The 112652-nt window shown below is 38.0% G+C and carries 136 protein-coding genes, 1 pseudogene and 2 riboswitches (2 of these 139 only partly in view); of the genes and pseudogenes, 31 read left to right on the forward strand and 106 right to left on the reverse strand.

All coding sequences use genetic code 11. The features are described 5' to 3' along the window. On the forward strand, window positions 1–925 hold the 3' portion of the coding sequence (locus BN988_RS07280) for a glucose-6-phosphate isomerase (protein ID WP_036574647.1). Its footprint begins 425 nt before the window's first position; 925 of the gene's 1350 nt are visible here — the last part of the coding sequence; its start codon lies beyond the left edge, outside the window; its stop codon occupies window positions 923–925. 44 nt (window positions 926–969) lie between these two features. Here BN988_RS07280 and BN988_RS07285 read toward each other — a convergent pair whose 3' ends face one another. Continuing rightward, the gene (locus tag BN988_RS07285) at window positions 970–2331 is read right to left on the reverse strand and encodes a hypothetical protein (protein WP_147629690.1); all 1362 of its coding nucleotides are present in this window, start codon (window positions 2329–2331) and stop codon (window positions 970–972) included. A gap of 371 nt (window positions 2332–2702) precedes the next feature. Between BN988_RS07285 and BN988_RS07290 the strand changes: the two genes are divergently transcribed. Then, entirely contained in the window at window positions 2703–3875 is a 1173-nt protein-coding gene (locus tag BN988_RS07290; RefSeq protein WP_036574651.1) for a MalY/PatB family protein, read from the forward strand. Between the two features lie 86 nt (window positions 3876–3961). On the opposite strand, the gene BN988_RS07295 is transcribed toward BN988_RS07290, so the two are convergent. Together BN988_RS07295 and BN988_RS07300 are read right to left on the reverse strand one after the other, a co-directional pair. Further along, the gene (locus BN988_RS07295) at window positions 3962–4540 is read right to left on the reverse strand and encodes a superoxide dismutase family protein (protein ID WP_036574653.1); all 579 of its coding nucleotides are present in this window, start codon (window positions 4538–4540) and stop codon (window positions 3962–3964) included. 78 nt (window positions 4541–4618) lie between these two features. Beyond that, complete coding sequence (locus BN988_RS07300) at window positions 4619–4810, reverse strand: hypothetical protein (RefSeq protein ID WP_036574655.1); 192 nt, start codon at window positions 4808–4810, stop codon at window positions 4619–4621. Window positions 4811–4929: 119 nt separating this feature from the next. Here BN988_RS07300 and BN988_RS07305 point away from each other — a divergent pair, with 119 nt between their 5' ends. Beyond that, on the forward strand, window positions 4930–5307 hold the full coding sequence (locus BN988_RS07305; protein WP_036574657.1) for a kinase-associated lipoprotein B: 378 nt from the start codon (window positions 4930–4932) through the stop codon (window positions 5305–5307). 92 nt (window positions 5308–5399) lie between these two features. Here the strand turns inward: BN988_RS07305 and BN988_RS07310 are convergent, their stop codons facing one another. Continuing rightward, a complete protein-coding gene (locus BN988_RS07310; RefSeq protein ID WP_036574659.1) occupies window positions 5400–5663 on the reverse strand; it encodes a phosphocarrier protein HPr in 264 nt (87 codons plus the stop codon). A gap of 214 nt (window positions 5664–5877) precedes the next feature. On the opposite strand from BN988_RS07310, the gene deoD reads away from it, so the two are divergent. From deoD to BN988_RS07325, 3 genes are all read left to right on the forward strand, one after another. Next, on the forward strand, window positions 5878–6585 hold the full coding sequence (deoD, locus tag BN988_RS07315; protein ID WP_036574661.1) for a purine-nucleoside phosphorylase: 708 nt from the start codon (window positions 5878–5880) through the stop codon (window positions 6583–6585). Window positions 6586–6771: 186 nt separating this feature from the next. After that, complete coding sequence (locus BN988_RS07320) at window positions 6772–7365, forward strand: biotin transporter BioY (RefSeq protein ID WP_036574664.1); 594 nt, start codon at window positions 6772–6774, stop codon at window positions 7363–7365. A 121-nt stretch (window positions 7366–7486) separates the two neighbouring features. Continuing rightward, the gene (locus BN988_RS07325; RefSeq protein ID WP_036574666.1) at window positions 7487–7960 is read left to right on the forward strand and encodes a divergent PAP2 family protein; all 474 of its coding nucleotides are present in this window, start codon (window positions 7487–7489) and stop codon (window positions 7958–7960) included. A 98-nt stretch (window positions 7961–8058) separates the two neighbouring features. Here the strand turns inward: BN988_RS07325 and BN988_RS07330 are convergent, their stop codons facing one another. The 3 genes from BN988_RS07330 to BN988_RS07340 form a co-directional block, all read right to left on the reverse strand. Beyond that, on the reverse strand, window positions 8059–8757 hold the full coding sequence (locus tag BN988_RS07330) for a 3D domain-containing protein (protein ID WP_036574668.1): 699 nt from the start codon (window positions 8755–8757) through the stop codon (window positions 8059–8061). A gap of 107 nt (window positions 8758–8864) precedes the next feature. Next, window positions 8865–9176 carry a YuiB family protein gene (locus tag BN988_RS07335; RefSeq protein ID WP_081779418.1) on the reverse strand — a complete coding sequence of 104 codons (312 nt, stop codon included), beginning with the start codon at window positions 9174–9176 and terminating at the stop codon, window positions 8865–8867. Between the two features lie 209 nt (window positions 9177–9385). Continuing rightward, window positions 9386–10603 carry an NAD(P)/FAD-dependent oxidoreductase gene (locus tag BN988_RS07340; protein ID WP_036574670.1) on the reverse strand — a complete coding sequence of 406 codons (1218 nt, stop codon included), beginning with the start codon at window positions 10601–10603 and terminating at the stop codon, window positions 9386–9388. Between the two features lie 636 nt (window positions 10604–11239). Here BN988_RS07340 and BN988_RS07345 point away from each other — a divergent pair. Then, window positions 11240–12226, forward strand: a complete 987-nt coding sequence (locus tag BN988_RS07345; RefSeq protein WP_036574672.1) for an NAD(P)/FAD-dependent oxidoreductase — start codon at window positions 11240–11242, stop codon at window positions 12224–12226. A 60-nt stretch (window positions 12227–12286) separates the two neighbouring features. Here BN988_RS07345 and BN988_RS07350 read toward each other — a convergent pair whose 3' ends face one another. The 3 genes from BN988_RS07350 to BN988_RS07360 all read right to left on the reverse strand — a co-directional run bounded on the left by BN988_RS07350 (window position 12287) and on the right by BN988_RS07360 (window position 13921). Continuing rightward, on the reverse strand, window positions 12287–12643 hold the full coding sequence (locus tag BN988_RS07350) for a HesB/IscA family protein (protein WP_036574675.1): 357 nt from the start codon (window positions 12641–12643) through the stop codon (window positions 12287–12289). An 81-nt stretch (window positions 12644–12724) separates the two neighbouring features. Further along, window positions 12725–13555 (reverse strand): diaminopimelate epimerase, encoded by an 831-nt coding sequence (dapF, locus tag BN988_RS07355; protein WP_036576486.1) that lies wholly within the window; start codon window positions 13553–13555, stop codon window positions 12725–12727. Window positions 13556–13591: 36 nt separating this feature from the next. Then, entirely contained in the window at window positions 13592–13921 is a 330-nt protein-coding gene (locus BN988_RS07360; protein WP_036574677.1) for a YuzD family protein, read from the reverse strand. A 149-nt stretch (window positions 13922–14070) separates the two neighbouring features. Between BN988_RS07360 and BN988_RS07365 the strand changes: the two genes are divergently transcribed. After that, window positions 14071–14295 (forward strand): NifU family protein, encoded by a 225-nt coding sequence (locus tag BN988_RS07365; protein WP_036574679.1) that lies wholly within the window; start codon window positions 14071–14073, stop codon window positions 14293–14295. A gap of 338 nt (window positions 14296–14633) precedes the next feature. Here BN988_RS07365 and BN988_RS07370 read toward each other — a convergent pair whose 3' ends face one another. Next, entirely contained in the window at window positions 14634–15599 is a 966-nt protein-coding gene (locus BN988_RS07370; protein ID WP_036576487.1) for a 2-hydroxyacid dehydrogenase, read from the reverse strand. A gap of 27 nt (window positions 15600–15626) precedes the next feature. Next, on the reverse strand, window positions 15627–16595 hold the full coding sequence (locus BN988_RS07375; protein ID WP_051557863.1) for a protein kinase family protein: 969 nt from the start codon (window positions 16593–16595) through the stop codon (window positions 15627–15629). Window positions 16596–16744: 149 nt separating this feature from the next. On the opposite strand from BN988_RS07375, the gene BN988_RS07380 reads away from it, so the two are divergent. Continuing rightward, a complete protein-coding gene (locus BN988_RS07380) occupies window positions 16745–17254 on the forward strand; it encodes a phosphatidylglycerophosphatase A family protein (RefSeq protein ID WP_036574682.1) in 510 nt (169 codons plus the stop codon). Between the two features lie 61 nt (window positions 17255–17315). On the opposite strand, the gene BN988_RS07385 is transcribed toward BN988_RS07380, so the two are convergent. Continuing rightward, window positions 17316–18089, reverse strand: coding sequence for a TIGR01457 family HAD-type hydrolase (locus BN988_RS07385; protein ID WP_036574684.1), 774 nt, complete (start codon window positions 18087–18089; stop codon window positions 17316–17318). 44 nt (window positions 18090–18133) lie between these two features. Next, complete coding sequence (locus BN988_RS07390) at window positions 18134–18574, reverse strand: DUF86 domain-containing protein (RefSeq protein WP_036574687.1); 441 nt, start codon at window positions 18572–18574, stop codon at window positions 18134–18136. A 140-nt stretch (window positions 18575–18714) separates the two neighbouring features. On the opposite strand from BN988_RS07390, the gene BN988_RS07395 reads away from it, so the two are divergent. The 3 genes from BN988_RS07395 to BN988_RS07405 all read left to right on the forward strand — a co-directional run bounded on the left by BN988_RS07395 (window position 18715) and on the right by BN988_RS07405 (window position 20788). After that, complete coding sequence (locus BN988_RS07395; RefSeq protein ID WP_036576490.1) at window positions 18715–18984, forward strand: SAV0927 family protein; 270 nt, start codon at window positions 18715–18717, stop codon at window positions 18982–18984. 36 nt (window positions 18985–19020) lie between these two features. Then, the gene (locus BN988_RS07400; RefSeq protein ID WP_036574689.1) at window positions 19021–20466 is read left to right on the forward strand and encodes an amidase; all 1446 of its coding nucleotides are present in this window, start codon (window positions 19021–19023) and stop codon (window positions 20464–20466) included. Between the two features lie 67 nt (window positions 20467–20533). After that, window positions 20534–20788 (forward strand): hypothetical protein, encoded by a 255-nt coding sequence (locus BN988_RS07405; protein ID WP_036574692.1) that lies wholly within the window; start codon window positions 20534–20536, stop codon window positions 20786–20788. 114 nt (window positions 20789–20902) lie between these two features. Here BN988_RS07405 and BN988_RS07410 read toward each other — a convergent pair whose 3' ends face one another. Continuing rightward, window positions 20903–21202: a YutD family protein gene (locus tag BN988_RS07410; RefSeq protein ID WP_036574694.1), complete on the reverse strand. Its 300-nt coding sequence runs from the start codon at window positions 21200–21202 to the stop codon at window positions 20903–20905. Between the two features lie 129 nt (window positions 21203–21331). Here BN988_RS07410 and BN988_RS07415 point away from each other — a divergent pair, with 129 nt between their 5' ends. Then, window positions 21332–21919 carry a YhcN/YlaJ family sporulation lipoprotein gene (locus BN988_RS07415; RefSeq protein ID WP_036574697.1) on the forward strand — a complete coding sequence of 196 codons (588 nt, stop codon included), beginning with the start codon at window positions 21332–21334 and terminating at the stop codon, window positions 21917–21919. Between the two features lie 263 nt (window positions 21920–22182). Then, entirely contained in the window at window positions 22183–23142 is a 960-nt protein-coding gene (locus tag BN988_RS07420) for a M23 family metallopeptidase (RefSeq protein ID WP_036574699.1), read from the forward strand. Between the two features lie 343 nt (window positions 23143–23485). Here BN988_RS07420 and BN988_RS18830 read toward each other — a convergent pair whose 3' ends face one another. The 8 genes from BN988_RS18830 to BN988_RS07455 form a co-directional block, all read right to left on the reverse strand. Then, the gene (locus tag BN988_RS18830) at window positions 23486–23584 is read right to left on the reverse strand and encodes a methionine/alanine import family NSS transporter small subunit (protein ID WP_119575406.1); all 99 of its coding nucleotides are present in this window, start codon (window positions 23582–23584) and stop codon (window positions 23486–23488) included. A 1-nt stretch (window position 23585) separates the two neighbouring features. Next, on the reverse strand, window positions 23586–25118 hold the full coding sequence (locus BN988_RS07425) for a sodium-dependent transporter (RefSeq protein ID WP_036574702.1): 1533 nt from the start codon (window positions 25116–25118) through the stop codon (window positions 23586–23588). Between the two features lie 299 nt (window positions 25119–25417). After that, on the reverse strand, window positions 25418–26977 hold the full coding sequence (locus tag BN988_RS07430; protein ID WP_036574704.1) for a Na+/H+ antiporter NhaC family protein: 1560 nt from the start codon (window positions 26975–26977) through the stop codon (window positions 25418–25420). Window positions 26978–27140: 163 nt separating this feature from the next. Then, window positions 27141–27315, reverse strand: a riboswitch (Lysine riboswitch). A 51-nt stretch (window positions 27316–27366) separates the two neighbouring features. Beyond that, on the reverse strand, window positions 27367–28158 hold the full coding sequence (gene yunB / locus BN988_RS07435) for a sporulation protein YunB (protein WP_036574707.1): 792 nt from the start codon (window positions 28156–28158) through the stop codon (window positions 27367–27369). A 58-nt stretch (window positions 28159–28216) separates the two neighbouring features. Then, window positions 28217–29302, reverse strand: coding sequence for an HD-GYP domain-containing protein (locus BN988_RS07440; protein WP_036574709.1), 1086 nt, complete (start codon window positions 29300–29302; stop codon window positions 28217–28219). A 197-nt stretch (window positions 29303–29499) separates the two neighbouring features. After that, window positions 29500–29802 carry a YunC family protein gene (locus BN988_RS07445; RefSeq protein WP_036574712.1) on the reverse strand — a complete coding sequence of 101 codons (303 nt, stop codon included), beginning with the start codon at window positions 29800–29802 and terminating at the stop codon, window positions 29500–29502. Between the two features lie 209 nt (window positions 29803–30011). Next, on the reverse strand, window positions 30012–31415 hold the full coding sequence (locus BN988_RS07450; protein ID WP_036574713.1) for a bifunctional metallophosphatase/5'-nucleotidase: 1404 nt from the start codon (window positions 31413–31415) through the stop codon (window positions 30012–30014). A 12-nt stretch (window positions 31416–31427) separates the two neighbouring features. Beyond that, window positions 31428–32243, reverse strand: a complete 816-nt coding sequence (locus BN988_RS07455; protein ID WP_036574715.1) for a sulfite exporter TauE/SafE family protein — start codon at window positions 32241–32243, stop codon at window positions 31428–31430. A gap of 414 nt (window positions 32244–32657) precedes the next feature. Between BN988_RS07455 and BN988_RS07460 the strand changes: the two are divergent. Further along, window positions 32658–33975 (forward strand): annotated as a pseudogene (locus BN988_RS07460) (TrkH family potassium uptake protein). 228 nt (window positions 33976–34203) lie between these two features. On the opposite strand, the gene BN988_RS07465 reads toward BN988_RS07460, so the two are convergent. The 4 genes from BN988_RS07465 to BN988_RS07480 form a co-directional block, all read right to left on the reverse strand. Further along, complete coding sequence (locus tag BN988_RS07465; RefSeq protein WP_036574718.1) at window positions 34204–35217, reverse strand: Gfo/Idh/MocA family protein; 1014 nt, start codon at window positions 35215–35217, stop codon at window positions 34204–34206. 407 nt (window positions 35218–35624) lie between these two features. Then, window positions 35625–36005, reverse strand: a complete 381-nt coding sequence (locus BN988_RS07470; RefSeq protein ID WP_036574721.1) for a hypothetical protein — start codon at window positions 36003–36005, stop codon at window positions 35625–35627. 21 nt (window positions 36006–36026) lie between these two features. Then, on the reverse strand, window positions 36027–36629 hold the full coding sequence (locus BN988_RS07475) for a replication-relaxation family protein (RefSeq protein ID WP_036574724.1): 603 nt from the start codon (window positions 36627–36629) through the stop codon (window positions 36027–36029). Beyond that, window positions 36568–37701: an FtsK/SpoIIIE domain-containing protein gene (locus BN988_RS07480; protein ID WP_051557735.1), complete on the reverse strand. Its 1134-nt coding sequence runs from the start codon at window positions 37699–37701 to the stop codon at window positions 36568–36570. The genes BN988_RS07475 and BN988_RS07480 overlap by 62 nt, the downstream gene beginning before the upstream one ends. A gap of 336 nt (window positions 37702–38037) precedes the next feature. Here BN988_RS07480 and BN988_RS07485 point away from each other — a divergent pair, with 336 nt between their 5' ends. From BN988_RS07485 to BN988_RS07490, 3 genes are read left to right on the forward strand one after another with little or no spacing between them, the layout of a single operon-like run. Continuing rightward, entirely contained in the window at window positions 38038–38244 is a 207-nt protein-coding gene (locus BN988_RS07485) for a hypothetical protein (protein ID WP_036574726.1), read from the forward strand. 2 nt (window positions 38245–38246) lie between these two features. Further along, window positions 38247–38381 (forward strand): hypothetical protein, encoded by a 135-nt coding sequence (locus BN988_RS19280; protein WP_261796565.1) that lies wholly within the window; start codon window positions 38247–38249, stop codon window positions 38379–38381. A 60-nt stretch (window positions 38382–38441) separates the two neighbouring features. Further along, the gene (locus tag BN988_RS07490) at window positions 38442–38651 is read left to right on the forward strand and encodes a hypothetical protein (protein WP_036574728.1); all 210 of its coding nucleotides are present in this window, start codon (window positions 38442–38444) and stop codon (window positions 38649–38651) included. Window positions 38652–38670: 19 nt separating this feature from the next. Here the strand turns inward: BN988_RS07490 and BN988_RS18835 are convergent, their stop codons facing one another. Further along, complete coding sequence (locus BN988_RS18835) at window positions 38671–38844, reverse strand: hypothetical protein (RefSeq protein WP_155988272.1); 174 nt, start codon at window positions 38842–38844, stop codon at window positions 38671–38673. Window positions 38845–38862: 18 nt separating this feature from the next. After that, on the reverse strand, window positions 38863–40011 hold the full coding sequence (locus BN988_RS07495; RefSeq protein WP_231495202.1) for an SDH family Clp fold serine proteinase: 1149 nt from the start codon (window positions 40009–40011) through the stop codon (window positions 38863–38865). A gap of 129 nt (window positions 40012–40140) precedes the next feature. Here BN988_RS07495 and BN988_RS07500 point away from each other — a divergent pair, with 129 nt between their 5' ends. Further along, window positions 40141–40545: a hypothetical protein gene (locus tag BN988_RS07500; protein WP_036574731.1), complete on the forward strand. Its 405-nt coding sequence runs from the start codon at window positions 40141–40143 to the stop codon at window positions 40543–40545. Between the two features lie 410 nt (window positions 40546–40955). Further along, entirely contained in the window at window positions 40956–41156 is a 201-nt protein-coding gene (locus BN988_RS07505) for a helix-turn-helix domain-containing protein (RefSeq protein WP_036574733.1), read from the forward strand. 159 nt (window positions 41157–41315) lie between these two features. Here BN988_RS07505 and BN988_RS07510 read toward each other — a convergent pair whose 3' ends face one another. The 24 genes from BN988_RS07510 to BN988_RS07635 form a co-directional block, all read right to left on the reverse strand. Beyond that, window positions 41316–41888 (reverse strand): DUF2599 domain-containing protein, encoded by a 573-nt coding sequence (locus BN988_RS07510; RefSeq protein WP_036574736.1) that lies wholly within the window; start codon window positions 41886–41888, stop codon window positions 41316–41318. Window positions 41889–42377: 489 nt separating this feature from the next. Continuing rightward, on the reverse strand, window positions 42378–43307 hold the full coding sequence (locus tag BN988_RS18315; protein ID WP_051557737.1) for a peptidoglycan recognition protein family protein: 930 nt from the start codon (window positions 43305–43307) through the stop codon (window positions 42378–42380). Between the two features lies 1 nt (window position 43308). Further along, the gene (locus BN988_RS07525; RefSeq protein WP_036574739.1) at window positions 43309–43743 is read right to left on the reverse strand and encodes a phage holin family protein; all 435 of its coding nucleotides are present in this window, start codon (window positions 43741–43743) and stop codon (window positions 43309–43311) included. Between the two features lie 126 nt (window positions 43744–43869). Beyond that, on the reverse strand, window positions 43870–44463 hold the full coding sequence (locus BN988_RS07530) for a hypothetical protein (RefSeq protein ID WP_036574740.1): 594 nt from the start codon (window positions 44461–44463) through the stop codon (window positions 43870–43872). Between the two features lie 74 nt (window positions 44464–44537). Beyond that, the gene (locus BN988_RS07535) at window positions 44538–48092 is read right to left on the reverse strand and encodes a phage tail spike protein (protein ID WP_036574742.1); all 3555 of its coding nucleotides are present in this window, start codon (window positions 48090–48092) and stop codon (window positions 44538–44540) included. A 12-nt stretch (window positions 48093–48104) separates the two neighbouring features. Next, window positions 48105–49544, reverse strand: a complete 1440-nt coding sequence (locus BN988_RS07540; RefSeq protein WP_036574743.1) for a distal tail protein Dit — start codon at window positions 49542–49544, stop codon at window positions 48105–48107. Next, complete coding sequence (locus BN988_RS18320) at window positions 49537–52872, reverse strand: phage tail tape measure protein (protein ID WP_051557739.1); 3336 nt, start codon at window positions 52870–52872, stop codon at window positions 49537–49539. Before BN988_RS18320 ends, BN988_RS07540 begins: the two co-directional genes overlap by 8 nt. Before the next feature lie 224 nt (window positions 52873–53096). After that, complete coding sequence (gene gpG, locus BN988_RS07555) at window positions 53097–53438, reverse strand: phage tail assembly chaperone G (protein ID WP_036574746.1); 342 nt, start codon at window positions 53436–53438, stop codon at window positions 53097–53099. Between the two features lie 11 nt (window positions 53439–53449). After that, window positions 53450–54028, reverse strand: a complete 579-nt coding sequence (locus BN988_RS07560) for a major tail protein (RefSeq protein WP_036574747.1) — start codon at window positions 54026–54028, stop codon at window positions 53450–53452. Next, window positions 54029–54379: a hypothetical protein gene (locus BN988_RS07565; RefSeq protein WP_036574748.1), complete on the reverse strand. Its 351-nt coding sequence runs from the start codon at window positions 54377–54379 to the stop codon at window positions 54029–54031. Further along, window positions 54376–54777 (reverse strand): HK97-gp10 family putative phage morphogenesis protein, encoded by a 402-nt coding sequence (locus BN988_RS07570; RefSeq protein WP_036574750.1) that lies wholly within the window; start codon window positions 54775–54777, stop codon window positions 54376–54378. The genes BN988_RS07565 and BN988_RS07570 overlap by 4 nt, the downstream gene beginning before the upstream one ends. Further along, the gene (locus tag BN988_RS07575) at window positions 54777–55109 is read right to left on the reverse strand and encodes a phage head closure protein (RefSeq protein WP_036574751.1); all 333 of its coding nucleotides are present in this window, start codon (window positions 55107–55109) and stop codon (window positions 54777–54779) included. Before BN988_RS07575 ends, BN988_RS07570 begins: the two co-directional genes overlap by 1 nt. Next, a complete protein-coding gene (locus BN988_RS07580; RefSeq protein ID WP_036574753.1) occupies window positions 55106–55393 on the reverse strand; it encodes a head-tail connector protein in 288 nt (95 codons plus the stop codon). The genes BN988_RS07575 and BN988_RS07580 overlap by 4 nt, the downstream gene beginning before the upstream one ends. Window positions 55394–55426: 33 nt before the next feature. Then, window positions 55427–55759: a hypothetical protein gene (locus tag BN988_RS07585; RefSeq protein WP_036574756.1), complete on the reverse strand. Its 333-nt coding sequence runs from the start codon at window positions 55757–55759 to the stop codon at window positions 55427–55429. Window positions 55760–55791: 32 nt separating this feature from the next. Beyond that, window positions 55792–57069, reverse strand: a complete 1278-nt coding sequence (locus BN988_RS07590) for a phage major capsid protein (protein ID WP_231495203.1) — start codon at window positions 57067–57069, stop codon at window positions 55792–55794. A 39-nt stretch (window positions 57070–57108) separates the two neighbouring features. Next, a complete protein-coding gene (locus tag BN988_RS07595) occupies window positions 57109–57870 on the reverse strand; it encodes a head maturation protease, ClpP-related (protein ID WP_081779421.1) in 762 nt (253 codons plus the stop codon). A 13-nt stretch (window positions 57871–57883) separates the two neighbouring features. Beyond that, window positions 57884–59143 (reverse strand): phage portal protein, encoded by a 1260-nt coding sequence (locus BN988_RS07600; RefSeq protein ID WP_036574759.1) that lies wholly within the window; start codon window positions 59141–59143, stop codon window positions 57884–57886. A 234-nt stretch (window positions 59144–59377) separates the two neighbouring features. Continuing rightward, window positions 59378–61087 carry a terminase large subunit gene (locus BN988_RS07605; RefSeq protein WP_036574762.1) on the reverse strand — a complete coding sequence of 570 codons (1710 nt, stop codon included), beginning with the start codon at window positions 61085–61087 and terminating at the stop codon, window positions 59378–59380. Beyond that, window positions 61088–61603, reverse strand: coding sequence for a phage terminase small subunit P27 family (locus BN988_RS07610; RefSeq protein WP_036574764.1), 516 nt, complete (start codon window positions 61601–61603; stop codon window positions 61088–61090). Window positions 61604–61693: 90 nt separating this feature from the next. Further along, window positions 61694–62062 carry an HNH endonuclease gene (locus BN988_RS07615; protein WP_036574766.1) on the reverse strand — a complete coding sequence of 123 codons (369 nt, stop codon included), beginning with the start codon at window positions 62060–62062 and terminating at the stop codon, window positions 61694–61696. After that, a complete protein-coding gene (locus BN988_RS07620) occupies window positions 62062–62352 on the reverse strand; it encodes a hypothetical protein (RefSeq protein ID WP_036574769.1) in 291 nt (96 codons plus the stop codon). Before BN988_RS07620 ends, BN988_RS07615 begins: the two co-directional genes overlap by 1 nt. 111 nt (window positions 62353–62463) lie before the next feature. Continuing rightward, complete coding sequence (locus tag BN988_RS07625) at window positions 62464–63036, reverse strand: hypothetical protein (RefSeq protein WP_147629691.1); 573 nt, start codon at window positions 63034–63036, stop codon at window positions 62464–62466. Between the two features lie 2 nt (window positions 63037–63038). Further along, the gene (locus tag BN988_RS07630) at window positions 63039–63572 is read right to left on the reverse strand and encodes a hypothetical protein (protein ID WP_036574773.1); all 534 of its coding nucleotides are present in this window, start codon (window positions 63570–63572) and stop codon (window positions 63039–63041) included. Further along, entirely contained in the window at window positions 63535–64725 is a 1191-nt protein-coding gene (locus BN988_RS07635) for a hypothetical protein (protein ID WP_036574775.1), read from the reverse strand. Before BN988_RS07635 ends, BN988_RS07630 begins: the two co-directional genes overlap by 38 nt. A 137-nt stretch (window positions 64726–64862) precedes the next feature. On the opposite strand from BN988_RS07635, the gene BN988_RS19285 reads away from it, so the two are divergent. Next, the gene (locus BN988_RS19285) at window positions 64863–64991 is read left to right on the forward strand and encodes a hypothetical protein (protein WP_261796566.1); all 129 of its coding nucleotides are present in this window, start codon (window positions 64863–64865) and stop codon (window positions 64989–64991) included. A gap of 188 nt (window positions 64992–65179) precedes the next feature. On the opposite strand, the gene BN988_RS07640 is transcribed toward BN988_RS19285, so the two are convergent. The 22 genes from BN988_RS07640 to BN988_RS07745 form a co-directional block, all read right to left on the reverse strand. Next, the gene (locus BN988_RS07640; RefSeq protein WP_036574777.1) at window positions 65180–65671 is read right to left on the reverse strand and encodes a hypothetical protein; all 492 of its coding nucleotides are present in this window, start codon (window positions 65669–65671) and stop codon (window positions 65180–65182) included. A gap of 14 nt (window positions 65672–65685) precedes the next feature. Continuing rightward, a complete protein-coding gene (locus tag BN988_RS07645; RefSeq protein WP_036574780.1) occupies window positions 65686–66186 on the reverse strand; it encodes a hypothetical protein in 501 nt (166 codons plus the stop codon). 173 nt (window positions 66187–66359) lie between these two features. Further along, the gene (locus BN988_RS07650; protein ID WP_036574783.1) at window positions 66360–66902 is read right to left on the reverse strand and encodes a site-specific integrase; all 543 of its coding nucleotides are present in this window, start codon (window positions 66900–66902) and stop codon (window positions 66360–66362) included. Further along, window positions 66899–67348: an ArpU family phage packaging/lysis transcriptional regulator gene (locus BN988_RS07655; protein WP_036574785.1), complete on the reverse strand. Its 450-nt coding sequence runs from the start codon at window positions 67346–67348 to the stop codon at window positions 66899–66901. The genes BN988_RS07650 and BN988_RS07655 overlap by 4 nt, the downstream gene beginning before the upstream one ends. A gap of 89 nt (window positions 67349–67437) precedes the next feature. Next, window positions 67438–67620 (reverse strand): hypothetical protein, encoded by a 183-nt coding sequence (locus tag BN988_RS07660; RefSeq protein WP_036574788.1) that lies wholly within the window; start codon window positions 67618–67620, stop codon window positions 67438–67440. 109 nt (window positions 67621–67729) lie between these two features. Next, entirely contained in the window at window positions 67730–67942 is a 213-nt protein-coding gene (locus BN988_RS07665) for a hypothetical protein (RefSeq protein ID WP_036574791.1), read from the reverse strand. 11 nt (window positions 67943–67953) lie between these two features. Further along, window positions 67954–68256, reverse strand: a complete 303-nt coding sequence (locus BN988_RS07670; RefSeq protein ID WP_036574793.1) for a hypothetical protein — start codon at window positions 68254–68256, stop codon at window positions 67954–67956. After that, complete coding sequence (locus BN988_RS07675; RefSeq protein WP_036574795.1) at window positions 68253–68573, reverse strand: MazG-like family protein; 321 nt, start codon at window positions 68571–68573, stop codon at window positions 68253–68255. The genes BN988_RS07670 and BN988_RS07675 overlap by 4 nt, the downstream gene beginning before the upstream one ends. 26 nt (window positions 68574–68599) lie before the next feature. Further along, a complete protein-coding gene (locus BN988_RS07680; RefSeq protein WP_036574797.1) occupies window positions 68600–68827 on the reverse strand; it encodes a hypothetical protein in 228 nt (75 codons plus the stop codon). Then, window positions 68824–69105: a hypothetical protein gene (locus BN988_RS07685; RefSeq protein WP_036574799.1), complete on the reverse strand. Its 282-nt coding sequence runs from the start codon at window positions 69103–69105 to the stop codon at window positions 68824–68826. Before BN988_RS07685 ends, BN988_RS07680 begins: the two co-directional genes overlap by 4 nt. Continuing rightward, a complete protein-coding gene (locus tag BN988_RS07690) occupies window positions 69102–69281 on the reverse strand; it encodes a hypothetical protein (RefSeq protein WP_036574801.1) in 180 nt (59 codons plus the stop codon). Before BN988_RS07690 ends, BN988_RS07685 begins: the two co-directional genes overlap by 4 nt. Next, entirely contained in the window at window positions 69274–69654 is a 381-nt protein-coding gene (locus BN988_RS18325) for a hypothetical protein (RefSeq protein ID WP_051557740.1), read from the reverse strand. Before BN988_RS18325 ends, BN988_RS07690 begins: the two co-directional genes overlap by 8 nt. A 50-nt stretch (window positions 69655–69704) precedes the next feature. Next, the gene (locus tag BN988_RS07700; protein WP_036574803.1) at window positions 69705–70571 is read right to left on the reverse strand and encodes an AAA family ATPase; all 867 of its coding nucleotides are present in this window, start codon (window positions 70569–70571) and stop codon (window positions 69705–69707) included. 5 nt (window positions 70572–70576) lie between these two features. Beyond that, entirely contained in the window at window positions 70577–71065 is a 489-nt protein-coding gene (locus BN988_RS07705; protein ID WP_036574807.1) for a hypothetical protein, read from the reverse strand. Window positions 71066–71078: 13 nt separating this feature from the next. Then, window positions 71079–71807, reverse strand: coding sequence for a conserved phage C-terminal domain-containing protein (locus tag BN988_RS07710; RefSeq protein ID WP_036574810.1), 729 nt, complete (start codon window positions 71805–71807; stop codon window positions 71079–71081). Between the two features lie 100 nt (window positions 71808–71907). Further along, on the reverse strand, window positions 71908–72567 hold the full coding sequence (locus tag BN988_RS07715) for a Rha family transcriptional regulator (RefSeq protein ID WP_036574811.1): 660 nt from the start codon (window positions 72565–72567) through the stop codon (window positions 71908–71910). Window positions 72568–72923: 356 nt separating this feature from the next. Next, a complete protein-coding gene (locus tag BN988_RS07720) occupies window positions 72924–73118 on the reverse strand; it encodes a hypothetical protein (RefSeq protein ID WP_036574814.1) in 195 nt (64 codons plus the stop codon). A gap of 4 nt (window positions 73119–73122) precedes the next feature. Continuing rightward, window positions 73123–73353 carry a hypothetical protein gene (locus BN988_RS07725; RefSeq protein WP_036574817.1) on the reverse strand — a complete coding sequence of 77 codons (231 nt, stop codon included), beginning with the start codon at window positions 73351–73353 and terminating at the stop codon, window positions 73123–73125. A gap of 136 nt (window positions 73354–73489) precedes the next feature. Next, complete coding sequence (locus BN988_RS07730; RefSeq protein ID WP_036574819.1) at window positions 73490–73756, reverse strand: hypothetical protein; 267 nt, start codon at window positions 73754–73756, stop codon at window positions 73490–73492. Next, window positions 73756–73977 (reverse strand): hypothetical protein, encoded by a 222-nt coding sequence (locus tag BN988_RS07735; protein ID WP_036574822.1) that lies wholly within the window; start codon window positions 73975–73977, stop codon window positions 73756–73758. The genes BN988_RS07730 and BN988_RS07735 overlap by 1 nt, the downstream gene beginning before the upstream one ends. Next, complete coding sequence (locus BN988_RS07740; protein WP_036574826.1) at window positions 73974–74180, reverse strand: hypothetical protein; 207 nt, start codon at window positions 74178–74180, stop codon at window positions 73974–73976. The genes BN988_RS07735 and BN988_RS07740 overlap by 4 nt, the downstream gene beginning before the upstream one ends. A gap of 20 nt (window positions 74181–74200) precedes the next feature. Continuing rightward, complete coding sequence (locus tag BN988_RS07745) at window positions 74201–74425, reverse strand: DUF739 family protein (protein ID WP_036574828.1); 225 nt, start codon at window positions 74423–74425, stop codon at window positions 74201–74203. Between the two features lie 193 nt (window positions 74426–74618). Between BN988_RS07745 and BN988_RS07750 the strand changes: the two genes are divergently transcribed. Genes BN988_RS07750 through BN988_RS07760 form a run of 3 tightly spaced genes read left to right on the forward strand, consistent with a single transcriptional unit; the run spans window position 74619 to window position 76582 of the window. Further along, on the forward strand, window positions 74619–75002 hold the full coding sequence (locus tag BN988_RS07750; protein WP_036574831.1) for a helix-turn-helix domain-containing protein: 384 nt from the start codon (window positions 74619–74621) through the stop codon (window positions 75000–75002). A gap of 20 nt (window positions 75003–75022) precedes the next feature. After that, window positions 75023–75496 carry an ImmA/IrrE family metallo-endopeptidase gene (locus BN988_RS07755; protein ID WP_036574834.1) on the forward strand — a complete coding sequence of 158 codons (474 nt, stop codon included), beginning with the start codon at window positions 75023–75025 and terminating at the stop codon, window positions 75494–75496. 39 nt (window positions 75497–75535) lie between these two features. Further along, window positions 75536–76582, forward strand: coding sequence for a site-specific integrase (locus BN988_RS07760; protein WP_036574836.1), 1047 nt, complete (start codon window positions 75536–75538; stop codon window positions 76580–76582). Window positions 76583–76648: 66 nt separating this feature from the next. On the opposite strand, the gene sufB is transcribed toward BN988_RS07760, so the two are convergent. The 18 genes from sufB to BN988_RS07850 form a co-directional block, all read right to left on the reverse strand. Beyond that, the gene (gene sufB / locus BN988_RS07765) at window positions 76649–78046 is read right to left on the reverse strand and encodes a Fe-S cluster assembly protein SufB (RefSeq protein WP_036574839.1); all 1398 of its coding nucleotides are present in this window, start codon (window positions 78044–78046) and stop codon (window positions 76649–76651) included. A gap of 46 nt (window positions 78047–78092) precedes the next feature. Further along, window positions 78093–78527, reverse strand: a complete 435-nt coding sequence (gene sufU, locus BN988_RS07770; RefSeq protein WP_036574842.1) for a Fe-S cluster assembly sulfur transfer protein SufU — start codon at window positions 78525–78527, stop codon at window positions 78093–78095. Further along, a complete protein-coding gene (locus BN988_RS07775; protein ID WP_036574845.1) occupies window positions 78517–79737 on the reverse strand; it encodes a cysteine desulfurase in 1221 nt (406 codons plus the stop codon). Before BN988_RS07775 ends, sufU begins: the two co-directional genes overlap by 11 nt. Further along, window positions 79737–81044, reverse strand: coding sequence for a Fe-S cluster assembly protein SufD (gene sufD / locus BN988_RS07780; RefSeq protein WP_036574847.1), 1308 nt, complete (start codon window positions 81042–81044; stop codon window positions 79737–79739). Before sufD ends, BN988_RS07775 begins: the two co-directional genes overlap by 1 nt. 17 nt (window positions 81045–81061) lie before the next feature. After that, entirely contained in the window at window positions 81062–81847 is a 786-nt protein-coding gene (gene sufC / locus BN988_RS07785; RefSeq protein WP_036574850.1) for a Fe-S cluster assembly ATPase SufC, read from the reverse strand. Window positions 81848–82102: 255 nt separating this feature from the next. Continuing rightward, on the reverse strand, window positions 82103–82264 hold the full coding sequence (locus BN988_RS19075) for a hypothetical protein (RefSeq protein ID WP_182858757.1): 162 nt from the start codon (window positions 82262–82264) through the stop codon (window positions 82103–82105). A 209-nt stretch (window positions 82265–82473) separates the two neighbouring features. Further along, window positions 82474–83304 carry a MetQ/NlpA family ABC transporter substrate-binding protein gene (locus tag BN988_RS07795; RefSeq protein ID WP_036574856.1) on the reverse strand — a complete coding sequence of 277 codons (831 nt, stop codon included), beginning with the start codon at window positions 83302–83304 and terminating at the stop codon, window positions 82474–82476. A gap of 24 nt (window positions 83305–83328) precedes the next feature. Further along, entirely contained in the window at window positions 83329–83997 is a 669-nt protein-coding gene (locus tag BN988_RS07800; RefSeq protein WP_036574859.1) for a methionine ABC transporter permease, read from the reverse strand. Further along, a complete protein-coding gene (locus BN988_RS07805; protein ID WP_036574860.1) occupies window positions 83987–85012 on the reverse strand; it encodes a methionine ABC transporter ATP-binding protein in 1026 nt (341 codons plus the stop codon). The genes BN988_RS07800 and BN988_RS07805 overlap by 11 nt, the downstream gene beginning before the upstream one ends. A 99-nt stretch (window positions 85013–85111) precedes the next feature. Further along, window positions 85112–85224, reverse strand: a riboswitch (SAM riboswitch). Window positions 85225–85302: 78 nt separating this feature from the next. Next, window positions 85303–85617 carry a thioredoxin family protein gene (locus BN988_RS07810; RefSeq protein WP_036574863.1) on the reverse strand — a complete coding sequence of 105 codons (315 nt, stop codon included), beginning with the start codon at window positions 85615–85617 and terminating at the stop codon, window positions 85303–85305. Window positions 85618–85639: 22 nt separating this feature from the next. Further along, complete coding sequence (locus BN988_RS07815) at window positions 85640–85993, reverse strand: toprim domain-containing protein (protein ID WP_036574866.1); 354 nt, start codon at window positions 85991–85993, stop codon at window positions 85640–85642. Window positions 85994–86126: 133 nt separating this feature from the next. Next, a complete protein-coding gene (gene gcvH / locus BN988_RS07820; RefSeq protein ID WP_036574868.1) occupies window positions 86127–86513 on the reverse strand; it encodes a glycine cleavage system protein GcvH in 387 nt (128 codons plus the stop codon). A 69-nt stretch (window positions 86514–86582) separates the two neighbouring features. After that, window positions 86583–86945: an arsenate reductase family protein gene (locus BN988_RS07825; protein WP_036574871.1), complete on the reverse strand. Its 363-nt coding sequence runs from the start codon at window positions 86943–86945 to the stop codon at window positions 86583–86585. 187 nt (window positions 86946–87132) lie between these two features. After that, window positions 87133–88917 (reverse strand): acyl-CoA dehydrogenase family protein, encoded by a 1785-nt coding sequence (locus tag BN988_RS07830; protein WP_036574874.1) that lies wholly within the window; start codon window positions 88915–88917, stop codon window positions 87133–87135. A 42-nt stretch (window positions 88918–88959) separates the two neighbouring features. Beyond that, a complete protein-coding gene (locus tag BN988_RS07835) occupies window positions 88960–90135 on the reverse strand; it encodes an acetyl-CoA C-acetyltransferase (RefSeq protein ID WP_036574876.1) in 1176 nt (391 codons plus the stop codon). A gap of 19 nt (window positions 90136–90154) precedes the next feature. Further along, complete coding sequence (locus BN988_RS07840) at window positions 90155–92554, reverse strand: 3-hydroxyacyl-CoA dehydrogenase/enoyl-CoA hydratase family protein (RefSeq protein ID WP_036574878.1); 2400 nt, start codon at window positions 92552–92554, stop codon at window positions 90155–90157. Between the two features lie 412 nt (window positions 92555–92966). Then, window positions 92967–93884: a proline dehydrogenase family protein gene (locus BN988_RS07845; protein ID WP_036574881.1), complete on the reverse strand. Its 918-nt coding sequence runs from the start codon at window positions 93882–93884 to the stop codon at window positions 92967–92969. A gap of 183 nt (window positions 93885–94067) precedes the next feature. Further along, window positions 94068–94274: a heavy-metal-associated domain-containing protein gene (locus BN988_RS07850; protein ID WP_036574884.1), complete on the reverse strand. Its 207-nt coding sequence runs from the start codon at window positions 94272–94274 to the stop codon at window positions 94068–94070. A 264-nt stretch (window positions 94275–94538) separates the two neighbouring features. On the opposite strand from BN988_RS07850, the gene BN988_RS07855 reads away from it, so the two are divergent. From BN988_RS07855 to BN988_RS07875, 5 genes are read left to right on the forward strand one after another with little or no spacing between them, the layout of a single operon-like run. Beyond that, window positions 94539–95294 carry a metal ABC transporter ATP-binding protein gene (locus tag BN988_RS07855; protein WP_036574887.1) on the forward strand — a complete coding sequence of 252 codons (756 nt, stop codon included), beginning with the start codon at window positions 94539–94541 and terminating at the stop codon, window positions 95292–95294. A 13-nt stretch (window positions 95295–95307) separates the two neighbouring features. Continuing rightward, complete coding sequence (locus tag BN988_RS07860) at window positions 95308–96156, forward strand: metal ABC transporter permease (protein ID WP_036574890.1); 849 nt, start codon at window positions 95308–95310, stop codon at window positions 96154–96156. Beyond that, on the forward strand, window positions 96156–96569 hold the full coding sequence (locus BN988_RS07865; protein WP_036574892.1) for a Fur family transcriptional regulator: 414 nt from the start codon (window positions 96156–96158) through the stop codon (window positions 96567–96569). Before BN988_RS07860 ends, BN988_RS07865 begins: the two co-directional genes overlap by 1 nt. Further along, window positions 96566–96961 carry a fluoride efflux transporter FluC gene (locus BN988_RS07870; protein ID WP_051557742.1) on the forward strand — a complete coding sequence of 132 codons (396 nt, stop codon included), beginning with the start codon at window positions 96566–96568 and terminating at the stop codon, window positions 96959–96961. The genes BN988_RS07865 and BN988_RS07870 overlap by 4 nt, the downstream gene beginning before the upstream one ends. Then, the gene (locus BN988_RS07875; protein ID WP_036574897.1) at window positions 96958–97311 is read left to right on the forward strand and encodes a fluoride efflux transporter FluC; all 354 of its coding nucleotides are present in this window, start codon (window positions 96958–96960) and stop codon (window positions 97309–97311) included. The genes BN988_RS07870 and BN988_RS07875 overlap by 4 nt, the downstream gene beginning before the upstream one ends. Before the next feature lie 319 nt (window positions 97312–97630). Here the strand turns inward: BN988_RS07875 and BN988_RS07880 are convergent, their stop codons facing one another. The 7 genes from BN988_RS07880 to BN988_RS07910 all read right to left on the reverse strand — a co-directional run bounded on the left by BN988_RS07880 (window position 97631) and on the right by BN988_RS07910 (window position 106280). Next, a complete protein-coding gene (locus BN988_RS07880) occupies window positions 97631–98422 on the reverse strand; it encodes a VLRF1 family aeRF1-type release factor (RefSeq protein WP_036574900.1) in 792 nt (263 codons plus the stop codon). 177 nt (window positions 98423–98599) lie between these two features. Beyond that, entirely contained in the window at window positions 98600–99790 is a 1191-nt protein-coding gene (locus tag BN988_RS07885; protein ID WP_036574902.1) for a hypothetical protein, read from the reverse strand. Then, window positions 99780–100997: a DUF58 domain-containing protein gene (locus BN988_RS07890; RefSeq protein ID WP_036574905.1), complete on the reverse strand. Its 1218-nt coding sequence runs from the start codon at window positions 100995–100997 to the stop codon at window positions 99780–99782. The genes BN988_RS07885 and BN988_RS07890 overlap by 11 nt, the downstream gene beginning before the upstream one ends. Further along, window positions 100994–101938: an AAA family ATPase gene (locus BN988_RS07895; RefSeq protein ID WP_036574908.1), complete on the reverse strand. Its 945-nt coding sequence runs from the start codon at window positions 101936–101938 to the stop codon at window positions 100994–100996. The genes BN988_RS07890 and BN988_RS07895 overlap by 4 nt, the downstream gene beginning before the upstream one ends. Before the next feature lie 560 nt (window positions 101939–102498). Beyond that, complete coding sequence (locus BN988_RS07900; protein WP_036574910.1) at window positions 102499–104016, reverse strand: BCCT family transporter; 1518 nt, start codon at window positions 104014–104016, stop codon at window positions 102499–102501. A 167-nt stretch (window positions 104017–104183) separates the two neighbouring features. Next, window positions 104184–104774 carry a nitroreductase family protein gene (locus tag BN988_RS07905; RefSeq protein WP_036574913.1) on the reverse strand — a complete coding sequence of 197 codons (591 nt, stop codon included), beginning with the start codon at window positions 104772–104774 and terminating at the stop codon, window positions 104184–104186. Between the two features lie 240 nt (window positions 104775–105014). Beyond that, window positions 105015–106280, reverse strand: coding sequence for a C40 family peptidase (locus BN988_RS07910; protein WP_036574915.1), 1266 nt, complete (start codon window positions 106278–106280; stop codon window positions 105015–105017). Between the two features lie 425 nt (window positions 106281–106705). Here BN988_RS07910 and BN988_RS07915 point away from each other — a divergent pair, with 425 nt between their 5' ends. Further along, window positions 106706–107719, forward strand: coding sequence for an aromatic acid exporter family protein (locus BN988_RS07915; protein ID WP_036574918.1), 1014 nt, complete (start codon window positions 106706–106708; stop codon window positions 107717–107719). A 60-nt stretch (window positions 107720–107779) separates the two neighbouring features. On the opposite strand, the gene BN988_RS07920 is transcribed toward BN988_RS07915, so the two are convergent. The 5 genes from BN988_RS07920 to BN988_RS07940 form a co-directional block, all read right to left on the reverse strand. Next, on the reverse strand, window positions 107780–108412 hold the full coding sequence (locus BN988_RS07920; RefSeq protein WP_036574920.1) for a response regulator: 633 nt from the start codon (window positions 108410–108412) through the stop codon (window positions 107780–107782). Continuing rightward, entirely contained in the window at window positions 108405–109439 is a 1035-nt protein-coding gene (locus BN988_RS07925) for a sensor histidine kinase (protein ID WP_036574922.1), read from the reverse strand. Before BN988_RS07925 ends, BN988_RS07920 begins: the two co-directional genes overlap by 8 nt. After that, entirely contained in the window at window positions 109436–110167 is a 732-nt protein-coding gene (gene liaF, locus BN988_RS07930; protein WP_036574925.1) for a cell wall-active antibiotics response protein LiaF, read from the reverse strand. The genes BN988_RS07925 and liaF overlap by 4 nt, the downstream gene beginning before the upstream one ends. A gap of 80 nt (window positions 110168–110247) precedes the next feature. Further along, window positions 110248–110886, reverse strand: a complete 639-nt coding sequence (locus BN988_RS07935) for a PspA/IM30 family protein (RefSeq protein WP_036574927.1) — start codon at window positions 110884–110886, stop codon at window positions 110248–110250. 17 nt (window positions 110887–110903) lie between these two features. After that, a complete protein-coding gene (locus BN988_RS07940; protein WP_036574930.1) occupies window positions 110904–111257 on the reverse strand; it encodes a lmo0954 family membrane protein in 354 nt (117 codons plus the stop codon). Between the two features lie 321 nt (window positions 111258–111578). Here BN988_RS07940 and BN988_RS07945 point away from each other — a divergent pair, with 321 nt between their 5' ends. Further along, a complete protein-coding gene (locus BN988_RS07945; RefSeq protein ID WP_036574932.1) occupies window positions 111579–112100 on the forward strand; it encodes a cysteine hydrolase family protein in 522 nt (173 codons plus the stop codon). A gap of 164 nt (window positions 112101–112264) precedes the next feature. Here BN988_RS07945 and BN988_RS07950 read toward each other — a convergent pair whose 3' ends face one another. Beyond that, window positions 112265–112652, reverse strand: partial view of a DedA family protein gene (locus BN988_RS07950; protein ID WP_036574935.1) — the 3' portion only. 224 nt of this gene lie beyond the right edge of the window; 388 of the gene's 612 nt are visible here — the last part of the coding sequence; the start codon falls outside the window, past its right edge; its stop codon occupies window positions 112265–112267.

Below are 112652 nucleotides of genomic sequence, written 5' to 3' on the forward strand. Positions count from 1 at the left end.
CTCTAAAAGTGGTACAACGACAGAGCCGGCAATTGCCTTCCGTATTTTCAAAAAGTTCCTTGAAGAAAAATATGGTGTCGAGGAAGCTACAAAACGCATCTATGCAACAACAGACCGCGAAAAAGGGGCACTAAAAACATCTGCTGATGAAGCAGGCTACGAAACTTTCGTGATACCTGATGATGTAGGTGGACGCTATTCTGTTCTTACAGCTGTAGGACTATTGCCAATTGCAGTCAGTGGCGTTTCCATTGATAGCATGATGGAAGGTGCACAAGCTGCAGAGAAAGATCTATCCACTTCTTCTCTCGAGGAGAACCCTGCATATCAATATGCTGTTGTTCGAAATGTCCTATACAATAAAGGCAAAACCATTGAAATGTTAATTAATTATGAGCCACAGCTACAATACTTTGCAGAATGGTGGAAGCAATTATTTGGTGAAAGCGAAGGGAAGGACCAAAAAGGAATTTACCCTTCTTCTGCTAACTTCTCTACAGATCTTCACTCTCTTGGACAGTACGTACAAGATGGAAGAAGAGATTTATTTGAAACAGTTCTACATGTCAATAAATCGAAAAAGGAAGTCATTGTGGAAGAGGAATCCAATGATTCAGATGGCCTGAATTACCTAGCTGGTAAATCACTTCACGAAATCAATGATAAGGCATTCCAAGGAACTCTTCTTGCCCATACAGATGGCGATGTTCCAAACTTAATCGTAGAAGTTCCAGAGCTGGATGCATATACATTTGGCTACCTTGTGTATTTCTTTGAAAAAGCATGTGCCTTGAGTGGCTACTTACTTGGTGTGAATCCTTTTGATCAGCCAGGAGTAGAAGCATACAAGAAAAATATGTTCGCCCTACTTGGTAAGCCAGGTTTTGAAAAAGAAAAAGCAGAGCTTGAAAACCGATTAAAGTAAATTCTTATATAGAATAGCAAAATAAAAACCCCAGCTTGGGGTTTTTATTTTGCCTTTATATCTAGTAGTTTCCATCCTTCATTTGTTTTTCGCAATATAAACTGCATCGCTATCTCATTCGGCGTTTCCACATCATTCTTTAGGAAGAAGACAGTTGCTTCTTTTTTATTCTTCTTTTCTACCACATATTCTGTTTCATAAGCCAAATCCATCCAGAAATGAGCTGCAGATTGACGTAGCATCTCCTGCCTTAAACTAGCCGTTCCATCCTCTATAATAGAAGCATCAAATAGTGTCATTGTATCGTCTATTTGTCCCTCCTCTATGCTATACATGTAAAGAGAAACAACTTGTTTTGGAGATAAATCATTTAGAAAATCGTCGACCTTTTTTTCCGTAAGTGAACCAAAGTGATCCACTGTTTGTTTATCAAATGGCCAACGGTTTGCATTTGTAATATCATCTTCCCGAACGCCTGAAAACGTGTCATCAAACATAATGATTAGTTTATTCGAAAAGCTGTAATCAGTATGTTGCCAATCATTTGATCTGTAATCTTGTACTGCTTTGTCAATGATACTCCAATAGATGGAATCTTGATGGTTTGCTAAAAAACCCTCCAACTCAGACTTTCTTTCCTCCAAGTCAGTATTGCTTCTGATATACAGCCCAAGAAGTTCGGTGGCATGCCAACTTAATCTCAACGTCGCCCATGATGAGAGATCATCATCTTTATATGTATTATAAATCTCTTCAAGCTTTAATAATGTTACGGAGATTTCCTCCATGGATAACAACGTCATTTCTTCATATGCTGCTCCGGTAGCCGTTTCTTTATCTGTTAAGAATTGAAGGTAGGCCTTATCCCCTTGGATGCCCTCCCAATTTTCAATATGTTCAAATAGCCATTGTGGATCTTGATCGACACCGTAGTCCCCCATTCTATAGCCATGTGTTTCAAGGGCCTTCATCAAATTATCTAAAGCTTCATCACCTGTCGTTTCCCCTTTCTGCATTTGTTCGAATGTTTTTTCAGATTGTTGAGTAAAATCTTCTTGTAACGCATTTTCTATTGCTTCAAGTAGGTACATATTAAAAGACTGTAGAAAGTCGGTTCTATCCGCTTGCAAATCCTCGTATGCTTGCAAGTCAAACTTTTCGTTTTTATTAAATGTTTCGACTAACATGGCGGGCGTCAATAATAGTTGCTCTATTTCTTTTTTGGTGTTTTTCAATTCATCTGCGTTGACATTCTTCTCAGTGGATTCTACAATGCTTTGCGCTTCTTGTACTTGTGGGAAAGCATTCGTATTTTCTACCCCTAATGATTCACGGAAAGCTAATTTCTCCTGTGAAAAGAATTCCTCAACAGAAAGCTCTTTTTCTACAGTCTTTTTATGATTCATTACACCAACTATAGTGGCTACAGTAGCAATAACTATAAAAACTATTAGAAACCATAAAATATAGCGGGGTTTTTTCAATCTTTTCTGTTTACTAAAACTGTTTTCATGCTTTTCTTCTCACCAGTTACCAGCCATTTCCATACCCCTTTCAAGAAAAACGTAAAATAATATTAAAAACTAAATACATGTTTTAAACTTTAAAATGCTGGGTAATACTATCAATGTAAGACTTTCTCGTATTCCCCCTGTAAGCAAGGCGTTCTGAACGCTTTGCTTTTTTTTGTTCTATTTTTTAAAACAGCGATCATGCAGTTCTGTTATCAAGTTTGCTATACTTAGTATAATTGAATTTTGTAAGGAGGAGAACAACATTGGGAAAATTTGATATATTGCATGATAGAAAAAATACAAGATCAGTAAAATGGGATATGCTACAACCCGTATTTCAGACAGAAGACGTCCTGCCAATGTGGGTTGCTGATATGGATTTTATGGCACCTGAAGAGGTCAATCAAGCTATTATTGATCGGGCAAAGCATGGAATATACGGCTACACAATCGTAGATCAAGCTGTAAAAGGGTCAATTGAGTCATGGTTAAAAGAACGCCACGATTGGCAAATTGATCAAGGATGGCTATCTTTCAGTCCAGGTGTAGTGACCAGTTTACATATGGCCATTCAAGCCTTCACAGCAGTTGGTGATAAAGTATTAATTCAAACACCTGTCTACACCCCGTTTTATAAGGTAGTAGAAAGCCATGATAGACAAGTAGTGAAAAACCCGCTTCTTTACAAAGAAAATACGTATCAAATTGACTTTGTTGATTTCGAGAAAAAATTACAAGACGGCGTAAAGGCATTTATTCTTTGTTCCCCACATAACCCAGTTGGGCGCGTATGGTCAAAAGAGGAGCTAACAAAGATGGCGGAACTATGTGTAAAACACGATGTTCTCATAATATCGGATGAGATACATGGTGATCTAGTTTTTCCTGGGAACAAACATATCCCTATTGCCTCATTATCAGAGGAAATTGCGCATCAAACCATCACATGTATGGCTCCATCTAAAACCTTTAATCTCGCTGGGTTGCAGGCATCCTATGTCGTGACACCAGATAAGCAAAAGCGAAAAACGCTTGAAGAGCATTTTAACAAGCAAGGTGCCCATATGTTAAATATAATGGGAAATACCGCCTTAGAAGCGGCCTATTTGCACGGTGGTCCATGGCTTGATGAACTTTTACAGGTCCTTTATGACAACAAAACTTATGTAAAGGAAATGTTTGCAGCACATGCAAGCGACCTGGAAGTAATTGATTCCCAAGGAACGTATCTACTATGGATTGATTGTACGAAACTAGGTATGGATGAGAAAGAATTGAAAAAGTTTATGATTGAAAAAGCTAAGGTAGGACTGAACACCGGAATCGAGTATGGTGAGGAAGGAAAACACTTTATGCGGATGAATATTGGCTGTCCTAAAGCAACCGTTGAAGAGGGTGTACAACGGATTATTAAGGCTATCCAAGCCATTAAATAGTTACAATTAAAAAGGCCGAGCGAATTCTTATTCTACGTAGAATGTTGAATTCGCTCAGCCTTTTATCTTCCTTTTTAAGCTTGTTACTACTCTTCTTGGTCTTCATTAAACTCAGTAGGATCTGTTGGTGACTCCTCATTCTTTCCTTCTTCAGGATTCGTTTTTAATTCACCACAAACAATTCTCGGTCCACCGCCGCCCCCGGGCTGTGTTAGTCCGTCATCTGGACCTTCCTGTATAATAAAGGATGTGCCGTCTTCTTTTAATAAAGAATTTTTCCCCTCCATTAAGGTTGCTCCAGCCAGCATTAATTCAGCATCTACCAGTCCACCGGCATCAGCCTCAAGATTTGGTAAATCTCCAAGATGTGGACCCTCGGGGTGCATTAACCCATGCTCTTTTCCTTCAGGATTATAGTGGTTCCCAGCAGTTGTAAAATCAGGAGCTTCACATATTGGATATTCATGTACGTGAAAGCCATGGAAGCCGGGTTCCAGTCCCTCTAGCTTTACTTTTACTTGAATACCATCAGCTTGCTCACTTAAAGCAACTGTTCCTATCATATCACCAGACACATTATACATATCAACAGTTTTCATTTTTTCAGCAGCATTGGATTGGCAAGCAGTAAGGAAAAGTAAAACAATAAAAAAAACGAAGCGCATACGAAATACTCCTTTATGGTCATTTTAACTTAGTATTCGCCACTTCGTTTATTTTAATGAATTGGACACAGGAAATGTTTAATTTTCCTTATTGCCCTGTTGCTCGGTTAAAGTCTCTTTGTAGCTTTCATTAAATGCCTTTTCCTCTTTCTTTGACCGTTTATACAAGAGGTACATCACAACAGATGCAGCGATCATAAAGATGATAAGTGTGATGACGGCAGGTATATATTCTGTTTTATCTTCTGGAAAATATAAAAATGGCATCATTTTGCTTCACGCCTTTCTGAGTATCATTATAGCAAATAAAATAAGATAACCAAATGGCAAACAATAATGTTCGCTAAACTGTGATATTTTTGGCAAAATAATAGCAGGAGGTAATATATATGACGGATAAACAAATTGGTGACAAGGTAAAGGCACATTATAAATCAGGTACCTACTTGGGAAAGATAGTAGAAGATCGTGGGGATAAGTATCTTGTAGAAGTACTAGCGGTGGTGAAACACCCTTTACAAGGGGATTTGCATAACCCTAATCAAACAGAAGGGGTTTTTTTCCATGAGCGAAAAGCACTTGCCTTTCATGAGAAAATGAATGTAAAAAAACCTGCAGTACATGCTTTTGAAAGTGATATACCGGAATACAAGATTTCCTTACAAGAAGCAGTTCACAAATATAAGGAAAAACTGTTACAAGAGGACACAGCATATAACCGTGAAGCTCTTTTAGCAATAGAACGTCTTGAAAAGGAATATGCTTAGGCAGAGATTGGCTAACATATCCCCTATGTTCGTTAACAAAAAAAGCTGCCCTCCCAATTAATTGGAAGGTACAGCTTTTTTTAAGTGTGAAATTATTCACCAAGATGTTCTTTAATTACTTCTTCTACACCTTTAAGTGCATCTTCTTCATCACTACCGTTTGCAGTCACTTTAATTTCAGCACCTTTTGGAATTCCAAGTGACATAACACCCATGATGGATTTAAGGTTTACATTTTTGCCATTGTATGAAACCTCTACTTCTGATTCAAATTGTCCAGCTTTGTTTACTAAAAGTGTAGCTGGGCGTGCGTGTACCCCTGTATCAGCAGTGATAGTAAATGTTTGTTCTTTCATTGTGTATCATCCTTCCAACCATAATATTCATAGTATGTACTATTCTCTAGTACAACGTTCATTATAAGTGAATAACTGAACTAAATATATTATATACAAAAACAAAACTTTTTGAAACAAAAAAGCCCATATTTTTTAATTCATTTGTTTTTACAGAGCGGTTATGATAACGTTTATTTGATATATGTTGCAAATTAAATTGGAGGGGTAAACAATGAGTGTCCATATAGGTGCTAAACAAGGAGAAATTGCTGACAAAATATTACTTCCAGGAGATCCGCTACGTGCTAAATTTATTGCGGAAAACTTCCTAGAAGACGTTTCACAATATAATGAGGTTCGTGGTATGTATGGCTTCACAGGTACATATAAAGGAGAGAGAATCTCCGTACAAGGCACAGGAATGGGTGTACCTTCCATCTCTATTTATGTAAATGAGTTAATTCAAAGCTATGATGTTAAGAAGCTAATTCGTGTTGGAACATGTGGTGCCATTCAGAAAGATGTAAAGGTACGCGACGTTATTCTAGCACAAGGTTCCACAACGGATTCACAAATGAACCGTATGGTATTCCAAGGTATTGACTATGCGCCACTTGCAGATTTCGAGCTTCTTAAAAATGCATACGACGCTGGATTGGAAAAAGGATTAAATCTCCGTGTCGGAAATGTATTTACAAGTGATACCTTTTATCGTGATAATGCGAAGGAAGTAAATGAATTACTTGCTGCATACAAAGTACTGGCAGTGGAAATGGAGACAACGGCTTTATATACATTAGCTGCTAAGTATGGCCGACAAGCTCTTTCCGTTCTAACTGTTTCAGACCACATCCTTACAGGTGAAGAAACATCAGCAGAAGAACGCCAAACCACCTTTAATGAAATGATGGAAATAGCACTAGAAGCAGCAATTAAATAACTTACTTTATCAGAAGCCAAATGAGACCGACCTATACGATGAGTCGATCTCATTTGGCTTTTTTCTAACTCTTTTAGCCAAACCTTTACAATAATGACTTGTTAGGGTTTTTATTGTTAACCATTAAAAAAACAGGTTGACAAACATGTCCATTTCTAACTATTATGTTGTTAAGGAGGAATGGATATGCGTACAAAACCAATCGATCTTACATTTGGAGCAGTATTTGTTTGTTTAATGGCAATTGGAGCCAACATTACAGTCTGGTTTCCATTTCTTGCAATACCACTAGGTGGGACATCAGTTCCCTTATCACTGCAAACTTTTTTTGCGATAATAGCCGGCATGATGCTGGGAAAAAAACGTGCAAGTTATGCAATGATTACCTATATACTTGTCGGAACAGCTGGTGTGCCGATCTTTGCTGGTTTATCTGCCGGCCCAATGCAGCTGATTAGTCCAACGGGTGGCTTTATTTTCTCATTTGTTTTTATTGCCTTTTTTGTCGGATGGATCACAGAAAAACAAAAAAAAGCGCGTCTACCTCTCTATTCATTAGCAGCACTAGTGGGCGTAGCATTTAATTACGGAATTGGTGTCACCTACATGTATGTAGCAATGAACACATGGTTAGAACTCCCGGTTACATACGAATTGGCTTGGATCGGCATGATTCCATTTTTAATTAAGGACATTGCCCTTTCTTGTCTTGCTGCCCTATTTATTCTTCAGTTAGAGAAGCGAGTACCCGCAAAATGGATGTATGCGAAAGCTTCCTAATGAATAAATACAGGGGCTTAACACCAGTAAGTTGATAACGGGAGTTTCATGCGTTTCCTGATGAGATATGATAAACTAAGAGCAAGATCAAATATCGCATCAGGAAGGATGTTACGCATTTATGGATTTATTCCTAAATTTCCCTTTATGGGCTGCACTTGCTGCAATTGTCTTTGCCCAAGTTGTAAAAATACCAATTAAACTCATTGTGACAAAAGAGTTTATTCCTGGCCTCGCATTTAGCACAGGAGGCATGCCCAGTAGCCACTCTGCAGCTGTTGCCGCATTAACTACCGGTGTTGGTATTATCGAAGGTGTAACATCCACCGTATTTGCTGTTTCCTGTGTTTTCAGTATTATTATAATGTTTGATGCTTCCGGAGTACGCAGACAGGCCGGAGAACAGGCAGTAGTACTAAACCAGCTAATCAAAGACTTTCAATTGTTTGTAGATGGAGCAAAGGATTGGAATAAAAAAGAGGAATTTCAAAAGCGGCAAGAGCTTAAAGAATTGCTCGGGCATCAGCCAATCGAAGTTTTCTTCGGAGGTCTCTCCGGAATCCTAATTGCCTTTCTCCTATATACACTTTATTAATCCAAAAACGAAGAACGACGGTAGTAACTTAAGGGCCTTAACTCACATAAACACAAATAAAGGGAAGCATGCCATTACTGGCGTGCTTCCCTTTTAAATTAGCTTTCTGTGATTTGTTGCCTGAATACCTGCAATGAATCTGTTTCATTTAATTGTTTGAGCTCTTTTTCCGTAAGTGTACCATCACCCAATTCAATTAGATGTACATCTAGCTCTTTCTTTCCCCATTGCGCATACACATCTTCAACGGTGTTAAAGAACAAGTCAATCTTATTGCCAGTAATGGCACTACCTTTGTCTGCCACAACCCCATAGCCATAGTCTGGAATGAAAAGTATCGTCCCAATAGGATATACATCTAAATCAGCCGCAATAGTAGAATACAAATCTCGTTTTACTTGAACACCTGAATACGTTATACCATACTCTGGATGTCCTGGTGATTTCCCAGTCGACTCAACTCCTGCAGTATATCCTGTTGCTACAACTTGTGATTTGGGATACTGATTAATATTTGCCGCTTCTTCTAGTGTTTTAGGTCCTTCAATTTCATCACTTGATATATACATTTTCTTCTGCTCTAAATAGTTCAATTCCTTTTTTTCTAATGATGATTGCCTGAATTTCGACTCTGTAACTGTGTTAGTAACCGTGTTGGTAATACGCATCGGCTCATAATCCACCCAATCGCGTACATCAGCAAATGAAACGTTAGAAATGGATGTGATGGTAACTAAAAAGGCTGCCACAAACAACGAAAACATACCTACTCTTCGAAACGCTTTTTTGATTTTCATGATTAACACCTCTCTGGATGTCATCATTTCCAATCTAGTAATATTTTATTCAAACAAAGATAAATTCTCTATAATATTCTGTCTTTTATTGATTGCTGCTTTATCAATCAAAACATTTGATAACCGCTTTTGCGTAGCATCTTAATCACAATACCTGAAACAACTGCTCCTGCAAAACCTGCCAATAAAATAGTAATATCAGCCGGTGTAATAGATAGAAATTTTGAGAAAGCCTCAGAAAACGCGTTACCTGGATTTTTGAAGTATTCTAGTGTAGACATATCATCCACAATCATTATCACTACTAATGGGTATAATATGGCCATTAACCATGTTTTCCTTAATAGCATATTTAGGATAAAGGCAATGCCAAAAAAGATAACAAAATATAGTACGATTGATACAAGCAATTGAACGATTTGCGCCAACCTGTGTCTCCCCTTCCACATATGTACAGTAAAAATTTCATACAAAATCCATTTTATACGAAAGCCAACCAAAAGTACATGTTCTCCTATCCCTCTTCATTTATTTGCTAAGAATATTGATGAAGAAAATAGTTCATTGGCTATACTTTCCTAACGTATAAAAAAATGCAAAGCGGCTATTGCCGCTTCACATATAAGAATTAATAGAAGATATTAAACTTTCCCTTTTTCATTAAAAGTCCAGGTCCTCCCAGTTTAAGGAGGTAACGATTGTCGCTCATCTTTTTCATGAACGTGGCTTTCCAGCCGAATAATTTGTATTGATTAAATAGTACAGCTATCCCATCATTATGACCTAAAGATGCTATTGTTCCTAAAAGTTTCGGGGTGAATTCTTCTAGATCCCCTCCATTAATATAGGCTTTTACATTATGGGCGACGGTTCCTGATTGCTGAATCGCAATTTGCGCGGTAGGTGGAAATGGTCTACCTGTTTCTGGATCCATGATCAAAGCACAATCCCCTATAACAAAAACATCATCATAATCTGGTGTGCGCATATCTTTGCGAACTTCAACTTTACCACGATTTGTTGAAAATCCTGATTTCTCTACTATAGAATTCGCCTTAACTCCTGCAGCCCAAATGGTTGTCATCGTCGGAATTTCTACAAGCCTTCCATCCTTCTCATATGTCACTTTATCTGGAGTACATTCTTTCAACATCGCCCCAGTCACAAATTCTACTCCACGTGATTCCAGGGAGTTCATGGCATATTCGACTAACTGTGGATCAAAACCAGGTAATACAGTTGGGGACCCTTCAATGTTGATGATTCGAACAAGATGCTTATCAATATCATATTCTTCACAAAGCTCTGGAACACGGTTTGCTATCTCACCAAGGAATTCCACCCCAGTAAATCCACCGCCTCCTACCACAATATTGATTCTTGCCTGATTATTTGGTTCTTCATTATGATATAAAGCAAAGTTATACTCTAGATGTTCTCTAATTAGACGAGCACTGTTAATATCCCCAATGGTAAATGCATGTTCCTCAAGACCTGGTATGCCAAATGTAGCTGCTTCGAACCCTAATCCGATAACCAACACATCATAATTCAACTCATTATTAGACAGCTTAACTTTTTTAGCATCTGGTTTGATCGAAATCACTTTATCTTGAACAAAACGGACACGGTTCAAATTTACGACTTCTTTAATGGATATGCGAGTTCGATCTTGATGCAAGGTGCCGGCTGCATTCTCGTGAAGCCATGTAGTTTGGTAATGGTAATCATTCATATTTACCAATGTAATATCTGCCTCGTTCATTCCAATGCTTTTTTGCAGCTTTACGGCCGTCATGATGCCTCCATAACCTGCACCCAAAATAACAATATGTGGATTATTCATTATGATCACTTCCGTTTACAATTTTCTGTTGTTGTTACCGTCCCAAACCCCAGTTACAATTTTTCATTCATTACCTTACCGAAGCGTTATCTCCAAAAAAGAAGGTAAGCATTTAATAAAAACTCCTGATAGTGAATATGACTTTTATAGTGCGAGATACTACCAGACGTATGAAAGCCCTGTTCATTAAAGAGAGAATGATGCCGTAGAGTGGGCAGTTCTTGGTGGTTACTGTCTCTGTATCGTTAATACGTTAAAGTAGAGTCTATATACATTTATTTACATGTTTGTGACAAACTTCACTTAATCATTCAATAAAAATGACAAGCAGTCTAAATCCTTTGTCACCTAGTACCTTGAAAGAAAAGAATGAGTCTAGTATTCATAGAAATATCATACATCTGTTACACAATTGTAATATAGAGCACTAAGTAATAGTATATCTTTCAATCTTTTTTTTCAAGTGTTTCTTTTACTTTCTTAATTATTAATCTATTAGTAAATTCCCCCAATGTATATTGGGAAAATTACTCTTTCTCCTATTTCATAATAAGCCATTCCTAAGCCTTTTCATGATAATTATGATACGATAGGACTGTTGGGCAAGGAATTAAGATGTAATGGAGGTATATAAGCATGACAGAAAAGGTTTATGATGTCACAATCATAGGGGCAGGTCCTGTAGGTCTATTCACTGCTTTCTATGGCGGAATGAGACAGGCAAGTGTGAAAATTATTGAGAGTCTACCACATACCGGGGGACAACTAACTGCTTTGTACCCGGAGAAATATATATATGATGTTGCTGGGTATCCGAAGGTACGGGCACAGGAATTAATTGATAATTTAGAGGAACAGGCGAACATTTTTGACCCTACGATCGTACTTGAGCAATCCATTGAGAAAATTGAAAGATTAGAGGACCAATCATTTAAACTAATATCGAATACTGATGAGGTTCATTATACCAAGACAATTATTGTTACAGGGGGTAATGGTGCCTTCCAACCTCGACGACTAGATGTAGATAATTGTGAACAATTTGAAGGAGTTAACCTTCACTACCATGTGAAGGATATGAATCAGTACAAAGACCAAAATGTTGTACTGCTTGGTGGCGGAGATTCTGCAGTTGATTGGGCGCTAATGCTAGAGCCCATCGCAAAAAAAGTGACCCTTGTTCACCGTAGAGATAAGTTTAGAGCACATGAACATAGTGTTGAAAAGCTAATGGCGTCGAATGTAGAAATTATGACCCCATTTGTACCATCAGGTGTCGTTGCAAGCGACCAAATTGATAAGGTGCTTTTTGAAGAAGTAAAAGGGGACAGGCAGGTTGAACTTGAGGTCGATGCTGTACTCTGTAACTATGGATTCGTATCCTCGCTTGGACCTATCAAAGACTGGGGTCTAGATATTGAAAAAAACAGTATTGTAGTGAATTCTAAAATGGAAACAAATATCCCAGGAATTTATGCAGCAGGAGATATTTGTACTTATGATGGAAAAGTAAAATTAATTGCAACAGGATTTGGAGAAGGGCCAACTGCGATCAATAATGCCAAGCAGTATATTGATCCAAAAGCAAGAATCCAACCAAAACATTCAACAAGCATGTTCTAGAAAATAATTGAGTGAAAAAAAAGAGCAGTGGATTATACCACTGCTCCTTTTATATGTTATTTAACAATCTCCTGGTGTGCCTACTTTATCTTTCGTTCTAAATGATGAGCCACAACCACAAGATACTATGGCATTCGGATTATCAATACTGAACCCGCCGCCCATCATATTTTGTTTGTAATCAATTTGCGTTCCTTCAATAATTGGAATATCCTGATTGAAAAACACAACTGGCACCCCGTTTATTTCATCTACTGTATCGAGTTCTTCATTGATATCATATTCAAAGCCCAATGAATAGGACAGTCCACTGCAACCTCCGCCTTTAATACCAAAGCGTAGGCGTGCCTCCGCGGACTCTTCCTTCATCATTTCATGGATTTGATTTGCCGCATTGTCGGTAATTGTTATAACCATCCCTTGGACCTCCTCAGATCATGATCATTACGTTTAAGTATACAAAGAATAACTATACAATTCAACTATTTGAGTTGGTCTTTAACAGTGAAAAACACCCGTAGCTATTGTTTTGGCTTCCCCACTCATCCAGACCATACCATTTTCATCCCAGTTAATCACAAGGTCACCTCCCGACAAATGAACCGTAATATCCTTTCCTCGAGAAACAAAACCATTTAATGCTGCAGCTACAACCGCTGCACAAGCCCCTGTCCCACAAGCCTGTGTAACTCCTGATCCTCGCTCCCATACACGAAAATGAAGTTCCCTTTCGGATACTACCTGAATGAATTCTACATTTACGCCATCAGGAAAGCGGTTGTCCTTTTCGATAACTGGGCCAAGATCATATAGTGGAGCATCCTGAATATCTTCTACAAAAAAGACAGCATGAGGATTTCCCATAGAGACAGCTGTTAGTTCTAATAGTTGGCCTTCTATCGTATAATCTTCCCTAATAACCGCTTCTGTTTCGTATCCTAACATAGGAATAGCCGTTCTTTGTAATGCTGGCTCCCCCATGTTTATTGTTACCTGATCAACGCTTCCTTCTAAAGGAAAAACTTCTGCTTCCACAATATTCGCCTTCGTTTCAATTTGGAAAGTAGGCTCTGTTACAATCCCATTTTCAAAAGCATACTTCGCTGTGCACCTGAGGCCGTTCCCACAACTTTTTCCTTCTGACCCATCCTTATTAAAAATTCGCATCCCAACGTCAGCTTTCGTACTAGGATGAATTAAAATCATTCCATCCGAGCCGATTCCTTTATGTACATCTGCCATTGCTCTGGCTATCTTAGGCATACTTGCTTCGTCCATTTGATATTGGAATAAATCTACATATATATAATTATTTCCTAAACCATGCATTTTTGTAAAAGGTATTTCCACATTAATCACTCTTTTCTAATTAGACTGGAGGTGGATTTCATTTCGATCCAGCTCCTGATAAATTGTTTTTAGCTTCGGAATGCCTTCTGCTACTAGTTTATCATTAACCAGTACAACTGGATAAAATAAATCCTCCTCGATTATTCGTTCAACAAACTGTTGATGTTTCTCCACGGTCGGTGGATTATCTATGTCGATATACTCATAGTCAATGTGGTCAACCACGTATTTTCTTCCGATTGCCGCCTGTAACCAATCATATGTATCCTTTGACCCAGGTGCGCCAACACAGCTTGCGCAAATCTGATCTGCACCATAGACCGTAATTGTAACCTTCCCCACCATTTGTAGCCCCCTTTTTGCAGTTACTTATATTTTACAAAATGTTTGGTTAAAGATAAAATATAAGTAACCGATGAGTAAAAATATAATTTCAGATAGATTTTTACATGAATTCGTTTTATACTATTTATAAGGAAAGGAGAAGATGGATAATGCAAGAACAGGTACAGGAAGTTTTAAATAAACTACGCCCTTTTCTACTGCGTGATGGTGGAGATGTGGAGCTAGTTGATGTAGATGATAATGGCATTGTACTTCTTCGTCTTATGGGTGCATGCGGCAATTGTCCAAGTTCTACCATAACATTAAAGGCAGGAATTGAGCGCGCCCTGATGGCTGAGGTCCCAGGCGTTACAGAAATTGAACAAGTATTTTAGAGCTACCAAATATAAAGTGAAACTTCAATCAGTGGGCGTTTTCTTTCTTCCCCCACTGATTGTTAGTTGAACGAATCGGGGTGTTAGCGTCCGTTTACCCGTTAAAAACGGACGGTGGCACCGGGATAAAAAAAGGCAGACTTAATCGTCTGCCTTTTTGCACATTAGAGAAGTATAAAGTTTTAGTTTGGTAAAATTGACGACGTAGTTAAAATCTTAAGTTTTAAGTATAAGAAAACATCGTATTCGCTGAAAGATCAGAGGATACGATGTTTTCTAAAGTCTAGATTTATAAATTCAGCTACTATAGTTAGTTACATGCTCATGGTTTACATTCCTTATTTCACTTCTGTAATTGGCCCTGTACCATGAATAACCCCTGATATATTCTCCAGGCATAACTGCAGCATACTGCTTCTCGTTTCAGTGCTTGCTGATCCAATATGCGGTAAACAGATAACGTTTGTTTTATCTAGTAGCGGATGATCAGAGCGGATTGGTTCTTCTGCAAACACATCTAATCCTGCTGCAGAAATTTCTCCCATTTCTAGAGCTTCAACTAATGCATTTTCATTTACTACACTACCACGTGAAATATTAATAAAAATGGAGGAACGCTTCATTTTCTGAAAAGCTTCTTTATTAAACATTTGATTTGTCTGAGGAGTAGCTGGTACTACAGAAACCACTAAATCAGCTTTGTTAAGCAATGTATCAAAATCTACATAGGTAGCCCCAATCTGCTTTTCCGATTCTACTTTACGAGAACGATTATGATACAAAATTTCCATGCCAAACCCTTGGGCTCGTCTGGCAATCGCTTCGCCAATCCTCCCCATCCCTACAATACCGATTGTTTTATTATGTACATCCATACCTGCAAGTAAATAAGGCGACCATTGTTTCCATTTATCTTCTTTTATATATTGGTTTGCTTCCACAATTCTCCTTGCTGTCGACAGAAGAAGAGAAAACGCTAAATCAGCTGTAGATTCCGTTAAAACTCCTGGTGTGTTTGTCACAACAACGCCCGCTTCTCTAGCTGCATGAAGATCTATATTATCGTAGCCAACTGCCAAGTTGGCAACAACCTGAAGTGAACTGCCGGTATTAAATATCTCCTGGTCCATTGTTTCACTTAGCATACAAAGAACCCCATGTGCGTCGGAAATCTCTTTTAAAAGTACTTCTCTAGGAACCGGCTCTTCTTCATATTTCCACATTGATATAGTAAAATCTTGCTGAAAAGGTTCCAAGATCTTTTCTGGTACCTTTCTTGTGATGTATAGCTTCGGTTTTTCTATCATCGCCCTCTCCCTCCAGCTTTCTTCTTACAGCCAGTGTAACACAGGGATTTGTAATGAGGTAGAATCTAGACCAACCCATTGATAAAGGTCGCGCATTTTCTTTTCATACTCTTCTTGCATCGTTATTAAAGACGAATAGGTTGTAAAAGGATCTTCAAGTGTCCTACCACTCATCACAGAATCAAAATGATCAAAAAAATGTACGGGGTAAAGTAGCCTTGCATACAACAAGCGCCAACTAAAAATAGATAGTGGTCTTTCTGATTGGTAGTCATGCAGGAATTGTACAATTTCTTCTGATGGTGCATCGCTTAAAAGCATGCCTCTCGTATATTCCGCTAAATCACGGACCGGATGATCAAAAACAAAATCATCTAGCCAGATAACTGATTTTTGGAGATTATTTGTATATCGTTGAAACGAGATAGTTCCTTGGTCTACCGTATCAAACCTGTTTTCACGTTCACTCTCCTGTAAATACTGGATAGCATTTTCACTTATCCCAATAATATAGGGCAAGGTATCCATCACCATGCGAAAATAATCGTTTGGTGATTCCTTAGCGGCCAAAGGTACGTTTTTTTCATAAGCCTCTAGTTTGTCTATCCAGAGTTTTTTCCATATTCCATAGCAAGATATCTGGTGTGGTTCGAAGCTATAAAGGGTACCTATAGTGTGAAAGGCTGCTAGAGATCGCCCATTGCTTTCTCTTGTAATATTGTTAAGATGTTCTACCATGACGACCATGTATGTATTGTTCTGAAATACGGTGAACCAGTCCCCATTAGTATTGGCCACTGGGATAGCGGTGTGTCGGTAATTATTTTCCAACAAATAGTAAGCAAGCGCTGCTTGTTCCATATGAATAATTTCCCTGTTATCAGAGGAAATGGTAAAATAAACATATTCGTCTTGTTTATAACCATCTCTTCCAGCCAGTACTACTTTCTCACTTGCTTGGATATTATAATGTGTGGCGAGCATGGTTTCCATTGACAATATGATCACACCCTTTGTTTTAACTTAATGAATCATCTTATCCCTTGTATATATAAAGGGGTCAGATCTTTAACAAGATTAGTACTAATGTATGTAAGAAAAGGCAAATTCATTAACCAAATTATTAGGAAAAGGTGATGTACATGGATGCAAATACGAATCAAAGTGAACTTGAACTCAAAGCAAGACAATGGCTAACCCAGCGTGGTGTAACTTTAGATGATATCGCTGAACTGGTCTATTACTTACAATCTAAATATCACGACAATTTAAGCATGGAGGACTGTAGACATAACGTAGACAGAGTGTTGACGAAAAGAGAAGTTCAAAATGCCATCCTTACTGGTATTCAGTTAGACGTATTAGCCGAGAAAAAACAACTAGAAGAACCATTGCAAAAGACGATAGAAATTGATGAGAGTTTATATGGAGTAGATGAGATTATTGCCCTTTCCATTGTAAATGTATACGGTTCTATCGGTTTTACGAATTATGGTTATATTGATAAACAGAAACCAGGAATACTAAAAAAATTAAACGATAAATCAACCGGTGAGTGCCACACTTTCCTTGATGACATTGTTGGAGCAATTGCTGCCGCTGCATCGAGCAGACTAGCTCATGCAACAGGTGACAGTGATATAGTGGACTAGATTCTATTAAGAATATACGTACCATACTGAAAAACAGGAGGCCCGTGGGCACTCCTGTTTTTTATATCTTTTTGATCCATTCATTTAGGCTGTGTACATAATAAGTAGGCTTTGTTGCAAAGCTGTTCATTTCCTCAAATGGTGTGACGCCTGTAAACACCATTAACGTGTCAAGACCTGCTCGAATGCCTGCTTGAATGTCTGTTTGATAATTATCCCCAACCATTATCGTTTCTTCTTTGGTTGTCCCAAGGATTTCTAGTGCTTGTTCCATTATTATTTTTTCTGGTTTCCCTATAAAAGTTGGTGTGACACCTGTACTTACAGTTACTACTGATGTAAGGGAGCCATTTCCTGGAAGTAATCCTCGTTCAGTTGGTATTGCTATATCCCCATTTGTAGAAATAAAGGTTGCGCCATTCCGGACAGCTAAACAGGCTTTTGCAAATTTCTCATACGTTACTTCACGGTCAATCCCTACTACAACAAAATCACACTTATCATCATTGGATATTGTCAGCCCTTCATCCTCCAATGCTGTTTTTACTCCTTCTTCCCCAATCACGTAACAAGAAGCATCCTTCTTCCGTTCTTTAATGTATCTTGCAGTCGCTAGACTAGTGGTTACAACCTGCTCAGATGTAGCATAAATACCAAGATAATTTAGTTTCTCTGCTACCTCTGCCTGTGTTTTCGAAGAATTATTTGTTACGAATAAATAAGGAATCTCTTTTGCTCGTAATGTGTCAATAAAGCCAGCAGCTTCCGCAATTGGCTCCTTTCCTAAATACATTGTTCCATCAAGGTCAATTAAATATCCTTTATAGTTTTTCATCTATTGACTTCCTCTCTTAACATGCTAGCTGTTGTATTTGTCAGTTATTCTTCATTTGAGAAAGCATGAGCTACCCCAAGTTCATTATCAAGGTATGTTCGTATGTGGTTATGAAATTGACTTAATTGCACCCTATTTGTGGAAAAGGCTTGATAAACTTCTTGATGATTAACGTTCACGTAATCTACAACAAGCATTTTTCTTAGTCCTATAACCCGCTTGTAAGAATCACCATCTTCATTAGGTAACACTTTTTCATCAAGCAATATATCGATAATATCCTCATAACTTCCTGGGTCGCGCATGATAAAACCATCTATCATCATATTTCCAACATCCAGAATGGCTTCAATTGCAACATGTCCTATTCTTTCTAAAGCCAATTTCTGCTGTAATGTTTCGTACTTCATTTCCTTCAATTCTGTTAGCATACTATCTAAATAGTTGAGACGCTGCTCTATCTTACTTCTGTCTACAAAGTACATTCTGTTGACTCCTTTTATATAATTCTTCTTTAGTTAAATACTTAATTTGTATACTAATATTTTAGCATATTACACATGATATCGAGATACAAACGTGTTATAGTTAAGGAAATGTCAAAATAATGGAAAAGGGGACGCAAATGGGAGGTAAATTTGAAATACTAAAAGATGAGACGAAAACAAAAGAATTAAGGTATATTAGTTTTATGGGCAATTATCAGCGCTATGATTTCGCCCTAATGAATCATGAGGAAGATCCAGATAAAACGGTCGTAATACATTTACAGAAAAACCGTTTTATCGTAGTTGGAAAAGAAGATCTAGACAACAATCGCGATGTGGAACATATTCTTCATGAGACAGCGATGGAAGCTGATGAAGTTCGTGCATTTTTAAAAGAAGTACTGTAAAAATTAACAGGTAAAGTTGCCTAAGGAGAAAACAAAATGGAGAGTATTGATTCTGTCTTAAAAGAGAAGTTACTAAAGATGGACGCCACAGCCTTGGCAGAATGGATTAAGAATAGAAAAGTAACAAGTAGTGAAGTGGTATCTATTTATATAGAACATCAAAAAAAAGTTAATCCATCGATTAACGCAGTAGTAGAAGATCGCTATGAACTCGCTTTGAAGGAAGCTAAATCGCTTGATGAAAAAAGGCATACACTTAAACAGCTGCCACCATTATATGGTGTACCGATAACTGTGAAGGAATCTCTTCACGTCGCCGGAATGAAGACAACAAGTGGCTTGGAACATCGTCAGGATTTAATTTCCAGAGAAGACGCACCTGCCATTACCAGGTTACAAAACGCAGGCGCAATTATCTTAGGTAAAACAAATACACCAGCACTTTGCTTTAACCAGGAAACCGATAATCGGCTCTATGGCAGAACGAATAATCCATGGGATCTTACACGAACAGCTGGAGGATCAAGCGGCGGTGAAGGTGCTATTCTTGCTGCAGGAGGATCACCAGCAGGAATTGGTTCTGATATTGGAGGATCCATACGTTTTCCAGCCCATTTTAATGGTGTAATTGGCTTTAAACCAGGTATGTATAGAGGCTCTTCTGCAGGACATTACCCTTCGGCAACTACTCCCTTACAGGAAAGAATGCTGACAATCGGGCCGATGGGTAGATCTGTACGGGACATGGAGTTGTTATATTCCGTACTATCACCACATTCTACTGCGAATCGTTATTTACAGTTTTTTAAAATTGAAGTACTTCCAGGCACCGTCAATTACCCGCTTTCCGAAAAAACGATTGAGATGATGGACAATATCGAAAAATTTCTTACGGAGTCTTTCTCCACAAATCGATTTATCCCACCATACTTTGAAGAAAGCTCCCTGCTTTGGCTGGAAATGTTGGCGAGTGAAGGCAGTGAGCTTATTGAGAAGTCAGCATTCCATAACGATCGCTCCAATCTTGTAAAAGCTTTTCTTAGAGAAAAAATAACAAATCGTGCATCCGTTGATCCCTATCTAACCATGGGAATTCTTGGTTCAAAGCTTTTCAGGCCATCAAAGAGCAGAGTGAAAGAAATAAAAAAAACCTTGGCTGAAGGTGATGACTTTCTATCCGAGTACTTGCATAACCGTTTGCTCCTCTTCCCCGTCTATCACACAAGTGCGCTAAAGCACGGAAAAGTTTATAAAGAGATATTCTCTTTACGCAGAACGTTTCTTAACTTTATGCCGTTTATTGCTTATGCCAATGTATGGGGCTTACCATCCTTAACCGTTCCAATAAGGAACGATGAGAATAATATGCCAATTAGCATACAAGTCATATCAGCAAATGGAAATGAAGATGCGATCTTCCGTTTAGGTAAAATTCTAGAGAAGAAATTTAGAGGATATGTAGCAGCACAGCCAACTGACTAACGGTAAGATTTGGAACGGTTCAAATATCCCTTTCCTTCATAAAGTAGGATGGAGGAGAGTGGAAAAAATGTCACGTGAGCCAAAGGGCAAATATAGTGATTTTACTAATGCAAGGGATAGACAAAAAAAGCTTATCCCTGAAGAGTTTCCAGAGGGAGCGTTTGGATCTCCAATAAATGAATCCGAACCTGTTTCAGGTAAATCCACCCCATGGGAAGAAGGTCAGTACAGGGAAAGTGCGTTTGTGTACCCAGATAAGTCAATGCATAAAGACGTGCCTCGTCAAGCACCAACTTCCCATCCTATACAAAAAAAGGAGTAGCAAAATTGCTACTCCTTTTTTTAGGTATGACTGCGCAGTTAAAATTTTATAGTCTCAACTATAAGAAAAATATACAATACCTGAAATACAAGCGAAAGTATTTTTTCTAGTGTGTCATTCCTCTGACTTTTTCGGCTTCGCACCTTTTATCTTTTGAAGCACAAAATAGGCGCAACCAAAATTACAGTACTCGTAAAGATAGTCGTCAAGCGCACCAATTTTAGCGTCCAATGAGGCTTTGTGATTCTGATCGCTATAAAATCCTTTTAGCCGCAATTGATCATAGCCCCAATCACCGACAATGTAGTCATATTTCGAAAGGATATCAGAATGACGTTCATTTAGTGCTTTTTCATCAAAACCCTCTTTAACATTTTCAATCAACTCATACTGTTTCCCACTTATTTCAATCATCGCTTTCCCTCCACATATTGTAATAAGTTTATCACATTCCCCCATATGGAAACCAGAAATAATTTCATGCATGAATTTCGTAGAGAATTGCAAACTAAAAGAGAAACAAAACTGAAAAGGAGCAATCACATGAAAATAAACCATTTTGTAATTGGCGCTCTCACTTTGTTTAGCCTAAGCGCATGTGGAAATAATGAAAACGCCATGGATGAACGCGATGATATTGTAGACGAGCTTGATCCTTCTGCTGAACAGCAATCAGCTGAAGATGAAGAACTAAATGACAGACTTGGCTACGTCCATTATACAAAAGACCAGGTAAACAATGATGATGAAATGGAGCATGGTGTTTCCATCGATCGTACACAAGTCGCAAATGTTATTACGCGTATTGCCTTACGCGGTGAAGGTCTAGAGCAAGTTGCAACACTTGTCACAGATGAAGAAGTACTCATTGCTTATGAAAAGTCTGATGACGTAGACGAGAAAGAAGCCGCAAATATTGCAAGAAAGACAGCACAATCCGTTATACCTCAATATTATGAAATATATGTCTCTGATAATGAAAGCTTAATCAACGACATACAAAGCTTGCATAATTCCAGCACTACTGACGGCAGTTATGAGAACACCATTGATCAGATTATAAAAGAGATGGAAAAATCCCCACAGGGTAAAGAAGATAACCTAAAAGAAGAAATGAAAAATCAAGAATAAAGTGAAACTTCAATCAGTGGGTTTTTGTTTCCCAACTGATTGTTAGTTGAACGAATCGGGGTGTTAGCGTCCGTTTACTCCCACTAAAAACTAACGGTTTCACTTCATATTTTGAAGTGGGAGTCTTACGGACGGTTGCATCGGGGTAAATGCAAAATATGGAAGGGTCCTCTTTAAATGCCAAGAGGATCCTTTTGTTATGTGAATAGAATTCCACTTCCTAACCAAAAATAACTCTATTCTAAGTAAAAGGGTGAACTACATTGTACTATCGATACCTCTATACAGGTTTCCTTCTTATATTCCTTATATTGTTTACTGGCAGTACAGTTCATGCCGAAGCAGATAAAGATATATACAAAGAGCGGATGGCCTTATTTAAGAAAACCGAAGCACTCACACAAATACCATGGCACTTTTTCGCGGCGATGGATAATTTTGAACGCAACATAAAAAAAGAAGATGAAGGAAAGGTTATTTCAATTGAGGTACCAGCTGAATTATGGTACGGATTAGGTAACAGTTCTATGATACAAGATGAAAACCTAATTACGTTCTTTAACGGAAAAGGTAAAGATGGGGACGGGGACAAACTCGCGGACCCTAATAACCCGGAAGATATTCTTCATACCATCGCTAACTACATGTTAGAATACGGTCAGACAGAGGAGGATATTAAAATTGCGTTATGGAATTATTATAAACGTGATTTGTCAGTCCAGACGATAATGAACACAGCCAAGGTTTTTAAGACTTACCAAGAGATTAATTTGACAGATAGAGACTTCCCAGTATCTACTGATTACAATTACAGCTACCGTAGCACATGGGGAGATAGGCGTGGATTTGGTGGGTTACGTATCCATGAAGGAACTGATATTTTTGCAGGGTATGGGACACCAGTCAAATCAACCACATATGGTGTTATTGAGCTGATGGGTTGGAACTTATACGGCGGGTGGCGTATCGGTATACGAGACATTTACAATATATACCATTATTATGGCCATATGAATGGATATCAAGATGACATTCAAGTTGGACAGGTAGTAAAGCCTGGAGATGTACTAGGTAGTGTAGGTTCTACAGGTTATGGGCCCCCAGGTACTTCTGGTAAGTTTCCTCCCCACTTGCACTATGGCATGTATAAGGACAACGGATACAGCGAATGGTCTTTTGATCCCTATCCTTTTTTGAAGAAATGGGAAAGAATGGTTAAATAGTACTGAAAAGACGAAAAAATGACGATAAGGTTATTAAAAAGAGGCTGGACATAAGAAAATTAAACAAAAAAAGGACATTCAACGGCGCATTACAGAAGAAATTCACGGATACCCCCTGATTATTTGGTATCTAGATTACACTTTAGCGAAGGAAAAATGCGAAGACTCCAGTGGGAACAGCACGAGTCCGAAGACCCCGCAAGAAGCGATCTTTGCTTCTGAGGAGACTAAGGCCGTGCCCACTGAAAGCGGAGTATTTTCCTGAGCGGTAATTAAGCAGTTTGTTTATTATTGTTCGGGTTTTAAAAAAGGCTGAGACGTTATGTCCCAGCCTCTTCGTTATTTATTTTGATTTTTTTACAGCATATGTGATACTTGCAGCCAATCCACCCCATATGACAATCATACCAAGGATCATAACAAAGATAGCACCTGCAGTCATATTATTTTGCCTCCTTAGCTTTAGCTTCCGCTTCAGCACGGTTATTGCCTTTCCACTTCGTAAGAGAAAGGATAATCCCTATTACTAGCGCACCTGCTGCAACCGACCAGCCTGCATATATAATAAATGCATCAGTGTAATTCCCATAGTTTCCTGACTCTGTTTCAAATTGTTTAAGTAGGTTTTGTGTTAACAACTGATACATTTGATAACCTAGTACAATTGGTGTAATGACTGCAAGACAAATCGTCCACCAAGAGCCTAGTCGAATATCGGAAATTTCGTTAGCATGCTCTTTCAGTTCTTTAACCTGTCTTAAAATCCATGCAACGACTACTACTTCAACAAGACCAAGTAAAGCAACACCAAATTGGTTAATAAAATAATCTACCGCATCTAGGAAGTTAAGTCCACCTTGAGTAGAGAATAAAATAGAAATTAAAGCTGCTAATCCTCCCCCAAAGAACACTGCCTTCACTCTGGAAATTTTGAATTTATCAACAAGACCCGCAACATAAGTTTCCGTTATGGACATTAAGGAAGTTAATCCAGCAAGTACGAGTGATGCAAAGAATAGAAACCCAAAAAGTCCGTTTAAACCAGGAAATTCATTTATAATTGCCGGGAAAACAACGAAGGCTAAACCTACGCCGCCAGCAACAACATCGTCTACACCTACTCCTGACTGGGACGCTAAAAATCCAAGTACAGAGAAAACCCCAATCCCTGCTAGTAACTCAAAGCTCGAATTACCGAAACCAACGATAAACGCATTATTCGTTAAATCGGATTTTTTAGGCAAATAACTTGAATACGTGATCATGATCGCAAACGCAATGGATAGACTGAAGAAAATCTGTCCATATGCCGCAACCCAAACGTCTGGTGACAAAATCGTACTAAAATCTGGGGCAAAGAATGCCTGTAATCCATCAATGGCTCCAGGAAGGGTTACTGCACGGATAACAATAATAAGAAAAATAATGACCAATGCAGGAATAAAAATCCTGTTCGCAATTTCAATACCCTTCTTAACGCCTTTAAATAAGATTCCTAGTACTAACACCCATACAATAACAAGTGGGATAAATACGCCTGGAACAATTCCGCCAATTTCACCAGGTGCAGCTAACTTTAAATAATCATTGAACAAAAAGCTTTCCGTATCTGATCCCCAATTTTGGTTAAAAGCAAACACAGAATATGACATAGCCCATGCCACAATGACGGCATAATAGGTGGATATAACAAATGCTACAAGTACTGCCCACCAACCGATAAATTCCGACTTTTTATTTATTCGCTTAAATGTTAACGGTGCTGATCCACGATGCTTGTGCCCCATTGTAAATTCCATAATCAAAATTGGTATCCCTGCTGTAAGTAGTGCAAATAAGTATGGGATAAAAAATGCCCCACCACCGTTTTCATAGGCAACAGTTGGAAAACGCCAGATGTTCCCAAGCCCGATAGCAGAACCGACAGCTGCTAGAATAAAGCCAGCCCGTGTCCCCCAGTTAGAACGTGATTCCATAATAAGACCTCCCCTTTTTTATTCCTTTCTTCGTAATTGTATGTCCTGCATAAGAAAGGAATGTTTAAAATGTTTGTTTTTTTCAGATATTTATGTTTGTATTATAAAGGTACAAACTACCTATGTCAAAGGAATTTTTATCCTACTCCATTTTTACCCCTAAGAATGTTCCTATGATTCCCTAATATAAAAAGGAACGACCTTCCGATACATTTTAGAATCGAAAAGTCGTTCAGCTTCAATATTATTATAGAAACCTTTATAAAGAATTTCGTTTAAGAAAACCGCTCGAATTCCCTTTACTCTTTCTGAGTAGCTGTTTTGGATAGGAAATTCAAGAAGATACTAATTAAGATTATAATCAAAAGCGTGATCAACAGTGGTAGCCATACTTGATTCATTAACCCAATTAGTAAATATCCAATACTAGCAGTAACGGCTACAATGATAGCATATGGGAGCTGTGTTAGAACATGATCAATATGGTTGCTTCCCGCCCCTGTAGACGAAAGAATAGTTGTATCTGAAATTGGTGTACAATGGTCACCGAAAACCGAACCAGCAAGTACTGCAGCCAGTGATGGTAACAACATTGTTGTATCTGTTACTGCCGCTACCTCCGCTGCAATTGGTAGCATGATGCCAAATGTCCCCCATGAAGTCCCAGTTGCCAATGCCATAAATCCTGAGATCAGGAAGAATAATAGCGGCAGCATCGACGAACTTATAGAAGCGTCATTTACTAATTGAGCCAAGTACTGACCTGTCTCCAACGTTCCAATTATAGAACCGATCATCCAAGCTAAAACGAGGATATAGATAGCAGGAAGCATCGTTTTTACGCCTTCCACGATTACTTTAACTAAATTTTCTCTTGGTTTACTTTGCTGAAGATGGAATAACAGAGCAGTAAGCACAGCAGCAACCCCACCAACAAATAACGATAAGTTAACATTAGTATTAGAGAAAATGGTTAAGATGGTTACATTAGAACCTGATGCAGCTGCCCCTGTAAAGATCATTGCTAAAACGGTTGCGAGAATTAATACAATGATAGGAACTAACAGATGATAAATTCTCCCGTTAGTATGTGCGGAAATTTTGTTTCCAAGATCGCCTGGTACGTTTTTCTGTTCAGGGTCAACTAACTCCCCTGTTTCCATTGCACGCTTTTCATGGGTACGCATTGGTCCAATATCCAGCTTGAAATATGCCACAATGAATACGAGCAATACAGCTCCCAAAGCGTATAGGTTTAATGGGATCATTTGTATAAAAGCCTCTAATGGACGAATATCGGTAATCTCATTTGCTGCTAACAATCCACCAATTATTCCAATGATATAAGCGCCCCAGCTAGATATTGGGGAAATTACGGTAACCGGAGCCGAAGTAGAGTCGATTAAATAGGCAAGCTTCGCCCTAGATACTTTATGTCGATCAGTCAATGGTCTTGCTATTTGTCCCACTGCAAGACTGTTAAAATAATCATCAATAAAAATAATTAATCCGAGTACACCTGTCATGGCTTGTGATCCAGTACGTGTTTTAATTCGATGGATCATCCATTGCCCAAATGCTCTACTACCTCCCGATGCTTGCAGAAAAGCAGTCATAATACCAAGCAATAATAGGAAACCTAATAATAGAAGATTCCCAGTATTTGGCGCCCCATCTGCAAAAAATATGTTGCTAAAACTTGTGCCAATCTCTTTTAAGGAATCGAGAATAGAGAAATGATGAATAAACAATGCTCCTACTATAATTCCGACTCCAAGTGATACATAAATATTTCGTGTTAGCAATACAAGAAGAAGCATAAGTATTGCCGGTATGAGTGAAAATATCGTCCCTTCCATGCTGTTACCTCCGTTATTTTTTTGGTCGGTAGTAAAGGGAAATGTATGAATACCGCGCTTGCCAAGTTTATATTGGAATTTATTACCATATTATAAAAAGGCACAAAAAAGCAATGACAGAAAATAACCTATCATTGCTTTACAACATACGTTATCCTCCATTTCGATCAATAGTGCTCCATGCACACCAATGCATGACAGTATATCCCTTTTTCAAAGATATACCAGCTATAAATAAGTTTGACCCTTATTATGCTTCGGCAAACAACCCTTTCACAGCTTTCATCGTTGTCATTCTCCAGCTGATTACTAATATTGCCCGCTCCTCTACCTCACCGATCTGATAAGATTTACTTATTGAATTTTCCTTATCTAATATTACCAGTCTCTTAGTCGTTATTCAAGTCATTTCGCGGAATGGAAATATTTGGACCATCTCCACTACTTTCTCCTCCACCACGATTATAAAACTCTGGCACATCTCCCATGATAACTTTTGAATCAACATAAACCTTTGTGCTAATTGTTGTCGTTTCGGTTGTGAATGGAACTACTATTTGTACATTAACAGAAACAGGGATATAAATTTCGATTAACGCACCATTTAGTCCAATTTCTCTTTCTTCATATTTAACGTCTGACTGAATACTGCCGACAATTTCAAAGTGCACGGGGATTTTCGGCCCCAAGTTAGAAAGAATTGTACTCCCTGTTGCCTGGCCAATTGGAATTTCCACCACCGTTGGGTCCTGATTCGCTAATTCTCCTGGTGTATCCCCATATTCAATTGGGTCAAGCTCAGGATCATTTATATCCAAGGTTTCTCCTTTATTCATTCCATAAAGAAAGTACTCCGCCTTATTCGTTGCAATGCGAAGCGCTCTGTTTACAGCGACAGAATTCCAACCTAAAAGAGATACATTTCCGTTATTATCCATTCTTACATCCATGAGATCATCAAAACTAATATTTTCCGTTGATTTTACAGCCGCATTAATCGTTCTTGTTGCAAATTCTTCGGTTTTGACAACTGCAATATCCATCAACACAGGTGTAATTTTCTTATCAACAATTACAATGCTAAGTAAAACCATCAGGCCAAATAATACAATTGTAAAAAGAAAAACTGTTTTTGCTGGAGGTGTTGCTCTACTTGTACCATAGCGTTTTCTAAATTTCACGTAAAAAAACCCCCTTAACACAAACTTATGCTTGTATTAAAAGGGCTAGAATTAAATATTAATCTACCAATACATCTTTTACTGTAACGTTTACAGTACGTTCTAAATTAACTTCATATGGGTTAGCAACCGGCTTTCCGCTTTCTTCTAAAATTCGAACAACCGGACGATCACATAAATTAATGTTTTGCCTTATCACGACTCCAATACGACCATCACTTAACTCGATCGTTAGTCCATTTGGATAGGCAACAACACTTCGCTTAAATGCTTCAATCATTTCTTTATCGAATAAATTTACTGCTCCCGCATAAAGAATTTCTAATCCTTCATGTGGCAGCATCGCATCACGGTAAACTCGTGAACTCGTTACAGCATCAAACACGTCCGCTATTCCAATTACTTTTGCATAAGTGTGGATTTCCTCCCCCTGTATGCCTCTCGGGTAACCAGATCCATCCAGTCTTTCATGATGCTGATATGCACAGTGAGAGATCACTGTCGGCATGTATTGGTGTTTACGCAAGTAATCATAGCCGACCTGTGTATGACCTTTAATAATTTCGAATTCTTCATCTGATAACTTATCAGGCTTTTGCAGTATTGCTGGGTCAATAAACATTTTTCCAATATCATGTAGCATTGCACCTACACCTATTTCTGTGAGTTGCTTAGTTGAATAATTTAACTCAACACCGATAGCTAGCGAATAAATCGTCACATTTAAAGAATGTTGAAAAACATAATTATCAGAGACAAAAATATCTGCCAACAGTGACAAAGATTTCTCATTTTCCTGTATGTTACTTAAAATCTGTTCTACTACGTTCGTAAGTTCCTTTGACCTTTTATCCAGAATATAAGAGCGTTGCCCTAAACCAGCATTTTTCAGCTCGATAAACGTATCTTTAATCATATTGGTTGCTTCAAGACGTAACTTATCAGGAATGGTCTGGTCAACTTCTATATCTGGCGTTGTGCCGTCTTCAATGTATATGTATGTAATGCCATTGTTTAAAAGCCGTCGCAATAGCTTATCTGTTAAACGCATGCCTTTTTTTATTAAAACCACGCCATTTTCATTGTAAATGGTTTGGGCAAGTATCGTCCCTGCATGTATTTTCTTTGTGCTGGCAATTCTCATATTTTTTCCTAACCCCTATCAACAAAGTAAATGACGAAAATGTAAGTTCTAACAAAATTCGGCCTTATTCGACATAAGTCCCACTAAAATAGTACCAAAAATAAGACTAAATTGCTATTAGTTTTGGAAAATTATGTTCATGTATCCTCTTCGTTTTTATTAAATAAAAAATGCCTCCCTAAGAGGAAGACATTTTATCAGGATATCTTCAATAAGGCATCTTTACCAATCATGCCTTCTTCCCATCCATAAGTTCTAGATGCATCGGTTATTTTTTCCAAAGGTGCATTTAATAAGTCGTCTATCGTACGCACACCTACTGCTCTACCGGCGATAACATTGCGATCCTTGAGCTTCTCATTTAATACGTTCACATCCAGAGCAGCACACATAATATAACCGACCTCATTGGATATCATCAGCAAGTTAGTTTTTGGAAGTTCAACACGTATTGCAGTAAAATGCATGCCTTCCACTTCCAGAGGATTGATTGTAATCATTTATGCAAAGCCTCCTTCATCTGGTCCTTACATTTGTATGCAGAACAAAGGGGCTTTGACACAATACTTACTCGTTGCCGGAATATCTTAATGTTCACGAGCGATAACCTACCGCTCACAGCCGATATGTTCTCGGTCATGACCGATACTCTGCTACTCACACATTTCCCGCTCCCGGCAAATGTACTCTAGACATCAAGTAGAGAGTCTTAACTTTTCGAGAACTTCTCTTTTAATGTTGTGGCAAGATGATCCCTTAGAAACTCGGGAAGAAAATAGTCCTTCACTTCAGATTTAGCTACTTCTGGCAGAAGACGACCAAATGTAAAAGTATCCGCAGTGGCCACCCTGTACGTAATATCAGATTTCAACGCGTCTCCATCAGGGAGACTTACTTCCTTTACAAATTCCTCGCCATTATCATGAAATGCTGTCTGGACATGCAAACCAGCAAATACCATCCTGCCCAGTACTTCTCCTCGAAATCCGAACCCTTTTAGCTTAAGTTCAGTAAAATCTTTTTTAAAGCATGCTCTAACTACTTCTGTTAATTCATTACCTGTCACCTCTACCACACAGGCATTAATGGGATGAGGACAGACTCGATGAATGTCACCGTAGCTAATATCCCCAGCAGGTAACTGATCTAGAAGTAAACCTGAATTTAGCATGGCAATATCTGCGCTTGTCCAATTTTTTATCGTTTCCGTTAATTCCTGCATAATCTTGGTATGTTTAAACCACTGCACATCAATAGACTTTTCCAAATGAACCACCGTTTCACCAAGAATGGAATCAGCCTTTTCTGTTAATAGCTGCAGTTTTTGTTCTGTTTGCAAGTCTTTAGGCTGGCGTGATATGTCTGTTGCATAGGCTTCTTTAGAGATTAATTTTCCATTGTCATGATCCCACGTTAAAATGACTTCCCCAATAAAACTGCAATGCTTTCCAGCAGCGGTAATGACGGCATTATTAATATGTTCCCCTGTTCTTAACAAATGGTGGGTATGGCCTCCAATAATTACATCAATATCTTCAAACCTACGGGCAATCTCTTGGTCCTCACTAAGCCCCAAATGGGATAACAAAATAATGATGTCAGTGGACTCTTTTAGCTCTTCTATACAAGCTTTAAGCATGTCAAAATGCGGAGATACATGCCAATCTAACAGCTCATAAAAGGCATTAAATGGAGCCGTTAGTCCAATAAATCCTGCCTTTATTCCGTTAACTGACTTGATTGTAGTAGTGGGCTTCAACCAATTTGGCTCTCGCCCTTTTAGACTATGTAAATTAGCACAGACCACTTCAAATTCTGCTTCATCATAAAGATGAAATAAATCTTGATGGGACAAGGTAATCCCTTCGTTGTTTCCCATAGTCACGACGTCATAGCCAGCATCATTTAAAAGTTCAACATTTGCCTTTCCCATAAAAGCTTCGGAAATGGGATGCACGCGATCCATATGGTCTCCAATATCTACCACCCAAGTGGAGTTGTTTTCCGTGGAACTGCTCGCTTTTGCTTCTTTTAGATATGAAACCACTCGTGGCCATTGTTCAAAATTACTATGTAAATCATTTGTATAATATAAATGAAGTTGTTCTTGCATTACTCATTCTCCTCACATAAGCCCTTGATAGATCATTCGGATACCAATTACAATCAGTACAATACGTAAAATCCCTTCCAGTATCTTCCCTGTTAGAAGCTGATTCACTTTTGCTCCGAGCTTGCCACCAATCCAGGCACCTGGTATGAACAAAAAGGCATATTCCCAGACGATATGGCCCAATGTAATATGGGATCCTGCCCCGATAATACTCACAAAGAAAATCATAAACATGGAAGTTGCAATTGCAATATGTGCTGGCATGCCGAATAGCAAAATCATTACAGGAACCATAATCGAGCCCCCACCTATCCCGAATAAACCGGATAAGGCACCAACTACTAGTGACACAAAAAAGGCAGTCCATATAGGGACATGATAGGTATAGACCTCTCCATTAAGTTCCATTTGTCGGCTCGGTTTACCTTGCAATGTCTTCGGCTGGCTCGGATCCCTTTTTAGGAAGAACACCATAGAGACAACAATTATTAATAATCCAAAGTAAAGTAAAAAGTTGTCTGTTTCTATATACTGATTCAACCATGAACCAATCATACCTCCGGGAACACTTCCCACTAAAAACAATAGTCCCGTCTTATAATCCACCCTTCCACTCTTTAAATAAGCAATTGTGGAAGATAATGCTGTAAAGACCATTGCAATCAAGGAAATACCCACAACTGACTGGGGGGTCACCCAGGAAAATGCCTCGGAAATCTGCGCTAAGAATAGGAGACTCGGTATTAGTACTACGCCTCCCCCTAATCCCATTAACGCACCGATAAAAGCTGTAATAATCCCAATAAAGATGCAAAGTAAAAATACCATTTATAATCACTACTATCTCTTATATTATCCTTTAATACTAGCATGAAAAGAAGGGTTTTCCCAATGAGGAAGCCTGTAAATAATCTTACTTAAATAGTGTACTGACAGTTTTATACCGTTTAAACGAGTAGTTATAATGTTATTGACTTTGTAACAAAATAGGAGTAATTTAAGCTTAATTTCATACACACCTTTTTTCGATAATGATTTCACCTGAGTGTCTACTGTTTTTTCAGTTGCAATGCAAATGAGAAGTTTTACTTCCAACGGCTCGTTCTTTCTATGATACTTTTATTTCTTGAGAAGACGACAAATTAGAACAGAGTTTAACTGTTACTGTTTCTCTATTAGTCTCGTTATTTAGCAATACGTATTGGAATGTTAATAATAGTTTGGAGAAGGTAGGAGTTTAATGTGAGATTACGAATTAAATGTACACCCCCTCAACTTTTACTTATTGTATTTGTTATTTCTATAATTTTAGGTAGTATATTGCTTAAGTTACCATTTGCTACAGTAGGTTCAATTAGCTGGATCAATGCATTTTTCACTTCTACTTCAGCTATGACTGTTACTGGCTTAGCTGTAATAGATACGGGGCAATCGTTTACCTTGTTTGGCCAACTGGTTATTTTAATTTTAATCCAACTCGGCGGACTTGGAATCATGTCATTTGCTGTGTTAATTGCTATGATTCTAGGAAAGAAAATAGGTATAAAGAAAAGGCTAGTGGTACAGCAATCACTCAACCAGAACTCATTTGGAGGAATCATCAGACTTATAAAGTATTTATTTATTTTTTCAATAACAATTGAACTAATGGGTGCTATATTATTATCTTTTGCCTGGGTTCCAGACTTTGGCTTGTTAAAGGGAATTTATTACAGCTTATTTCATTATATCAGCTTTTAATAATGCAGGATTTGCACTATGGCAGGATAGCTTGATGAACTATGTTGGAAATCCAATCATAAATATTGCCATTACCTCTTTATTTGTTCTTGGTGGGATAGGCTTTACTGTCTTAGTCGATATCTGGAAAACGAAGCGTTTTAAAAAACTAGCCCTACACACAAAACTAATGATCGTTGGGACACTTCTCGTAAATGTAGCTGCCATGTTTATTGTATTTTTACTTGAGTATACAAACCCAGATACATTGGGTAGTCTTACAACTTTAAGTGATAAATTATGGGCATCTTACTTTCAAGGGGTCACACCACGTACTGCTGGCTTTAATTCATTAGATACTGCTAGCTTAAGAGAGCCAACGATATTCTTTATTATTCTCTTAATGTTTATTGGAGCAGGAAGTGCTTCCACAGCGGGGGGCATAAAACTAACTTCCTTTATTGTTATCTTATTTTCTGTTATCTCTTTTCTAAAAGGAAAAGAAGAGTTAGTGATTAGTAAAAGAGCTATTAAACAATCCATTATACTGCGTGCACTTGCGATTACCTTTTTGGGCATGTTGTTTTTGGTCGTAGGTGTCTTTATTTTATCTATAACAGAAAATAGTCCGTTTATAGCCATTTTATTCGAGGTGACTTCTGCATTTGGCACAGTTGGACTTTCTATGGGGTTGACTGGATCATTAACAATCCCAGGAAAAATTGTTATTATCCTTGTTATGTTCCTTGGAAAAATTGGCCCATTGACGTTAGCCTTCTCAATTGCAAAGCCAGCTAGAACGAAAATAAAGTACCCTGGTGAAGAGATTATTACAGGGTAAACAATACACTGTTTGTTTATAGGTTCGATTTTAAAAAGTATTCCTTGAGGTGAATCATAGACAGTGCCCATACTTAAACGCAAAAGACCTCCTATAAAATAGGAGGTCTGAATTAAAGGTTATCTATATTTCTTGAATGGTATTGTTAACCAGTTTCGATAAGTTTTCTTGTCTCTGTGGGAAAAAAGCCCTGTTCTTTAATAGCTTTCGAAAAATCCCTAGGTCCATTTAAAAGTCCCTAAAATCCTTCTCTATATCAATTCGTTCCCCAATCTCATTTGATTTAGATGCAGCTTCATTCACTAAGGTTAGGTTGATTACATCTTCCTTCGTAATGGTTGGTGTTTCATTTGACTCAATTGCACGAATCCATTGGACCATTGGCATTGGTAACGCGATTAATGCTTCTGTCATTTCTGTTTGTTTACTATCATTCACATGAATACTATTTATAGTTATTTTATCACCGCTAATACGTAACGTCCCTTCTGTACCGTATACTTCCAATTGGAAAGGACTACCTTGTGAAACAAAACTTGTTTCAATTATTCCAAGCGCACCAGTATCGTAATCTATTAAAAGTGCCGCATTATCATCTACACTGGAACCCACCGCCTTTTGCAGACGTGCATATACACCCTTCGCCTTTCCAGCTAAACGGTTCGTTAAATAAATGGGATGGGCACCCAGATCGATCATAGCCCCACCACCAGCTTGTTCCTTGTTAAAGAACTGTTTAGGTAACCAGCCATATTTTTGGCCTTCAGGTGCTACACCGCCGTTATGAGCGAAACGACAACGAACCATAGTGACTTTTCCGACCCAGCCTTCCTTAATTGATTTTTCAGCATATAAATAGTTGTTGTCCGTAAGTCTTGGCAGGGAAACCATCAATTCCACACCAGCTTCATGGACTGCCTGATAAATTTCTTCGCAATCTTTCACAGTAAATGCCAAGACCTTTTCTGTGAAAATATGTTTTTTATGTTTCGCAGCAGCAATAATAATCTCTTTATGCATATTTGTCGGTGTACTCACCATAACTGCATCAATATTTGGATTAGACAGTACATTGTTTAAATCCGGTTCAAATGGAACACCAAGTTCTTTTGCCCATTTTTCACCCCGGTCACTTTCTTCATCCCAAACTAACTTAATTGATACATTATCATTTTCCTGAATATCTCGAGCATAATCATCGGCATGTACATGCCATCTGCTTAATAATGCTACTTTAATCATTAATAACAACTCCCTATATAGTTAGTTAAAGTATAGCAGCCTTTCCTATTTTTGCAGACTCATAGATTGCTTCTAAGATTTATGTAATCATCAAAGGCCACTTCTCGTTTTAAAATTGGTTCTGTAAAAACATTTTAATGGGGTACAACTTGCCATAATTGGTGGGCAAGTTTATAAAAATACCCTTGTCACAAACAGAGTGGTGACAAGGGTTTAATGATGTTAGCCGATTGAACCTTCCATCTCTATTATCATATAGTGAAATGGTTGATTCAAAATGAACCCATTGCCGTTATATCAACGTTTTCGCAAACAAAGATTACCTATGAAAAACACTTTTGAAAAGAATCATTATCATTTTCGTTAGCAGCCTAGAATTAAAAAGAGAGGGGACTTACTCTCTTTTTTTAAAATTCCCCAGTTTTTATTATGTTCTGGATTTGCGTTTTTAAAGTCTCGTAATTTTCTTTATCGCTTTCAAGCGTCATGTATATTTCTGGAGTCTCAACTATCTTTGATGTAGTTATCAATAATATTTCTTCTTCTCCGGTTAGATTACCAACATCTTTTTTACCGTTATATTCAGCAAGATAATGATTAAAGACAGACAATTCATGCTCAGACAATGATCTATTTTCTTCAATAGCAGTATCCATTGTGTTCAATATCTGTTCTGTATCGTTTGCCATATCTTCACTTATATTCTCATGGACAGTTGAGGCCCCTTTGCTCTCCCCGCATGCTGCTAAGAATAAAACAATAACTGATACCAATAAAAACTTCTTCACTAAAGAACCCCCTAATGACTTTTACCTCATATTACCATAAATACGATACTTAACTCCTAAAGTTTCACAAGTTTCTTTTAATTTTTTCTCTCTTACAGGTGAGACTGTATACCAGACCAACGTAGGCGTGTGATTGTATTGGCCGAATATAACTCTAGAGAGATCCTTATACTTCTTAATCTTCTCAATGTTGGTTCGCATGGATTGTTGATTGTCTATCTCTACAAAATGAAACTCACTAGATCGTTTAAAAGTGGCATCTGGTATTAATTTATTATCCCCCCATTTAACAGGCACCTCTTTGCGCCAGTCCCCCGGCATACCTAATTTAATGTACAAATCATTACGCATTATTGTGTGGGTGATCCAGGATGTTTTAGGTTCATCTTGTGTAGAACCAATCTGATGTCTTCCTCTGCTACTAAGACGGTATATTTTTCTTTCATAACGCAAGGCTTTAATAAGATTATCTTGTTCCATTCGCTGTAATATGCGCTGTGCGTTACGATCTCCACCAAGGTTATTAATCACCTGCAGCTGCTCTCTGGTGGCATAAACAAGTTCATCCAAACTCGACAGTATCTTCTCTTCTCGATGTTGTTTCCGGGCTTGCTGAGCTAACATTATATACACCTAACCTTTCCGATATGTCTTTATCGTCAATATAAGGCACTTGCATGATGTGTTTCTCGTGCGTGCGATAGATAGCTCTACCCGCGTTGTTTAATTTCTCTGCACCATGTTCATCGATTGCAACCCTTGAAGCTATTTCAGTGGGTAAACGAAAACTTATTTTTGCATCAGAATTTTGTTTAACTTCACGTGGCAAGTTATCCACGGTAGGATACTGATTTCCAAATATAAGCCTTGTTCCAAGTGCGCCCGAAATTCTCGATATCTCACCTAAAGTATACTGGCAGTAGTCAAATTTCTTACGCTGCTCTTTTGTGTGATGTTTACTCGGAGTTAATTGTGCACCTTCATCCACAATTACAAATCGCCTGCGTTTGATTTTCGTGTCTACAATATTTCTGTACCCCTTTGCTTTAAAATACCTCATATCTTCTTTAACCTTATCCATAACACTTGATAAGCATTGTTCAGCTTCATCTACATCACTAGCGACAAACTTGACTTGTTTCATATTTTCATATTCTCCAAATTCTAGACCGCCTTTTAGATCAATGATGTAAAATTCCACGTCATCTGGATTATTTAAAATAAGATGTGCAAAGATTAATTTTAATAACACGGTCTTCCCCTGCCTGGTCATACCAGCAATGGTCATGTGTGGTATCTTATCGAAGTCGTGTAAAATAGATCCGTTATATGATTTACCGATCGGTATGTTCCACCTTTCTGTAGGTTTCCAGTCATAATCAATAAGTTTAGGCAATTGCTGATTAAACACCTTAATATGGAGCTTCGTATTTACAAAGGATATCTTTACTGGTTTGTTGAGTACCTTTTCCAACACTTGAAGCTTTGGATCATCAACAAGGCCAAAAGGAACGTGATACGTGTATAACATGTAGGTATCTGATCTGGTGGTTTTAAACAATTTAGGAGTCTTATCTTTAACCAGATAGCCAATATTTTTGAATGTGTGTTGTATCTTATCCTGGTCACTTTTTTGCCACTTTGCAGCAGCGTAAATTGTAAAGGCGGCCAAGCCCCCACCAATTAATAAATCCATATGCGCACCTCTATTCGTTTTGATATGCGGTAAGTGTATTGCCAAACGAATATGCGGTTGTTGGTAGAATGGTAGTTTGAGAGCGATAGACAGATAATTTTTTCTTGGGCATAAAAGAGAAAGAACGAGTGGAATGAGTGAGTTCTCTGGGAAAAGTTCCTAGTGAGGTGCTACTGCATATGCGGGTGTATATGCGTACGCTGATTCGTTTGTATATTCGTTTATAGTCATAGTATATCCAGCGAACAATAAATTATTCATATTTGAACAAAAAAATAAAAGAAAATGTGTAAAGGTATTTGCAGATTTGGAGAGAATAAGTATATAGGTGATGAAATGTATAAGATAAATGTGGATAGGATAGAAGAGTTGATAAAAGAGAGTGGATTAAAGAAAGGTTACATTGCGAAGAAACTGGACACGTCTATTACTACCTTCAGAAGATGGTTATTAGAAGAAACACCATTACCATTACTTAAGGCAGTAGAATTAGCAGACTTGCTCGAATGCAAAGTAGATGACTTTTACGAAAAGGAGATTTAACGATGGAGTTATATACTGCAGAACAAAAATTGCTCGATGAACTTGTTAAAACCACAGACAAAGAACATCAAGCCGTTCTTAAAAGACAGATCACTCGGCTAAATAAAGTAATGGAAAAGGTTGAAGAAAAAAACTGATTTTCTAATGCCCCCTCTAGCTACCCATATTCGATTATAGGGTTAGGAGGGGATTTTATTATGGAGAAAAAGTTACCTGGACACATTGCTGGGTTTGGAACTTTAAGGGATATGGAGAGAATGGAACAAGATTACTACGGTGAGTTTACGGATGCAGGTATGAGTGAGCTTGTATTGAGAAGTGATCTGACTACTAAGGAATGTGATCGGTTGTGTGCGGAGTTGTCTGGTGAGGTTATAATAGTTCAAAAGAAAAAACCCTCGGAATGAGGGTTAGCTTGATTGGTTATTATGATGAACTAGTTACTACATAATGAGGTCTTTTAATTTCTTCAGAGAGTTTTTGTAACTCCTTAATTTCTTCACTGTGATTAATTGTTGTTTTTAGTTTGTGGTTATAGTTTTCTCCGGCTTGAATCCTATCTAACTCATTGAAAACAACACTGTAATCCATCTTGTTCATTTTTCATTCCTCCTAATATTATAGTATCACATTTTTTCTCGTCTGTGCCTGAACGTCATTAATAAATCCTTCTAAATTAATATTTGTTGAACATTGTTCACAGATAATTGATTTATCTTTTGAAATTGTTTTAAAGCCCTTTTTAACAGGTTTTGCTGTATCAAGATTTATCTGGATATTGTTTTTATACTTACATTTCCCACACTCTATTCCAGCAAATAATACATCATTGTCCGATTGAGGAGGTGCCTCTGAGTTGAGGTGCCTATATATTTGAGTATCAGATGTTTCAATTACTTTAAATATATTGGTATCAAAACTCATATTTAATAAAGCTTTATATCGAGAAATTGCATCGTTAAGATCATTATTATCTTCATAATTGTTTATCTTTAAACCCATTTCTTCCAAATCTTTAATTCTTAACGATTTCCCATGTGTTTTCCATTTTTCATGGTTACATAGTTCAGTTGCTATTTCATTAGCTCTAACTCTTTTTTCTTCGGATGTGACTTCTTCCCCTGTAGATGAGTGAACATTCCAATCCTTAAATTTATATGAAATTAGCCAATCTCTGACTAAATCCTTAGCAAAATCGAGTGAATTTTGTGCGCTTTCTAATTCCCCTGGAGAAATACCTTGTAGTATTGGTATGTATGCTTGATTTAGAAATTGCTTCTCATCTACTTCACGTTTAATCTTTTCAAAACCCTTTAACAAAGCATCAGCGGAAAAGGTTTTTCCCTGCCAAGTTAATTGTGCATCAATTGGCCCTAATGCAGAGGTAGTGTCCATGAGAATATCATCACTAGCCATAGCTATAATTGTTCCAGCACTCTTTGCCCAGCCAGGTATAATTACAGATACATTGTCGTATTTATTTCTTAACGTTTTTACTATATCTTCTGCTACTTCTCCAGACCCTCCAGGCGTTTCTAAAATCAAGTCAACTGCCTTACCGTTTAAATTTGACAACTGATCATTAAAAGGCGCTAAGTCTTCATACAATATAGATATGGGTGCCTGACCTTTACTATAATCTGCTGCGTAAACAATTATATCCCTATTGTTTCTAATGGTTGAAATTCTTTTTAACTGTTTCTTTCTTTCTTGTGTTATTTCCTCGAATGACATTTTCTTTTCTATGTATTCCCAATAAAACCCCACTATTAACCTCCCCCTTTTAAGACTATATTCTAGGTAGTAAGTATAAAGTCCTGCAAGTTGCAAAAAAAAATTGAAAAAATTATTGGTAACAATTAAAATAGGAACAAACATTCTATAAGGGTGACTCAAATGCAAGAACTAATAAAAGAATACATCATCTTACCAATGGCGATAAAAACCCTGCAGCATGACCGCGAATTATTGAAAGGGCGTAATGCGCTTAATATCTATTGGAGTAAAATAGATCATGTTATCGGGCAAATGCAACAACGTCACAACGACATTAAGCGTCAGTTGATTGGTAAGCATAAAGTTAGAGTCAATGCTTATAAGGAAGATAATGTGAGGAGATATGCGGCGGGTGATCAAACGTATGAATATACTTCCGATCAATTAAAGGATATGACTACTGCCTTAATACGGACATATTTAAAAGGGAATCGTGCCACTGATTTTGAAGTTGGTTGGTATGAGGAATCTTTGAAAACGGATCAGGATTTCATTAAGGATTTTTCTAAAAAAGATATGTTATAAATTATTTGATTAAAGCCCATTATGCAGGGCTTTTTTTCATGAAATAAATAAATTTAATTACTGTATTTACTTGTCAATCGTCAAGTAATGTGTTATAATAAGAATATAGAAAAGGAGGTGAACAAGTGGAATACTTAGCAAAAATAATAGCCCCGATAACATTATTACTAACCACCTACAAACTTTGGTTGTCCTGCCAAAAGACGCGGTTAGAAAATAAGAAATCGGAGCTAGAAATTAGAAAGATGAGAAGGGGTGGATAACCCCCTCTCTCATCACTAAGTATACCATAAAAATCATGAAAATATTAATTATCTCTTGGTTAGTTGTTATGATGGCGCTGGGGATTTGGAAACTTGTATTAGTAAATAAGAAAAAGAAGTTAAAAAAAGAGAAGGAGGCATTAGATAATGAAAGAGGAAATTCGTAAACTCTTGGATTCCAATATTACGGGGTATAGAATATTTAAAGAAACAGGTATCCAGGAGAGCACCATTTCTAGGCTCCGGAGCGAAAAAAAAGAGTTAGGATCCCTTAGTTTAGATACTGCTCTAAAACTACATGCCTTTTATGAGGAACATAAAAATGATATTAAGCCCCCACAAGCGTGAGGGCTTTTTAGCCTTATTGCGCGAGGTGAAGAGTGGTGGTCTACATCAAAGAATATTTTAATAATGTGGTTTTAAGGAGTCATGCGAAAGAAGCTCTAGAGAAATTATTGAAAAGTTTGGGATCAGTTTTTAAACTGATCCCCTCTTAAATCGTTAATATTAAGGATTACAACCTTTTGCAACTACTTTGTGATAATTTGTTTCTGTACGATGTGGTTCAATATTCCATGGAGTTTTAAATTTCTTTGGATAATCAGCATGACAATTTAGTTGTGCTTTCATACTAGCAGTATTTTTCCATTTTGAACTATTTTTATGTTTATCATAAACAACTTTCCATCTATATTTCAGTAAATGTGCTCCTGCCATTCCTGGAGGCTCATCGTATGCAGGTTTCTTAGGTTGGAGTGATAAGGATACTACACCAGATCTTGTTATCCATTTAGAACTAGAGTAGTATTGAGAAAATTTAGTTGGTAATGCAGCAAACAAAGTTGGCAAAGTTTTTTCATATTTTTCTACTTCACTACCTTCATATACTGCGTAGATTGCGTCTTCACTTGTTGCATCACCTGAAAGTGGTACTACATAGATATCTCCATCTGAGAAATCAATTTCACTTGCTTTTTTAGGCGTATATTCATAGCCTAGCTCATCAGTTTCAGCCTGTACTGCAGTAACAGGTATAATTACTAAAATAGCTAAAACCAATAAAAACACTTTGCTTTTCATCATCCATTCTCCTTTTTCTCCAAAAAAATAGTTTTCGGAAAATTATTTTTTCTACATAAAATTAGCACTATTACTATTTTTTGTCAACTTGTTTTATATTATATATATAAAGCAAAAACTTTATGGTATAATTCTGAACATAAATAATATAAAGAATGGAGTGTTGAATATTGGTTGAAACATTTGACTTTTTAAGGCCTGTTTATTATTTAATAACATTTTTTTTAATTTGTAATTTTTTATATTTAACTTTTTTCAAAGAAAAAATTCGTTCAAATTTATATGTGCTCCTAAACTCTATTTTCTTTACTGTAATTGGATTAGTTTTGTTATTTCAACAAGGTATAATTGTAGATGAGTTAAACATGTCTGGTGATTCTGTCATTTTCTACTTATCAATATTATTAGTAGGTATTACTTTAATAAGTTTCCTTTTTTCCTTATTAAAAAAGAAGTAATAAAAGCCCTCAACCATGAGGGCTTTTTTATTTAGAATTTACCAGCATTAAGCCTTCGCTGTAATTCTTTAACTACTGCCGAAGGTCGGCTTAATTTCTTATCATAAGGTGTGCCAAGGTTCTGTTGTAAGCGACCGATAGTGTTAGGCCCCAGTAACCCATCCACATTAGAACCGATCTTACTTTGCATTGACTTTACAACCATGCTGCCCTTTTTGCCATCGCTAAAGTGAATCGTCGTACCGTAAAAGGCTCTGGTAATTCGGTTATCATACTGATTGCTTATAATACCATCTTGGGTAGTGCCTAGTGCTTTTTGCAATGCCTCTGTAGTAGAGTTCCCCCACTTGCCATCCACTTTCAAATTAGCTTTAGTCTTACTCTTTTTAGTGGTGCTAGACTTAATTTCCACCTTAGGCGCTGACTCATTTTGAGTGACCTTTTTCCCAGTAACCTTCGCCATATACCAATCTTTGCTTATGCCAGTACCTGGGCAAGATTTATGATTGTCCATTTCTCTGTGGAAACGGATCTTCTTTCCTTTGTTGTTAAAATACTGCGAAATAGCCATAACCGTATCAAGCTGATCACCATCTAACTTATCGTGGCCTTTATCAAAGTCGCCAATCATTTCGAACATAAACGGATGCCAGTTAGGTGTGCCGTTATGACCAAATGCAGAAGCTGGCATGATCTTAATATCACGACCAAGCGCAGCATCGCCATTCTTACCTATGGACACATGCTGTCCGATATCTTGCCATCCCCGTGTACCAACATGATAGTGACGCATATTTTCATGCAGCTGTAGCAAAGATTGCTTATTGCTATGATTTGGCTTCCACGTATGGTGTACGTGTAGCTCACTAATATGGTCCTCGATATACTTCCCAAAGTTCTTGTCTAACCACTTTACAAATTCGGTTCCATTCTTAAAGACTTTATTTTTTATCCAAGCCATTTTATTTTCCATCTCCTTTTTGAGTTGTAAATTCTTCTTTCACTTCACTTGGTAAGCTGGCATTTGCCTTGTCGTCAATAGACTTCAGCTTTTCAGCAAGACTGGCCGGGACTAACACTCCAACTGTAGCAAGATTCTCGATAATGGAAAGACCTTCGTTTGCCAAATAAAAAAGAACCGTCGCATAAGTGACCGCCCCATTTAATCCCAATATCTGATCCACTACATTTGCCAAGATAATCACTACTAAGATCAATACCTTTCGTGCATAGCCAAACAGTGACTTTCTACTCCATAAGTTCTTATTCTTAAAAGCTTTTGACAATCCTGTTAAAATATCCAATGCCATTAGCAATAACAGTAAGTGCAAAAACTTAACATCCCCAAATAAATAAAATCGAGCTGCTTCTAAATGTTCCAAATTAAAACCACCCATCTTCTCATCATCTCCCTATTCATTTTGATATGACCCCCTAATTAATTTCTCGTATTAAAATAACCCGCCATGTAATATGACGGGCTTGTTTTTATGCATGAAAAAAGCATCTCAACATGAGATGCTTTACAATAGCTCTGATTCTTTCTTAAGCCTATAATACTTCGTTTTTAACTTGCCTTTACTAACATGGAGAACGTTAAAAACCTCTCTAATTACTTTAATTGCTTTTGCAATGTCTTCATCCGTAAGATGTTTTTTAGCCGCAAGATAATTAACAGTTTTAGTATGAAACATTAATATCTCTACTTCATCAAAAGTCAAGTTTTTATAGAACGCTTCATTATTATCGATTATACTTCCATAAAATCTTTGGATTAATAATTTAGCCTTAGTGTAAACTACCTTCTTCTCAGCTACAGCAATTTCATGTACAAAAGCCTCATTTAAATAAACCTTAAAAACAGAAACCAAATAGTCAAGGGAAGCAAGTCTTTCAGTAGCGTTTTGCAAAAACAGTTCACTATTCCTATGCTTTAATGTTTTGTTTACACCGAAATAGGTAATACCTCCACCGATTACTGCTCCGACAAAAGCAATCAATCCAGCGACTATTGTTTCTCCTAACCCAAATATTAAAGATAATATGCCTAAAATGACTATTAATTCAAGAAGACATATAAACACAACAAATGAGTATAGTAATAACTTTTTCAGCAACTCTTTACCCTCCCATCTACCTATTTCGACAAGAGGGGCTAAAGTCCTTTAAATTAATGCATAAAGATAACGCCCTACTCGGCGTATATTACTTGTTCTAGCTTTTCAAGTCTTTCCTTTAATGATTCGTTTTCTTGTTTAAGTGTTTTGACTTCTTCTTTCATATCGTTTATGTTGGGAATTAAAAGGATCCAGGCACGGTCATTAAAGTTTTCAATTTCTTTCGTTTCATCGTCATAGACCGTGTACTCGGGTAGTCCGATTTCTTCAAACTCATCGGCGATTGCTCCGTAGTAACGATGCAGTCCTTCTGTTGAACCGTTATTTCTTTCTACTTCTCCTCTGTCAAACCAGCTTTTTGGTTCGATTTGTAGGATTTTTGTATAGTCAACCCCTGCAGGCTGGATCTGTTCTTTGTACTTCCTTGCGGATGTTGACCTTGCATAATAGCCATTTGTAGCAACGTACATGTTGGCATTGGCACCTGTTGTAGTATCGTAGGTATCTTGATTAATGATTCGTCCAAATACCTGAAGTTCGCCCATTCTTACCGGAGCATAATTAGCGCTCATGAACTTGGTTAACCGTATATCGTCCCCTTGAAGATACGTTCGGCCTCCATCATTATGGAATCTTCCTAAACTATTTATGATAATTCCATTGCCACTTACATTTATACCTCCACTGCTAAAGCTAAGCGTAACACTATTCCCTGCACCATCATGAAAACTAAATCGCTTTGAGCCCAGAGTCATACTAGAACCGTCATTGTCATCTCCTAAATAAATATCTCCTCCTTGGACGGAAGCTATTTTATTACCATAGCTATTGTTTATAACGTCATTTATAATGGTTAAACCACGTGTACCGTTAACTCTCAATTCCCCTTTAAACGTACCACTTGCACCATCTAAATTTCCTGCAAACTTTAAGTTCCCACTCGTATCAAAATAGAGTACGTCCTGCCACGGAGATGTTTTATTTGCCCTGCGCTGTATAACATAGCCAATCGTACTATTCATGACAGTTCTTACGAGCCCGTCTCCTCTAGCTGTGATAAAGCCATCCTCGTTTGTAATACTTACTCCGTTATAATCTCTACCTTTAATTAACCCGTTTGCTGCCAGATAAGCTTCTGCATCTGCGATAGCATCCAAGTAGGCTGCTTCTGAAACTACGTCCGCATGACCATAAGCCTCATTTATTTTCTTATTGAAGTCCCCCAATAGAGCGTCTGGCACTTCTCTAACGGTAGGATGAGCAACCCACATTTTTCGAGGGGTACCGTCGTTATTCCAGTTTAAGAAGCGAATCCTAGTACGATCTATCCCACTTTTGAACCGCATATTACGCGAGTTATTTTCACCTAACCCATTTGCTTTTTCTGCTGGAAATCCTGTCGGGAGCATATAACCCGTTATTTTCACCCAATCAGACGCAAACGTACTACTAGATGTATAAAAGAAGTAGAAGTTTGTTGTGTCAGTCCAGCTTTCATCAGAAATAAGAGCTTGTTCAATTATACCGGGATCTGAGGTTGCGCCTAAATATAAATGAGTAGACGGGTTAGGAAATTCTACTTTAAACCATGCGGACACTTCATAAGCCTTCGTTGGATCTACGTCAAAGTATTTCGAGTAGTTCTGTGTATTGCCTGTAGAAATCGACTCAATTACGTCAACTTGCTCCCCCATAAAATCTACAGTCTGAATAGAAATAGTACCGTCAGTAGATACCGACCACCCATCTATATTTTTAGAAGTTGCCGGGTTGTTTATTAAATTATCGCTTGCAGAACGATAAATAAGGCTCCATTCATAATCACTAGCATTATTGGATTCAGTTTGTGATTTTTTATTGTAAGCTAAACCTAAATATCTTTTTCCTTCAGGATCATCTGACATTCCGTTTCCGTTTTTATCGTCAGCGTACTTTACCCAATTGTACCTTGGTGTACCATCTGCGCCAGGCTCACCGGGAATGCCTTGGTTCCCTTTTGTCTTTGCCCATGTATAATCAGTTGGATTTGTTCCCTTTGTTGGGCTAGTCTTGTTATAGGCTATCCCCATATACTCTTTGCCGACTGGATAGTCAGACATCCCATTTCCCTGTTCATCATCAGCATATTTAACCCATGTATAAAGTGTTTGCCCATCTTCTCCTGAAGGACCTGGCACACCCTGTGGACCTGGTTCGCCATTTTTTCCGTCGTAAACATTGGTGATCGTCATCCGCCCAATGGACATTACAGTGTTTTGAATGACATCTACTGTATACGTGGCTTTTTCATCAATCTCAGCTGCACTAATGGTTATTGTCTTCCCACTTCTATTCCAACCTGTGAGGGGAATACCGTTTTTATCCCGTTTATTCCAAACGTATGTGTAATTCTCTCCTGCTTCATCGACCAAGTCACCAGATAAAAATACCTCGGCAGTTAACTCTGTAGAACCTTCCCCGTTCTTGAATGTGTCACCAGCTGTTGAAGCAATGTTGGTAATTAACATCCGCGCTAAACGCCTTCGAATTTCCGCTCTCATAGCTAGCCAAACAGATTGCACTTGTTCCTCTGTATATTCAATATAATCACCTAGGACAACATTCTTTCGTGATTTATCTTTAATGCTTCGTTCCTGTGTATGGACTCTAGCTTTAAGGTAAAGTGGCGGATTAAATTTCGTATCTTTTATCTTGATCGTATCACCGAAGCGAATCTTCTTATTTTCTATACCTGGTACGTTTTCTAGATCAGCAATAGTAGATTCATATTCTACGACTTCATATACACGTTTTTCTAATTCGTTTTCTGTTAGCTCACGTAATCGAGATTCAGTCATTTCCTGATCACTGGTTTGTGGTTCGTAGGTATCCCACCAATGTTGCAGCTCTCCTGTTATCGGATCTGGTCTCCCCCAACGTTGCAAAGTTTCTTCATCTGTGACAATAACCTCAAGACGCGTATCATCGTCTCTTTCTGGACCTAACCCCTTCAGAGCAGTATAGATATTGTCTGTTTTCTCTCTGCGCTGGATGCCAATTAAATCCCTACCAAATTCTACTTCACGGCCACGCCATTCTCCTATACGTTCTAATAGGTCTACATAACGGCCAGTAACACGCCCTCCACTAACTTCCACACGAAAACGCAACTCCAGCCCAAACTCGGTAGCAATTCGCTTTAAGAAAGCATAAGGATTGGTGTACTCCTCTATGTGAAAAGTGCGGTACCCTTTACCTTCAATTATGCCTGGTCGCCATTCGGTGCCATTTGTAGCAAAGCTTACTGCAGTAGTGGGCGTTTGTTCATTGAAAGTTTGTGGATCAATAACCTTTGCCTTTTTTAGTGTTAAATAGCTAGCATCAGCAAAAACTTCTGCTTTTAATCCACTGTTATCACGGTACTTCAAGACTTCATTTATTATTAATTCAATATAGCCTTGGTCCTCTGCAGGAATAATAACTCGATTATGCTTTGTGAGATATTCCGAAAAAGACTTATCAGCAAATGTAGTGAACTCAAAGGTTTCTAAGTTGTCTTTCAATGATTGTCTATGGGTATCGGAGAAGAAGTTCTTCTCTGTAATAAAATCTAATATCTGATCTGATTGGCCGTTTGTAATGTGTATCATTGCTTCTCCTCCTTACCTGTACCTTGGTCTATATTTGACATTACCAAGAAAACTAGTTGGTGGGTGCATAATCAACTGATTTTCACCTTTATGCAAATCGAAAAAAGACCCTCCAAAATCTTTTAGATCTTTACGCTCTTCTCCGTTTATTAGGATTTCTTCATTCACATGGTCAAAAGTTATAATGTCGCCTGTGTATGCTATATAAGGAGTTTGGTCGGTAGTCGCTTCCGCTAACTCGAATGCTTTTATATAGTGAATTTTCGGACCATAAGCTCGTGCTGTGTCTGCATACTTTCCGATGTGTATCTGGACATATTTCAGCTTCCCAGCGTATTCATTGTTGTTATCAACGTAAGTCTCTTTCAAGCTGTAAACGTGTTTTGTATTGTTAGCAATTCGCGTTACATAAAATTCAAATATACTTCCAACTCTTCGCATACGTAACATTCCGAAGTAGAAAGGCCATCCATAACTGTAGTTTTGAGAGCTTATTAAATAATTTTCCTGTCTTCCTACATAACCACCTATACGTCCCTCGGCTACTTTTCTATTTACGTTCAACGTTTTGTCTAATATTGCCATCTTTCCAATTACATTCATGCCTTCGTCATATAAATAAAATTCAATACGAAAGGTCTGATCACCAGAAGCTTCTCCCTCTAACATCATTTCCACTTCGAAATCTTGGGCTGGAGTTACTTCTTTAATTAAGGCTGGCCCATGCCAACCAGGCATATCTGAGCCATAGCTTGGTACCGTTATGCCCGCATTGTCTGTTCCTAAATAACCTGCGACAGTTCCACCATCTATTTCTGTAGGGGTATCATTCCACGTATCTAGCGTTTGCCCGCGCTCTTCCAACATTAAAGTTTTCGTATTTACAGTTGAAGTATCAGCATCCGTTGGTTGCCCAATCATCATATACTCCTCATTCTGATTCTGTACCATAGCAAACGTGACAGGGGCCAACACTTCTAACTCAAATACTGGTTGAGCTGCAGCTGATCCCTGTTTAGCAATGATTGCTGTATCGGAGGTAAATTCTTCTGTTATTTCGGGACCATACGCATATGGATCTAAACACAGAAATTGAATTGTTCCGGATCTCTGGTCAACAAATCTATCAAAATCATCCATTGTATTTTGAACCACAGCAAAGTACGTTCGACCAGGTTCATCATCAAACTGTAATTCTACTGGTGCGTCCGTAATCAGCCATTCAACCAATTCATCTTTAAGTTCTAGGGCATGTACATCATCTTTCACCACAAAGCCTACTGGCTGATTAATAGGTAAAACTCCTGTGTCTGTTGATTGAAGATGAGCTCCCGGCATCCCGGGCACATTTAATATGTTTCGCGTTACAGAAGCAAAGGGAGGCTTGTTTCTACCTTGTAACAAATGTAACCAAGGCTTTTTCTCTCCGTTAAATGATAAAGTTTTATGCAAATCTCTCCCTCACTTTCTTATCTCGTTCTTGAAATTCGGTTGTGTGCTTATAGGTTTGACGACTTATTTCACGGCCATCCATCTGGTTAACGACAGTTGTGTAAATAACAGCCTCACCAGCTAACTGCTTAGGTTGATTACCCAATTCATCAATAACCCGATTAGCTTCACCAGGAGGACGCGCTCCAGTAGCATAACCCGGAGTCTTATTAAGGGCACTGATTGTTCTCATTATTTGTTTAGACTCATCGTGCGGGAAGACTTGATAACCTCTTGGACGTTCATAAAAACCATGGGTAAGCATTTCCCAGCGATTGCCCATACGTCCTAATTCCCAACCTTCTTCACCTGCTTCAAAGACACCACCACGGTGACCTCCTGCTGGAGTACCAGAAGCGTATCCTAGCATTGCATTTCCGTGTACCCTTTGGTCGATATTAACTCTTTTGTATATAGTAGAAGCTAATGAACGATCCAGAGCAGATGCCGATGGATTAGTTGAAACGTCGACGCTTTTTTTGATATCTTCTTTTAACATATCATTTAGAACATCTGCTTCGGTTTGAACTCCGTTAATGGCTTTTACCTGATCATCAATTTTCTTCCTCTGTTTATCGTACTCTTTGGTGTTAATTTCATTTGCATCATGCTGTCTAATCAGTTCAGTACGTTGCTTATCCAAAGCAGCATTGGCATCTTTAATAGATTCATAGGCATTACCTTTTTCATCTACAATACCTTGCTCTTGAAGTAGCATACTTTCATATTGATTTAACATAGTGTTGTAAGCATCTACCTGCTTGTCTATTTCTTTCTTGCTAGTTTTCTTCTTGTCAATATCTTTATCTAAATCAGCCAAGTGAATTTTATGATCATCTATTATATTTTCCCAACCAAGTTTTTCACTTTCAAGCTGCTCTCTTTTAGCGCGTAGTTGGTCTCTTTGCTCGATCGTCAGACCTAACTGATCGTCGTTAATATCTCGCAATTCCTTATCTATATCTCTGATCTTGTTAGTCGCTTCAATGACTGCTTGATTATGTCCGTTCCTCTCAGTAGTTTTATGGTTAATCTCTTGAGCTAATTCTGCTTGTTCCAATAGATTTTCAACCTGCTCATCCATTTGTTCAGATAAGTCAGTGTACAAATCTGCGGTAAGTCTTTCTCTCTCAATGTCATTCAACCTTTGAGCTTCGTCGGCAGTTCCTGCATAGGCGTTACCTTGCTCTGAAATAGCCTCAGCAACTTCTGGGGTCTTCTCTACTAGCGTATCATTGAGAGTTAGAAATTCATTGAGTTCATCCTTGCTCATACCTGACTTTTCAGCAAGAGTTGCCTGTTCGTCACTAAGTCTTTTAATGGTTTCCTCAGATTTCGCGTCCTTTAACTCGTCCATAATATCCATGTAACGCAACACTTCATCAGTGGAAAGTTTATTCTTTCCTCTAAGCTCATCATAACGAGCAATAGTTTCATCTAGCTGATCTATTTCCTCTCGTCGTTTCTCAATGTTGTTGGACATTTCTTCAAGGTTCACCTGGCTTGCGCTGTTTAAAGCTGCAATACCTAAAGTCAATCCAGCTACACCAGCTATCGCCAACCCCACGGGACCGCCTGTTAATCCCATTAAACCGAATTTACCAAGTAACCCTGCTCCGCCTTTACCGCCTACTTTACCGAGCAATCCAGTTAAACTTCCACCAATTTTCAAAAGTCCACCGATTGTTGATGTCATACTCCCTAGCACAACACTCACAGGGCCAATAGCAGCTGCTAACGCAATCATTTTCAATATGGTTTGCTGTTGCTCTTCGTCCATATCTGCAAATGCTTGGACACCTTCTTCGATCTTTTGAATTAATGGCTCTGCTGCATCAATGGCATCCATCACAGCAGGTATTAAGGCTTCACCAAGGGTTATACCAACATCCTTAATTCGATTCCACATCATCTTTAATTGCGACTCTGTTGTGGCGTAGCGTTTCTCTGCTTCTTCAGTTAGTGCAGTGTTTTCTTCCCAGGCTTTTGAACCAATGTTTAAAGCTTCGGAGAATACGTCGCTTGCACCTGCAGCACGTAATAAGGAGTCGCGTAAACGAACTTCTTTTATGCCCATGTCATCGAGTATTCCAATTGCTGATAGACCACGATCTTCTGCCGTAGCTAAACCTTCGATGAATTTACTAATGGCGCCTGTGGCGTCTTCTTGGTAAGCCTTTTTAAAATCACTTGATGACATACCCGCCACTTTAGCGAAGTTATCCAGTGAGTCTCCGCCTTTTTCAGCAGCAAGTTGCATTTCTACCATTACTTTAGAAAATGCAGATCCACCTGCTTCAGCTTCAATACCCACAGAGCTTAATGCAGCCGCAAAGGACATAATGTCAGCCTCTGACATTCCAACTTGTTTGCCGGCACCAGCTAAACGCATGGCCATACTGGATATTTCAGATTCTGTGGTGGCTAAGTTATTACCCAAGGCTACAACCGTGGATCCTAACTTGTCAAAATCATCCTGAGACATACCAACAATGTTTGCAAATCTAGCAAACTCTGTTGCTGCTTGATCACTCGACATGTTGGTAGCTTCTCCAAGATTAATCATCGTCTTGGTAAACTCTTCAATTGATTCTGTTTTGATACCTAACTGACCTGCAGCTTCGGCTACTTTAGCGATTTCAGTTGTAGATGACGGTATTTCTTTCGCCATATCTCTGATGGCTTGGCGCAAGCCTTGCATCTGTTCTGCCGTTCCGTCAACTGTCTTTTCTACTCCTGCAAATGCTGATTCATAGTCACTTGCTGCTTTAAAAACGGCAACGCCTGAAGCGACAATAGGTGTCGTCACTTTCATAGAGTAATTACGCCCAAAGTCGGTCATACCTCTTCCAATGGTTTGCATTTTGTCTCCAGCGCTAGTCATATTACTACTTAAACGTTTCCAAGGATTGATCTGTTTCTCAATTTCAGAAGTAACGTCTTTTAATTGATTCTCGGTACGGTTCATTGCAGCGCGGGCATTATTATACTGATCAGAGAGGTTCTTTGTTTGCTTTGCGTCTTCGCCTTTAACTCGTCTAGATTCCTCGTATCGTTTACGAAGTTCTTTTACTTGTTGTTCTTGAGTTTTAAAGCGCCGTGTTAGAATATCGGATTGTTGACGTAACCCTTTTAAGCTATTCGTATATTCCTTACCGCCAGAACGGGCAGCGTTCATCTCAGAGCGTAAACCCTTCAGATCTCGCTTAAACCCAGTTAAGGAACTTGCAGCGCCGTCATCTTCCCAAGATAACCTTGTCCGTAAATTACCAACGTCTCTTTCTGCCATAATTTCACCTCATTTCTACCACACGGCACTTAGGTAAACCTCTTTCTCTTGCTGGGATTCAGCTTCTTCGCCAAATAGATCATTAAAAAAGTGGACGTCCATCTCATCAATTTGAGACATCGTCCACCCTGTTCTATTGATTTGTCCTCCCTGCACATAGCTAGGAGGAGGAAACATCAAATTCTTATATAACTTTAAAAGGGAAGTGTACGCTTCTTTAAACGTCACTCCCCCTTCTCGTTTCCCTCATTACCTTCTTTTTTCTTTTTGCCAAACACTGCCTCGCCTAACTTATCATAGACATACTCACCGCTTGCTCCTTTAAACAGCTGATCTAGGGTGAACTGGTTATCGAACACCACGTCAGCTAGTATGGACGCCATTTCCGCATCTTCCTCAAGTTGTTCTTTTGCAGATGGGATGTATTTTTTTCCTTCTGCTTCCAACTTTGCAGCTTTCTCCTCGGCTGCTGCTTCTAACTCAAGAAACTTCCGTTTAGCTAGCATGGGCACTACAGGAGTGATGAATATTTTCTTTTCGCCATCAATATAAATTTCAATTTGCATATGCTATCCTCCTATACTGTTGGTGCCCAGCTTCCATCGATTACTTGGTTAAACCATTCATCAAAGATAGTTTTGTCGGTAATGTTTGGATCTTCATCCCACATTTTGTATTTCTCTGCTTTGTCATGTAACCTCGGGATAGCTTCTCCTGATAGATTAGGTGTTTGATAGGTTGGTGTTTCTTGTTGCGTTTCCTTGTTCTCTTCTGCAGGAGCTAGTTTTACGCGATAAACCCAGAAGTATTCATAACCGCCTCTTGCAGAAAGAGCACGACCTCCTACTGCGATGTAAGGTGCATTGTCATCTCCGCTATCCGTGATACCACCATTCTCATCTATTGTTTTACCTAAGATTTCAGCCTCAACATCCTTTTCCAAGTATGCTGTGTTAAGCGTTACCGCAATAGGCCCTTTTGCAGAATCAGAGAAAAGCACGCCATCATCTGCACGTAAATTCCCTCTATTGATAGAAGGAGCCAAGTTAAATGCCATAGCAGGGCCAAGTGGTTTCACTTCACCGTACGTTGTGTCTGTCTTACTCTCTGATTGGATAACTGCATAATGTAAATCTTTTAATCCTTTAATAGCCATTCATTCTTCCTCCTCGTTAAATTGTTCTACTGGATAAATAAAACGTATTGTCTTTCTAAATCTTCCTAAATTCTCGTCAAACTCTCCTGGTGCCTCGTATGATCTTGAAAAACCAGATTGTTTCATCAGCTGTTTAGCCTGATTAACCAAGTCAATAAAGTTCCCACTAGAAATGATGTCTAGTTGGATAAAGTAATTACTTGTTTTTTCTTCATCATCCGCAGCCAACGTAGGACCTGGGTTATAATCGTTGAAAATAATATAATCCGGATCCTCATTCCCTGCCGTAATGTAATTTATCGGGACATTTAAAGGAGATAAGGCACCCTTTACAACTTTGTTGATACTCACATCCTCATCTCCTTTCTAAGTTCCTCAACGTAGATATCTAGAATTTTTCCTTTACTCATCTCAAAAGCGATAGAAGCAAAGGGCTTTGGGGCAATGAAGCGTTTAGCGCGAACATTGTAAAAACCAAACTCGTGCATGTAGAGATAATACCCTTCCACCTTGGCTCCGCCTCTCGTTCCAACAAACAATTCTCCATTTCTGGGATCGGTTCGTATGATGGAATCCTGTGCGTCCCCTGATCGACGGGTTAATCCATGAGCATAAACCTCTGATTTCATCTGGTCTTTTAGTAAATCCCCTGCACGTTTTAGAGCCCTGTTTCTGACTCTTCCTGGTACCTGTTCTAACCATTCGATCTCTCGAATTAACTCATCCAATCCCTCAAATTGAAAGTCCATCAGCTGACAGCTCTCAATCTCACAGTCATTGTTTTACGTAGACCATCATCATCTTCAATAGACTCGATAGCATGATCAATATCTCGCCACGAAACAGTTAACCCTTTAGGTCGTTCCGCGTCCAATAACTTGCGTTGGTAACGAATAGCGAATTCACGATTGTGCTCAAGTTGAGACTGGGCAGCTGCATAAAAGGCATTCCCTTTTAACGTTTTCAATTTAGCCCAAGCTTTTGTGTATAAAATAGGCTGAGTGATAAGAAAACCGTCTTCATCCGTTCCACCTGTGGGTCGATTAAATATCAACCTTTGGTCAAGCTCACCTGAGTTCATTGGCTCTCAGCCTCCTTCGTATAACAGTACCTTAACTGCTGAATGATAGCTTCAAAAGAGTGTGGGATATTATAAGAGTTGTTACCAATCCTAGATAGTTCTCGGTTATCGTACCAGTGACCAACAAGGACAGTAACAGCCATCTTATATAGATCGTTTGTCGTATCGACGGTACCTACTCCGTTTTGAATGTAGAGCGCAGCTCTTTTCTCTAAGAGTGTAAGCATTCCGTCATCTTCTTCATGCTCTATTCGCAAGTAGTCCTTTATCTCTTGGATATCCATGCCATCACCCTCTCATAGAAAAAGAGAGCGATGTTACTCGCCCTCTTCGTCTGGTGGTTGTTCTTTTTCTTTCAGTACATCCTCGATATGAGTCTTAACCCCTGTACGGTCCTTGCCCTCTGTTTCCTTTTGAAGTAGATCTTGCAGCTCTTCTCCACTAAGATCAGAAGTAATGTTTCCTTTTACTTCGTTAACATTTCCATCTAGAAAGCTTGACTCTTCTTCTAGCGCTTCTACATATCCCTTAGAAGCAATCTCCTTTACTCTATCTTCAGAGCCTTCATAAACAGAGTAATCTTTACTTTTCGGAGAAAAAACCTGCTTTGTCTCCTTATCTCTAAAACGTTTAATTACCTTTGCTTTCATAATAAACTACCTCCTGATTATTAATTTTTAAATTAAACTTCTGGTGTTGTTTCGGTTTCCGGTACTACTGTGATATCAATTTGGCCGAATACAACTGCTTCCTCGTCCCACTTCGTGACGTCTTCCCGCTCAATTACACGGAATTCAGTAGTGTTACTTCTCCAAGCATTTCCGCCTTCTTTAGTCATATCTAAAAGCATTTGTTCACGATCCCAGTAAACGATTGCTTCTTTCAAATCTCCGATAATAAACGGCGCCATACCTGCTTGGGTGGCAATTGTTTTATTAGATAATTTAACAATCGGATGCGTTCCGAATAACAATTTACGTGTAGCTTTGGTAGGATCTGGCTGCAACAATGATCGACCATTTTTATCTTCTAATTGATCTAGATAGTTAAACCCGTCTTGGTTTGTAATTATCAATGCGCCCTCAGCAAACGCAGGATCAAGTGTAACGTTAAGAGTAGTTTTAATTCCTCGGTAATCTTTCAGGTCAACTTTTTCCAGTGTATTTAGTTGCTCTAGAATTAAATGGTTTCCAGTTGCTCTTGATTTTTTAGCGATCCATTTCGCTAGATAAGCTTTAAGAGCTTGATCTGTGTCAGCAAGAACAGTATTTGCCACAGGTAAGAAACCAGCATAATCTTCAATCACGTAAGACAAACGATCGAATTTCGGAGAGGCAATTTCCTGCATAGCATTTGGATCACCGTATTCGGACAATGGTGCTAACGGCGTATGATCTGCACGTCTTTCAAGAGTACGAGAGCCTTTGTTTGTTGTCACCGGCTCAACAGTCACATATTGACGAAGATCATCGGTAGTCTGTGCTAGCTCATTAATTTGAGTGGAAATGTCTTCTGGAATAATGTACCCACCATCTTCGCCACTTTCTTTAGAAAGACGTGCGTAATATCCTTCCATCACCTCTGCTTCTTCATCAGTCAGTTTTTGACCTTTTAGCGCTTTAAAGAAGAGCGCTTTATATTCTGGTTTTTCCTCCTTAGGCTCCTGATTCATTTGCCCACCTTTAGCTTGTGGCTCTGGTGCAGTACCTAACCCTTGGAAGTCTTTTTGCAAAGCAAGGAAATTATCAAGATCCTTCTTGGCTGCTTTGGCTTTTTCCAATTCCTTTTTTGCTTCCTCTTGCTTGCCTTCGTCCATTAGCTTCTCTGCAGAAGCTTTTAGGTCGGCAGCGTTTTGACGAAGATCTTGCTCCCGCTTGGTCATACCCGCGTCCATTTTTACAGATAGTACATTTTTATTACGTAACATGCTTAACATTGCTGTAGAAAATAATGTTTTCAATTTTGTTTCCTCCCTGTTTTTTAACATAAAAAATAGACCTTACAATGCTAGTAGGTCCAATTCGTTTTGCATTTTCATTTTTTCAAACTCATCTACTTCGTTTGTTTGCTCTTCTGGTGGTTCAGTACCTCCCTTCTTAGCATCAACCTGTGCGACTAGTTTTTGTGGTGTTTTCTCATATTTGTTGAGTAGCTCACTGGCACAAGCTGCGATGTTTTTAGATTCGATCACCTCCACATTGAAGTATTTAGCTGCTTCTTCTCCATTCAACCATGTTTCGTCTTCCATCATTTGCTGAATAGTACCGAGTTCCACCCCATCTTTCAAATTGTCCTTGTATACATTCACAAGCCCTGATTCAATTGAGTCTAAGTCATCGGCTAGCTTCCGGAAATCACTGGCATTCCCAATGGCAATAGTCAAAGGTTTATGAATCATTAAAAACGCGTTGGAAGGAATGTGAATCGTATCTCCTACCATTGCGATAATAGATGCCATGGAAGCTGCGACACCATCTACATAGACTGCTTTTTTGGCCTTATTACGACTTAACATGTTGTAAATAGCTTGTCCTGCAAAGACGGATCCGCCTGGACTGTTAATATAAATGTTCAGTTCGTCCAAACCATCAACTTGGTTGAGAGCATTCAATACATCGTCCGGCATTACATCGGCTTCATCCCACTTAAAGTCCGTATTGTCAACGATCTCACCATAAATGTAAAGGTCTGCTGATTTGTCGGTGAGGTTTTTAACCGTCATTAGCTGATTCGACTTGTTTTGTAATGGGGTTGCACTCATGTAAACTGGTTGCCTAATCTTCTGTTTCATTGTCCTCACCTCCTTCCGATACTGTAGCTTTGGCCCGCTGATAGTCTTCAATGAGATCTAGCGTAGTAAAGTTAAGAGACACAAATCGTTTCTCTCCCATTGGGCCAATGCCATCCATGTCCTCTAGTTCTAAGATTTGATTAATGTCAAAACCACCGATCTCCCACATCATCTTGTAAAATTCTCCGCGAGACTTAGCGTCAGCTCTTAATAGACTCGTTAGATTAAACTTGGAATAATAACGGCGTTGCTCTACCTCTGAAAATAACTGATAGGTGAATTCTTCCTCCCACTGTTTGATAATAGGACTCAACGTGTGCTGGATAAAGTCTAATGATTGTTGCTCAATGTTACTGTGTGTTGATCTTTCCAGTTCATTAACCATATGCATTGGGATGTTATACAGCATGGCAATATCTGTTTTATCGTACTTCATTCCCTCTACAAACTGCGCGTCTTTTAAAGGCATGCTGATACTTTGAAATTCAAGGCCCGCATCTAGGATAGCGATACGCTGGGCATTATTTAAACCTGTATTAGCCTTCTCCCATTCATCACGGACAACCTCTTTTGCATCGGAATTAATCATGCCTGGTACTTTTAAGACACCACTATTTGACGCGCCATTTTTATAAAACTTCCCTTTAAACTTCTGGGCTGCTTGTGAACTACCGATTGCCTCTCTCGCTACTTGGATCGGAGGCTTTCCCTTTACTCCATCAGTCGATAACGCCGTCAGATGAATGACATCCCCGTAACCAATCTTCGTAAATTCGCCATTTGGTAGTGTCGTTAAATACCACAAGGTATTAGTCTTCACATCCACATAAGGCTCTGTTACAGAAGGATTTAAAAGCCAAAGTTCCTTCGGCCTTCCGTCGTAACCCCAGTTAATGTTGATGTAAGCATTCCCCCAGGTGTTACGGTGCGTCTCAATTAAATGTTTAAACTTAAAAGGACTCTGGTATGGGTTGGGCCTATTCTCCAATAACTTTGCTACCGCATGTTTCTTGTCGCGCTCCCTGCCATCGCGTGTTTTCTTAAACGTTTGGAAAGGCAATTTTGCAATGCTGTTCGCTAGGATATTTACACAGGTATAAACTGCTGGAACACCTAATGCGGAATTAACAGTTACGGTTTCGCCACTTGCTGATTCATGACCAAACATTTTAAGAAACCAAGGTGCTGGATCCTTCAAGTCGGTTGTCTCTGCTTTTGGCGTTAAGACGTTTTTAAATATCAATGTTTACCACCTCCTTCACCTCCTAGCGATAATAATGCCGACTAAGATTAGTACTACAGCTAATAAATAGTTACCGGCCAGTATATTTACATCAATGACTGTAATGAGATACGTATTGACGATCCCTAGCACAATACCTGATAAAATTAAAAAATCCTCTACCCATTTGGTAAAGAATGCCGTAAAGAACGCTATGAAAAAATCTCTTATCGCTTTTGCTATTTTAATTACCTCCTACATACTCCAGTTATTTAAAAAATGACTGCTAAGATCTTGTGTATCTCCGACCATTGCACGACTAAATCCGTTTATAACTCCTGCAGCTGGATCAATTCGTTCTGTTGATTTGGACTTATCCAACATTATGTTTTCCTGTGCATCTTGCTTTTGAATAGCGTTACCAACTGCCCAAGTTAATAGGGGATCATCAAAGTGGATAATTTCACCCGCATATGCACATTTACGGAACTCTTTGGTAGGACCAGATAAATGTCTGAGCATCTGAGGTATCTCAACCATTGTGAAACCTTCTAGCTCCATTTGCTGTGCAAAGTGGCTGGCATTCCATTTATCGTAATCTATCTCAATAATGTTATAACCTTCATCCCTTAAACTGATAATGTGCTGCGCGATATAACTGTAATCCACCACACTACCCGGTGTAGTAGTTAAATAGTTTTGCTCCTCCCATAGATCAAATGGGACATTGTCTGTCTTAATGCGTTCCTGAAGTTTGTCTTCAGGCATAAAAGAATGTTGTTTAATAGCATATTTGCCATCATCCAGTCTGAATACTAAACCTATACTGGATAAATCCGTAGTAGAAGAAAGGTCCAACCCTATCCATAGTGGATATTTTTTAAGGTCTCTTTCTTTGTCGACTTCACATTTTTTCCATTTACTCATGTCCATATAGCCGTTGTCCTTTGCATCTACCCAAATGTTCATATTTTTGGTTAGGAAGTTTCGCATTTTCTCAGGAACATCGAGAGCTATCTTTAACTGGCTCCTTAGATAATTAATCCCACCTTCATAGGAACATTTTATAGGGTTTGCTTTTGGCCAGTTTTTCTCGTCCTTAATGTCATCATCTTTATCAAGTTCATTAATCATGCCAAAATAATTGTCATTTTCAATAGAGCTATTCGGGTCTAGTATTTGAGAAACATATTTATATTCAACTCGATAACAAGGTTTATTAAGGTCAAATCCAGCAGTAGTTATAATCATTAATAAAGGCTGGAGCCTTGCACCCATTCCGGAATCACCAATGTCGTAAATCTCCATCGTTTCATGAGCGTGATACTCATCAATGAAAAATGCGCTTGGGTTCGTACCATCACCAGTTTTCCTATCCTCTTTACTCAGAGGTTTTATGATAGATCCGCTTTTTAGATGCGTAATGGTTCCGTACGCCACTTTGAATCGATCTCTAAGATCTTCATTACCCATGATCATAGCTTCGATTTCTTCCCAAACTATTTTAGCTTGGTCTTTTTTCGTAGCTGCACAATAGACTTCAGCAGAAGGCTCACCAAATGCTGAAGCTTCATAGCTTCCAGACGCCCCCAGGGACTGTGACTTTGCTTCTTTCCTTGCAGTTTGCCAATATCCTTTAGTGAATCTTCTTAGATGGGTAGCCTTATGAATCCATCCGTAGATATTACCAAAAATAAACTTTTGAATAATATGCGGTTCGATATATTGACCAGCAAGGACTCCCTTCCTGTGTTTAAATAGTCGCATCCAATCAAAGAAACGTTCTGCACGTTCTTCATCAAAAACGTAAGGAAATTCTTCTGTACCTTCTCTTTCAAGGTCATATAAAAAACGCTGACACGCCCACTTGTGTTTTTGACAAGCAACGATATCACCGTTCAATACTTTCTCGCTATATTGGATTAATTCGTATCTTATTCCTGGTTCAGCGACAACATGGTGCATCTATACATCACCGAACTTCTGTTCAAATTCTGACTTGGGTTTATTGTTGTCATCCGAATTAGGTATTACTAATTTCAAGCGAGATGTAATTGTCAGTCCAAGATCACTGGCAGCTGCACGGCACTCATTGAAGAGTGAATTCTTTACTCGCATCAGCTTTGGATAGTCTTCATTGGCGATAGCTTTCTTTTTGCCATTCACCTTTTCATATTCAGTAGCCTTGATTCTCTTAATGTGCTTGAGCAGATCAAGGTACTGAGTCTTTGAGTCAATGTATCTAGCTAAATTATCAACATCTAAATTTGAAAAGATATCGAGACGCAAAAGCTCGGTAGCTATTCGGTCAAATTCTTCTCGCTGTTTTTTAGTTAGGTAAGACGGAGCTTCGACATTATCTGTGAAGCCTTTCATCTTGCTTTCCTGTTCTTGGCGTTTCTTGATTTCGTCTTTTGTTAAGTGGTTCGATCTGCCTTTACCTTGAATTACAGACAAAGGTTGTTTATTTCTCCCTGGCATCCATTACACCTCCTTGAAAAAATATTCAAAAACGGATTTTTGTGTGCGCTTGAGGGGGCATCGCTCTTTTGTAGAATCAAAAATAAAAAATTAACCCCGGGGGCCTGTCTTATGTTCGGCGTTGTGACAGCCGTGACAAAGCGATTCAAGGTTATCAAGCCCATAACGCTGTTCCCAATCATCTCTTACCTCTATGATGTGATGAACCACTTGGGCTTGTCGTATGTTACCTCGCTTCAAACATCGCTGACATAGTCCCTTGTCTCTTGCTAATGCTACAGCTCTAACCCTCTGCCACTTGGTCGACTTGTAGAAGGCGTTAACCTTCGGATCTCTTTTGTACTGGTTATAATTCCTCGTGGTTTCTTGTAGGTTTTTCTCATGCGTTTTACAGTAAGAATTTCTGGTGAGATTATTACAACCAAATTCCCCACAAGGTCTCAATGATTTCTGTGCCATTAATGCTCACCTAAATCAGCACGGCCATAGCTCACCAAGTTATACTTGAGTTGGTTCATTCGATTGTTTATATCTTCTTGGATTTCTATTCTTTTCTCAGCATTGTGTACGGCTTTTAATGCGTCTCTTTTCCCCTGCATCTTCCTCACCTTCTTATCGGTAACGAAACAAGTGAAATGATAATGGCATTGATCACATTTGAAGTAGGTTTCTTTTATATCGTTCGAATGTTTTTTTACTTTGTAGTTAATATCAGTCACCCGATTACATTGATCGCATAAGGCTATCATGTTAACACCTCTTCCTGTTTTAGACATAAAGAAAAAGCATCAATAATTGATGCTTTCTTAGTTAGAATTATAATGGTTCAGAAGCTTAAAGTAATATAAGTCGTTTTCCAACTAATGTCTCTTAAACTTACTGTTAATTTTTCTGTTCGTATCTTCTAAATATAAGCCAACCTTTCGCTCAAATTCTTCAATATCGATTATAAGTTTATTTATCCTATCTTTATCTATTTTCTTATCTTTCTCTTCCATCTTCAAAAGTAATAATCTATTCAAAATTTTCGAGAGTAAAGAAACATCCTCTTCATCTTTTATCATATAAATAAACTCATATTTAAATTTCTCTAGGGAGTCACTAACTATATAATCTTTTATTTCACCATAAGTTATAACATCTTTCTTTGTGAAAACCTCCATTCTTTTATTGATATTACGTAGGTCATTTTTAACTAAAATACATATATTTTTAAACGTCTTTAACTGTTTTAAGTCCTCCATATTCTTACTATTTTGCACTTGAATATAAGCTGCATAATATGCCACCAAGCCCCCTATGGCTGCGTTTCCTAGCGTTAATAATATATCGATGGTAGTTTGAAATGATTTTGGTTTTAGATCAAGGTTAGAAATACTAATAATTAACAAGGTAAAAAAGATGATAACTATGTATATATATGTTTTTTTCACCATTAATTCTCTTCTAATCTCCATAGCTCTTCAGTGATATCTGGATCACTTGCAGTTAAAGGGGCTAAGGGCTTTTTTTCATAAACACTCAAAATATCATTTTCAAAGCTGTCTAATATTGGATTTTCTAACAGTTCAAAGTAAATATTAATTTTTTCAGGATGGTTGGCGGGTATAAAATTTGTACATTGCTCTTCATAACAATTAATTTCATAGTTTGGTATGTCCTTATTATTATAGTATGTATTTACATTTTCGTCGCAACATGGACAGTCCACTATATATTTAATTCTTAATAAGGGACTGCTTTCTTTACTAATAAAAATTTCCTCAGATGAAGAAACGCTAAAAATTGATAATCCTAATTTCTTATTAATGCCATAATCATTTATAAACTCTAAAGGATTTAAGTAATCATAATATAACTCTGATTGATTAGCTAACCAACTATCAAAGGAATCAATTAGAAAATCATTCAATTTATATTTAGCCTTTATATTATTTATCCTTAAAATATCCAATTTCGGAAAGTACATATTCAAGATCTCCTTTATAAAGATACTTATAGAAATGGACTTGATAAAATTCATTATTTGCCTCTAATCGAGTATTTATAGTGTTCTTTTGCCCTGGCATAAACCAATTAACCCATAAATTATCATATGCCTCTTGCTGATCTATTGTATCTCTCGTATCATAGTAAATTTCAGATAAATCTATTGATCTTTCTTTTTCTTTTGATCTAGCTTTGACCTTACCACCAGACCTATCAGAGAAATGAAAAGCATTTATAAAACCTTTTTTACCGGGTTCTCTTTGCTTTAACTGTTTAAAGTCACTTTGAATTAAAGCTCTCTCGAACAGTCTTCTTAAACGAAAATTCATATCAAAATTTCTGGTTTCGAACCCATTTAAAGAAGAGGCCATTTCCTGGGCAAACCTTTCTATTTTATCAATATGTCTATTTACCTCTGTTCTTGATTTCTCCTCTGCCTTTTCTGTAAGTTCTTTAGCTATCTTATATAGCGTTGTTTTAAAATGGGTAGAGTCAATAGTTTCAATGCCTAACATTTTTTCACATATGTTACGAATTTTTTTATAAAAAGTAACGTCTGGAATTTTTTTGTAATCCTGATTAATTAATTCAACAGCATTACCTCTTGGTCGCATTCTTATATACAAATAATTTTCCAATAAATCAACCCTTACAAAATAGATATTATTTTCCTTCATGATACTATTTTTATTGGAAACTCTTATCGTTTCTATTAAAGTTAATTCAATGTATTGATTTGACTCCATGTTAAATTCGGTTAAAACTAGTTTATCTGGTAAGTATACATTAAGCAGTTCATTTTTCTCTGGAACTTCCCATCCCTTGCTTCTCAATAATAATTTAATATCCTCAAAATTTTTATTTTTCAAGTTTTCAACTGAATATTTATCTAAGTCTTTACAGAAGATAGTTCGATTATATCCATATCTAATCTCTTGGTCTACAAACTTAATAGCATCTTCAGTGCTTATCTTATTATTATTAACATTTTCTTCAAATACCCTTACCATCTCTTCTTTTATTAATGGCAAGGGTATCTCATGAATTGTTAAAACATTCACTAGTGAACGAGTGGTTATATCTTTTGCATGATCCCACCTTAATTTAAATTCTTCCTGTACAGTTTTTCCCACTGGTAATCCTCCCCTTTTAGTTCTAAATATTCCAATACAGGTACCTTTCGACACAGAAGGTATATATTCCTGCATAAATTACAGGATTTATAAAATCGCATGTCGAATGAACTATATAAAGAAGGAGGTGATAAATAATGGGAAAAAATTGTAACCCTAGTCCTAAAGTTAAGCAAGCTGGAAAAACGCTATCCACTAGCAAATCTTCAGCTAGAAAAACTGCTGCAGGTAAAACGTTAGCTAAACACAAAGCACGTAAACATTAGTTTTATAAAAAAGGCACTCACTATCACCGCGTGAATGCCTTTTTTATAGATAATAATGTCGATTTGCAGTAAAGGAACCAGGTAGTCTCTTCAGGAATCTTATTTATATCGCACAATACAATCATAACTGATTTATACAGGAATAACCTGCCATCTTTCTGCCATTTCTCTGCCATTAATTTATATTGTTAAAACAGATTTATAACATAACCATAGATCATTGGCCCTAATATTGCTCCTGCAAGAAAAAATAAAAATGATATTAAAAAGCTTATTAAGTGATTTTTTTTATTTTCTTTCTTTACTGTTTTATCCAGTTCAATTAGTAAAGGTTGTGCTTCTGCTAAAGATACTTTATTTAATTTATTTATATGTTCATATTCAGTTCTAACCTTCTCTAATTCGTTTTGATTAGATTCTATAAGTTCGTTTAATTCCTTAATTACTTGCGATGTATTGGCCAATGATTCTTGAGCTTCTGTAATTTTGGTTTCAATAGTTTTATTAGTTTTTTCTACATTTTCGTTAAGCTTACGTAGGTCAACACTTCTCCCTATTAATATTGTAAATAATTGAGAAATAGCCTCTGTTTGAGCATTTCCTACTAGTGTTAAAAATTTTTTAGTTGGTTCAAACATAGCATGCATACAACCTTGTATTACTTTCCATATATTAATCATTCAGATTCACCCGTCTACTCTAATATATTTATAATCTGAAGTATTTGCATAACTGTTAATACAAAAATTAGTGAATTTAAAATAACAATTGGTGATTTTATGAGTACCTTTTTAAAAGTTCTCTTTTCGTTAGAAATTAATATAGATACATTAATTACAAAGTTTGACATAGCATACACACAAGTAAGAAACAAAATGAAAATAATAGCATTAATAATTACATTGGAGAAAATTATGTTCAGTACAATAATAATAACAATAATTAAAAATAGTGCACCTAGTTCTCTTATGTATGGTTTAAGATTTTCATTCATTTTTCCTGCTTCAATTATGAATCCTAAAACCCCTATCACTCCAATTATTGCACCTATTATGTTTGTAACTAACTGGTAGCCAAAAAAGTCGGGGTTTATATACAAGTAAAAGGAACCAGTTAGTAAAGCTATAGCAGTCGATATTCCTTTTACGATATCAGAATTGTTCTTATTACCGTTAATACTAGCGTTTTCTTTCAATAATAAACCTCCAATCAATTACCCATATCTTATATACTGAGTAACTAGCCGTTAGGCTAGATCCCTTGATATAACTAATTCTACCATAATCTACTAAAATGAGTTACACGTTATTTTAATATGAATAATTGCTAAAGAGAACAAAATAAAAAGCCCTCCTTTTATGGAAGAGCTTATATTTTAAATTCTTTTATTGCTTTGTTCATAGCATCTTGATCAATACCTATATACCTTAATGTAAATGCTGGGTCTGAATGATTTAGTATCTTTTGTAATAAGGCGACATCGCCTGTTTGTTTATATAAATGGTATCCAAATGTTTTTCTTAACGTGTGAGTCCCTATATCTATTAAATTCACATGGCTGGCAGCATTACGTAATATCTTATAAGCCATGCTCCTACCTATTGGTTTATTTATACCTTCTCTACTTTTGAAAAGAAATTCATGGTCTTCTTTGCCCTCAATATACTTCTTGAATTCTTTTTGTAGCTGAGGTGTCATGTCTAAGTATTTATCTTTCTTTGTTTTAATTTCCGTAATTTTAAAATAGGATTTCTTAGCATCCGATACTCTTAGAGGGAGAATATCGGATATTCTTAAGCCTGAATTAATCCCTGTAACAAACAACATGTAATTCCTTTCATTTTGCTCCTTGAGGTATCGTTTAACCTCTCTTATTACTTCTGGATCCCTTATCGGTTGGACAAAGTTCAACTGACCTCACCTTCTTCCACATAAACCTCTATACGTAGAATGAAGGCCAGCTTATAAAAGGCTCTTGCCTTAAGTCGGTAATATTTGCGCTCGCTATAACCAAGTTCGTTATACACCTCATAGTCAAAGACTTCCTCATCTTTTAAATACCGATTGATGATAATAGAACGCTCTTGGAAGGCAAGGCGATTAACAGCCTTTTGAATCTTGCTGACATAGGCTTTTCGTTTATTCTCTTGATCTATCTTTCGAATGGCAGCATCTTCGGTTGATGAATGAAATTGATTGCTAGGGCCAGATGGTACCAACTTAAATGCAGCAGTAACTATTGGCTCATTGTCCTCTGGATCCATAAGCAAATACATTCTGTAATCCTCTAATGCTTTTTCAACAACATTTCGCGTTTCCTCACGATCAATCTTTGGTAAATTAAATGCTAACTGCATTTTGACCCCTCCCTCAATATAAAAAAAGGACACCAAACAAGCTTTAGCTTGAATGATGTCCTCCGTTCGTCGGTCGTGACATTGTTTATTTATTTTCTAAGACTAATAATTTCAGATGGAATTGCATTTATGATTTTATTATCCTTCCAGACTATTTTGGTTTCTCCAAATCCCGAATTAGGACTTTTGATTTTTAAAAAGTTTCCGCTGGCCATTACGTATACGCCATCTTTATATGAGCTTAGTTCTATTTGCTTTTTGTTGTCTGGCATTATTCGTTCCCCCTATAATTTCTTTAATTCTTTAGAAAAGCATTGCTGACATAAGCTACTGCTTTTTCTTCTAGATTCAGCACCACATTTATTCATCCCCTCACCCCTCTTAGACCTCCTCAATTTTCATATTCCAGCAATCTGAGATGAATTGAGCATCGCTCAATTCAGAATCATCAAATATATAAGCATTAACTTTATCTTTCGTGACCGTGTAATGTACACCTATTGCAGAATCAGAAGCAATATATTGTCTAATGATTTCAGGGAATTCTCCCTTAACAGTCTTCATATGAGTGGAATAAACAATGTACTCACTCATCGTTAGACCTCTTAATACTCAGTAGAACATATGACAAATGGTTGCTTCCGTTCATCGTTATTCAAAACCCATTTAAATGTTTTATAAACATAAATTTGATCGCCGACCGCTTTCAACTTTTGCCTTGTTTTTCTCTCTTCATCAGTTAGATCGTCTAAATCAATCAACATTTCATTTTGCAGACTTACCTCACCTAGAAAATCTTCTTCAATTTCTTCATCGTTATAACCACATAGATCTTTGTAAAAGTCCTTTGCTTGCTTCTCTGACTCTGCAGCAACATGGTCCAAATCATTCATTTTAAATACTTTCATTTTACATCCTCCTTTAGTTCAGCTTCCTTCACGAATACTCCGTTTACCATCTTGCCTTTGCGGTCTGATATCTCCTTGTATGCAGCATGCAAGCATTCTTCTAATGTCAGTTCATTCTGCTGACCTAAGATAATCAGCGTTACAATCACATCACCAATCCCATCTTTTAGAGCAAAAGCATCATTCCTGGCTAGTGCTGCTGCAACTTCTCCCACTTCTTCTGTTACCTTTAAAAATTGCTTGCTACTATCTGCTTCATGCAATCCTTTGTTAGCGCTCCATTGTTCTACATTTCCGACTAGTTCTGGTAGTTTCATTGTTTAACCTCCATTTGGTTCGTGTTTTAATCGGTCCGACTTTTCAAATAATTATTCACATAGTCATAACAACGTTTAAGGTCCCTGCAGCAATCATGCGTTTCTTCTGTGGAGATTTCATAAAGGCCCGAATGGTTAAGGAACACTTTCATGTCTTCCAGAGCAACCGACTTCCCACGTTCCAACTGTTCCAGCTTTTGCATGAGTGGATCACTTTGAATACCGATGTGATCATAAATGTTTAATTGATTCATTCTGTCACCTCTGAAGAGATACGGTAAGCGAAAGGCCATATAACATTTCCATTCCTTGCTTGGTGGAATAATGCTATAAATACAAAGTCAGGATCCATCCGGAATGTTGCTGCTATATCTACAATTTTGTTGCCTTGGTTGTAAAATCCTGTGATTTCTTCCAGAACTTCTTTGGTGATAAACTTTTCCATATCGTCCAGTAATCTAACTAATCCTTCACCAACTTCTCTGTCCTTTGACCTTTCTAATGGCTTACCTTCACCAATTAGTGTTATCATGCGCTGATCCTCCTCTTCTCCTCCATTTCTCTAAGCTTCTCTTCCAAGATACTGACAGCTTCATCAATGACCTCATTTCCATCACGTCTACAAGCTCTATTTGGACAAGGAGTGAACTGAATCCCCCAGCTATGCTCCTTGTTTATTCCGCCTGTTCCGTTACATGTTCTACACATTAGTTATCTTCTCTAACAATTCGATGTCATCTTTTTCAAAGCTAAAAGCTCCCATAGGTTCATATTCATTGTTTTTCCAATCCTTTAAGAATACTTCTCTATCGCCGATATAACTTCCAAAATAAGGGTCTTGCTCCATGGCGTATATAAAATCCCGCATTAGATGATCATCTTCATTTTTCCAACCAGCGACAACGTATGACCCTTCACTAAACAAACTAGGTGCTACCGAGATTACTAGTCCGTTAACTGAATTTAAAGCGTTTCTAAAATTATCAATTTCGTTTTGTGAAACTTTCATGTCAAACCTTCTTTTTATTTGGTCATCACTTTTATTTTTTGTAGTTAGTTTCGCTTTGTAGATGCTCAACATTTGAATCCCTCCTGGGCATTTTTGTAGTGGTTGAACCATTACAAGCATGTTTATACAAGTCCTTTCATACGATGATCTGGACCAATCACATTCAATACCGTTGCTTTGTTGGCCATTCTGCCTAAAATCCGTTTACCTTGCACTTTTCCATATTTAGCGATTACTTCTGCAGCTGTATAGTTCAAGTTATAAAGATTGGTCTTTCCTTGCCTGTGGTCTAATATTTGGTAAAGAATATCACTTGACCAAGACTCGAAACCATTTTCATTTTTGGAACGTTCTCCTGCTATCTCATCCAGAATTAGCACATCTACTTCAGCCAGTGTATCGAGTATGATATCCTCAGTTAACTTTGAATTACCTTTGTACGTGTTCTGTATGCTTTTTAATAACTCAGGGATCTTTGCGTATAGAACAATTTTATAAACCTCATATTCGAATTCTTCTCCTCTCCAATTTCGCTCAGCGATGATGGTTTTCTGCTTTTCAAATTCTCTAGCAGCGCATCGGAATAAGTGAGATTTCCCTGTACCTGGATTCCCTTGAAAGAGAAGCGACTGGTGCTTCCCTTTCAGAATCTCCAAAGTATAATTCAGCGCCTCGGTTTGGGTATACATTTGACCTTGTTTATCTTTGCCTTTTTTAGGAACATAATCATTGAATGTAACCTCTTTTAATTCATTTGGAATATATTCAATGGCCTTCGACTTTCTTCGTAGTTCTCTCCTTTTTGGCGGCTCATATCCATCCGTTTGTTGCTTTGCTAGATTACTAGTATCACAATTTAGACAAACGCTGTATCGCTCTCCATTACGTTCGTAGATAGGCACATCATTTCCACATTCTTCACAAGTACGGTTGCCAACCTGTTTTATTCCGGCATGTTTCAGTATGTCTAAATCTTTAATTGATTTCATTTTTATCATCCACCTAAATTTGGATATAAGCATTCCCACTGATAGTCATCAAACGTTATTTCATTATCCCGAATAACTTTTCCTTTATGAATTTCAATATCTTGGTTGAACTCCATGCCATATTCAAATGCGTATATTTTAATATCGAGGTTGAATTTTTCTGATATATCTACAAAGTTTTCCGTTATTACTGCCCAAGCTTGTTTGAAATCTTCAATTGTTAATATCTCAATGTGCTTATCATCGAAATCCCAGGTGATCCCGCCTTCAATGAATGCCCGTCTTGTTCCTTCGATATAGAAACCATGCGGAGCACTCATGTTTAAATCCCATTCATCTTCTTTAAGTTGTACTTCGGGAGGGTCCGTTTCTTTTCCCATTAACATAGCAATTCCACCAAATGGATTTAGTGGACTTAACCCTTCCATTAAAAACTTTTTTATATCTTGTCTAGTACCTCTGATTTTTAACACACCTTCAGCCCAATTAGGCATATCACATTCTCCTTTAAAACAAATTGTCATATTCATCAGTTGTCTGAGCTTGCTGATTTAGATAACTCTCGAATTTCGTACCGAACAATGTCTCTGGCCGGAGATACTTGCTCATATCAGAGTTGTTTTTCCATTCAGCGACTTTAGTGTCAATTACCTTTTTGAAATCTTCCTCAGTGAAACCGTCATTCCATCTTGCTTTAATCAGTGTTTTATTCTTAGAAGTGGATGATCGATAGTTTTTTCCAGTGGCATGGTTGAGATAATTTATTATCTCGACATAAGGTATTGTTGTAGTGATCTCTGTTGTAGTCTCTGTAGTAATCTCTGTTAAAGTTTCCAACAAATTGTCTGATTGATTTCCGACACTTTGTAAGTTTGGAATCTGACAAAATGTAAGAATGGATTCTACTAATTTGTTATAATCTAATTTGTAATGAACTGTGGGAGATCCATTGGCTTTCATTAACTTTGTTTCGACTAACCCTATATTCCTTAGTTTGTTGACGGAATATCTCACTTGTCGTTCTGATAAGCAGATTTCTTCTTCCCATTCCTTGTATGTTTTATAAAAATAACCATCTTTTCGCTTCGACTTATCCGACAAGAAAACAATCTGGTTTAAAAGGATTGCAGTTGTTAAATCACCTGTGAATTCTACATAAATTTTCGGTACCGTGAATGTGTTTCGTTGCCCGCTAATCCTATTCAAAACTTCTCTTATCGCTGCATAGTTACTCATTAATTCACCTTCTTGATATTTAATTGGTATATTCTTGTCCAAATCTGATATACTGTATTAACAATGTTTTAAAAAGGAATGGTGCTGGAACACCACCCTTTTACATTGGTCTCCATGCTTCAATCCATGCGATAGCTTCATTGAAATCCTGTCGCTTTATTTCTCGATATGTTGGAGCTTGGAAGGCTCTTCTTAAATGGCTATGGATATGCGAATACATTTGCCGTTTAGTTTCCAGTGCACCTTTTACTCCTGATTCATATAAGCGCTCGATCCTTCTTTTTATTGAGTGATTGATAGATGTTGCTTGTCCATGATTTAACGTTAATTCATTGTCAAACCTTTCTTCTAAGCTAGTAACCTTCTCTTTTACCTCCGTAATCTCTTTAGATGACTTCAAAGACAATTCCATAGATGCTATTAACTGCTCTTTTTCTGATAATACTCTAGGTTCGTTCATCTTCTTTTGCATACGTCTGAACTCTATGATGTATTTTTCTTTAAATTCTGCAGCTCTTTTTCCTGTGTAGCCCATAACTAAGAAAGAGAAGCCATCTTGCGTAATGTAATACATAGGATATTCTTTGCCACGTACTTCATAATTTGACAGTCCAAAATTGGTCCGTGAAAATTCCTCACTACACTCCAATTCTTTAATGTCTCTTAATACATGTTTGTGGTCTTTTTCGAATACTTCCGCAATAGTAAGGCTGTCAGTTACTACTTCCTTTTCCTTTACGAATACTAAGTCTCTACTCATTTACAAACCCCTTTCGCATATAGCATAAAATTTTCCGATCTCGGAAGGTTCATATCCTGGATACCGAGCCAAGTAAATCGAAACAAGTTCTTGTAGGTGCGCTTCATCCTCGGCTAGATCCCAAATCCATTCTGGAAGTATTACTCTAGTCTTTGACTGCATGTAATTGCCATTTCCTCCCGAGTACCTTATAATAAAGGCAGATAAATTTGTTTTTCTAGAGTAGTCAGTTGCAGCTGACTGCTTTTTTCTTTAGGATAGAATCCATGAAACGATTAAAATTAAAACTATGGTGCCTGCTAGATTCATAGTGAAATCTTTTGCCGAGTACTTCGTGTTCAATTTTGATCACCTCCTTAAAACCAATCCGGTTTCTTTTTCCACCCGTCTTCGGTTTGTGTTACTTTATCCATCTTCAAACATTTTTCACAGTAGAAATGGTCCGTTCTTTTCCAATCTCGCGCTGGACTCATTCCAAAAGACGGTCGGACACCTTCTTCTCTGCTACTACTAATGTGCTTAAATTTGTGTTCACATTGCTTATCTGGCATACGTTCACCCCCAAGTCCCATTGGTATAATACTTAAACCATTCGCCATTGCTGTAATGAACTTCAAAGCAACGTTCTGCGATATTGCGTTTTACTTTTGTAATATCACTCAGGCTAAATTGCTTTCTTGCTTCCAGGCCCATTGATCGATTATGTTTTGAATAAGCGTTAAGCAACATTTTGTACTCGGCATCATTTAAATGCTTTGCTACTGGTAACTTGTTATTTGACGCCATTTGTTTAGCCCCCTTCAAATTAAAATCACTGTAGCTAACAACAGAAACGGACTGCCCATTGTTAGGTAAAACAGTATTTCATGCCTAAGGCTAATTTCCTCCGGTTCACCCATGAAGTACTCAATCATCCACTTCCTCAAAACCAGTTCCGCCTTGCTTCTTCTGCATTAATCTTTTTAAGTAGTTCCGCTGCTTCATCAAGCATTGCTTTTTCATTTTGCAAGCTTGCTAGATTGTCCATATAATTGGCTGCATTACGTAAACTAGTTGCTGCTTGAGAGAAGTTTGCTTCTGTAACACTTTTAAAAACAGGTTGTAAGCTATTCTCAAACTGGTTTAAATTCTCTTCAGCTTTAGGTCGATCTGCTTCTTTAAATATGTTTGGGTCCACAATTTTAGCCATTACCTAACCGCCTCCTCCAAATGTTTATTTACTTGCAAGTACAATTTGGCTACCGGCCGATTCCTAGCTGTCCAATCAGGCGTAATCTTGGTTGGTATTTCGAATACTTCTTCCAGATCCTCTTTCAACAAACCAAGACGCAATGTTTGAAACCCTGATTCCTTAATGTCCTCAAACCGTTTCCGCATGAGATGCAGATGGTGATGATCGTTTCCTGTCATTTCGATATAGCCTCCTCTGATTTCGGGATGAAAGGATACTTCTCATGGAAATAAAGTTTTGGAATTTTTCCTTGTTCTGCATAATAACCTTTGGATTTTAATTCCTTATTCATTTCTTGAATGCGGTAGTATGCTGTTCTTTCAGATACCCCTAGAATCAAGGAGACGTCTTTTGCATCATAAAAATGTCTTGTGTTACTCATTGAGTTCTCCTTTCTTTAGTTCAATTATTTTGAACTTGAAGGTTAAAAAAATAACGTGGAATGTCAGCAGTTTCTATGCCAAGGATTGAGACCGCTTTGGCTATCTCGGCTTGTTTCCATCCTACTTTCCCGTTTAGTTTTAGAGAAATTGAACGCTCAGAGAGCCCCATCTCTCTAGCAAAGTTATATTGGCTACCGAACTTTTCAATTATCCTCCCATTCAGACTAGAATAGTCGAAAGTCATATATTCACCTCCTAATCTAGTTCAAATCTATTGAACTTGAATTTATCTTACCACCTCTATTTTGACTCGTCAATATAAAAGTTCAAAAAAATTGAATTAAACTGTTGAACAAAAGTTCAATTTCCTATATAATTGAACCAACTTATGAGAACACTAAAAAAATAATTCATGCCGCTGGCAGGAGGTAAAATTGATGAAAGTAACGACTGGTGCACGGTTAAAACAAATAATGAGTGAAAGGAATTTAAAACAAGTAGATATACTTAACCTAGCTGAAAAATACTTTAAAGACGGAGTTAAAATATCTAAAACCGATCTAAGTCAATACGTAAATGGCAAAACCGAACCCAGGCAAGAAAAATTATACATATTAGCTGAAGCGTTAGATGTAAGTGAAGCTTGGCTTATGGGTTACGACATTGATAGAGAGAGGATATCCATCGATGAAAGGCTACGTGAAGTACGTGAGAATGCGCCGACCTATGCTGCCCATCATGATGGTGAGGATTGGACAGAAGAAGAATTAGAAGAAATTGAACGTTTTAAAGAATTCATTAAAAACAAGAGAAACAAATAGCTAACAGGGGGGCGGTGCTTATGAATTACGAATTTCTACTAAAAGAAGCTGATCATTTTGGGGTCTCTGTATACGAAGAACCGTTGAAAGGTAAAATTCAAGGGTTCTACGGCGACAATGTTATTTGGATAAATAAACTCTTGCCTTCTTCTGCTAATAAGTATTGTATTCTTGCGGAAGAATTAGGCCATTATCATACTTCAACAGGTGACATTCTTGACCAAAAAAATATTATTAACAGGAAGCAAGAAGCTAGAGCTCGGTCCTGGGCGTATGAACGAATAATGCCTCTTTCTAAAATTATTGAGGCTCATGAAGAGCATATACGTAACAAATTTGAATTTGCCGAGTATATGGGGGTAACAGAGGAGTTTTTAGAATTCGCACTAAAAAGATACAAAGAAAAATACGGAGTCACAGTTAGTTACAATGAAAAATATACAATATGCTTTGAACCATTAGGTGTAATAAAGTGGTTCGATAAATTTTTTTAATCCATTAACAGAACATAAGTTCGTAAAAGGAGTTTAATTATGCCAGTATACAAAGATGAACAAAGAGGAACATACTATTTCATTGCTTGGTATAAAAACATCTACGGTAAATCAAAACAAAAAATGGTAAGGGGATTTAGAAGAGAAAGAGACGCAAAAGATGCCGAGGCTGAGTTTCGAGTTCGAGTTAAAAAACATGGCGCTCCAGAGGATATGACATTTGAAGAAGTATTTTATCACAACATTGAACACACTGAGTTAAAACCAAAAACTAAGAGACGAAGAATCAACGAGTATAACAAACATATGAAAGATAAATTAGGAAATATAAAAATACACGCCATCACTACCCAACAATGTCTAGAGTTTAAGCAGTACTTGTTGGATAACCTAAAATCAAATGAAACAGCTAGAACAGTCTTCTCAGGTTTCAAAGTAGTTATCAATCATGCTATAAAGTACTTTGAGTTACCCAAAGATCCCGCAAAAGCAGTTCCAGCAATAAAGCGAGTAAAGAAAAAACATAGCTATATTAGGCGCCAAGAATTTGATAAACGTGTGCAAACAATGGATAATGAAGTTTTTAAAAATATGTGTATATTCATGTTTTACACTGGATTACGTATAGGTGAAGCTATAGCCTTACAATGGCAAGATATTGACTTCGAATTAAAAGAAGCAGATATAAACAAAACTTACGATTATGATAGTAAAGAGTTAGGGCCTCCTAAAACGGAAGCAAGTGCCGATGTTGTTCCGCTAGCAGATTTTCTAGTAGGGATGTTAGAAGAAATAAAGTCAAAGCAACAAACGGAAATGTACGGATTTAAAGAATCTTATTATATTTTCGGGGGAATGGTTCCGACGTCTTATAAAGCATTTCATGTGGCATTCAAAAAGGTGTTTTCTGAATACAGGCCTCATGATCTCAGACATAGTTACGCTTCTTTCTTAGCAAATAGAAAAGTGGACATTTTTGTACTCAAATCTTTAATGAGACATGATAACGTTCAGGAAACGATTAACACATACGGCCACCTCTATAAAGAGAAAAAGCACGAGGCAATAAGCTTCCTAAACGACTAACGTTATCATAGCCGTTATCATTTGCTTATCCCTCATGCTCAAATTATTGATTTTACCGTATTTTAATTATCCGATTGAACCTTCCATCTCAAACTTGATTAGACGGTTCATTTCTACTGCGTATTCCATTGGTAGTTCTTTTGTAAATGGCTCGATGAAGCCCATTACGATCATCTCAGTAGCTTCTTCCTCACTCAAGCCTCTGCTCATTAGGTAGAACAGTTGCTCTTCGGAAACTTTAGAAACCTTCGCTTCATGCTCAAGTGAGATGTTATCATTATTAATTTCATTGTATGGAATTGTATCCGAAGTGGATTCGTTATCCATAATTAAGGTATCACACTCAATGTTGGAGCGGGCACCAGATGCCTTACGTCCAAAGTGTACAATACCGCGATAAGATACTTTCCCACCATGTTTGGAAATAGATTTCGATACAATCGATGATGACGTGTTTGGTGCCAGGTGATGCATTTTTGCACCAGCATCCTGGTGCTGACCTTTACCAGCTATAGCGATGGATAACGTCATACCTCTTGCCCCTTCACCTGTTAAGAGAACTGCTGGGTATTTCATTGTCAGCTTAGAACCAATGTTTCCATCAATCCATTCCATTGTAGCATTCGCACCACAAGTAGCACGCTTCGTTACAAGGTTATAGACATTGTTTGCCCAGTTCTGAATCGTTGTATAACGGCAGTACCCATCTTTTTTGACGAAGATTTCAACTACTGCACTGTGCAAGGAGTTTGTTGTATAAACAGGCGCAGTACAACCTTCAACATAATGCACAGAAGCCCCTTCGTCAACGATGATCAGCGTACGTTCAAATTGCCCCATATTCTCTGAATTAATTCGGAAATATGCTTGCAATGGCGTGCTTGTCTGTACACCTTTTGGTACATAAATGAAAGATCCTCCAGACCATACAGCCGAATTCAACGCAGCGAATTTATTATCCGTTGCCGGGATTACCTTCCCGAAGTATTCTTTGAAAAGATCTTCATTTTCTTTAAGTGCTGTATCTGTATCTTTAAACACGATACCCATTTCTTCAAGATCTTCTTTAAGGCTGTGGTACACTACCTCTGATTCGTACTGTGCAGAAACTCCAGCAAGGTACTTTTGTTCTGCTTCAGGAATACCTAATTTATCAAAAGTTTGCTTGATTTCTTCTGGTACTTCATCCCATGTTCTACCTTGTCTTTCTGAAGGCTTTACATAGTAAACAATTTCATCAAAGTTAAGTTCTGACAAATCCCCGCCCCACTGCGGCATTGGCATTTTGTAAAAATGCTCTAACGCCTTTAAGCGGTAGTCAAGCATCCACTGAGGCTCTTCTTTCATGTTGGAGATTTCTTCCACGATTTCACGGGTCAGTCCTTTTCCAGAACGGAAAACCGAAACGTCTTTGTCATGAAAGCCATATTTATACTCTTCCATTTCCGGCATTTCTTTAGCCATTTTATAACCTCCTATTAGATGTCTTTCCCATCAAAATTTTCTATTTTCACTCGTCATTTACACCTTTTTCCATTGCTTTCCATGGTAAAGTGGCACATTTAATTCTTGCAGGGAATTTTGCAACTCCCTGTAATGCTTCCATGTCACCGAAATCTAAGTCTTCGGCATCCAAGTCTTCTCCAAGCATCATGTTGGAGAAAAGCTTGGAAAGCTTTAGAGCATCCGATATTTCTTTTCCCTTTATTGCTTGTGTCATCATGGAGGCAGAAGCCATACTGATAGAACAACCTTCCCCATCGAATTTGGCATCTTTTACAACACCATTTTCCACCTGCATTTGTAACTGAATACGATCGCCACAGGTAGGGTTATTCATATCAACCGTTAGTACATCCCCTTCAATATTTCCTTTATTACGAGGGTTTTTATAATGATCCATGATGACCTGTCTGTATAGTGTATCAAGGTTATTAGAAGACATCACCAAAATACTCCTTCGTTTTTAAAAGTCCATCGACCAAACGATCAACGTCCTCTTCTGTGTTGTATAAATAAAAGCTGGCTCTGGCAGTTGCCGTTACTTCAAGCCATCTCATCAATGGCTGTGCACAATGATGGCCTGCTCTTACAGCAATTCCTTCCGCATCAAGAACAGTCGCTGTGTCATGTGGATGTACATCATCCAAGTTGAAGGTAATTAATCCTGCTCGTTTTTCTGGACCGAATATAGTGATTCCATCCATACTGCGAAGCTTCTCCATTGCATAGCTCACGATTTTTTGTTCATGTTCGGTAATATTGTCCATGCCAACTTCATTGAGAAAATCAATTGCTGCTCCAAGCCCAATTGCACCAGCAATAATTGGCGTACCACCTTCGAACTTCCAAGGAAGTTCTTTCCAAGTGGAGTCATAAAGGTTAACAAAGTCAATCATTTCTCCACCAAACTCAAATGGCTCCATGTTTTCTAGCAGGGTTTTTCTTCCGTATAATACACCGATACCAGTTGGAGCACACATCTTGTGGCCAGAGAAAGCATAGAAATCGCAGTTTAAGTCCTGTACGTCAATCTGCATATGTGGCGCACCTTGAGCGCCATCTACAACAATAACAGCATTATGCTTATGGGCAAGTTCAGCTATTTGCTTTATGGGATTAACGGTACCTAATACATTGGACACATGACTTATTGCTACGATCTTGGTGTTAGCCGTGATCGTGTTAGCTGCATCTTCCAAACTTATCGTCCCGTCCGACTGGAGTGGTATATATTTCAACGTTGCTCCAGTAGCTTTGGCTGCTTGCTGCCATGGAATAATATTACTGTGATGTTCCATAGGGGTGATCACGATCTCATCACCCTCTGATAAGTTTGCCCGTCCATAACTATATGCTACGGTATTAATTGCAGTAGTCGTTCCACGTGTGAAAATGACCTGCTTCGTAGTTTCAGCGTTAATAAACTTACGTACTTTCTCTCTAGCGCCTTCGTACTTATCAGTAGCCCGTGTACCCAATGTATGAACACCACGATGGACATTAGAGTTATCTTGCCTATAATACGTATCTAATGCTTCTATCACACTTTTGGGTTTTTGAGAGGTAGCAGAAGAATCCAAGTAAACTAATGGGTGGCCATTCACTTCCTGATCTAAAATCGGGAATTCCTGCCTAATGGCATGTAGATCCATTAGTATACCTTCCTTTCAATAACCTCAGTCAATTGATTTTTAACAGATTCAATTGGCAACTGGTTTACAACAGGCGCTAAGAAGCCATGAATAACAAGACGTTCTGCTTCAGCCTGGGTAATACCACGGCTCATAAGATAATACAATTGTAATGGATCAACACGACCAACAGATGCAGCATGACCTGCTGTTACATCATCTTCATCAATTAGCAAAATTGGATTCGCATCTCCACGAGCTTTTTCACTTAACATTAATACGCGAGACTCTTGCTCCGCATTCGACTTAGAAGCACCGTGTTCAATTTTTCCAATTCCGTTAAAGATGGAAGTAGCACTATCCTTCATAACACCATGCTGTAGAATATAGCCTTCAGAGTTTTTACCGAAATGCACAATCTTCGCTGTGAAATTCTGTGTTTGTTTTCCGCGTCCAACAGAAACTGTCTTCGCATTGGATAGTGAATTATCTCCAACAAGGTGCGTGATGTTTTCAGACACTGTATTTCCATCATTCATCTGGCCAAGGGCCCAATCAATCGTTGCGTCACGGTAAGCAACACCACGACGGTTGTTATATACAGTAGTTCCTGCTGCAAAGTTGTCTACTGCTCCAAAAGAGATCTTCGCATTATTTTGAGCAATAACCTCTGTTACAACATTTGCTAGTGTTTCTTCTGTTTCATTATAAGAAATGTAGTTTTCTACATAAGTTAGTGAACTGTTTTCATCGGCAACGACCAGCACATGATTAAACAATGCTGCTTCTGGATCCTCTTGCCAGAAGATAACTTGTAGTGGTACTTTTACTTCTACGTTTTTAGGAACGTAAACGAAAATTCCACCATTCATTAATGCAGCATGTAGTGCTGTTAAACGATGTTCATCAACCGAAACAGCGTCCTTCATGTAATACCTTCTTACAAGATCTTCATGTTCTTGAAGAGCTGTAAAAATATCTGTAAAGATGACACCCTGTTCCTTTAATTCTTCACTCAGTGTTGCATAAGCAACTGAGTGATTTCGCTGTATTAAAAGATTCTCCGGAATATTCTCTTCATCTAAAAAGCCTTCTAATGCTTCAGGCAATTCTTTTAAGGATGAAATTTTTTCACCTTCTGCTAAGTGCTTGAAACGACTGAAATTCCACTTACCGATTTTTGTTTTATCAGGTTTTGGCAATTCAAGCGTCTCAATTTGCCCTAAAGCTTGAAGACGTAGAGAATTCATCCATTCCGGTTCATTGTTATCCTTAGAAAACTGATTAATATATTCTTTGTCATATGGCAGCTTTGTTTCAACAGACATAGTATCCCTCCTAACTATTACGCGTTTTGACCAACTGTTTCGTCTTCGATACCAAGTTCTTCTTTAATCCATTCGTAACCTTCTGCTTCTAAGCGTTGCGCTAGTTCAGGTCCACCGGATTTAACAACACGGCCTTGCATCATAACGTGTACATGGTCTGGTGTAATGTAGTTCAACAAGCGTTGGTAATGCGTAATAATCAGGCAACCAAAGTTTTCATCACGAAGCTTGTTAATTCCTTTGGATACGATCTTAAGTGCATCAATATCTAAACCTGAGTCAATTTCATCCAAAATAGCAATTTCTGGTTTTAGTAGCATTAATTGAAGGATTTCGTTACGCTTTTTCTCTCCACCTGAGAATCCTTCATTTAGATAACGCTGTGCCATGTTTTTATCAATTTCAAGATAATCAAGGGCACTATCCATTTCTTTAATAAATTTCATTAAAGAAACTTCATCTCCTTCTTCACGACGTGCGTTCATAGAAGAGCGCAGGAAATCTGAAGTTGTTACACCACTGATTTCACTTGGGTACTGCATTGCAAGGAAAAGACCTGCACGTGCACGTTCATCTACTTCCATTTCTAATACATCTTCACCATCAAGCAAGATGCTTCCTTCTGTCACTTCATACTTAGGATGTCCCATAACAGCTGATGCCAATGTCGATTTACCTGTTCCGTTTGGTCCCATCACTGCGTGGAATTCTCCACCTTTTATAGTAAGGTCAACACCCTTTAATATCTCTTTGCCTTCAATTGATACATGAAGATTCTTGATTTCTAACGTAGATCCAGCCATAACGATACCTCCAACTACTATTTTTTTCTTATTTTCAAACGGATTCAATATCCATTCTCAATTTATTCTCATTACAATCTTAAAGCATTTCAAATTTATTATCAACTTTTTTAAGTTATCCAGTCCATAACTTTTCTCACTCATTTTAATACACAAAAATGGCTGATTGCAAGTCTACTTGGAATAACGTCAAATCATTGGAGATTCTGCATCTTTACAAAAATAGACCCTCATTTTCATGAGGGTCTAATCCTTCTACATTTTATCCAAATTATTTATGAGCGCTTTGCTTTTTTCATATTCCTTTTGACGGCTTTTCTCTACTTCTAGACGAGTTTCCAATTTTCTCTCATACTCAGCGTAAGGCACTTTATGTGCTTGTTGCATGCCCTTTTCCATTTCTGGAGTATAGTTCATGCTTATTCCACTATTAATAGTGAACCATCCTTTCGTTTTGTGTACATGAATAAATGTATCACAATACGGTACCCTGAACAATTCAGTTATAAACCCCTTTTGAGGGTTTTACTTCTATATTTGTTCATTTGAGAAATTCTACTATGCCCTTCCAAAAGTTCTTTTAGATAACTGCTGTTTACACGCACATCCTCAAGATTTGTATTTTTTTATTCTTTTCCGCCCACTGGGACAACGGCACCTTCATATTCTTCCAATATATAGTTCTGTATCTCTTCTGAATGAAGTACATCAACAAGCTTATTTAGTGCTTCGTTGTCCTTATCCTCTTCCCTTACCGCAATGACATTTACATAAGGAGATTCTTCACCTTCCACAAAAAGCGAATCATCAAGTGGATTTAGACCCGCTTGAATAGCAAAGTTCGTGTTAATGACAACAAGTACATTTTCTTCTGAATTATAGTATTCTGGAAGTAACTCTGCGTTATAATCTGGTGAGAATTCAAGCTTCTTAGGATTCTCCACAATATCATCTACTGTTGCCGTTTCTTTGTCCACATTTTCATCAAGGGTAATTAATCCTTTTGCTTCAAACAATGAAAGAATTCGTCCATGGTCAGGTACGGAATTACTCATTATAACTTCAGTGCCTTCCGGGATATCATCTACACTCGGAATATCTTTGGAATAAACACCAATTGGCTCGATATGAATACCACCAATTTCCGTTAACTCATATCCAGTATCAGCGATGGTTTGCTCTAAGTATGGAATATGTTGAAAGTAATTTGCATCAATTTCGCCATTTGCTAAATCATCGTTTGGAAGAACATAGTCTTCGTATGGTTCTACCTCTAATGTGATGCCTTCCTCTTCAAGTAGTGGCTTTGCTTCTTCCAAGATCTCAGCATGCGGAATACTAGAAGCACCTACCTTAATTGTATTGTTATCACCTTCAGATGAAGACTCATCCCCTCCGCCACAAGCGGCTAACGCAAGAACAGCCAATAATGATACTAGGATTAGAATTTTTTTCATTTTTAATTAACTCCTTCTTCTGTTTTATCGTTTATCTAGTTTTGTTGCTATAATATCTCCAATAAATTGGAAGATAAATACAATGACCACAATGAGTACGGTACATAGGAACACGATATCAAAGTCCCGGCGCATAAAGCCCGAATAGTATGCATAGCTCCCCAATCCTCCAGCTCCAATTGCTCCAGCCATCGCTGTATAACCAATAAGTGCAATAGCTGTTACTGTAATACCAGATATTAACGCCGGCATGGATTCTGGAAGTAGCACTTTAAAGATAATTGTTCTGGTTTTTGCCCCCATTGCCTTAGCCGCTTCCACGACGCCTCGATCCACTTCACGAAGGGCGATTTCAACTAGTCTTCCATAAAATGGTGCAGAACCAATGATAAGTGCGGGTAATGCGGCCTCTGGACCACGTATTGTCCCAATTAGGAAATTAGTGAACGGGAATAACAAGAAAATTAAAATGATAAAAGGAATGGCACGAAAAACGTTCACCAGTGCTGATACAACAAAATGGAAGCTTTTATTTTTCCAAATTCCATCTTTAGAAGTCAGATAGAGAAGTAAACCGAGTATAATCCCAAGTATAAACGTTCCAATTAAAGCAGTAATCGTCATATAGAAAGTTTCTTTTGTTGCTTCAATTAAATCTTCTATTTTAATGCTCTGAAATAAATCATTTAGCATTTTGAATCACCTCCATTTCCACAGAGGATTTTTCTTTAATATATCGAACCGCTTCATCCAATTCATTTCCTGCAATTTGTACGATTAGAGTTCCATACGCCCCAGCTTGTGTCTGCGTAATTTTCCCTTGCAGAATATTGATCTCGACTTCATACTTCTTAGCAAGCTGGCTAATAAGCGCCTGATTGGTTGTTTCACCAATAAAATGAAGTCGAACAATTTTTCCTTCCGTATAGGCTTCTGTAATGTCACGAATATTTTCATCTTCCTCACCGTTGCCCATTACCTGTTCCACAAACTTCTTGGTTACATGCTGACGAGGATGGAGAAAAACATCCATTACGTCGCCTTGTTCTACTACTTTTCCACTCTCCATGACGGCAACATGATTACATATTTTACGAATAACATGCATTTCATGGGTTATTAATATAATCGTTAAACCAAACTGCTTATTAATATCTACCAGTAAATCCAGAATGGAATTCGTTGTCTCCGGATCTAGTGCAGATGTTGCCTCATCACAAAGCAATACTTTTGGATTGTTAGCTAGAGCTCTCGCTATTCCAACACGTTGCTTCTGTCCACCACTTAATTGAGAAGGGTATGCCTTCTCTTTCCCTGATAGCCCAACAAGATCGATGAGCTCTTGAACACGCTTTTGCCTGTCCAATTTAGCAACACCGGAAATCTCCAACGGAAACGCAATATTATCCTCCACCGTTCTCGACCAAAGCAGGTTAAAATGCTGGAAAATCATGCCAATATCCTGTCTTGCTATGCGTAGCTGGCGGGCAGTCATTGCAGTGATATCTTCATTGTTAATCTTAATGCTACCGCCCGTGGGCTCTTCAAGCCTATTGAGCAAACGGACAAATGTACTTTTTCCAGCACCACTGTAACCAATAACACCAAATATATCGCCATCATTTATGTTTAAATCTAAACTTTCTACTGCAGTTACGCTGCTTTTGTTTGAAGTAAATACCTTACTCAAACCTTCAATTGATATCACGTTAATCCTCCTTAGTAAACCTCGGCAATAGTATGCCCAAATAGCACAAAAAACGCCATTCTGAAAGAACAGAATGACGTAGTAAGTCGTCTTCACGTTCTCTCATCTGTCAAAGTTTTCACTTTGCAGGAATTGGCACCTTTCAACTATTAAAATAGTTGAAGGTTGCCGCGGTTTCACAGGGCCAGTCCCTCCACCGCTCAAGATAAGAGTCTATTTTTTTATCCACTTAAATTCGATAAGAATTATACTATCATGCTGCTTTTACTGTGTCAATAAATAATTTAAGATTAATTTTTAACAAAAAGTTCTGGTTTATACTCCATCAAATAGCCGTAAATGTTAGGAATGGATTGAAAGGCATAAACCTTCTCCTTTATCTGATGATCTTTCATAATGAGAAGACAAGGTACGCTTTCCACCTGGTTCTCGATCATAAACTCTGGATAAAGGGATGCATTCATTTCATAGAAAATGGTTTCCTTGTGCACTTGTTCAATTTTTTCTAGCATGGTTCTTGCAAGCGCACAGGTACCACAAAAAGGAGTATAAATATAAAGCAAATAATCGCCATCATTTAGTTGTTTCGTTGTTAATTCTTGCAAAAAATCACCTAACCAATCTGCCTCATAATAAAAATAGAGGGTTAACCGCTATCCGTTTACTTACCAGCGCTGTTGCAAGCGCTTGTTCAGGTGTTGTCGCGACCTCCCGATATTCACTGCTGACATATATATGTTCTGCATGTGGGAGCTCTCTCGCCAACTGTTTACGTAACTTTATGCCTGAATAGTCTTCGTCCACTAAAATATACACGTCCTTATAGTCAAGCTCATAAGTTTCAAGTAATTCATCTAGACGTTCCACTCCAAGTGTTCCATTGGTACAAACAATTGTTACTTCATCTGTAATAACCTTTTTAACTTGTCGTTTATCTGTTAAACCCTCTACAATGATTATTTTCTCATTTTCATGTGACATGGTTACATAGCTCTCCTCGAAAATCAAGCAAAATGTTTTTTCTAAAATCATTTCCTAATAAGAGTATATGAAGAAAAGAAGGCTAACTATACAACTTTTATAAAGATGCACGTTAGCCTCCCTTTTTTATTCTTTATTCTTCATCGTTAAGCACTGCCTCATATGCCTCAGCGTTCAGAAGTTCATCTAATTGCGCTTGTTCAGATGGCTCAATTACGACCATCCATGCTTTCTCATATGGGGATTCATTAACGAACTCAGGGCTGTCTTCTAAATCTGCATTTACTTCTACTACTTTTCCACTAACTGGCGCATATAATTCAGAAACTGTTTTTACAGATTCTACACTACCGAATGGTTCGTTAAGTTCCAATTCGTCTCCAACTTCAGGTAACTCAACAAATACGATGTCTCCCAGTTCATCCTGAGCAAAATCGGTAATCCCAATACGTAGTTTGCCGTCTTCCCTTTTAACCCATTCATGTTCTTTAGAATATAATAAGTCCTTTGGTATGCTCATTGTTATCCCTCCATTATGTAATCCATCTTAACTATAACTCAATTTGCGCATATTTTTCTAGTCAAAAATTTATTCTGACCGCCAAGTCTCATTATAAACTTCTTCCTTGAAACCGACTGTCACCTTTTGACCGTCTGTAGCAATCGGGCGTTTTATAAGCATCCCATCTGTTGCTAGAATAGCTGCCATTTCCTCATCGGAAGCATTCGCTATTTTCTCTTTAATATTTCCTTCTCGGTATTTTTTACCACTTGTGTTAAAAAATTTCTTTGCTGGCAGTCCACTATTCTTAATTAGTTCAAGAATTGTTTGCTCAGTCGGTGTATTTTCCACAATATGAACGGCATGGAAATCAACCTGATTTTCTTCCAACCACTTTTTGGCTTTCTTGCAAGTACCGCAATTTGGGTACCAATAAAACGTCAGTGCCATTGACTTAACCACCCTACTCACTTATTTGCTTCTATTATAGCAAATATGTAATAGACATGACGAGTTAGATGCTAGCTATAAGTAAATGACACCATAAACAGACGTGTATCTTTAAAAGCAAAAAGCCAAACGCTCATTCGAATACTTCGTAAAAATTCGAATGCATTTGGCTTTAAGGTATTTATGATTAAACGATATACTTTTCTTCCTCAATTATTTGCTCTGCAATTTCTCTTTTCTTAGCTACAACGTTTGTTGGTGTGTGACGTGTAAGCTTTCTTAATGAAGATAGCATCATTCTTAGCGTATCTCCTTCTTCAACAGCGATTAGTGTTTCTTTCGCGTCTGCTTCAATACGATTAAATGCCTCCTGAACATAAACCTGTGTATATTGCAGTTTTAGATTACTTTTTTCCAAGCCAGATTTATTTATTGCCTTTTCCGTTCTCAAAATGGCCGCTTCCATGTTGTACACTTCTGCTGTCATATCTGCAAGGTTAACAAGAATTTCTTGTTCCTTTTCAAGCTTTTTCATGTATTTCTGTGCAGCAAGTCCTGCACCAAGCAATACCATTTTTTTTGCATTTCTTAGTAAATATTTTTCTTGGGCTAGTGTTTCACCGCCTACTTCTTCCGGCATCATCATCATGAGTTCTTCCTGAAGACTTTGTGCCTTTTGCAATAATGGCAGCTCACCTTTCATAGCTTTTTTCAACAATGTACCTGGAACAAGAAGACGATTAATTTCATTTGTGCCTTCAAAAATTCGGTTAATTCGGGAATCGCGGTAGATACGTTCCACTTCATATTCCTGCATAAAGCCATACCCGCCATGTAGTTGAACTGCTTCATCGGCAGTGAAATCTAATAATTCGGTACACATATATTTATTCATGGAACATTCAATTTGATATTCGGCAATAGCGCGTGCTACCTCCCTACCATCTTTTAACTGTTCCTCGGTTAAAGAGCCCATTCGTTGTTCAAACAGTCCAACCGTACGATAAACCGCACTTTCATTAGCATAAATTTCAGCGGACATTGTTCCAAGCTTTTCCTTGGTTAAAGAGAAGCTTGATATCGGTGTCTGGAATTGCTTTCTCTCATTCGTATATTTAACAGCAAGCTCAAGCGCTCGTTTTGAGCCGCCGACCCCGCCTATAGCCAGCTTATACCTACCAACATTCAAAATATTGAATGCAATGACATGCCCTCGGCCCTTTTCACCTAGTAGGTTTTCTACTGGAACTTCAGCATCCTCAAGAACCAGTGTACGAGTAGAGGAACTTTTGATTCCCATCTTTTTCTCTTCAGGTCCTGTAGAAACTCCTGGATACTCTCTTTCAACAATAAAAGCGGAAAAATGCTCGCCATCAATTTTTGCATATACAACGAACACATCTGCAAAAGCAGAGTTCGTGATCCACTGTTTCTCACCATTCAATATATAATGCGTACCTGCTTCGTTTAATTTTGCAGTCGTCTTGGCACCTAATGCGTCAGAACCTGAACTTGGTTCTGTTAGGGCATAAGCTGCTAGTAACTCGCCCGTAGCAAGTTTTGGAAGATATTTTTCTTTTTGTTCTTCATTTCCGAAGAAAACAATTGGCAATGAGCCAATTCCTACATGTGCGCCGTGTGTAACAGAGAACCCGCCTGCTCTGGAAAATTTCTCTGTAATCAACGAAGAACTGATTTTATCAAGAGCTAGACCTCCATATGCTTCAGGTACATCTGCACCTAATAACCCAAGTTCTCCTGCTTTCTTTAAAAGTTCAACAGAATATTCAAACTCATGATTTTCCAAATTTTCCACTTTAGGCAGTACTTCCCCTATTACAAAATCCTCGGTCGTCTTCGCTATCATTTTATGTTCATCAGTAAAATCTTCAGGAGTGATCACATCATCTGCTGTCAAATCTTCTACTAAAAATGCCCCGCCCTTAAACAACTTAGCCTTTGTTTCACTCATCATCCATTTCCCCTTTATTATGATTTTCCGTTTCTAACCAGACTATATAAGTTCAAATACCCCAGCTGCTCCCATTCCACCGCCAATACACATCGTAACAACGCCAAATTGGATTTGCTCACGTTTCATTTCATGAATAAGACTTAAAGTAAGCTTGGTGCCCGTCATACCGAGCGGATGACCAAGCGCAATAGCCCCACCATTTACATTAACCTTATTTACATCAAGATCTAGGGCGTGTATTACCCTAACTGCTTGTGCAGCAAAGGCTTCATTTAATTCATATAAGCCAATATCTGAAAGCTCTAAACCTGCTTGCTTTACGGCCTTTGGTATCGCCTCAACTGGACCTACTCCCATAATTTCTGGTTCTACTCCAGCGACTGCAAAAGAGCGAAACTTAACTAGTGGTGATAATCCTTCAGCCTGTGCCTTTTCCCTATCCATTAAAAGAACAGAAGCTGCGCCATCACTCATCTGAGAAGAGTTCCCAGCCGTTACGGAGCCCTTCACATGAAATGCTGGTCGAAGCTTAGCTAATATTTCTGTGGTCGTCCCAGCTCTAACTCCCTCATCCATTTCAAATTTAGTGTGCTTTTCTTCTATTTTATTCTTTGTATTCATCTGTCTCTTTGTTAATTCAACAGGCACGATTTCTTCTGCAAACTTTCCATTTTTAATTGCGTTTGCTGCCCGCTCATGGCTTCTTATAGCGAATGCATCCTGTTCTTCACGCGAAATGTTGAATCGGTTTGCCACCTCTTCAGCTGTGTGACCCATCCCCATATAATAACCGGGAGCATGTTGCACCAATTTTGAATTGGGCTTAATCACGTGCCCCCCCATTGGGATTAGACTCATTGACTCTGCGCCACCAGCGATAATGGTATCACTAGCACCAACCATAATACGTTCTGCTGCATACGCAATACTCTGTAGCCCTGAGGAACAATACCGGTTCACCGTGATTCCTGGGACATCATGCTTTAGGCCTGCCAGGCCAGCAATATTACGTGCCATATTCATTCCTTGCTCTGCTTCTGGCATGGCGCAACCGATGATGACATCGTCAATCGTGCCATCATAGTTACCAGCCCTTCTTAATGTTTCCTTAATCGTTAAAGCGGCAAGATCATCTGGACGGCTTTCAGCTAGAGAACCTTTATGAGCTCTACCGACTGGTGTTCTAGCCCCTGCTACAATAACTGCTTCCTTCACAACTTTTCCCCCTCTGCATTTAATTGCGTAATGGTTTACCTTTTACTAACATGTGTTGCATTCTTTGTTGGGTCAATGGCTCTCCAATTAAACTAAGAAACGCTTCTCTTTCCAAATCAAGCATCGCTTGTTCATTTATGACTGTTCCTTCTTTCATACGCCCACCTGATAAAACATATGCCAGTTTCTCGGCTATCTTCACATCATGCTCTGAAGCATAGCCACTCCGGTGTAAGTTTTGAGCGCCCAATAGCATTGCTGCATAGCCTGAATCTCCTACCACTGGGATTTGCTCTGGGAGTTTCGGTTGGTAACCAGCTTTTGCTAGGGCAAGCACTTTCTCTTTAGCGTCATATAATAGATGGTCTGGGTTTGCACTAATCGAATCTGTGGCATTTAAAAATCCATTCTCTCTTGCTTCAGCAGCAGATTTAGAAACTGTAGCCGTTGCTACTTTTTCAAATACATCGTTAGCCACTTTGGTAAGATCAAACTGAATACCCTTTGGCAAATTACGTAATTGCTTTAAGTACAATTCTTTTGTTCCTCCACCACCAGGGATCAAACCAACGCCAAACTCTACTAATCCAATATATGTTTCAGGTGAAGCCTGTATAGCCGCTGCTGGTAATGATACTTCTGCCCCTCCACCAAGAACCATGTTAAACGGCGCTGCTACTACTGGTTTCGCAGCATATTTAATGCGCATTGCCATGTTTTGAAATTGCCGAACAACGATGTCCAACTCCATGAAGTTTTGGTCCTGTGCTTCCATTAGCATCATGGCGAGGTTTGCTCCAACACAGAAGTTCTTTCCTTGGTTCCCAATGACAAGGCCTTCGTAATTTTTTTCCGTCTCTTCAATTGCATAATTCATCATCTGGATAATATCAAGTCCGATGGAATTACCTTGTGAATGGAATTCTAGCCCTGCTACTCCATCCCCTAAATCTATAAAACTAGCACCTGCATTCTTTTTTATAACGCCATTACTTTCTTTTAGCCGTTTTAAATGTATTTCTTTTTTATTAAACTCCTGCTGGGTATATTCGCCCTTTTGATAGAAAAAGGAGGATCCATTCTCTTGCTTATAAAAGGAAGAGAAACCTCTCTCCAGCATGTTTTCTACCCACTCTGGTATGTCTTCCCCTTCTTCCTTCATTCTTGTGACAGAAGCTTCCACACCAATTGCATCCCATGTTTCAAATGGCCCTAATTCCCAACCAAATCCCCACTTCATTGCCTGGTCGATTGATAATACATCATCTGCTATCTCACCACAAAGTCTGGCGGAATATAAGAGAACGGGTTTGAGCATGGACCAAACAAGATCTCCAGCCCTATCTCCTCGCGCGTTTACAAGCGCTTTCAATTTTCTGCGTGTTCCTTTTTCCTGTTTTGCCATTTCCATAGCAGCAGATTTTAACTTTTTCCGTTCTTCATATTCCAATGTTTCGGTGTTTAGTTCATAGATCGCACTGCCATCTTTCCCTTTCTTTTTCAGGAAAAATCCTTGTCCTGATTTCGCTCCAAGCCAACCCCTATTTAACATTTCTTTCATAAAGTCTGGCACTGTAAATACTTCTTTTTCTTCTCCACCTACTTGATCATAGACATTTTTGGCCACGTGGATAAATGTATCCAACCCAACAACATCGAGGGTACGAAACGTTGCGCTCTTTGGACGGCCAATTATCGGTCCTGTAACGGAATCGACTTCTCCAATGCTATAGCCACCCTCCAGCATTTTCCTTACTGTTATCAGTAAGCCATAGGTTCCGATTCTATTCGCGATAAAGTTTGGGGTGTCTTTTGCTTCTACAACCCCTTTACCTAAAACATCTTCACTAAACTTTTTCATGAAGGCAACAACTTCTGGGTCCGTTTTTACTGTTGGAATAATTTCTAATAACTTTAAGTATCTAGGTGGGTTAAAAAAGTGGGTTCCGAGAAAATGCTTTTTAAAATCCTCTGAACAATCTTCGGCCATCTTTTCAACAGATATCCCCGAGGTGTTGGAGCTTACAATTGCACCCTGCTTACGAATCTCATCAATTCGGGAAAATACCTTTTTCTTAATAGGAAGGCTTTCCACCACAACCTCAACGATCCAGTCCACCTCTGCCAATTTGTCCATATCATCTTCCATGTTTCCAACTTCGATCAAGTGCAGGCTTTTTTTAGTAGTTAGTGCTGCAGGCTTCTGCTTTAGCAATGCCTTTTTGCTTTGCGCAGCAATTCTGTTCCGTACAACCTTATCTTCTAATGAAAGACCTTTAGCTAATTCCTCTTTCGTTAATTCCTTCGGCACGATATCAAGCATTATTGTGTGTATACCACAATTCGCCAAATGAGCAGCAATGCCAGATCCCATTACTCCAGAACCTAAAACAGCTGCACGCTTGATAGATTGTTTCATATTATCTCCCCCATTACCAGCTTGAATGAATACTCATTCATTTTTTGAGTAAAAATAAAAGATAGCTCCCTATCCATCTATTCTTTACTATAAATGAAATTCTGATAATTCGCAAGAGAAAAAAGAATCCCTTTGATTTTTTTAATTCGCGTTCAAAAAGGAGGATAAAAAGGACCGAGAAGTTCGAGGCGGCGTAGCTTTGAGTACCGGGCTTACACTTTTAATACGTGAGGAACGGAAAAACAAGCCAACGAGCTTCCACAGGAAGTGGTGACTTCGACGTTCGACACAGGACGTGTCGGAATTTAGTCGAAGGTCATCAGTACCGATGTGTCATTTTTACCGGACATTTTGAACAACTTATTTTAATTCCCTGGTTCTCTTTTTGAGAGAACCCAGGGCTTTGCAACAATTACTTTTTAAATATTCCTTTTAAAACAAATAGAACATTAGCCGGACGCTCTGCAAGTCTTCGCATATTGTATCCATACCAATCCTTTCCATATGGTACATATACTCGCATTTTATATCCTTCTTTAAGAAGTGCCTTTTGAAGATCCAACCGAATACCATAGAGCATTTGGAATTCAAATTGATCCCTAGCTATTCCATGTTCCTTTTCCAATTCTTTTACATAGGCTATGATCGCTTCGTCATGTGTTGCCACTGCTGTATAATTTCCCAGTAGTATATTCTGTTTTATTATTCTTTTATATGTCTCATCAACGTCCTTCTTATTTGGGTACGCAACCTCAGGCGATTCCTTATAAGCACCTTTCACAAGACGAAGATATGGGTTATAAGGGTTTAATCCCTCAATGTCCTCTTCCACTCTGTAAAGATAGGCCTGAAGAACCGTCCCCAAATTTTCATATTTCTGTTTTAATTCCTTAAATATAGTTAATGTTTTTTCACAGCGTTCAAAATCTTCCATATCGATTGTCACGGTGACATTATGTTTTTTTCCAGCTTCCAGGATGCGATGCATATTTTTCATGACCAACTCATGGGAAATATCAAGGCCCATAGAAGTTAGCTTTAAGGAGAGTTGTGAATCTAATTTTTGTTCGGCGATAACATTTATGGCATGGATGCATTCTTCCGCAGATTCCCTTGCTTCCTGTTCATTATCGACAAATTCCCCCAAATGGTCCACCGTAACAGCGTATCCGTTTTCATTTATTTCTTTAATTTTTTTTGCTGCACTATCAATATCTGTCCCTGCAACAAAACGAGCAGCACCAAAGCGTAGCCCGTACTTTTTCGCTAATTTTGTTAGCGTTTTATTTTTTGATAAAAATAAAAAGAAGTTTCTCAAAAGCTGTTCCAAGCTAAATACCCCCAAATAAAAAATATTTTTCTCTTGTCAAGATTAAGACTATTTTATCACCTTTTATCACATTTCGTATATAGTTTGTTATGAATTCAAATATAGAAAGGGCTGCTTCCTATTAAGAACCAGCCCTAAAAGGATTCAACCGACTTTAAGATAGTAAGCTGTGCGCCTATTTTCCTATACTACAACACGGTACCCTTTCGCTTCTACTGCTTGACGTAATTCAGACAACTTGACTTCGGCTTCATCGTAAATTACATCTACACTTCCTGTATTAAGGTGGACTTCTACACCTGTTACACCAGTAAATGACTCTAATGTTTGCTTCACTTTTGTCTCACAATTTTCACATGTCATGCCTTGAACTTCTAGTGTTGCTTGCATGGTGATTCCTCCCTTTATTTAAAAGATATCTTTCTTTTGATGTATCCTACTTTTTCTTTTCTAAAACCTCCGCGCACAAAACGTAATCATTCTTATTTACATTTTACCGCGGGTACGATAAGATAGTTTTAGAATAAATTTAATAGATGAACGAGCGAATTATATCTAAAGCCCCATTGGCATGCCATTTGATCTTCGTGCAATACTAATGGGGATAGTTCCGTGTAAAAAGGAATCCGCTACAAACTAGAAAGAAGGAATAACATGGACAATTTCGTAGTCAGAATGCAAGATGTATCGTACGCATACGAACAGAAAGATGTACTGACAAATATCAATTTCTCTATTCCACAAGGTGCTTTTATGGGACTGATCGGTCCAAATGGTGGCGGTAAAACAACACTTATAAAACTTTTGCTAGGTCTCATTAACCCTGATAAGGGGTCCATTGAATTATTACAGCAGCCTAGAGATAAATTTAAGGATTGGAATAAAATTGGTTTTGTATCGCAAAAAGCCAATTCGTTTAATAAAGGATTTCCAGCCACAGTGTTTGAAGTAGTCTCAATGGGCTTGACAGCGAAGGTTGGCTATTTGAAGTTTTTTAACAAAACGCATAAGGAAAAAATCTTATCCACAATAGACCAGGTAGGTATGCTTGATTATGCCTACGAAAATATAGGAAACCTATCTGGCGGTCAGCAACAGCGCGTATTTATTGCAAGATCACTTGTAAACAATCCGGAGTTACTTATCCTTGATGAACCAACAGTCGGAGTGGACTATGAAAATGTACAACGCTTTTATGAGATGCTTCACCGTTTGAATACACAGTATGGCATTACGCTATTGCTGGTTACACATGACACAGGAACCATGACCGAGCATGCAACAGAAATTGCTTGTTTGAACACAACGCTCCATTTTCATGGAAAGCCGGAAGAATATAAATCATTAACAGAAAGAGATCTATCAAAGCTTTACGGGCATCCTGTAAACCTTGTAACACACGATCATTAATGGAGGAAAGAACATGCTAGCTGATTTTTTTGAATATGACTTTTTACGACATACTTTTTTAACTGGTTTATTGATTGGTATCATCGCACCACTGCTAGGCACCTTCATCGTGGTTAGAAGACTATCCCTTTTAGCGGATGCCCTCTCACATGTTACGTTAGCAGGAATAGCTTTTGGCCTCTTTTTGGACAAAAAGTTTGCTGTGGGGGTTACACCTCTCTATGGGGGGATGGCATTTTCCGTACTAGGATCCATATTTATCGAAAAGCTTCGAGGCGTTTATCATGCTTATCAGGAACTTGCCATTCCCATTATCTTATCAGGTGGTGTCGGACTAAGCCTGATTTTTATATCACTGGCAGACGGCTTTAATACAGAACTATTTAATTATTTATTTGGATCGGTATCAGCCGTAAGTAAGCAGGATTTCTTATCAATTGCTGGTATCGCCATTTTTATAGTGATTATTATTACGTTATTTTACAAGGAATTAGTGACATTATCCTTTGATGAAGAACATGCAAAAGTATCAGGTATACACGCAAAACGTATTCACTTACTGTTCATCGTACTTACAGCACTTGTAATCGCAGCATCCATTCGTATAGTAGGTGTTTTACTTGTATCTGCCTTGATGACACTTCCTGTGGCAGCAAGTATGCGTCTAGCAAGAGGATTTAAACAAATGATGTTTCTATCTATTGTTTTTGGCGAATTAGCTGTTATTATAGGATTAATATCAGGTTATTATTTAAGTATTCCACCAGGTGGAACCATTGTCATGGTCTCCATTATCATTTTACTTCTATCCATCGCTCTAAAGCGAATAACATGGAAGCCTAGAAAAGTGAGGGAAGCCTAATGAGTATAGAAGAAGCAATTGAACTTTTAAAGCAACATGGATATAAAACGACTGGAAAACGTAAGGACATTTTGGCCTTTTTTTCAAGAGCGGATGGTTATCGTACAGCCAAAGAGCTTATCCGGCATTTAGAGGAGAGTTATGACGGTATTAGCTTTGATACTGTGTACCGTAATCTGCACTTGTATAATGATGTAGGTATATTGGAAACTACCGAATTAAATGGTGAAAAACATTTTCGATTCAATTGTACAGATCACCACCATCATCATTTCATCTGTAAAGATTGTGGAAAAACGAAAGAAATTTCGGTTTGCCCGATGGACGCTGTGCAATCTGATTTGCATCAGTATGAGGTTGAAGACCATAAATTCGAAATCTACGGACTATGTCCAGCTTGTAAATCAGCATGAGAATTAGAGATTGGAAAATCGCGTTTAGTGTAGGGTTAGGTGGGATGCTGGGTGCAGTGGGCCGTTATGCTATATCAATTGCTTTTCCTGCCGATTCAATTTTTCCTTTCGCTACACTAATTGCTAATTTAGTAGGATGCTTTCTGCTTAGTTTTCTTATGCATTTAAAAATAATAAAAAAACGTTTATCTCCAGCCATTTTTACTGCGTTAACAGTAGGTCTGATCGGCGCGTTTACCACCTTTTCTACATTAAGCCTAGAAACCATTTCGTTGTGGAGCGAGATCCCCATTCTTGCTATTGGTTATGTGTTTATTAGTGTAATAGCTGGATTAGCATGTTGCTTTCTTGGATTAAAGCTTGCATATCGATTGGAGCGTTCTAGTGTATGATTATTTCTGTAGCGATTGGGGGATTTTTTGGGAGTATCTTCCGTTTTTTAGTAGCTCTCCATGTAACAAAACGTCTTGTTGGGACATGGCTTGTTAACATTATAGGGTCTGCTCTGCTAGCATACTTATTTTACCAGCATCTGCAATCAAATATTTCAGGCTTTGTTTGGGCCTTTGCAGGCATAGGTTTTTGTGGAGCGTTTACTACCTTTTCTACATTTGGGAATGAAACGATCCTGCTATTAATGGAACATAAATATAAGCAGGCGTTCCTATACATTTGTAGCTCGCTGCTTCTATCAATCGGCACTGCTACTGCAATTCTCTATCTATTGAATACCTCTACATAATCCATACTGCGATTACATATTGCATCTAATTACAAAGAGGATGGGACACAAGAAAAATAAACAAGAAAAAAACCGGATAGTCCCTATTTTTTCGATATGTGAATCACACTTTAGCGAAGGAAAAATGCGAAGACTCCAGTGGGAACAGCACGAGTCCGAAGACCCCGGAAGAAGCGTTCTTTGCTTCTGAGGAGGCTGAGGCCGTGCCCACGGAAAGCGCAATATTTTCCGGAGCGGTAAATAAACAGTTTTACTTATTATTGTTCGTGTTTAAAAAAGGCTGGAACGTTATGTCCCAGCCTTTTTAAATTTATTGTACTTAGGCAAACACTTCTTCAAGTACCTTTGATTCTTCATGATCGAGCATGTTCTTCTGAATAACCTTTTCAACTGGCTTATTCAATTCCTCAGTCAAAGCATTGGCAGGATCTGTTTCACCAATTACAAATATTTTTTCCCATTCGTGCTCCTTCGCCCGTTTATCAAGCTTTGGTGCTATCTGCTTGTACCAACGGTGCTTATTAGCATTAAAACGAGATTGGAAACCGTCTTTTTGCATGGTTGATCCTTGGCCTAAAGCAGGTCTAGGACCTTTCTTTTTTCGCCAATCATTCGTGTCTAAATCAAGTTCAAACGAATCCGTATCCTCAATTTCATTTAAATAGGCTTCAATTAATTTGATCTCATCCTGTTGAACAAGGATAATTCCTGATTTTGGATAAACCTCAGTCAATTTACGCAACTGCGTTAACTCTGGAGTCTCTTGCCAGAAAAATTCCGTGTTCATCCGCATTTGCACACGATCCGCAAACCAGACTTCTTCGTCAGCTGTAGCAATTATGAAGACACTTCTTAAAAATTCCTGTTCATTTCCTTGAACAAACTTTTCTACTTTTTGTTTAACGAGTTGAAAGTTTTTACGTTCCTCTTTATCACCCGATTCCTCCAAATATTGCTCAAAATTACGCAACCCGTTTTTGAGATGGATCTTCCATTCTCCACCCTGTTGTTCAGGATCAGATGGATCCGTATTTAAATACATCGTAAACACTTTATTAGGCCCTTCTCTTCTTAGGTTCTCAAGCTTTTCAATTTCTTTTTTAAAGTTCATATGATCGGCACTCCTTTACATAGTAATCCAACTCTTAGTAGTGTTTATCCTTCACTCTTCGTGAATAAACATCGTAAATCAAGTTAGAAATCTAATAAAGAAGTCATTTAAGTACAAATAAGAAGAAGAGCTGTAAAATTTATGCTAAAAAAATATTTCTCTCATTATGGGTGGAGCCTATTGGTTCACGTCAAATTGGAGGTCCGCTTTCTTAATTGCAGAACGAAGCTTTGCTACGTCTGATTCACTTACCTGCTCCAACTCTCCATATCTTACCTTTTGATAAATCTCCAAATCAGCATTAACCTCTATCCTGTTAAACCATTCCTCAATGGTCTCGTACTTTCTTCTACCTTTTTTGTTTTTATGTGCCTTTCTCTCAAACTGGTAAACAAGCTTACGTATAGGGTGCTTTGGTTTATTAAGCCAGCGATTAAACCGTGAAATTCTGCCCGAATCCATTTCTGAATGATTGTCTAAAGCACTATAAGAAACCGAACTGTCAGCTTCTTCTACAGAAAGAGGCTTTTTAAACCGTTTTCTCCAGAATAGAACGAGTAAAACAATCGCGAAAAGAACCAAAGTGATCACAGCAGCTATTGCGAGGTATGGTGTTATTTGCTCCACCAACGAATTATTTTCTATTTTATTCCAATACCCGTCGCCTGCTTCCATTTGGTTCTCTTGATCTGGCCACCCATGTTCTGGCGTTTCAATAAATTGTAACAAATTAGCAAACCAACTTAACGTCCCTCCTATAAGGGATATAACGCCATAAAATAGATTCGTCATCATCCAACTGAATAAGTCGTACGTTAAATAAATAAGTAGGGCACCAGCAATTAAGATACCAACGAACGCAGGGATTAATTTCTTATCAACCTGTTTTCTTTCCGTTTTTGATAATGCTGCAAGATGACTCCATAAATACCCAATAACGTTAAGTAAAATAACAAGAAAAGGAAATAACATCGCTCTAATATCAGGAACCAACATACCAACCACTACCATTAATAATAAAGTTAAGAGAATGTAGCTACTTTCCCTACTAATTATGTCTTCTTTCCGTATGTTAATGTAACGCCATACCAACAATCCACTTAACACGATACTATATAACATTGGATAATCTAACAGAAAAAACACACCAAATAATATAGGGGCCACCAAAACATAAGCTATATAATTGTTTGTGTAAGTCGTGATCAGACTAAATATGAAGCATACTACTAAAATAACTACTAAATAACTCCAATATGGAACCCACATTAAGCTATGATGGAACCATGGCATGAGAACCATAAAAATGATAAGTGCCTCACTTACGAAATGGTATGCATAACGGGTTGTTGCATGGCTATTTAGCATGTGACAGTACCTCCTGTCCAAGCGGCTTCACTACGGATGTACCCTCTGAATATGGAACGTGGAAGATGGTAACATTCTTCTTTTTCCATTTATCCAAGAGATGGAGCGAATCCTCTGTAAGTTCACCAATAATGATACATGTTTTATGATGTGTAAGGTGGTTTCCAATGTTGAATAGCATCTTATCAAACGGGAAAACAAGTGATTGTTTATGGATTCTTGCCAACATTTCTAAGGTTGTTCCATAATGTCTTTTCCCTTCTCCCTCAGGAATATGGAGAACTGGAATCTTCCCTGGTCTTCGCGAATTAATAAACAATTCAAAAGGAATATCCATTTCTGTTGCAACCTTAGATAAGTAAGCTGTATAAGAAAGCAATGCTTCCATGTGTTGATTCGTTTGCACCATATTTGATGTTTTAGATTTTCCTATGTTAACGAGAAACACAAAAGATCGATTAATTTCCCGCTCATACACATTTGTTTGAAGTTTTTGTGTTTTTACAGAAGCATTCCAATTGATTCGGTGAAATGGATCACTATAATGGTACTCTCTGGTTCCTAATGGGCTTTGTATGTCTTCATACGGAGAAAAAGGGGATCTTCCCTTACCAGGCATCATCTGAAATACAGCTTCTACTCCCTTTACCTCAAGCAACCTTGGAAACACAACAAATTCTGTCCTGAAAAATGGCGTATATCTAATCATTGCCGATTCAAAGTGAAATAGGTGCGGAAAATAGTACATGATATTATGCACCTTTGCAACCCCTCGCTGTTGTGCAATAACCGGAATGGATATGTGTGTTTTTCTTTTACGTAAGATTGATAATGGGATTTTTAGTTTATGCCAGTAGGTCTCCTCATCCTTTGCATGTTTATAAGCTTTTACAGCAGGCCCCATTTGCAACTGAAATTCTCCATTAATCATGGGAAATATCGAGCGATTTTCCATATTTAAATCTAAATTGGCTGTTTCATCAGGAAAAAGTTTTATCGTTCTAGTTGGATTTTCTAACAATATATTTTTGCCAATCCCACTATCATACCATTTGAAAATTAGTAAGTAGGCAGTGACGGCACCTACACCCAGAAATGGGATTGTGGTATGAAACATCACGCCTATAACGGCCAAAAGGATGATGGCTAAAAGAACATAATCATACCCAGCCTTCCCCTCTATTGCATGGTCTCTTTGCCATTTCATTCCACCATTGCTCCTTCTTCAACTGGTACAGCAGTAGCGTGAATAATCTCCTTAACAATGTCCTTTGCTGTTTTCTTTATGGAACCTTCCATGGAAAGAATGAGTCTGTGCTCAAACACATATGGAACTAGCGTTTTAATATCTTGTGGTGTTACATAATCTCTGTCCTTTATATATGCATAAGCCTGTCCTGCTCGCATTAAAGCCAGCATCCCACGTGGACTTATCCCTAGCTCTACATCGGAATGTTCCCTTGATGCATGAACAAGCTCAAGTAGATAATCCGCAACTACTTCTGATACGGTAATTAATTTAATCTCATCTTGTAATTTACGAATCGTGTCAATAGATAAAGAGGCCTCGACAGCATCATATGGATCCGTTCGTCGGTATGTATTTAAAATGCGTTTCTCTTCAGAAAGAGAGGGATAGCCTAGATCCAGTTTAAACAAGAAACGGTCTAACTGCGCCTCAGGCAACGGAAATGTACCATAATTGCTCTCTACAGGGTTCTGCGTTGCTATTACGATAAATGGCAAAGAAATTTTAATCGTTTCCCCGTCAACGGTAGATTGATATTCTTCCATAGCTTCAAGTAAGCTTGATTGTGTTTTCGGTGTTGCTCGGTTTATCTCATCTGCAAGTAACACATTGGTAGCAATTGGCCCAATTCTTAATTCAAACTCTTGTACTTTAGGATTAAAGAAACGAATACCGGTAATGTCACTTGGTAATACATCTGGTGTGAACTGGACACGACTGAATGTGCCGTTCATCACTTTGGCGAAGCTTTTAGCAAGTTTTGTTTTACCAGTACCTGGAACACTCTCAAGTAAAACATGACCTTGAGCAAGTAGTGCAACAAATAATAAATCAACCACTTCTTCTTTTCCATAAATAACGTTATTGACGTCTTCTCTAGCCTTTAAAAGATTTCCCATTCTAAAAAGCCCCCTAAAGAATTTTCTAATTTTTCCTACTATATAGTATAACGTATTTTAATAGGTAGAGGTTCCATATATCTGAAAATATTGTATTATCTCCTAAGAGAAAGTAGAAACCCGACATCAACACATAGAAAAAGAACTGGGTCAAAAGAATTTTGATAAAGTAAAAAACAGACGATTTTCGAATTATAGTGAATAAGATTCGAAAACCGTCCTGAACTTTTTTATAACATTATGGTGCGAGACACACTACTTAGCGGAGAAAAATACCTAGACTCCTGTGGGGAAAGCACGAGTCCGAAGACCCCGGAAGTTAGGAAAAGGAACAAAGGCTAAGAAAACCACGTCCTGTGGCGACGCCTTTGTGACCAACATCCTGTTGGCCCGAGGCCGTGCCCACGGAAAGCTTGGTATTTTCCGTAGCGATAAATATGCAGAACCCCAGTTTCTTTTATTAAATCTTTCGCTTTTTTAAGAAAAACCAACATGGTGCGTATCATGCTCCTATTCTAACTTTGAATTTATAAAGTTTAGTACTCCGGATATGTCACTAGTTATTTATTAGTCGTTCTATCTTTCTTTTTAATATCCGGTTCTTTTTTTATCATCTTTAAAAAAGATGCAACAATGATTAGTAATATTACGGTAAATGGCAATGCAGATATCAGTGAAGCTGTTTGTAATGCATCCAAACCTCCTGCTAGTAATAAAACAACTGCAATTGCAGTAATGAGTACTCCCCAAATGATTTTCACAACCAAAGCCGGATTAAGACTTCCTTTTGAAGTCATACTTCCAAGAATGTACGTCGCTGAATCAGCAGAAGTAACAAGGAAAGTAAAAATGAGGAATAGTGCAAGGAGTGATACTACCGTTGTAAGAGGCAGCGTTCCAAATGTTTCAAACAAGGCAACTGCCATGTCTGCGTTAACCGCTTCCGCAATTTTTGTACCATTAAATAGATCACTGTGAATAGCTGTACCGCCAAGTGCTGCAATCCACAAACAAGCGATTACTGGGGGAACTACTAGCACACCAAAGACAAACTCTCTAATCGTTCTTCCTTTGGATACCCGCGCTATAAATGCACCTACAAATGGAGACCAAGCCGTCGCCCAAGCCCAATAAAACACGGTCCAGTCTCTTACCCATAAGTCACCAGTATATGGCGTGAGTCGCAAACTATATTGAATAAAGCTGGATAGATAATCCCCAATTCCCAATACAAATGTATTTAAGATAAACACAGTAGGACCTGCCAGGAAAACAAAAACGAGCAATAGAAGGCAGATAGCCAGATTGAGATTACTCAGCCACTTAATGCCTTTATTTAGACCAGTGCTAGAAGACAATAGATACGTGACCAGCATAATTCCGGCAATTGCTATTTGCACCCATATGGAGTTTGGTATATTAAAAACAGATGTTAATCCTCCGTTCATTTGCAATATGCCAAGCCCGAGTGATGTAGCTACACCCATAACGGTTGCAATGACAGCAAGAGAATCAATCGTTCCTCCAAGCGCTTTGTTTTTGCCGACAACTGGTTCGATTGCGATAGAAATAAGCCCTTTTTTCTCTTTTTTAAATTGTAAATACGCAATTATTAAGCCAACAACCGCAAATACAGACCATTGGCTTATCCCCCAATGGAAAAAAGCATAACCCATGGCAACTCTTGCAGACTCTTCATTTTGTGCTTGCAAGTCAGGGAATGGTGTTTCAAAGAAATGACTCATCGGCTCAGCCACTCCCCAAAATACTAACCCTGCACCGAATCCTGCAGAGAATAACATACCAATCCAAGTAAAGAATGGATATTCCGGTCGAGAATTAGCAGGTCCTAAACGAACCTTCCCATACTTACTAACAGATAATCCTATTAAAAATACCACAAAAATAAATACTGCCAATAAGTAAAACCAACCAAAATTGTTCGTGGTGAAATTAAATAGTAGTCCAGCAATGGAACCGAATTGAGTTGGCATTATAGCACCAATGATAACTAACAAGAAGATAACAATTGCAGAAATGTAGAATACAGGATTTTGGAATGCATTTTTGTTTTTCATAAATTCTCCCTTTCATAAATAGGTTTTTAATTAATTATGTAAATCATCATATAGCAACGAATATAATATACCCTCACCGCTTAATTTTAAAACTTTTAAGGAGAAGCGTTTACGAAGACAAAAAAAGAAGACTCCATAAAGAGTCTCCTTTCATATCCTATAATTTACTACATATTTTCTCGAAATACACCTTCTGAAACAAACGTTTCGACTTCATTTCTTGGTGAAGGTACCTCTCTTTTCTGATAGGCTTCTTCAAGACTGCTCTTTTCTCCTTGATAACCAAGAGCCACAATCGCATGCACTTGGTAACCATCTGGGATTGATAAAGCCTCTTTTGCCTTCTCTTTATTAAATCCTCCCATGGCATGTGTAATTAGACCTTTGCGAGCAGCTTCCAGGGAAAGAAAGCCCCATGCTGTTCCTGTATCAAAAGCGTGAGCTGGATTATTTCCTCCAAATCGTTCTTCTTCCATCTTTGAGATAACAGCAATTAGGACTGGCGCATTTTTGCACCAAACTACATTGCCTTCATCTATAAAGGATAAAAATATTTCCTTGTCTTGCTCAGACGATGCAAAGACAAATCTCCAAGGCTGAACATTCGCAGCGGAGGGAGCCCATCTTGCAGCCTCAAATACACTACTAAGCACTTCTTCTGAAACCTTCTGATTAGAGAAAGATCTAGGTGACCACCTTTTTATGTATATCGGATCAATATCATATCTGGTTTTTCTAAATTGATTAACATCTGTCATAACTATTTTTCCTCCATCTAGATAGTGTTTCCTTTATTATAACGTTATTCCTCCTCGGAGAAAAAGATATTTGCTTTTCTTTCACCAATGAGGTTTACAAAATAATAGATTGGGTAATAAATATACTAGATACTTATTTAGAAGAGATACGTTTGCTGGCCTTATATAGTGTGCAAATCCGGGTTTCTCTATTAAAGATAGAAAACAAAAAATCCACCCCGTAGGATGGATTTTCATAAGTTATTTCACGCGACGAACGTGACCGCTAAATTTGTCATTCCAGTAACCACTTGACATATTTGCAACAGCTAATCCTGTAGAACTTTGAGCTCCAATAAAATTGCCGTTTCCAAGGTAGATTCCAACATGACCATTTGTTTTATAAGTGTTAAAGAAAACCAAGTCTCCAGGTTTTGCATCACTATAAGAAACCTTTGTACCTATACCAGATAGTCCTGCTGTGCTAGATGGAATAGAAATGCCAGCTTGTGCAAATGCCCATGATACAAATCCAGAACAATCAAACCCAGGGTTCGGTGTTTTGCCGCCCCAAGTATATGGAACACCAAGATATTGATATCCTGCATTTATAGCAGTACTAAGATTACCATTTCCTTTTACAGCGACTGGTGTGGATTTCTTTTCACTACTTAAAGTAGATAGTTTCCCACCAGCTGAATCACTAGATTCATTCGAGCTACTTGCATTACTTTCTGATGTTTGTGCTACTACTGGTGCAGTTGCATCCTCAATACTTTGCTTTACATCTTGTTCCAATGAAGCCAAATCACTATCTTTAACTTGTAAATCTTCCTTCATAGTAACAAGTTCTTTCTTTTTATCTTTTAAAGTTGCTTTCTTGTCTTCGTTTGCACTCTTTTGTTCTTCAATAGTAGCTAACATACCTTCAAGTTCTACTTTCATTTCTTTCAACTCATCAAGTTTGCTAACGACTTCTTCTTTTTTATCTTCTACTGCTTTCTTGTCAGCTTCTTGCTTTTCCATCAATTTCGTATCAGAATCTGAGATTTTGTTTACTGCTGATACACGATTAATGAAATCTCCAAAGCTCTTTGCACCAAAGACAACTTCTAGGTAACTAATGTCTCCCCCACTCTTTTGGTAGGATACAACACGCTCTTTTAGAATATTGTAACGTTCCTCTATAGCATCTTCTAGTACAGCAATTTCGTCTTCTAGTTCAGACACTTTTTCTTTTGTTGCTTTTATGTCTTTTTCAGTTTCATTCATTTTCTCTTCGTTCTTCGCTAAAGCATTGTTTGTACGTTCAATTTCCTTATTTAATTCTTCTAAGTCTATTAAAACGTCCGCAATCTTACTTTCTGCATCGGATAGATTTGCTTTAATTTCTTCTCTGTCATCTTGAATTTGTGACTGTTTCTGTTTCAAATCATTAACTGACTCTGCATGGGTATCTACACTGAAAAATGCACTACCTAGACCGACCACCACTACTGTGGTCAATGTGACAACTGACTTTTTCAACTTTCTTCCCCGCTTCCCTATCACATCTGCCTATCTAGTATTTATATGTATTAGCAGCTATGTGAAAAATATATTCGTCTTCTATGTAATTTACTATCTTAGGTAATTCGTAGTATAACAGCTAAAAGTTTCATGCATGTTAGAGAAATATTACAATTATATTTCAAATATGACACAATCGGACTATTTCCTAAATCATTGAATATTAAAAACCTTTATAAATCAACAGTTTCCTACATTTCTTCTAGATAATAATGCAATCTATTTCTTATGCGAATTTCTCATAACCTATTAAATAATGCTAGAATTATCAAGCCCATTTAGTCTCATTCTACTATATTGCCTTCTTTCCGTACTGTATTTTTAGGTTATGTTAAAATAAATATAAGTCATTAGCTTTAAATGCGTTATTGGAGGAAGATAAAGTGAAAAAGTTACATTTTGTCGGCAGCCGTGTAGTGAAGACAGGGGTTGCTATTTTTGTTACAGCATTAATCTGCGAGTGGCTAGACTGGCCAGCGGTGTTTGCTGTGATTACAGCAATCGTTACCATTGAGCCCACAGTTTCCGATTCAATCAAAAAAGGGATCGTTCGTTTTCCTGCCTCTGCCATAGGTTCTGCTTATGCCGTGCTTTTCATATCAATATTTGGAAATTCACCCCTTACCTATACGCTTGCAGCTATGTTTACCATCATTACCTGCTTTCGTCTCAAACTGCATGCCGGATTACTTGTAGCAACTCTTACAGCTGTTGCAATGATTGAAGTTATTCACAGTAATTATCTCATTTCATTTCTCATACGACTTGGGACAACATCAATTGGTCTTGTCGTGTCTACTCTAGTGAACATGTTTATATTGCCACCACATTACACTAAAAATATATCGAGTAGTATCCAGCGGACGGCTATCCAAACTGGCAAAACCATTGAGAGAGTATTTCTTACAATACTAGAAGGAAAACAAGAACAAGAATTACATAATAGAGAAATGGTAGAGCAATTAGATTGGGGAATTCACCAGACTGAAACGCTTGTAAGGTTCCAAAAAGAGGAAGCGAAATTTCATCCGCTCGTTGGAAAAGAAAAAAACCATTTTCACCATATGCAAAAACAACTAGGGAGCCTCAGACTTATTCTGTATCATCTAGATAATTTAATCAGCAGTCAAATAAAGACGATAGCATGGACCAATGACGAACGCGCCATTATTCTATATGCAATAAAGGAACTAGCTGAAGGACTAAAAGACCCATCCCATTATCAAACAGACAAGCATGCTCAGCATCTTAAACAGATTACGGAGATATTTTGGGAGGATAATGAAGAAATAACGAGGGGAGACAGAAGGAATCCTACAAGTTTTCCTCCTGAATTAATTATTTTATACGAGCTTGTATCCATCTACAACCAAGTCGATCGATACTATGGTAAATAATTAAGTTATAACCTTCCGTAAAATTAAGCGAACCGAGATTCTTCTCGCCTCGCTTCTTTTTTATTTAGTCAACTCATGTTGGAAAGCATAGATGACTGCCTGTGTCCGATCTTGCACTTCTAATTTACCTAGAATATTGCTGACATGTACTTTAACCGTCTTTATGGCAATAATGAGTTCATCCGCTATTTCCTGATTTGTTTTTCCTTGAGCAATTAGTAGAAGGATTTCTTTTTCTCTTGTAGTTAGCTGGGTATGTAGCGGTTCCTCCTTTTTTGTACGCATTCGATTCATAATTTTCCCGGTCACTTCGGGTTCGAGAATAGATTGCCCCTCATAGGTGGAACGAATTGCTTTGGCAATCTCGCTCGCTTTAGAGGTTTTTAGCATATAGCTTGTCGCCCCTGCTTCTAAAGCTGGATAAACTTTTTCATCGTCAAGAAAGCTCGTTACAATAATAATTTTAGCTTCTGGCCATTGGGCAATTATCTGTCGTGTGGCTTCAATACCATCCATTTCCTTCATTACCAAATCCATTAGAATGATATCAGGCCTTAGTTCAAGGGCTTGTGACACAGCGTCTCCCCCATCTGCTGCTTCCGCAATAACATCAATATCCGGCTGAGCACTTAAATAAGCAGTTACACCTATTCTCACCATTTCGTGATCATCTGCAAATAGTACACTAATCATACTTTTCCCCATCCTTCCTTAAATTAGGGACTTTAACTTCCGTTCTTGTACCTTCCCCAGGTACACTTACAATTTTAAACGTTCCTCCTACTTCTAATGCACGTTCCTGCATATTCTGCAGTCCATAGGAATTCGTTTTTCTTGTTTGCATATCAAAACCCACACCATCGTCTACGACTCTTAGAATTACGGTCTGGTCACGTTCTACCAACATAACCTGAAGAGAATTTGCTTCTGCATGTCGCAGCGTGTTGGATACAGACTCCTGAAGAATTCGAAATAATTGATCTTCTACTCCTTTATCCACTACAAATGGTTCTACCTTCCAATCGATTTCCATCGGTACTTTTTGAGTTAACTCAACCAGTAACTCCTCTACCCCTTCTTGCAATGACTTTCCTTTTAAGGCTACAGGTCGAAGGTGTAAGAGCAAGGCACGCATTTCTAATTGTGATTGATGAATCATTTGTTCAACTAGAAGGAGTTGCTTTTTTATCTCAGCTTCTGGGTTTGTGTCGTTAATTGCTGACATCATCATGGAAGCAGCAAAGAGTTGTTGGCTTACAGAATCATGTAATTCTCTTGCAAGTCGATTTCTTTCTTGTACGACGATATCTTGAAGACTTTGTTCTCTTTCATTAGTCCGCTCTGTTGCTAACCTTTGGGCATGTTCTGCTTGACTATTAATTTTATTTTGTATCTGCTGCACATATTGCTCAATTGTTTTTAGCTCTTTATAAGGCTCCACGGGTGTCGTGGTTTTCTGCCCTCTCGCTATTTCCATTAGTTGTTTCTCCACACGATTTAGTCTTTGTTTCCAATAGACGCCTGTAACAATACCAATGACCAATGCCATGGTAACCGTGATAATAAAGGCAGCTAGTAAAAATGATACGTCTCCAATTTTCTTTTCGAAAACAGATAGCCAATCCTCAACAAAAACCGTTAACGTTAAAGCAATCATACTCAGTGAAATAAGCAAACTGTATAGGACCGCTGTGAAAATATGGCGTGCAATGGTACTCATATCCGCACCACCTCGATATCTCCCGAGAATATTGAGGTTATGATTTTAACCCGTGGCAGTGACGAGTCATAGAGAGCTGTTTGATAAATCAATGATTGGTTCATTAATTTCCAATCGGTTTCCCCAAATACATACGCTCTTCCAAAAACTGAACTATGATGGATGCTTACTTCTACCTCGTAAGGAACAAAGATTTGGATGTTTCCGATTAGATGCCGAATAGAAATTACTGCTGTATCGTTTGGCAAAACGGTATTACTTAGATCAACCATGCGATCTCCAAACCCGCCATGTATATTTATATCACGCCATTTATATGCCGTTTCACTTGTATTTTGATCTCCAAATAATCGATGGGTAAATAGTGGTTGAACAGTTGTCACAATGTCATCGCTTGTTGTTCTGTTCTCCATAATATCTGGTGTCAGAAGAGCTGGATCTTTCTTTGTTTTGTAGTAATTGATAATGAACAGGACAACCAGAGCTACGAGTAAAAATCTCACCGCCATTAGGTTCAATATCGAGAGAACAAGACTTACTACGCCGATCCAGAAGATGATTTTACCCCAAAGATGGTAGAACTTCCTCCAGCCAAAATAAACAACCAAGGCTGAAAAGAGCGCAGGGATGATCGTGCCACCAAAGAAAAAAGCGATCTCAAAGATAAGAAGGATTCCCCCGATGATTAATATCCAGTTAAATGTATCTGTTGAAAATCTTTTTAACACGGGATCCCACCTCTCTCTGATGATTTTTTCTCATTAAGTAAAGCAGACGCCATTGCCTGCGCCTGCTATTATACCATTTTTTAATTCATTTCGGCAGTTTGCTCTTTCATCTCTTTTTCAAGCTTAGCTATTTTACTATCGAACGTACTGCGGTAATAGGAACTATTTACTTTATATTCCAGGTTTTCAATGTACTGCTCCATTTCAGCAAACTTGGAAAATGGCTTCTCTGATGTCTCTTCCACCACTTTGTTCATTTGGTGATTAGCCCTCGCAATATTCTCTCGTCCCATTAATTCCATTCGTTTTAAATGCATGTCTTTTAATTTATGCTTCATCTCTTCGTACTTTTGCTCTAAAGTTTCTAGTTGTTCAACGGCTTCCTCGCGAGAGGCTTTCATCCGATCTGCCCTTGCCTGGTATTCCTCATGTTCTTTTATGGCAAAAGCATGCATTTGTTCTTCCGCAGCTCTTTCAGCAATGCCGGCTTGTTTTAAACGTTTGTCTGCCATATCCTGTGCTTTATGAAACTCACGAGTAAATTCGTCTTTTAATTTGTATTGACGATCAACAAGTCTTCTTACCTTCTCTTTCTCCTGTTCACCTTGTCTCAAATACTGATTTAAGGCAGCTACCGGATTCTTTTGTTCTTTTTTATCCATCATAGTGTGTAGATCTGCTGAAATAGAATCTTTCATACGAGAAAATATACTTGACATGTAAAAACACTCCTTTATTAATATTGGTTTATTTCTGCCCACTGACGTTCAAAATTTGTAAATGGATCATCATCCATTACTTCTACGACAGGTTCATCCTTTTCCTTCTTCCAACTTCGATAAATGACATACAACACATATGCAGCTGCAAGCCCAATTACCGCGAACACATTTGAAAAGGTGACACTTAAGACTACAAGTCCTAGCACAACCCACCCGATTTTTCCAGCAGTTGAATCACTTTTTATAAACTGCTTAAAAATAACGTAAAGTAGCCAAACACTAACACCCAGTATTATCATCGGCCCGATATTCGCTACTAATATCATGAGAGCGATAAGTCCGCCAATAAACAACATAAATTTTTTCATTCTTGTTGCCTCCTTTCTTTAACTTACTCTTAGCTTACTAGGGAAACGAGCTTTCGGTAATGAGCCTCCGCCATATCTTTTGCTACGCCTAAAGGCTTAGTTAGTCTAAGACAGATGCATGTTTTATATTTTTCTAATGTGTTAGAAAAACTCACTTTCGTCCATCTTTTAGCGAATGTGTATGTTTTTCTTATACTTGGGACTTCTAAATTTCAACTACGTCGCCATTGCTTCTTGCTAAAATTTAATGCTTTCCTAACGTACAAAAAAGGATTTCTAAATCCTTTGTCGAACCTAAAATAAAGTAAGGGAGGGGAAAAGATGAATGCATTGTTTGTTATTGATGTTCAAAACGGAATTGTAGAAGAAGGGGATTTCACCGAAGAACTAAATAAAATCGAACAGATTATAGAAGGATTTAAGGAACGCGACGAACCTGTCATTTTCTTTCAGCATTTAGATGAGGAAAAGGAGAGTCCATTGTTTGAGGAGTCTCGTGGTGCTGAACTACATGAATCACTGCGGCATCATGCTGAATATATAGTAGAAAAGCGCACCCCCAGTGGCTTTTTTGAGACAGACCTGGAAAGTATTTTAGAGGAAAATGATATTGAGCACGTTGTAATTACAGGATTCAACACTGAATTTTGTTGTATGTTTACAGCTATTGCTGCATTTGATCGAGGTTATGAAGTTACCTTTGTAGAAGATGCCACAGGTACACTTAATAATGGAGATACGTATGAGATGAAGAATTTAGATATTCGTGACTTTATCGGCACCGTCCTTCATTGGTCTGAAACAATAGAAGTCCTCGACTATGATGAATATCTCGACCTTTGAAGTGAAACTTCAATCAGCGGGGGGGTTCGTTCTTCCCCCACTTAGAACACTTGATTGCTTCCCACATTCTTGAAGTGGGGGTTTTACTGCAGTTGAGGCGGGATAAAAAGATACGGCTATGGAATGGCTTCCTAACCGTATCTTTATGCTTTGTTTCTATCTTTTTAACGACGTTGCCTTTTCTTTCTAAAGTAAAGGTACAGGAGGATGGCAAATATGACTGCAAGGAAGAAATACACGATATCGGAGTATAGATCCATAAAGCTTGTTATATCGTGCCAAGATTCCCCGAGAATGACCCCAACAGTGATCAAAATACTGTTCCATATAAGTGTGCCTATTACAGTAAATAGCATAAACAGACCAAACCTCATATTGGACATTCCAGCAGGTATCGATATTAAACTACGTACTACAGGAACCATCCTCCCAATTAATACCGTCCAATAACCATATTTATCAAACCATGCATCTGCTTTATGTACATCCTCCACTTTTATCCTTGCAATCCTGCCCCATCGTTTGATAATTCTCTCCAACCTGTCCACATCC

It is taken from the genome of Oceanobacillus picturae (assembly GCF_000612865.1).
Taxonomy (GTDB): domain Bacteria; phylum Bacillota; class Bacilli; order Bacillales; family Amphibacillaceae; genus Oceanobacillus_B; species Oceanobacillus_B jordanicus.

Excerpts from the sequence above, each read along its gene's own strand:
- BN988_RS07285 (WP_147629690.1), bottom strand. The coding sequence starts at position 2,331 with ATGAATCATAAAAAGACTGTAGAAAAAGAGCTTTCTGTTGAGGAATTC.
- BN988_RS07295 (WP_036574653.1), bottom strand. The coding sequence starts at position 4,540 with ATGCGCTTCGTTTTTTTTATTGTTTTACTTTTCCTTACTGCTTGCCAA.
- BN988_RS07300 (WP_036574655.1), bottom strand. The coding sequence starts at position 4,810 with ATGATGCCATTTTTATATTTTCCAGAAGATAAAACAGAATATATACCT.
- BN988_RS07305 (WP_036574657.1), top strand. The coding sequence starts at position 4,930 with ATGACGGATAAACAAATTGGTGACAAGGTAAAGGCACATTATAAATCA.
- BN988_RS07310 (WP_036574659.1), bottom strand. The coding sequence starts at position 5,663 with ATGAAAGAACAAACATTTACTATCACTGCTGATACAGGGGTACACGCA.
- deoD (WP_036574661.1), top strand. The coding sequence starts at position 5,878 with ATGAGTGTCCATATAGGTGCTAAACAAGGAGAAATTGCTGACAAAATA.
- BN988_RS07320 (WP_036574664.1), top strand. The coding sequence starts at position 6,772 with ATGCGTACAAAACCAATCGATCTTACATTTGGAGCAGTATTTGTTTGT.
- BN988_RS07325 (WP_036574666.1), top strand. The coding sequence starts at position 7,487 with ATGGATTTATTCCTAAATTTCCCTTTATGGGCTGCACTTGCTGCAATT.
- BN988_RS07330 (WP_036574668.1), bottom strand. The coding sequence starts at position 8,757 with ATGAAAATCAAAAAAGCGTTTCGAAGAGTAGGTATGTTTTCGTTGTTT.
- BN988_RS07340 (WP_036574670.1), bottom strand. The coding sequence starts at position 10,603 with ATGAATAATCCACATATTGTTATTTTGGGTGCAGGTTATGGAGGCATC.
- BN988_RS07345 (WP_036574672.1), top strand. The coding sequence starts at position 11,240 with ATGACAGAAAAGGTTTATGATGTCACAATCATAGGGGCAGGTCCTGTA.
- BN988_RS07350 (WP_036574675.1), bottom strand. The coding sequence starts at position 12,643 with ATGGTTATAACAATTACCGACAATGCGGCAAATCAAATCCATGAAATG.
- dapF (WP_036576486.1), bottom strand. The coding sequence starts at position 13,555 with ATGCATGGTTTAGGAAATAATTATATATATGTAGATTTATTCCAATAT.
- BN988_RS07360 (WP_036574677.1), bottom strand. The coding sequence starts at position 13,921 with ATGGTGGGGAAGGTTACAATTACGGTCTATGGTGCAGATCAGATTTGC.
- BN988_RS07365 (WP_036574679.1), top strand. The coding sequence starts at position 14,071 with ATGCAAGAACAGGTACAGGAAGTTTTAAATAAACTACGCCCTTTTCTA.
- BN988_RS07375 (WP_051557863.1), bottom strand. The coding sequence starts at position 16,595 with ATGGAAACCATGCTCGCCACACATTATAATATCCAAGCAAGTGAGAAA.
- BN988_RS07380 (WP_036574682.1), top strand. The coding sequence starts at position 16,745 with ATGGATGCAAATACGAATCAAAGTGAACTTGAACTCAAAGCAAGACAA.
- BN988_RS07385 (WP_036574684.1), bottom strand. The coding sequence starts at position 18,089 with ATGAAAAACTATAAAGGATATTTAATTGACCTTGATGGAACAATGTAT.
- BN988_RS07390 (WP_036574687.1), bottom strand. The coding sequence starts at position 18,574 with ATGTACTTTGTAGACAGAAGTAAGATAGAGCAGCGTCTCAACTATTTA.
- BN988_RS07395 (WP_036576490.1), top strand. The coding sequence starts at position 18,715 with ATGGGAGGTAAATTTGAAATACTAAAAGATGAGACGAAAACAAAAGAA.
- BN988_RS07400 (WP_036574689.1), top strand. The coding sequence starts at position 19,021 with ATGGAGAGTATTGATTCTGTCTTAAAAGAGAAGTTACTAAAGATGGAC.
- BN988_RS07405 (WP_036574692.1), top strand. The coding sequence starts at position 20,534 with ATGTCACGTGAGCCAAAGGGCAAATATAGTGATTTTACTAATGCAAGG.
- BN988_RS07410 (WP_036574694.1), bottom strand. The coding sequence starts at position 21,202 with ATGATTGAAATAAGTGGGAAACAGTATGAGTTGATTGAAAATGTTAAA.
- BN988_RS07415 (WP_036574697.1), top strand. The coding sequence starts at position 21,332 with ATGAAAATAAACCATTTTGTAATTGGCGCTCTCACTTTGTTTAGCCTA.
- BN988_RS18830 (WP_119575406.1), bottom strand. The coding sequence starts at position 23,584 with ATGACTGCAGGTGCTATCTTTGTTATGATCCTTGGTATGATTGTCATA.
- BN988_RS07425 (WP_036574702.1), bottom strand. The coding sequence starts at position 25,118 with ATGGAATCACGTTCTAACTGGGGGACACGGGCTGGCTTTATTCTAGCA.
- BN988_RS07430 (WP_036574704.1), bottom strand. The coding sequence starts at position 26,977 with ATGGAAGGGACGATATTTTCACTCATACCGGCAATACTTATGCTTCTT.
- BN988_RS07440 (WP_036574709.1), bottom strand. The coding sequence starts at position 29,302 with ATGAGAATTGCCAGCACAAAGAAAATACATGCAGGGACGATACTTGCC.
- BN988_RS07445 (WP_036574712.1), bottom strand. The coding sequence starts at position 29,802 with ATGATTACAATCAATCCTCTGGAAGTGGAAGGCATGCATTTTACTGCA.
- BN988_RS07450 (WP_036574713.1), bottom strand. The coding sequence starts at position 31,415 with ATGCAAGAACAACTTCATTTATATTATACAAATGATTTACATAGTAAT.
- BN988_RS07455 (WP_036574715.1), bottom strand. The coding sequence starts at position 32,243 with ATGGTATTTTTACTTTGCATCTTTATTGGGATTATTACAGCTTTTATC.
- BN988_RS07465 (WP_036574718.1), bottom strand. The coding sequence starts at position 35,217 with ATGATTAAAGTAGCATTATTAAGCAGATGGCATGTACATGCCGATGAT.
- BN988_RS07475 (WP_036574724.1), bottom strand. The coding sequence starts at position 36,629 with ATGTTAGCTCAGCAAGCCCGGAAACAACATCGAGAAGAGAAGATACTG.
- BN988_RS07480 (WP_051557735.1), bottom strand. The coding sequence starts at position 37,701 with ATGGATTTATTAATTGGTGGGGGCTTGGCCGCCTTTACAATTTACGCT.
- BN988_RS07485 (WP_036574726.1), top strand. The coding sequence starts at position 38,038 with ATGTATAAGATAAATGTGGATAGGATAGAAGAGTTGATAAAAGAGAGT.
- BN988_RS19280 (WP_261796565.1), top strand. The coding sequence starts at position 38,247 with ATGGAGTTATATACTGCAGAACAAAAATTGCTCGATGAACTTGTTAAA.
- BN988_RS07490 (WP_036574728.1), top strand. The coding sequence starts at position 38,442 with ATGGAGAAAAAGTTACCTGGACACATTGCTGGGTTTGGAACTTTAAGG.
- BN988_RS18835 (WP_155988272.1), bottom strand. The coding sequence starts at position 38,844 with ATGAACAAGATGGATTACAGTGTTGTTTTCAATGAGTTAGATAGGATT.
- BN988_RS07500 (WP_036574731.1), top strand. The coding sequence starts at position 40,141 with ATGCAAGAACTAATAAAAGAATACATCATCTTACCAATGGCGATAAAA.
- BN988_RS07505 (WP_036574733.1), top strand. The coding sequence starts at position 40,956 with ATGAAAGAGGAAATTCGTAAACTCTTGGATTCCAATATTACGGGGTAT.
- BN988_RS07510 (WP_036574736.1), bottom strand. The coding sequence starts at position 41,888 with ATGAAAAGCAAAGTGTTTTTATTGGTTTTAGCTATTTTAGTAATTATA.
- BN988_RS18315 (WP_051557737.1), bottom strand. The coding sequence starts at position 43,307 with ATGGCTTGGATAAAAAATAAAGTCTTTAAGAATGGAACCGAATTTGTA.
- BN988_RS07525 (WP_036574739.1), bottom strand. The coding sequence starts at position 43,743 with ATGGGTGGTTTTAATTTGGAACATTTAGAAGCAGCTCGATTTTATTTA.
- BN988_RS07535 (WP_036574742.1), bottom strand. The coding sequence starts at position 48,092 with ATGATACACATTACAAACGGCCAATCAGATCAGATATTAGATTTTATT.
- BN988_RS18320 (WP_051557739.1), bottom strand. The coding sequence starts at position 52,872 with ATGGCAGAAAGAGACGTTGGTAATTTACGGACAAGGTTATCTTGGGAA.
- gpG (WP_036574746.1), bottom strand. The coding sequence starts at position 53,438 with ATGCAAATTGAAATTTATATTGATGGCGAAAAGAAAATATTCATCACT.
- BN988_RS07560 (WP_036574747.1), bottom strand. The coding sequence starts at position 54,028 with ATGGCTATTAAAGGATTAAAAGATTTACATTATGCAGTTATCCAATCA.
- BN988_RS07570 (WP_036574750.1), bottom strand. The coding sequence starts at position 54,777 with ATGGACTTTCAATTTGAGGGATTGGATGAGTTAATTCGAGAGATCGAA.
- BN988_RS07575 (WP_036574751.1), bottom strand. The coding sequence starts at position 55,109 with ATGAACTCAGGTGAGCTTGACCAAAGGTTGATATTTAATCGACCCACA.
- BN988_RS07580 (WP_036574753.1), bottom strand. The coding sequence starts at position 55,393 with ATGGATATCCAAGAGATAAAGGACTACTTGCGAATAGAGCATGAAGAA.
- BN988_RS07585 (WP_036574756.1), bottom strand. The coding sequence starts at position 55,759 with ATGAAAGCAAAGGTAATTAAACGTTTTAGAGATAAGGAGACAAAGCAG.
- BN988_RS07595 (WP_081779421.1), bottom strand. The coding sequence starts at position 57,870 with ATGAGTGCAACCCCATTACAAAACAAGTCGAATCAGCTAATGACGGTT.
- BN988_RS07605 (WP_036574762.1), bottom strand. The coding sequence starts at position 61,087 with ATGCACCATGTTGTCGCTGAACCAGGAATAAGATACGAATTAATCCAA.
- BN988_RS07610 (WP_036574764.1), bottom strand. The coding sequence starts at position 61,603 with ATGCCAGGGAGAAATAAACAACCTTTGTCTGTAATTCAAGGTAAAGGC.
- BN988_RS07615 (WP_036574766.1), bottom strand. The coding sequence starts at position 62,062 with ATGGCACAGAAATCATTGAGACCTTGTGGGGAATTTGGTTGTAATAAT.
- BN988_RS07620 (WP_036574769.1), bottom strand. The coding sequence starts at position 62,352 with ATGATAGCCTTATGCGATCAATGTAATCGGGTGACTGATATTAACTAC.
- BN988_RS07630 (WP_036574773.1), bottom strand. The coding sequence starts at position 63,572 with ATGTACTTTCCGAAATTGGATATTTTAAGGATAAATAATATAAAGGCT.
- BN988_RS19285 (WP_261796566.1), top strand. The coding sequence starts at position 64,863 with ATGGGAAAAAATTGTAACCCTAGTCCTAAAGTTAAGCAAGCTGGAAAA.
- BN988_RS07640 (WP_036574777.1), bottom strand. The coding sequence starts at position 65,671 with ATGATTAATATATGGAAAGTAATACAAGGTTGTATGCATGCTATGTTT.
- BN988_RS07655 (WP_036574785.1), bottom strand. The coding sequence starts at position 67,348 with ATGCAGTTAGCATTTAATTTACCAAAGATTGATCGTGAGGAAACGCGA.
- BN988_RS07660 (WP_036574788.1), bottom strand. The coding sequence starts at position 67,620 with ATGCCAGACAACAAAAAGCAAATAGAACTAAGCTCATATAAAGATGGC.
- BN988_RS07665 (WP_036574791.1), bottom strand. The coding sequence starts at position 67,942 with ATGAGTGAGTACATTGTTTATTCCACTCATATGAAGACTGTTAAGGGA.
- BN988_RS07670 (WP_036574793.1), bottom strand. The coding sequence starts at position 68,256 with ATGAAAGTATTTAAAATGAATGATTTGGACCATGTTGCTGCAGAGTCA.
- BN988_RS07675 (WP_036574795.1), bottom strand. The coding sequence starts at position 68,573 with ATGAAACTACCAGAACTAGTCGGAAATGTAGAACAATGGAGCGCTAAC.
- BN988_RS07680 (WP_036574797.1), bottom strand. The coding sequence starts at position 68,827 with ATGAATCAATTAAACATTTATGATCACATCGGTATTCAAAGTGATCCA.
- BN988_RS07685 (WP_036574799.1), bottom strand. The coding sequence starts at position 69,105 with ATGATAACACTAATTGGTGAAGGTAAGCCATTAGAAAGGTCAAAGGAC.
- BN988_RS07690 (WP_036574801.1), bottom strand. The coding sequence starts at position 69,281 with ATGTGTAGAACATGTAACGGAACAGGCGGAATAAACAAGGAGCATAGC.
- BN988_RS18325 (WP_051557740.1), bottom strand. The coding sequence starts at position 69,654 with ATGTTGAGCATCTACAAAGCGAAACTAACTACAAAAAATAAAAGTGAT.
- BN988_RS07700 (WP_036574803.1), bottom strand. The coding sequence starts at position 70,571 with ATGAAATCAATTAAAGATTTAGACATACTGAAACATGCCGGAATAAAA.
- BN988_RS07705 (WP_036574807.1), bottom strand. The coding sequence starts at position 71,065 with ATGCCTAATTGGGCTGAAGGTGTGTTAAAAATCAGAGGTACTAGACAA.
- BN988_RS07710 (WP_036574810.1), bottom strand. The coding sequence starts at position 71,807 with ATGAGTAACTATGCAGCGATAAGAGAAGTTTTGAATAGGATTAGCGGG.
- BN988_RS07715 (WP_036574811.1), bottom strand. The coding sequence starts at position 72,567 with ATGAGTAGAGACTTAGTATTCGTAAAGGAAAAGGAAGTAGTAACTGAC.
- BN988_RS07720 (WP_036574814.1), bottom strand. The coding sequence starts at position 73,118 with ATGCCAGATAAGCAATGTGAACACAAATTTAAGCACATTAGTAGTAGC.
- BN988_RS07725 (WP_036574817.1), bottom strand. The coding sequence starts at position 73,353 with ATGGCGTCAAATAACAAGTTACCAGTAGCAAAGCATTTAAATGATGCC.
- BN988_RS07730 (WP_036574819.1), bottom strand. The coding sequence starts at position 73,756 with ATGGCTAAAATTGTGGACCCAAACATATTTAAAGAAGCAGATCGACCT.
- BN988_RS07735 (WP_036574822.1), bottom strand. The coding sequence starts at position 73,977 with ATGACAGGAAACGATCATCACCATCTGCATCTCATGCGGAAACGGTTT.
- BN988_RS07740 (WP_036574826.1), bottom strand. The coding sequence starts at position 74,180 with ATGAGTAACACAAGACATTTTTATGATGCAAAAGACGTCTCCTTGATT.
- BN988_RS07745 (WP_036574828.1), bottom strand. The coding sequence starts at position 74,425 with ATGACTTTCGACTATTCTAGTCTGAATGGGAGGATAATTGAAAAGTTC.
- BN988_RS07750 (WP_036574831.1), top strand. The coding sequence starts at position 74,619 with ATGAAAGTAACGACTGGTGCACGGTTAAAACAAATAATGAGTGAAAGG.
- BN988_RS07755 (WP_036574834.1), top strand. The coding sequence starts at position 75,023 with ATGAATTACGAATTTCTACTAAAAGAAGCTGATCATTTTGGGGTCTCT.
- BN988_RS07760 (WP_036574836.1), top strand. The coding sequence starts at position 75,536 with ATGCCAGTATACAAAGATGAACAAAGAGGAACATACTATTTCATTGCT.
- sufB (WP_036574839.1), bottom strand. The coding sequence starts at position 78,046 with ATGGCTAAAGAAATGCCGGAAATGGAAGAGTATAAATATGGCTTTCAT.
- sufU (WP_036574842.1), bottom strand. The coding sequence starts at position 78,527 with ATGTCTTCTAATAACCTTGATACACTATACAGACAGGTCATCATGGAT.
- BN988_RS07775 (WP_036574845.1), bottom strand. The coding sequence starts at position 79,737 with ATGGATCTACATGCCATTAGGCAGGAATTCCCGATTTTAGATCAGGAA.
- sufD (WP_036574847.1), bottom strand. The coding sequence starts at position 81,044 with ATGTCTGTTGAAACAAAGCTGCCATATGACAAAGAATATATTAATCAG.
- sufC (WP_036574850.1), bottom strand. The coding sequence starts at position 81,847 with ATGGCTGGATCTACGTTAGAAATCAAGAATCTTCATGTATCAATTGAA.
- BN988_RS19075 (WP_182858757.1), bottom strand. The coding sequence starts at position 82,264 with ATGAACTATACTCCAGAAATGGAAAAGGGCATGCAACAAGCACATAAA.
- BN988_RS07795 (WP_036574856.1), bottom strand. The coding sequence starts at position 83,304 with ATGAAAAAAATTCTAATCCTAGTATCATTATTGGCTGTTCTTGCGTTA.
- BN988_RS07800 (WP_036574859.1), bottom strand. The coding sequence starts at position 83,997 with ATGCTAAATGATTTATTTCAGAGCATTAAAATAGAAGATTTAATTGAA.
- BN988_RS07815 (WP_036574866.1), bottom strand. The coding sequence starts at position 85,993 with ATGTCACATGAAAATGAGAAAATAATCATTGTAGAGGGTTTAACAGAT.
- gcvH (WP_036574868.1), bottom strand. The coding sequence starts at position 86,513 with ATGAGCATACCAAAGGACTTATTATATTCTAAAGAACATGAATGGGTT.
- BN988_RS07825 (WP_036574871.1), bottom strand. The coding sequence starts at position 86,945 with ATGGCACTGACGTTTTATTGGTACCCAAATTGCGGTACTTGCAAGAAA.
- BN988_RS07830 (WP_036574874.1), bottom strand. The coding sequence starts at position 88,917 with ATGAGTGAAACAAAGGCTAAGTTGTTTAAGGGCGGGGCATTTTTAGTA.
- BN988_RS07840 (WP_036574878.1), bottom strand. The coding sequence starts at position 92,554 with ATGAAACAATCTATCAAGCGTGCAGCTGTTTTAGGTTCTGGAGTAATG.
- BN988_RS07850 (WP_036574884.1), bottom strand. The coding sequence starts at position 94,274 with ATGCAAGCAACACTAGAAGTTCAAGGCATGACATGTGAAAATTGTGAG.
- BN988_RS07855 (WP_036574887.1), top strand. The coding sequence starts at position 94,539 with ATGGACAATTTCGTAGTCAGAATGCAAGATGTATCGTACGCATACGAA.
- BN988_RS07860 (WP_036574890.1), top strand. The coding sequence starts at position 95,308 with ATGCTAGCTGATTTTTTTGAATATGACTTTTTACGACATACTTTTTTA.
- BN988_RS07865 (WP_036574892.1), top strand. The coding sequence starts at position 96,156 with ATGAGTATAGAAGAAGCAATTGAACTTTTAAAGCAACATGGATATAAA.
- BN988_RS07870 (WP_051557742.1), top strand. The coding sequence starts at position 96,566 with ATGAGAATTAGAGATTGGAAAATCGCGTTTAGTGTAGGGTTAGGTGGG.
- BN988_RS07875 (WP_036574897.1), top strand. The coding sequence starts at position 96,958 with ATGATTATTTCTGTAGCGATTGGGGGATTTTTTGGGAGTATCTTCCGT.
- BN988_RS07880 (WP_036574900.1), bottom strand. The coding sequence starts at position 98,422 with ATGAACTTTAAAAAAGAAATTGAAAAGCTTGAGAACCTAAGAAGAGAA.
- BN988_RS07885 (WP_036574902.1), bottom strand. The coding sequence starts at position 99,790 with ATGCTAAATAGCCATGCAACAACCCGTTATGCATACCATTTCGTAAGT.
- BN988_RS07890 (WP_036574905.1), bottom strand. The coding sequence starts at position 100,997 with ATGAAATGGCAAAGAGACCATGCAATAGAGGGGAAGGCTGGGTATGAT.
- BN988_RS07895 (WP_036574908.1), bottom strand. The coding sequence starts at position 101,938 with ATGGGAAATCTTTTAAAGGCTAGAGAAGACGTCAATAACGTTATTTAT.
- BN988_RS07900 (WP_036574910.1), bottom strand. The coding sequence starts at position 104,016 with ATGAAAAACAAAAATGCATTCCAAAATCCTGTATTCTACATTTCTGCA.
- BN988_RS07905 (WP_036574913.1), bottom strand. The coding sequence starts at position 104,774 with ATGACAGATGTTAATCAATTTAGAAAAACCAGATATGATATTGATCCG.
- BN988_RS07920 (WP_036574920.1), bottom strand. The coding sequence starts at position 108,412 with ATGATTAGTGTACTATTTGCAGATGATCACGAAATGGTGAGAATAGGT.
- BN988_RS07925 (WP_036574922.1), bottom strand. The coding sequence starts at position 109,439 with ATGAGTACCATTGCACGCCATATTTTCACAGCGGTCCTATACAGTTTG.
- BN988_RS07935 (WP_036574927.1), bottom strand. The coding sequence starts at position 110,886 with ATGTCAAGTATATTTTCTCGTATGAAAGATTCTATTTCAGCAGATCTA.
- BN988_RS07940 (WP_036574930.1), bottom strand. The coding sequence starts at position 111,257 with ATGAAAAAATTTATGTTGTTTATTGGCGGACTTATCGCTCTCATGATA.
- BN988_RS07945 (WP_036574932.1), top strand. The coding sequence starts at position 111,579 with ATGAATGCATTGTTTGTTATTGATGTTCAAAACGGAATTGTAGAAGAA.